Here is a 108,557-nt window from a genome sequence, read left to right as displayed (position 1 = left end):
GTCACCGTGTTCGACCCGCGGCGCGTGCAGGACCTGGCCAGCTTCGAGGCGCCGCTGCGCCGCGCCGAGGGCATCGCCCGGGTGTACGTCAACGGCGCGCTGGCCTACCGGGAGGGCGCGGCCGGCACCCTGGTGCGCGCCGGGCGTGCGCTAAGGCGCGGCCTGGGCTGAGTCGGCCTCGGCGCAGGGGAAGAAGTCGCGCAGGCCCTGCAGGTCCAGCACCCGCACGCCGCCGTACTCGACGCTGATCAGCTGCTGCGCCTGCAGGCGCTTCAGCGCCTCGTTGACACGCTGGCGCGACAGGCCCACCAGATAGGCCAGCTCCTGCTGCGTGATGCGCAGCAGGCTGCCGACACCCGGGTACAGCAGCGGATGGAACAGCGCGGCCAGGTTGCGGGCCACGCGCACATCGGGGTTGCCGATGCGGTCGGTTTCCCGCGCCGCGATGAACTGGCCCAGGCGCTCGTTGAGCTGGTTCAGCACGAAGCGGTTGAAGCCGATGCTGTGCTCCAGCAGCTCGTGGAAGGTCTCCAGCGGCAGGCCGGCCACCACGCTCTTGCGCAGGGCCTGGATGTTGTAGCGGTAGACCTCGCGCTTGAGCAGGGTGCCCTCGCCGAACCAGCCGCCCGGCGGCACACCGGTGAAGGTGACGGCCTGGCCGGTGGAATCGTCGTTGCTCATCTTCAGCAGGCCGTCGACCACGCCGAACCAGTAGCTGGCCGGCTTGCCGATGCGGCACAGGCGCTCGCCCACCTCGGCATCGGCCACCTGCAGCCGCGCGATGGCCTGCTCGCGCTGGTCCGGGCTCAGCACCTTCAGCCAGGGGATCGCGTCCAGCTCGGCATGGGTGGCCGCGCGGGCGCGCTGGCGCAGCGGCGTGCCCGGAGCAGCGGGCGAAATTGAGGGCGGGGAGGGCGACCGAGCCGTGCCGGTCGGGACTGCCAGCGAGGAGGTGTTCATGGGCGCCAAGCATGCGCGACAAGGGCCGCGAATGCGCCCTGGGGAAAGCTCGCCCCCGGGCAGACCCTAGGATTGTCGGTGCAGCGACAACATGGCGTCAAAGTCCGACCTAGTATTGCGTCAACCGGGGCCAAGAGACATCGCAAAAAAAGATCGATGCCTGGCCCGCTCGAACAGAGTACAGGAGACAACGGTGGCGAAGACGACAACCACGACCTTCCCGCGCTTGCTGCTCGACCATGCGGCCCGGCGTCCCGATGCGCCGGCGCTGCGCGAGAAGGAGTACGGCATCTGGCAGACCCTGAGCTGGGCCCAGCTGGCGGCCCTGGTGCGCGAGCTGGCCCATGGACTGGCCGCGGCGGGCCTCGCGCGCGGCCAGCATCTGGTGGTGGTGGGCGAGAACCGGCCGCGCCTGTACGCCAGCATGCTGGCGGCGCAGTCGCTGGGCGCGATTCCGGTGCCGCTGTACCAGGACGCGGTGGCGGCCGAGTTCCTGTTCCCGATCACCAATGCCGAGATCGCCTTCGCGGTGGTGGAGGACCAGGAGCAGGTCGACAAGCTGCTGGAGATCCGCGAGAGCTGCCCGCAGCTGGCGCATATCTGGTACGACGATCCGCGCGGCCTGCGCAACTATGACGAGCCCGGCCTGGCCTCGCTGGATGCGTTGTGCGAGGCCGGCCGCCGCCATGCCGCGGCGCAGCCCGGCTTCTTCGAGGCCCAGGTCGAGGCCGGCCGCGGCGACGATGTGGCCGCGATGTTCTTCACCTCGGGCACGACCGGCAATCCGAAGGGCGTGGTGCACAGCCACATGACCCTGATCGACCGCGCCCAGGCCGGCATGCGCTTCGACAAGCTGAGCGAGCGGGAGGAGGTGCTGGCCTATCTGCCGCCGGCCTGGATCGGGCAGAACATCTTCAGCTATGCGCAATGGCTGGCCTGCGGCTATGTCGTCAACTGCCCGGAGTCCGCCTCGACCGTGTCGATCGACCTGAAGGAGATCGGCCCGACCTATTACTTCGCGCCGCCGCGCGTGTTCGAGGGCCTCCTGACCAGCGTGATGATCCGCATGGAGGACGCCGGCGCCTTCAAGCGCTGGCTGTTCGCCCGCTGCATGGCTCTGGCGCACCGGGTCGGGCCGGCGCTGATGGACGGCAAGCCGGTCGGCGCGCTGGACAGGCTGAAGTACGCTCTAGGCAATCTGCTGATCTACGGCCCGCTGCGCAACACCCTGGGCCTCTCAAGGGTGCGGGTGGCCTATACCGCCGGCGAGGCGATCGGGCCGGACCTGTTCAGCTTCTATCGCAGCATCGGCATCAACCTGAAGCAGCTCTACGGCTCGACCGAGACCGCGGTGTTCGTCTGCCTGCAGCCGGACCACGAGGCCAAGGCCGACACGGTGGGCGTGCCGATCGAGGGCGTCGAGATCAGGCTGGCCGACTCGGGCGAGATCCTGGTACGCTCGCCGGGCCTCTTGAAGGGCTACTACAAGAACGAGGCGGCCACCGCCGAGGTGCTGACGGCCGAGGGCTGGTACCACACCGGCGATGCCGGCTTCATCGATGCCGGCGGCCATCTGAAGATCATCGACCGCGCCAAGGATGTCGGCCGCATCCTGGGCGGCCCCAACGACGGCGCGATGTTCGCGCCCAAGTATGTCGAGAACAAGCTGAAGTTCTTCGCCCACATCAAGGAGGCGGTGGCCTTCGGCGACAAGAAGGACCGCGTCTGCGCCTTCATCAACATCGACTTCGAGGCGGTGGGCAACTGGGCCGAGCGCCGCAACCTGCCCTATGCCGGCTATACCGACCTGGCGGCCAAGCCCGAGGTCTACGAGCTGATCCGCGACTGCGTCGAGAAGGTCAATGCCGACCTGGCCCAGGACGAACTGCTGGCCGGCAGCCAGATCACCCGCTTCCTGGTGCTGCACAAGGAGCTGGATGCCGACGACGGCGAACTGACCCGCACCCGCAAGGTGCGCCGCGGCGCGATCGCCGACAAGTACAAGCTGCTGATCGACGCGCTCTACGAGGGCAAGACCTCGCAGTTCATCGAGACCGCGGTGAAGTTCGAAGACGGGCGCAGCGGCAGCGTGTCGGCCGATCTGAAGATCGTCGACGTGAAGACGTTCCCCGCCGTCCGGAGGGCCGCCTGATGTCCAGCAAGAAGATCGGGGACGTGATCCTCGACGTCAAGAACATCTCGCTGAGCTTCGGCGGCGTCAAGGCGCTGACCGACATCAGCTTCAATGTCCGCGAGCATGAGATCCGCGCGATCATCGGCCCGAACGGCGCGGGCAAGAGCTCGATGCTGAACTGCATCAACGGCGTCTACCAGCCGCAGCAGGGCCAGATCACCTTCCGCGGCAAGACTTTTCGGCACATGAACTCGCGCCAGGTGGCCGAGATGGGCGTGGCGCGCACCTTCCAGAACCTGGCCCTGTTCAAGGGCATGAGCGTGCTGGACAACATCATGACCGGCCGCAATCTGCACATGAAGACCAACCTCTTCCTGCAGGCGCTGCGCTGGGGCCCGGCCGAGCGCGAGGAAACCGCGCAGCGCGAGAAGGTCGAGCGCATCATCGATTTCCTCGAGATCCAGGCCTATCGCAAGACCCCGGTCGGGCGCCTGCCCTACGGCCTGCAAAAGCGCGTCGACCTGGGCCGTGCGCTGGCGATGGAGCCGCAGGTGCTGCTGCTGGACGAGCCGATGGCCGGCATGAACGTCGAGGAGAAGCAGGACATGTGCCGCTTCATCCTGGATGTCAACGACGAGTTCGGCACCACCATCGTGCTGATCGAGCACGACATGGGCGTGGTGATGGACATCAGCGATCGGGTCGTCGTGCTGGACTACGGCAAGAAGATCGGCGACGGCGCGCCCGACGAGGTGCGCAAGAACGAAGACGTGATCCGTGCCTACCTCGGCACGTCCCACTGAGCGAGGTGCAGGCATGGGATTTTTTCTTGAGACCCTGATCGGCGGCCTGATGGCCGGCATGCTGTATTCGCTGATCGCCTTGGGCTTCGTGCTGATCTACAAGGCGTCGGGCGTGTTCAATTTCGCGCAGGGCGCGATGGTGCTGTTCGCGGCGCTGGCGATGGCGCGTTTCGCCGAATGGATCCCGCAGTGGACCGGCATCGAGAGCAAGCTGCTGGCCAATGTCGCGGCCTTCGTGCTGGCGATGGCGGTGATGATCGTCGTGGCCTGGGCGATCGAGAAGCTGGCGCTGTCCAAGCTGGTGAACCAGGAGGGCATCACCCTGCTGATGGCCACCCTGGGCATCACCTACTTCCTCGACGGCCTGGGCCAGACCCTGTTCGGCAACGACATCTACAAGATCGATGTCGGCATGCCCAAGGATCCGGTGATCGTGGCCGAGTCCCTGTTCCAGGGCGGCATCCTGGTCAGCAAGGAAGACCTCTACGCGGCACTGATCGCCGCGGCGCTGGTGATCCTGCTGGCGCTGTTCTTCCAGAAGACCGCCACCGGCCGCGCGCTGCGCGCGGTGGCCGACGACCACCAGGCCGCGCAGTCGATCGGCATCCCGCTGTCCACCATCTGGATCATCGTCTGGAGCGTGGCCGGTTTCGTCGCGCTGGTGGCCGGCATCATCTGGGGCAGCAAGTTGGGGGTGCAGTTCTCGCTCTCGCTGGTGGCGCTGAAGGCGCTGCCGGTGGTGATCCTGGGCGGCCTGACCTCGGTGCCCGGCGCCATCATCGGCGGGCTGATCATCGGCGTCGGCGAGAAGCTGTCCGAGATCTACATCGGCCCGATGCTGGGTGGTGGCATCGAGATCTGGTTCGCCTATGTGCTGGCCTTGTTGTTCCTGCTCGTTCGGCCGCAAGGCCTATTCGGGGAAAAAATCATCGATCGGGTCTGAGCCATGCTTTACAGAGAAAACGGCCAGTTCAAGGCCACCTACCGCGCCGACCAACAGATCTTCCCGATCCGCCAGGACCGCATCGCCCTGATCGCGCTGCTGCTGATCGCCTTCGTGCTGGTGCCGCTGTCGGCGCCGGAATACCTGTTCCGCGCGATCCTGATCCCCTTCCTGATCCTGTCGCTGGCCGCGCTGGGGCTGAATATCCTGGTCGGCTACTGCGGCCAGATCTCGCTGGGCACCGGCGCCTTCATGGCGGTGGGCGCCTATGCGGCCTACAACTTCCAGGTCCGCATCGAGGGCATGCCGTTGATCGCCTCGCTGCTGCTGGGCGGCGCCTGCTCGACGGTTGTTGGCGTGCTGTTCGGCATCCCCTCGCTGCGCATCAAGGGCCTGTACCTGGCGGTGGCGACCCTGGCGGCGCAGTTCTTCGTCGACTGGGCGGCGCTGCGGCTGAAATGGGTCACCAACGGCTCGGACTCGGGCTCGGTCAGCGTGGCCGGCCTGCAGGTGTTCGGCTTCTCGCTGCAGAGCCCGGCGGCCAAGTACCTGTTCTGCCTGGCGATCGTCGCGCTGTTCGCGCTGCTGGCCAAGAACCTGGTGCGCAGCGCGATCGGCCGCGAGTGGATGGCGATGCGCGACATGGACGTGGCGGCCGCGGTGATCGGCATCCGCCCCGTGTACGCCAAGCTGACCGCTTTCGCGGTCAGCGCCTTCATCGTCGGCGTGGCCGGCGCGCTGTGGGGCTTCATCCACCTGGGCGCCTGGGAGCCGGCGGCCTTCAACATCGACCGCAGCTTCCAGCTGCTCTTCATGGTGATCATCGGCGGCCTGGGCTCGATCATGGGCGCCTTCCTCGGCGCGGCCTTCATCGTGCTGCTGCCGATCCTGCTGGACCAGATCCCGCTGTGGTTCGGCATCCCGATCTCCACCGCCACCGCCTCTCACCTGACCAGCATGATCTTCGGCGCGTTGATCGTGTTCTTCCTGATCGTCGAACCGCATGGCCTGGCGCGCCTGTGGTCCACGGCCAAGGAGAAGCTGCGCCTTTGGCCCTTCCCGCATTGAGATGACAGCCCACCCCCTACGCGCTGCGCGCGCCCCCTCGAGGGGGCAGCGCCGACCGACCGGCCAAGCCGGATCGGCGCCGCTCGCTTGGGAAAGCATCCGCTTTCGTGCAGCGGATGCTGCGAAGCGGATGGAATCGCTGAGTTGTTTGTTGTTCCCGCCCCTCGAAGACAAGCGCACCCCCGAGTGACGCATCCACAACAGGAGACAAGACGATGAAGACGACGATCATCAAGACCATCGCGCTGGCGCTGTGCGCCTCGGGCCTGTCCGCCACGGCCGTGCAGGCGCAGCAGGCCAAGGAGCAGTTCTTCCCGCTGCTGGTCTACCGCACCGGCCCCTATGCGCCCAACGGCACGCCCTGGGCCAACGGCAAGCAGGACTACCTGAAGCTGATCAATGCGCGCGACGGCGGCGTCAACGGCGTCAAGTTGACCTATGAGGAATGCGAAACCGGCTACGCCACCGACAAGGGCGTCGAATGCTACGAGCGCCTGAAGGGCAAGGGCGCCTCGCTGTTCGACCCGCAGGCCACCGGCATCACCTTCGCGCTGACCGACAAGGTGCCCCAGGACAAGATCCCGCTGATCACCCTGGGCTACGGCCTGTCGTCCTCGCAGGACGGCAATGTGTTCAAGTGGAACTTCCCGCTGATGGGCAGCTACTGGACCGCGGCCGACATGCTGATCCAGCATCTGGCCAAGAAGGAGGGCGGCTTCGACAAGCTCAAGGGCAAGAAGATCGCGCTGGTCTATCACGACAGCCCCTTCGGCAAGGAACCGATCCCGCTGCTCGACGAGCGCCAGAAGATGCATGGTTTCGACCTGGTCAAGATCCCGGTCACCGCGCCCGGCGTCGAGCAGAAGTCGGCCTGGCTGCAGGTGCGCCAGCAGCGCCCGGACTATGTGCTGCTGTGGGGCTGGGGCGTGATGAACAGCACCGCGCTGAAGGAGGCCCAGGCCACCGGCTATCCGCGCGAGAAGATGTACGGCGTCTGGTGGGCCGGCGCCGAGCCGGACGTCAAGGACGTGGGCGAGGGCGCCAAGGGCTACAACGCGTTGGCGCTGAACACCTCGGGCCAGACGCCCAAGGTGATCCAGGACATCCTGAAGCTGGTGCACGACAAGGGCCAGGGCACGGGCCCGAAGGACGAGGTCGGCTCGGTGCTCTACACCCGCGGCCTGATCATCCAGATGCTGGGCGTCGAGGCGGTACGGCGCGCGCAGGAGCGCTTCGGCAAGGGCAAGGTGATGAGCGGCGAGCAGGTGCGCTGGGGCCTGGAGAACCTGGCGCTGGACGACAAGAAGCTGGCCGCGCTGGGTCTGACAGGCGTGATCCGCCCGATCTCGACCTCCTGCCAGGACCATATGGGCTCGACCTGGGCGCGCGTGCACACCTGGGACGGCGCCAAGTGGAACTTCAGCTCCGACTGGCTGCAGGCCGACGAGATGATCATCAAGCCGATGGTCAAGGCCGGCGCGGACAAGTACGCGGGCGAGAAGAAGCTGACCCGCCGCACGCCTGAAGACTGCCAGAGCTGATCGGCCTTCCCGAGGGCTCCGCGCGGAGCCCTCATCGAAGCGCCGCGGGCGGCGTTTCGATGAGTCACGAGGACCCCTTATGAGCAGCAATGTGCTTTTGAACGTCAACGGCATCGAGGTGATCTACAACCATGTGATCCTGGTGCTGAAGGGCGTCTCCCTGCAGGTCAGGGAGGGCGCGGTCGTGGCCCTGCTGGGCGGCAACGGCGCCGGCAAGACGACTACTCTGCGCGCGGTCTCGAATCTGTTGGCCGGCGAGCGCGGCGAGGTCACCAAGGGCAGCATCGAGCTGCGCGGCGAGCGCATCGAGAAGCTCAGCACCTCGGACATGGTCAACCGCGGCGTGATCCAGGTGATGGAGGGCCGGCATTGCTTCGCCCACCTGAGCATCGAGGAGAACCTGATGACCGGTGCCTACACCCGCAAGGACGGCAAGGCGGCGGTCAATGCGACCCTGGAAAAGGTCTACAACTACTTCCCGCGCCTGAAGACGCGCCGCGGCAGCCAGGCCGCCTACACCTCGGGCGGCGAGCAGCAGATGTGCGCGATCGGCCGCGCGCTGATGGCCAATCCGAAGATGGTGCTGCTGGACGAGCCCTCGATGGGCCTGGCGCCGCAGATCGTCGAGGAGGTGTTCGAGATCGTCAGGGACCTGAACGCCAAGGAGGGCACCACCTTCCTGCTGGCCGAGCAGAACACCAGCATGGCGCTGCGCTATGCCGACTATGGCTACATCCTGGAGAACGGCCGCGTCGTGATGGACGGCGAGGCCAAGGCCTTGCGCGAGAACGAGGACGTCAAGGAGTTCTACCTCGGCATGGGCGGCGGCGACCGCAAGAGCTTCAAGGACGTGAAAAGCTACAAGCGCCGCAAGCGCTGGCTGGCCTGAAGGAGGCGAGATGAGCAGTGACGACGAACAGGACTTCTTCGCCCCGCCGGCCTTCAAGCCCGATGTGGCGCTGATCCAGCTGAAACGCTTCCTGCGCGACCAGCGCCAGCTGGCCGAACGTGGCAACGAGTTCACCTTGAAGGGCCTGACGGTGCTGGAGCTGAGCATCGACGCGGCGACCCTGACGGCCAGGCTGGCGAAGAAGCCGCTGCAGCGCCCCGAATGGGACAGCAAGGTCTGCAAGAACAGCGCCGAGCTGCGCGCCTTGCAGGACGAAATCAAGAAGCGCCTGGCGCGCTGGACGGATGAAGAGCGATGACGACGGCTGCTGTTTTCTTTGACGAGCTGGAGACCCGCGACCCGGAGCTGCGCGAGCGCGCGCTGATGGGCGCGCTGGCCGGCCAGGTGGCCCATGCCCAGGCGCGTGCGCCGGCCTTCGGCGAGCTGCTGGACGGCGTGGAGGCGGCGCGGGTGGACAGCCGCGCGGCGCTGGCGCGCCTGCCGGTGACGCGCAAGCATGAGCTGCTGGCGCGCCAGCAGCGGCGCCGCGCGGACAGTCCCTTCGGCGGCTTTGCCGCGATCGGCTGGGGCGCGGCGACGCGGCGCGTGTTCCAGTCGCCCGGCACGATCTACGAACCCGAGGGTGCGCGCACGGACTACTGGCGCGCGGCCCGCGCGCTGTTCGCCGCCGGGCTGCGCGCCGGTGAGCTGGCGCACAACAGCTTCAGCTACCACCTGACCCCGGCCGGCTCGATGATGGAGACCGGCGCCCATGCGCTGGGCTGCACCGTGTTCCCGGGCGGCGTCGGCAATACCGAGCTGCAGCTGCAGGCGATCGCCGAGCTGAAGCCGCAGGCCTATATCGGCACACCGAGCTTCCTGAAGATCCTGCTGGACAAGGCGGCCGAGGCTGGTCAGCCGCCGCTCTCAATCGGCAAGGCCCTGGTCAGCGGCGAGGCCTTCCCGCCCTCGCTGCGCGACTGGTTCGCCACGCGCGGCGTGGTCGGCTATCAATGCTATGCCACCGCCGACATCGGCCTGATCGCCTACGAGACCGCGGCGCGCGAGGGCCTGGTGCTGGATGAGGGCGTGATCGTCGAGATCGTGCGGCCCGGCACCGGCGACCCGGTGCCCGAGGGCGAGGTCGGCGAGGTGGTCGTCACCACCCTGAACCCGGACTATCCGCTGATCCGCTTCGGCACCGGCGATCTCTCGGCGGTGCTGCCGGGCCGCTGCCCGACCGGGCGCAGCAACACCCGCATCAAGGGCTGGATGGGCCGGGCCGACCAGAGCGCCAAGGTGCGCGGCATGTTCGTGCATGCCTCGCAGGTGGCCGAGATCGTGCGGCGCTTTCCGCTGCTGGGCCGGGCACGCCTGGTGGTCGAGGGCGAGATGGCCAACGACCGCATGCGCCTGCGGCTGGAGCTGGCGGGCACGGTGCCCGAGGGCCTGGCCGATCAGGTGGCCGGCGCGATCCGCGATGTCACCAAGCTGCGCGGCGAGGTCGAGTTCCTGGCCCCCGGTAGCCTGCCCAATGACGGGCGGGTGATCGAGGACGCGCGCAAGTACGAGTGAGCGAGCGGGGTGGCGCTCAGCGCGCCGCCAGCTCGAGCGCCGGCGCTGCCAAGGCCGCCGGATCGCGCAGGCTGGCCGCGGCCATCGCGCCGCGCGCCGCCGGTTGCCCGGCATCCCAGGCCACCAGCACCTGCGGCACCGGCAGGCGGGTGCTCGCCTGGGACACGGTCTGGCGGCCGCTCATCTGCCATTCGGCGGCGCCACCGACCAGCCAGTCGACCCGGCCGCTGGCCAGGCCGGCCAGGCGCCGGTGCAGCTGCAGGGCCCGGGCATCGCCCGGCTCGCCATAGATCAGCACATCGCGCGACAGGTCGATCCCCGCGGCCGAGACCGCGCGGGCCAGCGCGGCCGCATCGGCCTGCAGCAGCGCCGCGCCGTCAAGGCGCACCGCGCCGGGCAGCAGCGCGGCCGCATCGGCGCGCAGGTCCCAGGCCTGGGCACCGTCCTGCAGGCGTTGCTCGGCCATGCTGGCCGACACCGGCTCGGCCAGGACCGGCAGGCCGGACAGGCTCAGAAGGGCGGTGGCGAGGAGGTGGCGGAGGGTGTTGCGCATGATGCTTGGCACTATGGCAGCCGGGGCTTATGCCGTCCAATACAGAGTCGCAAGAACCATATAGCGATCCCATCTATGACTTGGTTGAAACCCTAGGTGGGTCTTACGTAATTCCCGCTACGGCATGCGCACAAGCGTCCCCTAGCATTTGGGTTCCGCAACCGAGATACCGAGAGAGGATGACAACGATGAAGAAGCTGTTGCTGGCCGTGGCAGCCACCGTGGCGGCCGGGGCTGTTTGGGCCTATCCCGATAAACCCGTCAACATCGTGGTGCCGTTCTCGGCCGGCGGCCCGACCGACAAGGTGGCGCGTGACCTGGCCGAATCGCTGCGCAAGACGCTGAACGCGACCCTGGTGATCGAGAACGTCGGCGGTGCCGGCGGCACCCTGGGTGCGACCAAGGTCGCCAAGGCCGCGCCGGACGGCTACACCCTGCTGTTGCACCACATCAGCATGGCCACCTCGCCGGCCCTGTACCGCAACCTGCAGTACAAGACCCTGGACGATTTCGAGTACATCGGCATGATCAACGAGGTGCCGATGACCCTGATCGGCAAGTCCACCCTGCCGGCCAACAACTATGCCGAGCTGAGCAAGTGGCTGGAGGCCAACAAGGGCAAGATCAACCTGGCCAACGCCGGCCTGGGTGCCGCCTCGCACCTGTGCGGCCTGCTGTTCCAGAGCGCGGTCAAGATCGACATGACCACCGTGCCCTACAAGGGCACCGGCCCGGCGATGACCGATCTGCTGGGCGGCCAGGTCGACATCATGTGCGACCAGACCACCAACACGACCAGCCAGATCGAGTCGGGCAAGGTCAAGGCCTTCGCGGTCACGACCACCAAGCGCCTGACCACGCCGGCACTGGCCAAGCTGCCGACCCTGGACGAGTCCGGCCTGAAGGGCTTCAACGTGTCGATCTGGCACGGCATGTACGCACCCAAGGGCACGCCCAAGGCCGTGGTCGAGAAGCTCAACGCCGCGCTGAAGGCCGCGCTGAAGGACCCCGAGTTCATCAAGCGCCAGGAAGCGCTGGGCGCGGTGGTCATCACCGACAAGCGCGTCGAGGGCGCCGAGCACAAGAAGTTCGTCGAAGCCGAGATCAACAAATGGGCCCCGGTCATCAAGGCCGCCGGCCAGTATGCTGACTGAGGACCGAAGGCATTCCCTGCGGACTGCCTGACGCCTTGCCCCAAGCCCGCCGCCGGCGGGCTTTTTCATGGGCTCTTTGTTCATTGACTTGTGATACTCCCGGCGTGGTTTGGATGGCCCCAGCAAAGAGCCGGGTGGCGCCGGGACGCGGGCACGCGCAATTGCTCCGTGCTCGGGCCTGAGGCCCGATCCTTCGCCAGGCACAAGCAGTCCTCAGGACTACTTGTGTCCGGGCTCAGACCCCCGGGCCGCAAGGCCCCGGCAGGTAGCAGCAGGCCTGCACGCCCTCGTGCGCCCAGACCTTCACCATCACAGCGTCATCAATCAACGCGCAAAGAGCCTTCTCATTTCGTCTGGAAACCGCCATGGCCCTGTCCCCCTTCCTCGACCAGCAGCCCCGCCTCGACGCGGGCGTCTTCGTGCACGACTCGGCCCAGGTGATCGGCGATGTCAGCCTGGGGCGCGACAGCTCGGTCTGGTGCAATGCGGTGCTGCGCGGCGACGTGAATCGCATCGTCATTGGCGAGGCCAGCAATATCCAGGACCTGACGATGGGCCATGTTTCGCACCGCAACGCCGCCAAGCCCGAGGGCTCGCCGCTGCTGATCGGCAGCCATGTGACCGTCGGGCATTCGGTGATCCTGCATGGCTGCCGCATCGGCGACGAATGCCTGATCGGCATGGGTAGCCTGGTGATGGACGACGCCGTGATCGAGGACCGGGTGATGCTGGGCGCCGGCAGCCTGGTGCCGCCGGGCAAGCGCCTGGCCTCCGGCCAGCTCTATATGGGCCGGCCGGCGTTGCCGGTGCGCGCGCTAACGGCCGAGGAGATCGCCTATCTGCGCTACTCGGCCGAGCACTATGTGCGGCTGAAGCGGCAGTACCAGCAGGGCGTCTAGGGCTTGGGTAGCATGCGGCGATGAGCGCCAGCCTCGCCGCAAGCCCCGCCGCCGCGCCTTGGGCCCGCCGGCTGCTGCTGGCGCGCGGCCTGCGCGGCTTTGCCGACGGCTTCATCGCGGTGCTGCTACCGGCCTATCTGCAGGCGCTGGGCCTGAGCCTGTTGCAGGTGGGCCTGATCGCCACCCTGACCCTGGCCGGCTCCGCCTTCGCGACCCTGGCACTGGGCGCTCTGGGGCACCGCTGGCCGGCGCCGCGGCTGCTGCGCGGCGCGGCCCTGCTGATGGCGGCCACCGGCCTGGGCTTCGCCGGCCTCTGCGGCTTCTGGCCGCTGGCGCTGGTGGCCTTTGTCGGCACCCTGAACCCGAGCTCGGGCGATGTCAGCGTGTTCCTGCCGATCGAGCATGCGCGCCTGGCCGTGGCCGCCCAAGGCCATGCCCGCACCCGGCTGTTCGGCCGCTATGCGTTGACCGGTTCGCTCAGCGCCGCCTGCGGCGCGCTGGCCTCCGGCCTGCCGCTGCTGCTGCACGAGCAATGGCGGTTGCCGATGCTCGACGCGCTGCGCCTGATGTTCGTCGCCTATGCCGCGGTGGGCGCCCTGGTCTGGCTGCTCTATGCCGGCCTGCCCCGGGCGGGCGCGGCGGCCGAAGCGCCGCCGGCGCCGCTGGGCGCCTCGCGGCCCGCGGTGCTGCGCCTGGCGCTGCTGTTCAGCGTCGACAGCTTTGCCGGCGGCCTGATCGTCAATGCGCTGCTCGCGGCCTGGCTGCAGCAGCGCTTCGGGCTCTCGCTGGCCGAGGCGGGCCGCTTCTTCTTCCTGACCGGCCTGCTGGGCACCCTGTCGCTATGGCTGGCGCCACGCCTGGCCGAGCGGGTGGGCCTGGTCAACACCATGGTCTGGACCCATATCCCCGCCAGCCTGCTGCTGATGGCGGCGGCCCTGGTGCCGCAGTGGCCGCTGGCCATGGCCCTGCTGCTGGCGCGCAGCCTGCTGTCGCAGATGGATGTGCCGGCGCGCTCGGCCTTCGTGATGGCGGTGGTCAGCGCGCCGGAGCGCGCGGCGGCGGCCAGCTTCACCGCGGTGCCGCGCAGCCTGGCCGCCAGCCTCAGCCCCAGCCTGGGCGCGGCCCTGCTGGCGGCGGGCTGGCCGGCCGCGCCGCTGTTGCTGTGCGGCGCGCTGAAGATCGGCTACGACCTGGCGCTGTGGCGACGCTTTCGCGGCACGCCGGAAGGGTCAGACTGAACCGCCCGGCAGCTCCACCAGCACGAACTGCTTGCGCACCGGCTCGACCACCTCGAACTCGCCCTCGAAGCCCGGCGGGATCACCGCGCCCTGGCCGGGCCCGACCTCGGTGAAGGCGCCGCCCGCGCGCTCGTGCAGCCGCACCCGGCCGCTCAGCACGAAGAAATACTCCTGCTTGGCCGGAGGGAAGACGATGCGCCAGCGGCCGACCTCGCATTCCCAGGTGCCGGCGCTCATCGGCCCGGCCTCATGCGCGAGCCAGGTCTTGCGCAGCGGCGCGCCGGCGACGCGGCGGTCATCGCGCGGCTGGTCCAGTGCAGGAGCCTGGCCCTCGGTGCGGTCAATCAGGACGATGGACATCGGTGTCGCTCCTTCAGCCCTCGGCGGCGCGGCAGACCACGGCCAGCTTGTTGCCGTCCAGGTCGCGGAAATAGCAGGCATAGAAGTTCGGCCCATAGTCGCGCAGACCAGGTGCGCCCTCACTCGTGCCGCCGGCCGCCAGCGCCGCGGCATGGACCGCGTCGACCTGGGCTCGGCTCGTGGCGTCCAGCGCCAGCATGCTGCCGTTGCCGATGCAGGCCTTGTTGCCGTCATAGGGCGCACAGACCCACAGCTGCGGCTTGCCCTCGGGGCCGAAGCCGGCGATATGGTCGTTGGCATAGCCGGGCACCAGGCCCAGCGGCGCCAGCACCGCGGTGTAGAAGGCGCGGGCGGCGGGCAGGGCATTGCTGCCCAGGGTCACGTAGCTGATCATCGAGGCGTCTCCATCGCTGTGAATGATTGACTCATCTACTTACTGCATGCGCATCGGGATCGTGACCGGACCGTCGTTGACCAGATGCACCTGCATGTCGGCGCCGAATTCGCCGGCGCCCACCTCCGGATGTGCTGCGCGGGCCTGCGCCAGCAGGTAGTTGTACAAGTGGCGGCCCAGCTCGGCCGGCGCCGCGCCGCTGAAGCTGGGGCGGTTGCCACCGCTGGTGTCGGCAGCCAGGGTGAACTGCGAGACGATCAGCAGCCCGCCGCCGATGTCCTGCAGGCTCTGGTTCATCTTGCCGGCCGCGTCGCTGAAGATGCGCAGCTTCAGCACCTTGGCCAGCAGCTTGTCGGCCTGCGCCTCGCCGTCGCCCGGCTCGGCGCAGACCAGCATCAACAGGCCCGGCCCGACCGCGCCCACCACCGCCCCCGCCACCTCGACGCGGGCCTGCTTGACCCGCTGCAATACCGCGATCACCTTGCTTGCTCCTGTTTGGATTCGTCCGTCATCTGCTCGTCCTTCACCGCCTCGGCCTCCACGTCCAGCGGCAGCAGCTGGATGCTGGCGCGCAGGCCCGGCACCGCGTCCATCAGCGCCTGCTCGACCGTGCCGCGCAGCGCCGCCGCGCGGCCGAGGCTCCAGCCGGCGGGCATGTGCATGTGCAGGTCGACGAAGCGGCGCCGACCGGCATTGCGGCTGGCCACATGGTCGAAGCGGATCAGCCGCGGCTGCGCGAAACCGTCCAGCACCTGCTGGATCTGCGCCTGGGTGGCGGCGTCCAGCGCCTCGTCCATCAGGCCCTGCGAGGAGCGCCAGACCAGATGCGCGCCCTCGCGCAGGATATTGGCCGCCACCAGCAGTGCGATCAAGGGGTCCAGCCACAGCAGGCCGGTGGCCCAGACGCCCAGCAGGCCCAGCATCACGCCGATGCTGGTCCAGACATCGGTGAACAGATGGCGCGCATCGGCCTCCAGCGCCATCGAGCGGTGCACGCGCGCATTGCGCAGCATGGCCCAGGCCAGGCTGCCGTTGAGCAGGGTGCTGACGAGCGACAGCGCCAGGCCCAGGTCCAGCCCCTGCACCGGCTGCGGTGCCAGCAGGCGCTGCAGCGCGGCCCAGGCGATGCCCAGCGCCGCGCCGATGATCAGCACGCCCTCGAAGCCGCTGGAGAAATACTCGGCCTTGTGATGGCCGAAGGGATGGTCCGCGTCGGCGGGGCGGCGCGCGATCGTCACCATTGCCAGCGCGAACAGCGCGCCGGCCAGGTTGACGAAGGATTCCAGCGCATCGGCCGCCAGGCTGACCGAGCCGGTCCACCACCAGGCGCCGGTCTTCAGGGCGATGGTGACCAGGGCCACCGCCACCGACAGCTTCAGATAGGCGCTTACTTGCATGATGCCGCGCATTGTCGGCCCGTCGCCGGGTGCGCCCTACAATCGTTTGCAGCTTCCATCCAACATCTTCGTCCGCACGCCATGAAGACCGAATCCAGCGCCCACAGCACCGACGTTTCGCACATCGCCCCGCGCGAGAAGGCCGAGATCCTGTCCCAGGCTCTGCCCTATATCCGCAAGTTCCACGGCAAGACCATCGTGATCAAGTACGGCGGCAACGCGATGACCGATCCGGTGCTGCAGCAGGACTTCGCCGAGGACGTGGTGCTGCTCAAGCTGGTGGGCCTGAATCCGGTGGTGGTGCACGGCGGCGGCCCGCAGATCGAGGGCCTGCTCAGCAAGCTGGGCAAGAAGGGCGAATTCATCCAGGGCATGCGGGTCACCGATGCCGAGACCATGGACGTGGTCGAGTGGGTGCTGGCCGGCGAGGTGCAGCAGGACGTGGTGGGCCTGATCAATGCCGCGGGCGGCAAGGCCGTGGGCCTGACCGGGCGCGACGGCGGCCTGATCCGCGCCAAGAAGCTCAAGGTGCAGGACAAGGACGACCCGAGCAAGGAACATGACATCGGCCAGGTCGGCGACATCGTCTCGATCGACCCCAGCGTCGTGAAGGCGCTGCAGGACGACCAGTTCATCCCGGTGGTCAGCCCGATCGGCTTCGGCGAGCACAACGAGAGCTACAACATCAACGCCGACGTGGTGGCCGCCAAGCTGGCCACCGTGCTGCAGGCCGAGAAGCTCCTGATGCTGACCAATATCCGCGGCGTGCTGGACAAGCAGGGCGAGCTGCTGACCGAGCTGACCCCGAAGCGCATCGACGAGCTGGTGGCCGACGGCACGATCAGCGGCGGCATGATCCCCAAGATCGCCGGTGCGATCGACGCGGCCAAGAGCGGCGTCAACGCGGTCCACATCATCGACGGCCGCGTGCCGCACGCGATGCTGCTGGAGATCCTCAGCGATCAAGCCTACGGCACGATGATCCGCTCTCACTGAGTTCTGGCATGTCGGGCCGAGCGCCGGGCCGTCCCAAGCCGGCCCGCCACGGCGATGTGCTTGCGGCTCGAAGCCGCGAGCATCGCCGTCCCCTCGGGGGACCGCCCAAGGCATGCCTTGGGCGAGGGGCATCCACGGTCTGGCTCTTTGATCTCGACAACACGGTCCACAACGCCTCGCACCATGTGTTCGGGGCCCTGTCCGCGGCGATGACGGACTACATCGTTCGCCACCTGGGCGTCGAGCGGGACGAGGCGAACCGGCTGCGCGATCTGTACTGGGCACGCTACGGCGCGACCCTGCTGGGCCTGATGCGCCACCATGGCGTGCGGGTGCCGCATTTCCTGGCCGAGACCCATCGGCTGCCGGGGCTGGAGGCGCTGGTGCACAGTCATGCGCATGACCTGGCGGCGCTCAAGCGCCTGCCGGGCCGCAAGATCCTCTTGACCAACGCGCCGGCCGCCTATGCCAAGCGGGTGCTGAAGGCGCTGGGCCTGCAGCGATTGTTCGAGCGGGTGATCGGCTTCGAGGCGATGTGCATGTTCGGCCGGCATCGGCCCAAGCCCGATGCCCGCATGCTGCGCTGGCTGGCCGCGCGATACCGCCTGCCGCTGGCGCGCTGCGTGCTGGTCGAGGACACCCTGGTGAACCAGAAATGCGCCCATGCGCTGGGCATGGGCACGGTCTGGATGCAGCGCTGGGTCGGCCTGCACGGCCCCGAGGCCGGCGCCCGGCTGCGCCGCCGGCCGGCCTATGTGGGGCGGCGCATCGGCAGCCTGGCGCAGCTGCTACGCTGAGCCCGGCCGCGAAAGCAACCCCCAGAAACATGTAGCCGATGCGCTGCTGCATCCTCCGCATAGGGGGGCGGGGCCGGCTTGTCGCCTCGACAGGGGGCAAGCAGAATCGGCGGGTCATACGCATGCCATCGATATGCCCGATTTTTCCGTGCTGATCGTCGAGGATCAGGCCAGATTCCGCGATGCCTTCCAACTCGCCCTGGCCTCCGTGCCCGACATCGAACTCCTGGGCATCGCTCCCGACCTGCCGCAAGGCCGCAAGCTGTTCGACCAGACCCAGCCCGATGTGCTGCTGGTCGACCTGGACCTGCCCGGCGGCAGCGGCATCGAGTTGATCCGCCACGCGGCGCAGACGCGGCCCAGCTGCGATGTGATGGTGATCTCGGTGTTCGGCGACGAGCAGCATGTGCTGGCCAGCATCGAGGCCGGCGCCACCGGCTATCTGCTGAAGGATTCGCTGGCGCTGGACCTGGCCGGCCAGCTGCGCACCCTGCGCGCCGGCGGCAGCCCGATCAGCCCAGTGATCGCGCGGCGCCTGCTGCTGCGCCTGGCGCCGGGCGGCAACACGCCGCCGCACAACCCGCCGCTGGAGGACGAATCCGCGGTCGCGCTGTCCGAGCAGGAGTCGCGCGTGCTGCACCTGGCCGCCAAGGGCTTCACCTTCGACGAGATCGCGCAGTTCATGCAGGTCTCGCCGCACACGGTGATGACCTATGTCAAGCGCATCTACCGCAAGCTGCAGGTGCGCTCCAAGGTCGAGGCGATCTACGAGGCACGACGGCTGGGCTGGCTGAGGGATTGAGCCGGACGGGTTTGCGGCTGTGACAGAATGGCCCGCACATCCAGCCGCCCACCGGAACCGATGCACGCCGCCACTCCCGCAGAAGACACCCCGGACGTCGCTCCCAGCGAGGCAGCGGCGACCGCAGCGCCGGCGCGCAAGCGCCCGCGCCCGGGCGAGCGCCGCGTGCAGATCCTGCAGACCCTGGCCGGCATGCTGGAACAGCCCGGCTCCGAGCGCATCACGACCGCGGCGCTGGCCGCCAAGCTGGAGGTCAGCGAAGCCGCGCTGTACCGGCATTTCGCCAGCAAGGCCCAGATGTTCGAGGGCCTGATCGAGTTCATCGAGAGCAGCATCTTCACCCTGGTCAACCAGATCGCCGAGCGCGAGGGGTCGGGTCTTGCCCAGGCGCAGAAGATCGTCGCGGTGCTGCTGCAGTTCGGCGAGCGCAACCCCGGCATGACCCGCGTGATGGTGGGCGACGCGCTGGTCTACGAGAACGAGCGCCTGGTGGCGCGCATGAACCAGTTCTTCGACCGCATCGAGGCCTCGCTGCGCCAGGCCCTGCGCCAGGCCGCCGAGGCGTCCGGCTCGGCCACGCCGACGGTCGAGGCCAATGCCCAGGCCTCGGTGCTTATCAGCTTCGTGATCGGCCGGCTGCAGCGCTATGCGCGCTCCGGCTTCAAGCGCCTGCCCAGCGAGCAGCTGGAAGCGGCGCTGCGCATGCTGGCCGGCTGAGTCAATCCGCCGCGAGGACCTGTACGGTCAGCGGCAGGGCCTCTTCATAGCGCTGGTCCGGCAGCCGCATCGTGGCCGCCGTATCGACGGGCAGCTCGCGCAGCAGCGCGCCGAGTTCGGCCTCCAGCCGGCTCAGCGGCAGCAGGGTCGCGCCGTCCGGCGTGATGCCGATCCAGCGCCCGGCCAGGTCGAACACCGGGCCGCCGCGGCCGCCCTGCGGCGGCGCGATGCCCAGGGCCTGGCGCCCCGCGCCATCGACGCGGCCCAGGAAGCCGCTGTGCAGGGCCGGCCAGGCGGCTTGTCCCGCCGGATCGGCCGGATGCTGGAGCAGGGTGGCCGGGCTGCCCGCGAAGGCATCGCGCGGCGCGCGGCGCAGCGGCGGCGCGGGCAGCGGCCGTTCCAGCCGCAGCAGGGCCAGGCCGCTGGTCTCGAAGCGCTGCAGCGGCCGCGCCGGGCTGGCGCGGCCCAGGCCATTGAGCACCCACAGCCGACCCGCCTGCGGGGCCGCCGTCAGCGGCACCAGGGCCAGGCGGCCCTGGTCCAGCAGCAGGCCGCTGCCCAGGGCCGCGGCCGTGGACGGCGCCTCGCCGGGCAGCGGGCCGGGGCGTGTGAGCGCCAGTGCGGCCTCGGGCTCGGCCGCGGCGCCGGGCTGCAGGCGCGCCAGCTGGCCGCGCAGCGCCAGCAGCGCGGCATCGTCCGGGCGGCGCTGCAGGCCCTCGTCCAGCAGCGCCTGGGCCGGGCCGGCCTGTTCACCCAAGGCGAGCAGCCAGGCGTAGAGCCGCAGCGCGCGCGGTTCCTGCAGGTGCGAGCCGGCGGTATGCGAGGCGAAGGCCAGCGCGCGCCGGTAGCCGCCTTGCTGCAGCTGGGCCTGCACCATCAGGAGCTCGGTGTCGGCGGCATGGGCCAGTGCGGCGGCCTCGTCCAGCTGCTGCAGCGCGGCCTCGCTGTCGCCCGCGCGCAGCGCCGCCTCGGCGCCACGCAGCAGGGCCTGGCGCTCGGCCTCGCGGGCCGGCGTCACCGGCGTGCCGCGCTGCTGCATCAACAGCTGCAAACGCCGTGCCGAGGCCTCGCTCGGCTCGGCGCTTGCCGCGCCGGGCAGCGCGATCAGCAGCAGGCCGATCAGCGCGGCGGTGGCGCTCGCCATCAGGGCAGGCGGGTGATGCGCGGCTTGGCCAGGCTCGGGCTGGCCGGGTCATAGGCCGCGGCCGGGGCCTTGTAGCCGCCCAGATAGGCGACCAGCGCGTCGATGTCCTGCGCGCCGCCCAGCGGGTTGGCGCCGCCCAGCAGCACGCCGAAGCCATCGCCGCCGGTGGCCATGAAGTTGTTGACCGTGACGCGGTAGATCTTGGCGGGGTTCTGCACCACGCCGTTGATCACCAGGCGCTCGGTCGCGCCGCTGATGCGCGGCGGCACGCTGCCGACATCGGTGGGCGTGAAGGCGACGTCGACGATCTTGCCGCAGGCCGGGGCGGAGGCGCTCCAGCTGTAGCTGAAGCCGTTCGACACCTGCAGGATGCGCTGCGCGGTCTGGCCCTGGCAGCCGGGGAACTGCTGCTCCAGCAGGTCCTTGATCTGCTGGGTGCTGAGCGTCAGGGTCACCAGGCTGTTGCCGAAGGGCTGAACCGTGAAGGCGTCGCCATAGGTCAGCGCATAGGGGTAGCTGGCCGCGGCCGGCTTGACGAAGCCGGGGTTGCGCACGCCGCCGGCGTTCATGAAGGCGATCGCCGCGCCGCCCAGGCCGGCGGGCTGGGTGGCCTGCAGCTGGGCATCGGCGATCAGGTCGCCGGCGGGCATCTCGCCGGCCGCGTTGGCGCCGTTGCCGGCCTCGGCGGCCAGGGTCGCGATCACCTGGCCGGCCAGCGGCGCCACCGCGCCCTTGTAGGCGGCGACGATGTTGCGCACCTCGGGATTGGCGGCGACCCAGGCGGCCTCGGCGGCCTGCGTGCGGTCGACCAGGCGGTTGACGGGGCTGACCTCGACGATGTCGCGGCTGGCCGGGTCGATCTTCAGGTCCACCTCGGTCAGCACGCGGCCGAAGGCGCTGGCGCTGGTGACCGGCACCAGGCGGCCGGCCTTGTTGGGCAGGCCGGTCGGGCGCGCCTGACTGCCGTTGTCCAGCGTGTTCTTCGAGCAGTTGTAGGCGGCATGGGTATGGCCGCTGATCACCAGATCCACCGCGTTGTCGAGGCGGGCCACGATCTTGGCGACATCGCTGGCGGCGCCATCGGCGGTGGCGCGCAGATCGTTCAGGCAGCCGTTGATGTCCTGGTTGTTGAAGGTGCCGGCCGCGGCCGGGTTCTGGAAGCCGCCCTGGTGCACCAGCACCACGATAGCCTCGATGCCCTGGGCGCGCAGGCGCGGCACCAGCGCGTTGACGGTGTCGGCCTCGTCCTGGAAGCTCAGGCCGGCCACGCCGGTGGGTGTGACGATGCCCGGCGTGCCCTTCAGGGTCATGCCGATGAAGGCGAGCTTGACGCCGCCAAAGCTCTTGATGCCATAGGCCGGCAGCAGCGCGCGGCCGGTGGCGTTCTCGATCACATTGGCCGACAGCCACTTGAAGCGCGCGCCGTCGAAGGTGCCGGGCGCGGCGGAGCCAAAGCCCTTGCAGCTGTTGGGCTCCGGCGTGCCGCCGGCCTGCGTCTTGCAGCCGCCGTTTTGCAGGCGGCGCAGTTCGTCCTTGCCCTTGTCGAACTCATGGTTGCCGACGGCCGAGAAGTCCAGGCCGATCTTGTTCAGGGTCTCGACCGCCGGTTCGTCGAAGAACAGCGAGGACACCAGCGGCGTGGCGCCGACCAGGTCGCCGGCGCCGACCAGGACCAGGTTCGGATTGGCCAGGCGCATGCGCGCGACATAGGCGGCCAGGAACTCGGCGCCGCCGACGGCCGGGCGCTGCGCGGCGGGCACCGCGCTGTTCTGGCCGAAGCTGCCGGGGGATTCGAGCGTGCCGTGGTAGTCGTTGAAGCCGACGACCTTGACTTGGATCGGGGCCGGCGCGGCGGCCAGCACGGGGGCGACCAGGCCGCAGCAGGCCAGGGCGAGGGTCAGGGGGCGCAGGATGGGATGCATCGAGAAGGCTCCGGTAGGTGTCGGGATCAGCGGCGCGCGGCGCGGCGGCGCAGGCCGGCCAGCAGGGCGAGACCGCCCAGCAGGGTGGCGGCGCTGGCGGGCTCCGGCACCGGCGAGACGGCCAGGCGCAGGCCGCCCAGGCTGGCGTTCAGCGGTGCGCCGTCCAGCGTGGTGGAGGCGACCAGGCGGCCGCTGATCAGGTGGCTGCCGGCGCCCAGCTGGAACTGGCCGCGGCTGAAGGCGGCATCCGCCAGCGCGGCGTCGAAGTCCAGCTGGATGGCGCCGTTGGCATCGCCGTTCAGCGCGGCGCCGGTCTGGCCGAGCAGGGCGCCATGGTTGAAGAGGGCGTAGCGGTCGCCGGAGAAGCCGGCGTCGACCACGGTCAGGCGGCCGATGAAGCCCTGCGGGATCACGATGCTGAAGTTCAGCGCGCTGCCGTCCAGGTCCTGCCAGTCCAGGCCGTAGGGCGGCAGATTGCCATCGACGTTGAACTCGGCCCAGCCGGCGTCGGCGGCCAGGGTCTGGGTGGCGGCCCGGGCCGGTGCGCCCAGCAGGGCGGCCAGGCCCAGCAGGGCGGCGATTGCGGTCTTGATGGACATGGCGGGCGATCCTGTTTGATGGAGGGAATGCGCCCACGATGCCTGCGTGCGATGACCGCGCCATGAAGCGCGCGGGCGCCGCGGGGGCGTCGAACGGACTACATGCCCCGCTACACTGGCCCGCCGCAAGAATCACGATGAGCATGGCAGTGGAACCGACGATGTCCGCCCTGATGACGCGCGCCGAGGCCCTGATGGGCCGTCTGGAGGTGCTGTTGCAACCCAGCCTGGCCGCCCCCGACTGGTCGGCCTCCTGCGCCTTCCGCTGCCGGCGCCGCGCCGGCCGCCTGCTGCTGGAGCCGGTGCGCCATGTGTCGACGATCCGGCTGCAGGACCTGAAGGAGGTCGAGCCGCAGAAGGAGAAGCTGCTGCGCAACACCGAGCAGTTCGTTGCCGGCCGCCCGGCCAACAATGTGCTGCTGACCGGCGCGCGCGGCACCGGCAAGAGCTCGCTGATCAAGGCGGTGCTGAACGAGTTCGCGGCGCGCGGCCTGCGTCTGATCGAGGTGGACAAGAGCGACCTGGTCGAGCTGCCGGACCTCGTCGAACTGGTGGCCGGCCGGCCCGAGCGCTTCGTGATCTTCTGCGACGACCTCAGCTTCGACGAGGGCGAGCTGGGCTACAAGGCGCTGAAGTCGATGCTGGACGGCTCGGTGGCCGCGGCCAGCGACAACGTGCTGATCTACGCGACCAGCAACCGCCGCCACCTGCTGCCCGAGCAGATGAAGGACAACCTGGCGGTCAAGTACGACGAGAACGGCGAGCTGCATCCCGGCGAGGCGATCGAGGAGAAGATCTCGCTCTCGGAGCGCTTCGGCCTGTGGGTCAGCTTCTATCCCTTCAGCCAGCAGGAATACCTGGAGATCTGCGCGCAATGGCTGCGCTTCTACGGGCTGGACGAGGCCGCCATCACGGCGGCGCGCCAGCCGGCGCTGGTGTGGGCGCTGGAGCGCGGCTCGCGCTCGGGCCGCGTGGCCTTCCAGTTCGCGCGCGACCTGGCCGGGCGCGGCCAGGCCGAGGCGCTGCCGACCGCCATCATCCATGGCGATGCACCGGAGGGCCTGGATCATGTCTGAACAACGCATTCCCGTCGATGTGGCCGTCGGCGTGCTGGTCGAGCGCGACGCAGCGGGCCGGGAAGGGCGCTTCCTGCTGACCTCGCGCCCCGAGGGCAAGGTCTACGCCGGCTACTGGGAGTTCCCGGGTGGCAAGCTGGAGGCCGGCGAGACGGTCGAGCAGGCGCTCAAGCGCGAGCTGCACGAGGAGCTGGGCATCACGATCGGTGCGGCCCACCCCTGGAAGGTCGAGATGATGGACTACCCGCATGCCCGGGTGCGCCTGCACTTCTGCAAGGTGTACGAGTGGAGCGGCGAGTTCGAGATGCGCGAGCAGCAGCGCATGGCCTGGGATCAGCTGCCGGTGCAGCAGCAGCCGGTGCTGCCCGGCACCATCCCGGTGCTGCAGTGGTTTGCCGAAGAGCGCGGCCATCAGGGCCCGACCCATGTCGGCTGAGTACACTGGCGGCATGGATTGGCTGGATCAGATCAAGTGGGACCGCGACGGCCTGGTGCCGGTGATCGCGCAGGAGCGCGACACCGGCGACGTGCTGATGTTCGCGTGGATGAACCGCGAGGCCGTGGAGCGCACGGCCCAGCTGGGCCAGGCGGTCTACTGGAGCCGCTCGCGCGCCAAGCTCTGGCACAAGGGCGAGGAGTCCGGCCATCTGCAGATCGTGCACGAGATGCGCATGGACTGCGACAACGATGTGCTGCTGCTGAAGATCACCCAGCAGGGCCATGAGCCCGGCATCGCCTGCCATACCGGCCGCCACAGCTGCTTCTTCCAGCGCTACGAGAACGGCGCCTGGCAGACGGTGGAGCCGGTGCTGAAGGACCCCGAAAGCATTTACAGCAAATGAGCGACGACAGCACCGACATCCTGGCCCGCGTGGCCGCCGTGATCGAGTCGCGCAAGCCGGCGGCCGGCGGCGATGCCGCGGCCAGCTATGTGGCCAAGCTCTTCGCCAAGGGTACCGACGCGATCCTGAAGAAGGTTGGCGAGGAAGCCACCGAGCTGGTGATGGCCGCCAAGGACGGCGACGCGCAGAAGATCGTTTACGAGACCGCCGACCTGTGGTTCCACTCGATGATCGCGCTGGCCCAGTTCGGCCTGACGCCGGCCGATGTGCTGAACGAGCTGGCGCGGCGCGAGGGCCTGTCGGGCCTGCAGGAATTCGCCCAGCGGCCCGAGAACAAGGGAGCATGACGCCATGAACGACACGGTGGAAACGGTGGTGCTCGACCCGGCGCGCGCGCAGAGCCTGCGCTCGATCGGCATCGTCAGCTATGTGCTGCACACCATCGTCGCGCTGGGCGCGCTGCTGCCCGGCCTGCAGGTCAGCGTGCTGCTGCTGATCGCCGCGGTGGTGATCGACCTGGTGAAGCGCGACGAGGCCGCCGGCACCTGGCAGGCCAGCCATTTCCGCTGGCGCCTGCGCAGCGTGCTGTTCGCCGGCCTCGCCTACCTGCTGACCTTCCCACTGTTCCTGCTGTTCTTCGTGCCGGGCTGGATCGCCTGGTGTCTGATCTCGATCTGGTTCCTCTACCGCATCGTGCGCGGCTGGACCACGATGAACGCCAATCAAGCCATCGTCTCATGAGCCACGACCCCAACTGCATCTTCTGCAAGATCATCGCCGGCCAGATCCCGGCCAAGAAGGTCTTCGAGGACGAGGACGTCCTCGTCTTCCACGACATCCACCCCTGGGCGCCGGTGCACATCCTGCTGATTCCCAAGCTGCATATCGCCAGCATGGTGGAGCTGCAGCCGGAGCATGCGGCGCTGCTGGGCAAGATGTCGTTGCTGGCGCCGCGCCTGCTGAAGGAGTTGGGCGTCAGCAACGGCTTCCGCACCGTGATCAACACCGGTCCGGACGGCGGGCAGGAGGTGTATCACCTTCACATGCACGCGATGGGCGGCCCCCGCCCCTGGGCTAAAGGCTGAGACGGGACCGAGGCCGGTCCCTGCGGACCGGCCGACGCCCGTCGAAGGACCGGCCCTGTCTCGCAGGGCCGGGCTGGCGCAGACGGCCCGCAAATGTCGCCCCCCTGACCCCAGGCAGAGAATTGTCATGCGCGCCCCCTAGAATGGGGGCTTCGTTTCCAGGAGAGAAATATGGGTTCGTTCAGCATTTGGCACTGGCTTATCGTGCTGGCGGTGGTGGTGCTGATCTTCGGTACCAAGAAGCTCAAGAACGTCGGCTCCGATCTGGGCTCGGCGGTCAAGGGTTTCAAGGACGGCATGAAGGATGGTGGCAGCAGCGCCGACAGCGCCGCGGCACCCCAGCAGCAGGTCAGCACCAACAAGACGGCCGACAGCAATACCGTCGACGTCGAGGCCAAGACGAAGTCCTGAGCCCTGAATGATTGATTTCGGCTTCGACAAGCTGGCCCTGATCGGCGCCGTGGCGCTGATCGTGATCGGCCCCGAGCGCCTGCCGCGCGTGGCCCGCACCGTGGGCCACCTGCTGGGCAAGGCGCAGCGCTATGTGGCCGACGTCAAGGCCGAGGTCAACCGGTCGATCGAGCTCGAAGAGCTCAAGAAGATGAAGACCCATGTCGAGGAGAGTGCCCGCGACATGGAGCAGACGGTGCACAAGGAGTTCAGCGAGGCCAACCAGGCCTTCGAGCAGAACTGGGCCGAGGCCACCTCGGGCCTCGATGGCAGCGGCGGCAGCGCCTATGACGACGGCCTGCAGACCCTGCGCACCCCCGGCTACCAGGCACCGAAGAAGAACTGGCGTCTCAAGCGCGGCGCCACACCCCAGTGGTACAAGCAGCGCGAGGGCGTGCGCCGGCATGTGCAGTCCGGCGCCGCACGCGTGGCGCGTTTCCGTCCGCCCCGCCGACCCTCCCCATGAGCGATTCCAACAAGCCCGACGACGAACTCGCCGGCACCGAACAGCCCTTCGTCTCCCACCTGATCGAACTGCGTGATCGCCTGATCCGCGCGGTGATCGCGATCGCGGTGTGCTTCGGCGTGCTGGCGCTATATCCTGGCCCCTCGGCGCTGTACGACATGCTGGCCGCGCCGCTGGTCGCGCACCTGCCGCAGGGCTCGACGATGATCGCGACCAATGTGATCTCGCCCTTCCTGGTGCCGCTGAAGATCACCCTCCTGGCCGGCTTCTTCCTGGCCCTGCCGGTGGTGCTCTACCAGGTCTGGTCCTTCGTCGCGCCGGGCCTGTATTCGCACGAGAAGAAGCTGGTGCTGCCGCTGGTGATCTCCAGCACCCTGCTGTTCTTCATCGGCGTGGCCTTCTGCTACTTCTTCGTGTTCGGCCAGGTGTTCAAGTTCATCCAGGGCTTTGCACCGAAGAGCGTCGTCGCCGCGCCGGACATCGAGGCCTATCTGGGCTTCGTGATCAATATGTTCATCGCCTTCGGTGCCGCCTTCGAGGTGCCGGTGGTGGTGGTGGTGCTGGCGCGCATGGGCCTGGTCACGGTCGAGAAGCTGCGCGAGTTCCGCGGCTACTTCATCGTGCTGGCCTTCGTGATCGCCGCCATCGTGACGCCGCCGGACGTGGTCTCGCAGCTGGCGCTGGCGATCCCGATGTGCCTGCTGTACGAGGTCGGCCTGTGGGCGGCCGGCCTGTTCATGCGCTACTCCAAGGCGCCGGACGCCGAGGACGCCTCGGCCCCGAAGCAGTCCTGAGCGTTCGCTTTTACTCGCGCGCCGGCTGCAGCGGCCGCTGGCCGACCTTGAGCTGGAACTCCATCGCCTGATCGCCGCGCTGCACCGCGATCGCGGCCTGGCTCTGCGGCTTCAGCGCCGACACCGCGGCCAGCAGCTGGGTCGGGCTGTGCACCAGGGTGCCGGCCACCCGGGTCACGACATCGCCGGGTTTGATGCCGGCCTTGGCCGCCGGCGCATTGACCACCACGCCGCTGATGAGCACGCCCTCGTGGACGGTCAGCTTGAAGGCCTCGACGAACTCCGGCGTCAGCTCGCGCGTCTGCACGCCGATCCAGCCGCGCGCCACCTGGCCCTCGCTCACCAGGGCCTGCATCACCTGGCGCGCGGTGCCGACCGGAATCGCGAAGCCGATCCCCAGGCTGCCGCCGCTGCGCGAGAAGATCGCGGTGTTGATGCCGACCAGCCGGCCCTGCTCGTCGACCAGGGCGCCGCCCGAGTTGCCCGGGTTGATCGCGGCATCGGTCTGGATGAAGTTCTCGAAGGTGTTGATGCCCAACTGGGTGCGGCCCAGCGCGCTGACGATGCCCGAGGTGACGGTCTGGCCGACATTGAAGGGGTTGCCGATCGCCAGCACCGCGTCGCCCACCTGCAGCGCGCGCTCGTCGCCCAGCGCGATCACCGGCAGCTTGTCCAGCGCGATCTTCAGCACCGCGACATCGGTCTCCGGATCGCTGCCGACCAGCTCGGCCTTGGCCTGGCGGCCGTCGGCCAGCTGCACCTCGATCTCGGCCGCGCCGGCCACCACATGGCTGTTGGTCAGCAGATAGCCCTCGGGCGAAACGATCACACCCGAGCCCAGGCCGAACTGCGAACCCTCGCCCTCGTCGCCGCGCTCCAGCTCGCGCTGGCGCAGGCCGCGGTGAAAGCGCAACCAGGGGTCGTCGCCACCGCGGGCCGCGCTGCGCGGCGGGGCCTTGCTGGCGGTGATGCTGACCACCGCCGGCGCGGCGCGGCGCGCGGCCAGGCGGTAGCCGCCGTTATGCGTCGGTGAGGATGGCTCCGCTTCCAGCAGGGCCGGCCGCACGCCGCTGGCGGCCAGCGGCGGCGCCAGCAGGCTCAGGGTTGGCGGCGTCGTCCGGCTGGGGCGCTCGCGCGGCAGCCATTGCGGCTTCAGGGTCGCGACGACGAACAGCAGGGCGAGCCCCACCGTCACCGCCTGGGAGAAAATCAGCCAGAACCTTCGCACAACACCGCCTCGTCACGACCATGCCCCATCGCCACGACATCGACCGCTACCTCGGCCAACTGCTGGATGTGGGGCGTTTCAAGGATTATGGGCCGAACGGTCTGCAGGTGGAGGGGCGCGACGAGATCCGCCACCTCGTCTGCGGCGTCACCGCCAGCCTGGCGCTGATCGACGCGGCCATCGCGGCCGGGGCCGACGCGATCCTGGTGCATCACGGCCTGTTCTGGCGCGGCCAGGACGGGCGCATCACCGGCTGGATGAAGCAGCGGCTGCAGAGGCTGCTGCAGCATGACATCAGCCTGTTCGCCTATCACCTGCCGCTGGACGCCCATCCCGAGCTGGGCAACAACGCGCAGCTGGGCGCGCGGCTCGGCTGGCGTGCCGATGCGCGCTTCGGCGAGCAGGACCTGGGCTTCGCCGGCGCGCTGGATATGCCCACCGACCTGGCCGGGCTGACGGCGCTGCTGCGCGAGCGCCTGGGGCGCGAGGTGATCGCGGTGCCGGGCGATGGCCGGCCGCTGCGGCGCGTGGCCTGGTGCACCGGCGGCGCCCAGGGCTTCTTCGAGGCGGCGATCGCGGCCGGCGCCGATGTCTTCGTCACCGGCGAGATCTCCGAGCCGCAGGCCCATTACGCGGCCGAGACCGGCGTGGCCTTCGTCGCCGCCGGCCACCATGCGACCGAGCGCTACGGCGTGCAGGCGCTGGCCGCGCGCCTCGTTCAGGAACTGCCGGGCCTGACCCAGCAGTTCATCGACATCGACAACCCGGCCTGAACTGTCAGCCGGCCTTGCGCTCGGCCATGATCCACGCATCGACGCGCTGCTCCAGCAGCGCCAGCGGCAGCGGACCCTGGTCCAGCAGCACCATGTGGAAGCGCCGCAGATCGAAGCGCTCACCCAGCGCCGCCTGCGCCTTGTCGCGCAGCGCCTGGATCTTCAGCTGCCCGGTCATGTAGGCCAGGGCCTGGCCGGGCGAGGCGTAGTAGCGATCGACCTCGGTGGCGATGAAGACCGGGTCATGGCCGGTCTGCGCCAGCATGTAGTCGATCGCCTGCTGGCGCTGCCAGCCCAGCGCATGCAGGCCGGTGTCCACCACCAGGCGCGCGGCGCGGAACATCTGCGCCTGCAGATGGCCGAAGCGGCTGTACGGATCCTTGTACAGGCCCAGGTCCTTGCCCAGGGTCTCGGCATACAGGGCCCAGCCCTCGGAGTAGGCGGTGTAGCTCAGGTTGCGGCGGAAGGCCGGCAGGGTGCCCAGCTCGCGCTGGCGCGCCAGCTGCAGGTGGTGACCCGGCACCGTCTCGTGCACGACCAGGGTCTCCATGCCCCAGATCGGGCGACGCTTGAAGGCCAGCGCATTGGCGTTGAACCAGCCGGCGGTGCTGCCGTCCATGGTCGGCGCGGTGTAGTTCTCGGCCGCCCCCTCGCCCATATAGGCCGGCATCGCGCGGATGCCGTAGGGCGCGCGCGGCAGCTCGGCGAACAGCCTGGGCAGCTCGGGGTCGATGCGCTTGGCGATCTCGCGGTAGCCGTTCAGCAGCGCCTCGCCGTCGGCGTGGAAGAACTTCGGATCGCTGTAGAGGTATTTCATGAAGGCCGGCAGCTCGCCGGCGAAGCCGACCTCGCGCCGCACCGCCTCCATCTCCCCGCGCAGCCGCGCCACCTGGGCCAGGCCGGTGGCATGCACCTCGGCCGGGGTTAGCGCCAGGGTGGTGTTGCGCCGCACCAGGGCCGCATAGACCGCGGCGCCGCCCGGATAGCTCGACAGCGCGCCGTTGGCGGGCGCCTTGGGCAGGTAGTCCTCGCGCACGAAGCGCGCCAGCGCCTGCTGGGCCGGGTAGACCTGCTCGCGCACCGCGGCCAGGCCCAGCCGGCGCAGCTCGGCACGCCGCGCCGCCGGGATGCTCTCGGGCAGGCGCGTGAAGGGTTCGAACAGCGGGCTCTTCTCGGGGTCGGCGCTGAGCTGGCCGTCCAGCTGGGCCAGCGAGCGCTCCAGCACCGGCCGCGAGCTGACCCAGCCGAGGCTGATGCCATGGCGCAGCCGCGCGATCTCCTGCTCGACCCGCTTCGGATAGGCGGCCAGGCGCCGCAGCAGCTGCTGCACCTCGGCCTCGCTGTTCACCGGGGTCTGGCGCAGCAGGCCCGACAGGCTGGCCTGGAAGCCCCACAGCGAGCCCAGGCTCAGGGTGCGGTAGCCCTCGAAGGCCTGGAACTCGACCTCGTTCTCCTGGCGCTCGATGAACAGCGCCAGCGAGACCTTCTCGCCCTCGTCGAGGCCGGCCGCCTCGAGCGTGCGGGCGCGCTTGAGCAGCTCGCGCGCGTAGGCGTCATCGGCCGCGATCGCGGCCGGCGAGCGGTCGGCCAGGCGGTCGTTGTAGCGATGGTCGCCGCGGTAGGTGGCCCATTCGGGGGCGCTGCGGGCATTGCGCTCCCAGGCCTCGTCGAACAGCCCGCGCAGGGCCGGGTTGGGGGCCGCCTGGGCCGCGCCGATGAGCGCGGACAAAAGAGCGGGGATGATGATCTGTTGTGCTTTGCTTTTCCTCATGCGGCCCAGTCTGCCACCGCACGGCCCGCCCGGGGTCAGGGCTTGCCCGTGGAACAATGGCCGCATGAGTAACGAGACGAAGCGCCCGCTGCTGCTGACCATGGGCGATGCCTGCGGCATCGGTCCCGAGATAGCCGCCGCCGCCTGGCTGGGCACGGCCGAGCGCGAGGACCTGTGCCTGGTCGGCGATGTCGGCGTGCTGCGCCGCGCGCTGGCGCAGCGCGGCCTCTCGCTGCCGCTGGCGCGGCTGGGCGATCTGGCGGAGCTGGGGCGATTGCCGCCCAACTGCCTGCCGGTCTGGCAGCCCGACGGTCTGCCGGCCGATCTGCTGGACTGCCCGCAGGGTCGCATCGATGCGCGCGCCGGGCGCGCCGCGACCCTGTGCATCGAGGCGGCGGTGGCGGCGATCCGGGCCGGCGCGGCCGCCGGCCTGGTGACCGCGCCGCTGCACAAGGAGGCCCTGCATGCCGCCGGCGTGGGCTATCCGGGCCATACCGAGATGCTGCAGGCGCTGGCCGCCGCGGCGGACGGCGCGCTGCCGCCGGTGCGCATGATGCTGGCCAACGAGGAGCTGCGCGTCGTGCTGGTGACCATCCATGTGGCGCTGCGCGAGGCGATCGAGCTGCTCGACATCGAGCGCGTGCTGCAGACCATCCGCATCAGCGACGCGGCCTTGCGCCGCTTCGGCCTGGCCGCGCCGCGCCTGGCGGTGGCGGGCCTGAACCCGCATGCCGGCGAGGGCGGGCTGTTCGGCCGCGAGGAGATCGAGATCATCGCGCCGGCGATCGAGAGCGCGCGCGCCGAGGGCATCGAGGCCAGCGGCCCCTATGCGCCGGACACGATCTTCATGCGCGCGCGCAAAGGGGAGTTCGACCTGGTCGTCGCGATGACGCATGACCATGGCCTGATCCCGGTCAAGTACCTGGGCGTCGAGGAGGGCGTCAACGTCACCCTGGGCCTGCCCTTCGTGCGCACCAGTCCCGACCATGGCACCGCCTTCGACATCGCCGGCCGCGGCATCGCCGACCCGTCCAGCATGAGGGCGGCGATCCGGATGGCGCGCCGGCTGCTCGGCTAGCGGCGCCTCAGGCCTTGCTGAGCTCGGCCAGCTGCTTGCGCGCCCTTGCGGTGGCGCGCTCCAGCAGGTAGGCGTTCTCGAAGGCCTTCATGCGGCCCGCCTCGCACAGGCGGCGCAGCATGCGGGCGGTCATCGTGACCGTCTCCTGATGCTTCTGGCCGTAGGTGAAGATGAAGAAGCTGCGGCCGGCGCTGATATGGGCCAAGCGTACCTTGCGCCATTGCTCGCCGGTGTTCATCTGGTAGGCGAAGCCGAGCTGCAGATGCTCGATCAGCAGCTCACCCTCGCTGGGCTCGGGGGCCTCGGCGGCGGGCAGGCCGTCGATGCTGATGTCGACGCTGGACAGCGGCGCCTCGGCGCCGAGGTCGATATCGACCTGACCGTCCCAGTCGACCTTGGTCTCCTGCACCAGGCCCAGGCGGCGCGCCTCCTCGGGGGTCAGGCGCTCGGCCATGTCCAGGCCGTCCGGCACGGTGACCGGCGCGTCGGCGGCCGGCAGGTCCTGCTCCTGCGGCGCGCTGACGCCGAACACGCCGTCCAGCTGCTTGACCAGCAGGTTGTGGTCCAGCGGCGAGAGGCCCTGGCCCTTCAGAGATTCGGCATGGGCCGGCAGCAGCTCGCCGAAGAAGGCCTTGCGCGCCGGCTCGGGCCAGGCGATCAGGTCCAGCCCCTCGTTGAGCGAGCGCATCAGGCCCGGCAACTGGCTCAGGAAGGCCTGGCGCTGCGCGGTGCCGCCCTTGGGCTGCACGCTCATCACCAGGTCGCGGCCGCTCTGGCGCAGGCGCTGCTCGCGCTCGTCGCCACCGCCGCTGCGGCCGGCCAGCACGATGGCCTGGCTCCAGACCTGGGCCAGGAAGGCGCGCAGGAAGTCCGGCATCGGCACCGGCGCCAGCGCGGCCTGGAGCTGCTGCATATAGCGCTGCTGCAGGCGCAGGTCGGTCTCCTTGCGCTCGACCAGGGCGGCGGCATCGCTGCCGGCCTGCAGCACCTGGGCGGTCTGCTCGGCGATGAAGCGTTCCAGCGCATCGAGCTTGGACTCGTAGACGTCCATGCGCTCGAAGTCGCCCTCGGCGACCTCATGCACCAGCTCGCGCACCTGGCCGAGGAAGGCGCGGCCGGGGTCCTCGCTGAAATCGTCGTAGGCGCAGGCGAGCGAGGCGATGCGGTTGATGAAGCGCCGCACCGGATGGCGGCGCGAGGAGAAGAAGGTCCGATCGCCCAGCGCGGCACGCAGCACCGGCAGCTGCAGCCGCGCGATCAGGCGGGCCATCTGCGGCGGCACCTTGGGATCGGCCAGGATCTGGTCGAACAGGCTGCCGATCACGTCGATGACCATATGGTCCAGCTGGCCGGTGGCGGCCTCGCGCAGTTCCTCGCGATGCTGGACGATCAGGTTCGGCGGCAGGGCCTGGCCGGACCAGGCGGCACCGCCGCCATCGGCCTCCCAGTTGCCGGCGAAGGCGGTCGGGGCGTCCAGCGCGGCCGGCGCGCTGGGCACATAGGCGAGCCGGCGCAGCAGCTCCATCATCTGCGGTTCGACCGCGCCCAGCATGCCGGGCGCCCCGCGCGACGAAGCGCCGCCGGACCAGCCGCCACCGCCGCCCGCATAGGCGCCGCCGCGGCCGGAGGGCGGGCCACCGTAGCCGCCACCGCCGCTGGCGCTGAGCGGGCCATGCTGCGAATGCCCGCCCTGGGCGGAATGGTGATGGGTCGAATGCACCGAATGGGGGGCGTGCATCGAGTGACCGCCGCCGGCGGAATCGCTGCCGCGCACGCGCAGGTCCTGCGGACGCAGGCCGCGGCTGCGGAACAGCTGGGCAATGTCCGCATAGCAGGCACGCATCTCCTGGGCCAGCGAGCGGGTCATCTCGTCGGTCAGGATCTGGCGGGTGTCGCTGTCCTCGGTGACGACATGGACCGCGTCCAGCAGGGCCTGGGCGATCAGCTCGGGGCGCAGCGGGTTGCGCTCGCCGCCCTCGGCACTAAGGTTGGGCAGGTAGGACTCGACCTCGCGCAGCTCCCATTCGCTCTGGTGGCCGATCGCCAGGCCGATGCGGTCGGCCGCGACCATCGCGTCGACCTGGTCGTCGTTCATCAGCGACAGCTCGGTCCAGGCCTTCTGGGCCGGGCGGCCGGCCTCGGCCTTGGGCTTCTGCTCGCCGGCCATCTGGCCGCGCAGGCTCAGGTAGAAGCGCTGGCCGAACAGGGCCTGCTGCTTGCGGAACAGGAACTGGGCCGAGAGCAGGGCGTCGCGCCGCTTGATCTGGCCGGCCGACAGGGCCGCCATGCCCATGCCCTCGGCGCCGCGCTCGGCCGCCTGCTCGGCCGCCGTGCGGATGCGTTGCAGCGCGGCTTCCAGATGCGGGTTGAGGCGGACGTCGGACGGGTTCATGTTGGAATGGCGCTCTGTGGGGAATCTGCCACAGGCTATGCGCAGCAGTATCGCGCCAAAGCCCGCGCCCCGTGGATGGGGGCGGGTGTCGGGCGTGCGCCAGCCGCCAAATAACTGACAGCCGGCGAGGTGTTACCCCCGCTTACTTGCGTTGCAGGCTGTCGCGGATCTCGCGCAGCAGCACGATGTCTTCCGGGGTGGGGGGCGCCTCGACCGGGGCCGGCGCGGGGGCGCTGTCGCGCTTCAGGCGATTGATCTGCTTGACCATCATGAAGATGATGAAGGCCAGGATGATGAAGTTCAGCAGGATGGTCAGGAAGCTGCCATAGGCGAACAGCGGCACGCCGGCCTTGGTCAGGGCCTCATAGGTCATCGGCCCGGCATAGCCCGCCGGCGGCTCGGACAGCATCACAAAGTAGTTGCTGAAGTCCAGGCCGCCGACCGCCTTGCCGACCAGGGGCATGATCAGATCCTTGACGACGGAGTCGACGATCTTGCCGAAGGCGCCGCCGATGATCACGCCGACCGCCAGGTCGACCACATTGCCCTTGACGGCAAATTCCTTGAATTCCGAGACGATTCCCATGGACGGTTCCTTCCTTCTTCTTGCGTTTCCGAATGCCGGGCATTGTGCCTGGGCCGGGCGCTCGGGAATCGGGCCTTGCCCGGGGGTGTGGCGCCTGCGCGGCGCGGTGCGCGTAGCGGGCAGGGGGCTTGACAGCGTCCGTTAGAATCCGCGGTTGCCCCCGATCAGAAGTCTCGTTTGAGGAACCTCATGAGTGACCAGCAAGTGGACCAAGGCAAGCGCACGTGGCTCATCGCCACCGGTTGCGCCGGTGCCGTGGGTGGCGTAGCCACCGCGGTGCCGTTCGTCAGCACCTTCACGCCCTCGGAGCGGGCCAAGGCCGCCGGTGCGGCCGTGGAGGTCGATATCAGCAGTCTCAAGCCCGGTGAAAAGCTCACCGTGGAATGGCGCGGCAAGCCGGTGTGGATCGTGCGCCGCACGCCGGAGCAGCTGGAATCGCTGAAGGCCACCGAGTCCCAGCTGGCCGACCCGCTGTCGGTGCGCACCGCCTACCCGACCCCGGAGTACGCGAAGAACCAGGCCCGCTCGATCAAGCCCGAGCTGTTCGTCGCCGTGGGCATCTGCTCGCACCTGGGCTGCTCGCCCAGCGACAAGTTCCAGACCGGCGCCCAGCCCTCGCTGCCGGACGACTGGCATGGCGGCTTCCTGTGCCCCTGCCACGGCTCGACCTTCGACATGGCCGGCCGCGTCTTCAAGAACAAGCCGGCCCCCGACAACCTCGAGGTTCCTCCCCACATGTACCTGTCCGACACCAAGCTGCTGATTGGTGAAGACAAGACGGCTTAAAAAGGACAGAGGTCGACATGGCTGAATTCAAAGAAGCTCCCGCCGGTGCTCCCTTGGGCACCAAGCTGATGACCTGGGTGGACAACCGGTTCCCGGCCACCAAGATGTACAAGGAGCACATGTCGGAGTACTACGCTCCGAAGAACTTCAACTGGTGGTACATCTTCGGCTCGCTGGCCCTGCTGGTGCTGGTGATCCAGATCGTCACCGGCATCTTCCTGGTGATGCACTACAAGCCGGACGCCGCGCTGGCGTTCGCCTCGGTCGAGTACATCATGCGCGATGTGCCCTGGGGCTGGCTGATCCGCTACATGCACTCGACGGGCGCCTCCGCCTTCTTCGTCGTGGTGTACCTGCACATGTTCCGCGGCCTGATCTACGGCTCCTACCGCAAGCCGCGCGAGCTGGTCTGGATCTTCGGCTGCGGCATCTTCCTGTGCCTGATGGCCGAGGCCTTCATGGGCTATCTGCTGCCCTGGGGCCAGATGTCCTACTGGGGCGCCCAGGTGATCGTGAACCTGTTCGCCGCCGTGCCCTTCGTCGGCCCGGACCTAGCGCTGCTGATCCGTGGCGACTATGTGGTGAGCGACGCGACGCTGAACCGCTTCTTCAGCTTCCACGTGATCGCGGTGCCGCTGGTGCTGCTGGGTCTGGTGGTGGCGCACATCATCGCGCTGCACGAGGTGGGCTCGAACAACCCGGACGGCGTCGAGATCAAGGGCCCGAGGGCGCCGAAGGATGCGAACGGCAAGCCGCTGGACGGCATCCCCTTCCACCCCTACTACACGGTGCACGACATCTTCGGTGTCAGCCTGTTCCTGCTGGTGTTCACCGCCATCATCTTCTTCGCACCGGAGCTGGGTGGCTACTTCCTGGAGTACAACAACTTCATCCCGGCCGACCCGCTGAAGACGCCCGCGCACATCGCGCCGGTCTGGTACTTCACGCCGTTCTACTCGATGCTGCGCGCGACCACCGATCCGATGGTCAACGTGCTGGTCGGGATCATGGCCGTGGGCGTGGTGCTGACCTGGCTGAAGGGCAACTTCTCGACCAAGGGCAAGGTGATCGCGACCGTGATCGTGCTGATCGCGGCCGTGCTGCTGAAGACCTTCGACGCCAAGTTCTGGGGCGTGGTCGTGATGGGCGGCGCGGTGGTGATCCTGTTCTTCCTGCCCTGGCTGGACCACAGCCCGGTCAAGTCGATCCGCTACCGCCCCGACTGGCACAAGCATCTGTACGCCGTCTTCGTGGTCTTCTTCCTGGTGCTGGGTTATCTGGGTATCAAGCCGCCGAGCGATATCGGCACCCTGATCGCCCAGGTCGGCACGCTGTTCTACTTCGGCTTCTTCCTGCTGATGCCCTGGTGGAGCAAGCTGGGTACGCCCAAGCCCGTGCCCGACCGTGTGACCTTCCACGCCCACTGAGCCAGGAGTGACAAGAATGATGTTCAAGAAACTCATCGCGACGCTGCTGATCGGCCTGGGCCTGGCGGGCGGCGCGCAAGCCGCCGGCGGCGGCATCGAATGGGACAAGTTCCCGCGGGAAAAGATGACCGACACGGCCGCGCTGCAAAACGGCGCCAAGCTGTTCGTCAACTACTGCCTGAACTGCCACTCGGCCGCCTTCATGCGCTACAACCGCCTGCGCGACATCGGCCTGACCGAGGCGCAGATCAAGGGCAACCTGCTGTTCGCCGGCGACAAGGTCGGCGAGACCATGAAGGTCTCGCTCGATCCCAAGCAGGCCAAGGACTGGTTCGGCGCCACCCCGCCGGACCTGACCGTGATCGCGCGTTCGCGAGCCGATGCCTCCAAGGGCTCGGGCGCGGACTATCTCTACACCTATATGCGGACCTTCTACCGCGACGAGACCAAGGCGACCGGCTGGAACAATCTGGCCTTCCCCAGCGTCGCGATGCCGCATGCGATGTGGGAGCTGCAGGGCCAGCGCGTGGCGAAGTTCGCCGACGAGCCGGATCCGCACGACCACAACAAGACCGTGCATGTCTTCAAGGGCTATGAACAGCTCACGCCCGGCAAGCTGACGCCGGCGCAGTACGATGAGGCCGTCGCCGACCTGGTGGCCTACCTCCAGTGGATGGGCGAGCCCGCGCAGGGCGAGCGCTTCCGGCTGGGCGTGCTGGTGCTGCTGTTCCTGTCCGTGTTCACCGTGTTTGCCTGGCGCTTGAACGCGTCTTACTGGAAAGACGTGAAATAGAGATGCCGCCCGGACCGCGGATCCGTCCGCGGCCGGGATCGGATACCGCAGTGGGGAGGGCTGTAGAGCCACCCACTGCGTTTGCTTTTTGACCCTCTGACTCTTCGGGAGCCTGCCGCCATGATGGTGCTTTATTCTGGAACTACCTGCCCTTACTCGCACCGCTGCCGCTTTGTGCTGTTCGAAAAGGGCATGGACTTCGAAATCCGCGACGTCGACCTCTTCGCCAAGCCCGAAGACATCGCGCTGATGAACCCGTACAACGAGGTGCCCATCCTCGTGGAACGCGACCTGATCCTGTACGAGTCGCACATCATCAACGAGTACATCGACGAGCGCTTCCCGCATCCGCAGCTGATGCCCGGCGACCCGGTCGCGCGCGCCCGCGTGCGCCTGTTCCTGCTCAATTTCGAGAAGGAGCTGTTCGCCCATGTCAACGTGCTGGAAGGCCGCAGCCAGGCCGTCAAGGCCACCGACAAGCAGCTCGAGAAGGCCCGCTCGCAGATCCGCGACCGCCTGACCCAGCTGGCGCCAATCTTCCTGAAGAACAAGTACATGCTGGGTGACGACTTCTCGATGCTGGACGTCGCGATCGCCCCGCTGCTGTGGCGTCTGGACTACTACGGCATCGACATGTCGAAGAACGCGCTGCCGCTGCTGAAGTACGCCGAGCGCATCTTCTCGCGCCCGGCCTACATCGAGGCGCTGACGCCGTCCGAGAAGGTGATGCGCAAGTAATAAACTCGGTTCATGGATCACAGCAGCGACGGCGGCTCCGCCGGCACCAACAGCACGTCCACTCGGCCCTATCTGATCAGGGCCCTGCATGACTGGTGCACCGACAACGGCTTCACGCCCTACATCGCGGTCCATGTCGACCGCTCGGTGCAGGTGCCCCAGGAGTACGTCAGCAACAACGAGATCGTGCTGAACATCGGCTTCGACGCCACCAGCGGCCTGGAGCTCGGCAACGAGTTTGTCCAGTTCAAGGCCCGCTTCGGCGGCGTCTCGCGCGAGATCATCGTGCCGGTGGACCATGTCGTCGCGATCTATGCGCGCGAGAACGGGCAGGGCATGGCCTTCCCGGCGCCCAGCGCGCCGGCGGCCGACCAGGAGCCGACGGAAGCGGCCGCACCGGCCAAGCCCGCGACGCCGTTGCGCGGCCTGCGCCTGGCGCCGAGCGCGGAGGCCCCGGCGGACGCGCCGGCCGAACCCGCCACGGTCGAGGGCGCTGCGCCCGCCGACACGACGCCGGATCCCGAGGGCCCGGCGCCCGGCGGCGGTCGCCCGGCGCTCAAGCGCATCAAGTAAATAAAAAACTCGTTGATCGAGCTGGGCGGACCCGGGTTCGCGAAAACGGGGCATTCTTGCCCCTACAATCGCGGCTCGGCGCTTCGCCGCCGAATCTTGGTTTCTCTTTCAAGCCGTGCCGGCTTAGCTCAGTTGGTAGAGCAACCGCCTTGTAAGCGGTAGGTCATCAGTTCGAATCCGATAGCCGGCACCAGCTTCTTTCCCCATCTCTTTCGCTCGCGCGGCGTTCAGGGCTGTTGCAGCTGCAGCACCTTGATGCGCAGCTTGGCCGGCGGCACGCCTGCCTCGGCCAGCAACTCCAGCAGCCGCGGCTGCAGCTGGCGCAGCTTGGCCGCCACCGCGGCGTTGGCCGCCAGCAGGGTCCAGCCTTCCTCGTCGATCGGGCCCGCCTTGACGAAGCGCCGCATCGCGCCGGGCAGGGCCACCGCGACGATCTCCAGGCGCCGGTTCGACTCCCGCAGCAGCTGCCCCAGCCGCGCCAGACCCTGGTGGCGGGTCAGCGTGGTCGCGATCGTCTGCGGCTCGGGCACCGTCGGTTTCGCGGGAGCGGGCAGGTAGTTGGGGCGCATGGCCACAGTGTAGTGGGGCGGTTGGGCGTCATCACCCCGGTGCTAAACTCGGTGGGTTTTTCTGCGGCCCGGCCGCGGGTCAGGGTTTGCGCTGAATCGCCCATGTATTGCATTCGCGTCGCCCGGCCCCAACTGGCCATCGCAGATCCCATCACTCACCCATGCCATCCGCACGGCGGCCGCCCCCGACGCGCGCCGATGCTCTTACCTCTGACGCTGCTGCATGTTGCCCAAGCTTCTCACCCAGATTTTCGGTAGCCGCAATGACCGGCTGCTCAAGCAATACCGCCGCGTGGTGCAGCAGATCAATGCGCTGGAGCCCAAGTTCGAGGCGCTGAGCGACGACGAGCTGCGCGCCAAGACCGAGGAGTTCAAGCAGCGCGTGGCCGGCGGCGAGGCGCTGGACGCGATCCTGCCCGAGGCCTTCGCGGTCTGCCGCGAGGGTGGCAAGCGGGTGCTGAAGATGCGCCACTTCGACGTGCAGCTGATCGGCGGCATGGTGCTGCACTCCGGCAAGATCGCCGAAATGCGCACCGGCGAAGGCAAGACCCTGATGGCGACCCTGGCGGTCTACCTGAATGCGCTGACCGGCAATGGCGTGCACCTGGTGACGGTGAACGACTACCTGGCGCGCCGCGATGCCGAGGAGATGGGCAAGCTCTACAACTTCCTCGGCCTGAGCGTGGGCATCAACCTGCCCAATATGCCGCGCGAGGAGAAGCAGGCCGCCTACCGTGCCGACGTGACCTACGGCACCAACAACGAGTACGGCTTCGACTACCTGCGCGACAACATGGTCTACGAGACCGCCGACCGCGTGCAGCGCCGCCTGGCCTACGCGATCGTCGACGAGGTGGACTCGATCCTGATCGACGAAGCGCGCACGCCGCTGATCATCTCGGGCCAGGCCGACGACCAGACCGATGTCTACCAGGCGATCAACAAGGTCGCGCCGCATCTGAAGAAGCAGATCGGCGAGCTGGATCCGCGCACCGGCGAGGGCGTGATCGAGCCGGGCGACTTCACCGTCGACGAGAAGTCGCACCAGATCTACCTGACCGAGGACGGCCACGAGAACGCCGAGCGGCTGCTCAGCCAGGCCGGCCTGCTGCCCGAGGGCGCCAGCCTCTACGACGCCGGCAATATCGCGCTGATGCACCACCTGTACGCGTCGCTGCGCGCGCACCATGTGTATCACCGCGATCAGCATTACGTGGTGCAGAACGGCGAGGTGACCATCGTCGACGAGTTCACCGGCCGCCTGATGACGGGCCGGCGCTGGAGCGACGGCCTGCACCAGGCCGTCGAGGCCAAGGAAGGCGTGCAGATCCAGAGCGAGAACCAGACGCTGGCCTCGATCACCTTCCAGAACTACTTCCGCATGTACGGCAAGCTGTCGGGCATGACCGGCACGGCCGATACCGAGGCCTACGAATTCCAGGAGATCTACGGTCTGGAGACCGTGGTGATCCCGCCGAACCGGCCGACCATCCGCAAGGACGAGCTGGACCTGGTCTACAAGACCAGCCAGGAGAAGTTCGACGCGGTGATCAAGGACATCCGCGACTGCCACGAGCGCGGCCAGCCGACCCTGGTGGGCACCACCTCGATCGAGAACTCCGAGCTGATCTCCAAGCTGCTGACCGAGGCCAAGCTGCCGCACCAGGTGCTGAACGCCAAGCAGCATGCCAAGGAGGCCGAGATCATCGCCCAGGCCGGCCGGCCTGGCGTGATCACGATCGCCACCAATATGGCGGGCCGCGGCACCGACATCGTGCTGGGCGGCAACGTCGAGAAGCAGGTGCAGTTCATCGAGGCGGATGACGCGATCCCCGCCGACGAGAAGGCGCGCCGCATCCAGCAGCTGCGCGGTGAATGGCAGAGCCTGCACGAGCAGGTCAAGGCTCAGGGTGGCCTGCGCATCGTCGCGACCGAGCGCCACGAAAGCCGCCGCATCGACAACCAGCTGCGCGGCCGTTCGGGCCGCCAGGGCGATCCGGGTTCTTCGCGCTTCTACCTGTCGCTGGACGATCCGCTGATGCGCATCTTCGCGGGCGACCGCGTGCGCGCCATCATGGACCGCCTGAAGATGCCCGAGGGCGAGGCGATCGAGGCCGGCATCGTCAGCCGCTCGCTGGAAAGCGCGCAGCGCAAGGTCGAGGGCCGCAACTTCGACATCCGCAAGCAGCTGCTCGAGTACGACGACGTCAGCAACGACCAGCGCAAGGTCATCTACCAGCAGCGCAACGACATCCTGGAGGCCCAGGAGCTGGTGGCCCAGATCGGCAATCTGCGCGCCAGCGCGCTGACCGACGTGGTGCGCAGCTTCGTGCCGGCAGAGAGCCTGGAGGAGCAGTGGGACCTGCCGGCGCTGGAGCGGGTGCTGAAGGACGAATGGCAGATCGATGCCGGCCTGCAGGCCGTGGTCGAGAAGAGCGACTCCATCACCGACGACGAAATCCTGGAGAAGGTGATCGCCGCCGGCGATGCGCTGTTTGCCGAGAAGCTGGAGCGCGTCGGCCTGGAGCAGTTCTCGCCCTTCATGCGCATGGTGCTGCTGCAGAGCATCGACCAGCATTGGCGCGAGCACCTGGCCGCGCTGGACTATCTGCGCCAGGGCATCCACCTGCGCGGCTACGCCCAGAAGAACCCCAAGCAGGAATACAAGCGCGAGGCCTTCGAGCTGTTCTCGCAGCTGCTGGACGTCGTCAAGATGGAAGTCACGCGCGTGCTGCTGAACGTGCGCATCCAGAGCCAGGAAGAGGCCAGCGCCGCCGCCGAGGCGATCGAGCAGCGCGCCGAGAGCGTCAGCAACGTGACCTACACCCATCCCAACGAGGACGGTTCGGTCTCGCAGGACGCCGCGCAAGACCCGGCCCCGGTCTACGGCCATGTCGGCCGCAACGATCCTTGCCCCTGCGGCAGCGGCAAGAAGTACAAGCTCTGCCACGGCAAGCTGAGCTGATCCCGCCGCGCCGAGTCGGCTCGCCCGCCCGGACCCACCCGGGTGGGGGATCGGTGTGACGCAGTTCGCACAATTCAAGTCCCGAGCCCGTGGATGAGGGGTGCGCATGTCAAGGGCGTCCCCCTAAAGTGAAGTCATCGGGCACACACACGGTGTGCCCTTTGCTTACCCACCGCCCATGAAGCTCAAATCTGCCATCGTTTCGATCGCGCTTTCCCTGACAGGCGCCCTGGCCCTTGCCGGCCCGGTGCTGACCAACCAGACCGTCAAGTTGGTGGCCGACCAGGACGGTGGTCTGTCGGCAGGCATCTCGATGACGCACAAGCTGGCCGGCCTCTTCACCGACACCTATGTGCTCAGTGGCGTGCAAAGCTGGTCGCTGGTCGATGGCATCCTGCGCACCGCAGGCAGCAACAAGCAGGACATCGACTTCTACAGCGCCTCGATCAATGGTGTGTCCTTCGACTTCCAGAAGAGCAATCGCGGCGCCAATATCGATTTTGACGAACTCGGCATGTTCAGCGAGTCGCTGCTGAATGGCCCGCTGGTGCTGACCATCAGCGGCCGTGCGGGCGAAGGCTGGGCGGATGGCACCAAGATCAGCGCCACCTATTCCGGCACGGTCAACGTCAATGCCGCCGTGCCCGAGCCGGGCAGCCTGGCCTTGCTGTCGACCGGCCTGCTGGCGCTGGCCTGGGTTGGTCGCCGCCGCTCTGCCGGCCGCGCAACCGGACAATAAAACCGACAACCACCGAGAACCCGGACCATGCACAAGATCAAGCTTCTCGCTGCCGCGGTACTGGCACTGAGCGCTGCCGCAGCGCAAGCCGTCAATGTCAACAACAACATCACCCTGGATGGCGATGCAGAATCCGGGTTTTCCGCGGGTTTGAGCGATCCGAGCGGGACCCTGGTGAACCACAAGGTTTCGGGCCTCTTTACCGATACCTTCACCTTCAGTTTTGCCGGCGGCGCACTGGTCGATGTGTGGCTGAACACCTCCGCCAGCGCGACAAAGCTGGCCACTCAGCAGATCGTCTTTACCAGCGCGACCCTGAATGGCGTCGCCCTGCAGATCACCAACCCCTACGAGCTGGGCGGCACGGTCTTCCGTGGTGCCGAGCTGTTCGAGGTGCCGACCAGCGGTACGCTGCAACTGATCGTTCATGGCTATGCCGGCCTGCAGGGCTCCAGCGGCAGCACGATCTCGGCCAGCTATTCCGGTGGCCTGAACCTGATCCCCACCGCCGTCCCCGAACCCGGCACCTACGCGATGCTGCTGGCCGGTCTGGGTGTCGTCGGCTTCGTGGCGCGCCGCCGCCAGCGCAAGGGCTGATCGTTCAAAGATCCAGCGGCGGCGGGCAAATCCGCCGCAGTGTTCAAGGGCTCCCTCGGGAGCCCTTTGTTTTTGCAATCTCTCCCTACAATCCGCGCCAGCGACAAGCCAAGCCCTTGGCTCTTCCCATTCGTTCTCATTTCTTTTTCTCCGCGAGACCGCCATGCCCGTCAATCTGAGCGCCCCCGACCCTGCGTCCCTCCACCCCGTACCCGGTCTGCGGCTGGGGGTCACGATGGCGGGGGTGCGCAAGGCCGATCGGCGCGATCTGACGGTGGTGGTGCTGGACGAGGGCAGCTCGGTGGCCGGCGTGTTCACGAAGAACCGCTTCTGCGCCGCACCGGTGCAGATCTGCCGCGAGCATCTGGATGGCGGCCGGCCCATCCGCGCGATCCTGGTCAACACCGGCAATGCCAATGCCGGCACCGGCGAGGACGGCCTGGCGCGGGCGCGTCAGAGCTGCGTGGCGCTGGGCCAGGAGCTGGGCGTCGCGCCGGAGCAGATCCTGCCGTTCTCGACCGGCGTGATCATGGAGACCCTGCCGGTGGACCGCATCATCGCCGGCCTGCCGAAGGCGCTGGCGGCGCTGAAGGCCGACAACTGGGCCGAAGCCGCAGCCGGCATCATGACCACCGACACCCTGCCCAAGGCGGCTTCGCGCCAGGTGCAGATCGGCGGCCAGACGGTCACCGTGACCGGCATCTCCAAGGGCGCCGGCATGATCCGCCCGAACATGGCGACGATGCTGGGCTATGTGGCGACCGACGCCAACATCGCGCCCGAGCTGCTGCAGACCCTGGTGACCGAGGCGGCCGACGCCAGCTTCAACCGCATCACGATCGACGGCGACACCTCGACCAACGACTCCTTCGTGCTGATCGCGACCCACAAGGCCGCCCATGCGCGCATCGACTCGCTGTCCAGCGCCGAGGGGCAGATCTTGCGCGAGGCGGTGATCGCGGTGTCGCAGCAACTGGCCCAGGCCATCGTGCGCGACGGCGAGGGCGCCACCAAGTTCATCACGGTGAAGATCGAGGGCGGCCGCGACGCCGCCGAATGCCAGCTGGCCGCCTATGCGATCGCGCATTCGCCGCTGGTCAAGACCGCCTTCTTCGCCAGCGACCCGAACCTGGGTCGCATCCTGGCCGCGGTCGGCTATGCCGGCATCGCGGACCTGGACCAGACCCTGATCGAGATGCACCTGGACGATGTGCATGTGGTCACCCAGGGGGGTCGCCACCCGGCCTACCGCGAGGAGGACGGCCAGCGCGTGATGAAGCAAAGCGAGATCACCGTGCGCGTGCATCTGCACCGCGGCCCGGCCGAGGCCACGGTCTGGACCTGCGACCTGAGCCACGACTACGTCAGCATCAACGCCGACTACCGCAGCTGAACCCGACGCTGCCGCCGCGGCGGCCGGCGGCAGCAATGAAGATGTCCGAAAACGGCGCGTGCCCGCCTGCGCCGCCGCCTAGTCTCGCCTGCAGGGAGCCCGTCGGGGCTCATCGGCAAGCAGGAGCGGCAGGAAGATGGCATCGCTGTACGACGAGATCCTGATCGAGGTGCCGGCCGACATGGCCTGGTCGGCCTTGCGCGACCTGGGCGCGCTGCACACGCGGCTGGCCGTGGGCTTTGTCACCGACTGCCGGCTGGAGGCCGATGGCGCCGCGCGCCAGGTGACGTTTGCGAACGGCATGCAGGCGCGCGAGCAGATCATCGCGGTGGACGAGGCCAGGCGGCGCATCGTCTGGTCGGCCGCTGGCGGCCGACTGACGCATCACAACGCCAGCGCCCAGGTGCTGGAGGATGATGATGCGGCGACGCCGGGGCGGCGCTGCCACCTGGTCTGGATCGCCGATCTGCTGCCGCACGAGATGGCGCCGCCGATCGCGGCGATGCTGCGTCAGGGGCTGCTGGCGATGAAGCGCACCCTTGAGGCTGCCTAGGATCTGAACAGGCGCGAATACTGCGCCTCATGCTGTGACGACAGGATGGCCAGCCCCGGCGTGAAGGCCTGGCGCCGGCTGTCCGGCAGGGCCAGCGCCGCATCGACGACCGCGGGAATCGCCTCGCTCAGGGCTTCCAGCATGCGCTGGCCGGCGCTCTGGCCCAGCGGCACGGCCTTGATCGCGGCGGCCACCATGTTCTCGGCCCAGCCGAAGGCATGGGCCAGCATCGCCTCGCGCGGCGGCGCGCCCGTCAGCGCCGCGGCCAGCCCGAAGGTGACCGGCCAGCTCGGCGCCGGCTTCAGCGCGGCCAGGGCCTGCAGCGCGTCGGCCGGCGTGTTGTGGCCACGGTTGCGCAGCCATTCCAGCAGCGAGCGGCCTATCTGCTCGCTCTGCAGGCGCAGCTCGGCGGTCTCGCGGGTCTGCAGCACCCAGTCGTTCAGCGCCGCGATGCGGGTCAGGTCTTGTCGCAGCCAGGCACGCATCGCGCCGGCGCAGGCCGGCAGGTCCGCGCGGCCCAGGGCTAGATGCAACTGGTCCAGCAGCCAGTCCCGGGCCTCGACCTCGTTGCTCACCCGGCCGGCTTCGACCGCGGCCTCCAGCCCCTCGGAATAGCTGAAGCCGCCCACCGGCAGCGCCGGCGAGGCCAGCTGCATCAGCTGCAGCCAGGCGCTCGCGCCGATCGGAGTGGGCGCCGGGCGGACGCGTGGCATCAGTGCTTGCAGCCGGGGCCGTGCACATGCGGCGTAGCGGCGGCAGCGGCCACCGCGATGCCGATCGGCTTGCCGCGTGCCGGCGCGGGCGGCTGGTGATCGTGCGCGTGCCCATGGTGCTGGTGCGTATGCGCCTGGCCCTCGGCCGCATAGGCGCCGGCCTCGGGCTCGAAGGCGGCCACGGCCTCGGTGACGATCAGGTGCATCTGACGCAGCATCTCGGCCAGCACATGGTCGGGTTCCAGCTTCAGATGATCGGGTTTGAGCTCCAGCTGCACATGGCGGTTGCCCAGGTGATAGGCGGCGCGCAGCAGATCGAAGGGGCTGCCATGCTCGGCGCAGGCCCGCACCTCCAGCACCGGCTGCGGCGCGGCGACGACGCGCAGCAGCGAGCCATCCTCGGCCACCAGCACATCGCCGCCGCGCACCACGGTGCCACGCGGCAGGAACACGCCCAGCTGGCGACCCTGGTCGTCGGTGGCATCGAAGCGGCTCTTCTGGCGCACATCCCAGTCCAGCTCGAGTTGCGCGGCGCGCTCGAGCAGCACGGGGGCCAGGCCGCGGCCCTGGGGAAGCAGTTTGTTGACGGTCAGCATGGCGCCACTGTAGGACAGAACTCTAGAAGTCGACCGCCTTGGTTCGCAAGCCCCGTGCCACCAGCGTGGCATTGATCAGCTGGGCCTCCTCGCGGCTGCCGAAGGGCCAGATCGCGGCGCGCCAGCCCTCATGGGTACGGAACACCTGGCCCTGCAGCGCGCCGGGCTGGCTGACGGTCTGGCCCAGCAGGCCGCGCATGCGCTCCAGCACCACTTCGGCCTCGGCTCGGGTCGGGCTGACCGGGCCGACCAGCGCCACCTGCCGGCCGGAGGTGGCCGCAGCGGTGTCGCCAATGGATGGCGCCGCGCTCGCCGTGGCCCGGGGGCGGTTCAGCTCCTCGGCCAGGGTCGTGGCCGCGGCCGGTGGCGTTGCGGTGCTTGTACCTGTCTTGCCGGTCGCGGCGGTGGGCTCCGAGGCCGGGGTGGCCGCGGCCATCGGCGGCGTGCCGGGGCGGATGGGCCGCGGTGGCACCAGCTGCGGCCGGATGTCGGGGGCCGAGGATGTTGCTGCAGGTGTCTCGACCTCCACGCTCGCGACCGCGCTGCTGCTGGCCGCCGAAGCGGGTTCCAGCGGGGCAGAGGCTGCGCTCGAGGCCGGAGCGGAGGGTTCGGAGGCGGCGCTCGGCAGTGGCGGAGCGGATGCCGCCGCGACCAATAGCGGCGCCGAGGCGGCCGAGGCCGCGACCGGTGGCGCGAGCTCGGCCTCGCCGCGGTGGTGGCCGGCCAGCCAGAGGGTCGGCGTGCCGACCAGCAGCAGCACCAGTGCGCCCAGGGTGGCCAGGGCCAGTGGGTTCAGGCAGCGCCGTCCCAGCACCTGCAGCGGCTCGCCATCGCCCTGGGCCAGCAGCACCCGCGTGCGCGAGGTGCCGGCATCGATGCCGGCGCTCATCAGGTAGATCTCGTAGGGCCAGGCGCCGCCGGCACGGGCCGCGCCGCGCGCCATCAGCCTCTCGTCGATCGGGATCGCGCGCTGCGGCCAGTCCGCCGCGCCGGGCGGGTTGGCATGGCCATGGCGCAGCGCGAAGGCGGCAATGCGACGCGACGACAGGCGGTTGATGAAGCGCTCGCTGAACAGCGGCCAGCCCTCGCCGGCGCGCGGCGCCAGCCCCAGGCGCTGCAGCAGCGGGGTCAGGGCTTGCCGCCAGGCGGGTAGCGGCGCTGCGGGTGGGCTCGCTGCTATCGCCGGCGGCGGGCCAGGCGGCAGGGGCGGCCCCTCCGGCGCGCCCTCGCCATCCGATGTATCACCCAGCACCGGCTCGATCGGGCCGGCCGGCAGGGGCGCGGGCGCGCCGCCGCCCATGAAGGGCAGGGCCACCACACCGATGGTGTGGACGTCGTAGATGCTGATGCGTTTTGCCAGGGGGTTGCGGTTGTGCCACGCCACCACCTGTTCGGCCAGACGGTCCATGCGCGCGATGGTGCCTCAAACCGCGCGCGGCGAAGCGCGGAAAAACGCCTTAAAACAGGAAATAGCGCTGCGCCAGCGGCAGTTCCCGGGCCGGTTCGCAAGTCAGCAGCCGGCCGTCGGCGCGCACCTCGTAGGTCTGGGCGTCGATGCTCATCTGCGGCAGGTAGTCGTTGCGCACCATGTCGCGTTTCGTCACCCGGCGGTTGCCCCGCACCGTGGCCAGGGTCTTGGCCAGGCCATAGCCCTGGGCCGCGGCCAGGCCGGCCTGCGAGACGAAGGTCAGCGAGCCGCCGTGCAGCGCGCCGCCGAAGCTGCCGAACATCGGCCGGTAATGCACCGGCTGCGGCGTCGGGATGCTCGCGTTCGGGTCGCCCATCGCGGCGGCGGCGATGAAGCCGCCCTTCATGATCAGGCTGGGCTTGACGCCGAAGAAGGCCGGGCGCCAGAACACCAGGTCGGCCCATTTGCCGACCTCGATCGAACCGATCTCGTGCGCCGCGCCATGCGAGAGTGCCGGGTTGATCGTGATCTTGGCGATGTAGCGCTTGACCCGCTCGTTGTCGTTGCGATCCGTGTCACCGCCCGGCCCGCCCAACGCGCCACGCTGCAGCTTCATCTTGTGCGCGGTCTGCCAGCAGCGCATCACCATCTCGCCGACCCGGCCCATCGCCTGGCTGTCGGACGAGAACATCGAGATCGCGCCCAGGTCGTGCAGCACGTCCTCGGCCGCGATGGTCTCGCGCCGGATGCGGCTTTCGGCGAAGGCCAGATCCTCGGCCACGCTGGCATCCAGGTGGTGGCAGACCATCAGCATGTCCAGATGCTCGTCCACGGTGTTGACCGTGTAGGGCATCGTCGGGTTGGTGGAGGAGGGCAGGAAGTTGGGCTCGCCGACCACGCGCATGATGTCCGGCGCATGGCCGCCGCCGGCGCCCTCGGTATGGAAGGCGCAGAGCGTGCGGCCTTTCGTCGCGCCGACCGTGTCCTCGACGAAGCCGCTCTCGTTCAGGGTGTCGCTGTGAATCGAGACCTGGGTGTCGGTCTCCTCGGCCACGTTCAGGCAGCAGTCGATCGCCGCCGGGGTCGTGCCCCAGTCCTCATGCAGCTTCAGGCCGATCACGCCGGCCTCGATCTGTTGCCGCAGCGCCTCGGGCCGGCTGGCGTTGCCCTTGCCGAGGAAGCCGATATTCATCGGGAAGGCGTCGGCCGCCTGCAGCATGCGCCGGATGTTGGCGGGGCCGGGCGTGCAGGTGGTGGCGAAGGTGCCGGTGGCCGGGCCGGTGCCGCCGCCCATCATCGTGGTGACGCCGGACATCAGCGCCTCCTCGATCTGCTGCGGGCAGATGAAATGGATGTGGGTGTCGATCGCGCCGGCCGTGACGATCAGGCCCTCGCCGGCGATCACCTCGGTGCCCGGGCCGATCACGATGTCGACGCCCGGCTGCACGTCCGGGTTGCCGGCCTTGCCGATGGCGGCGATGCGGGTGCCGCGGATGCCGATGTCGGCCTTGACGATGCCCCAGTGGTCGATGATCAGCGCATTGGTGACGACGCAGTCCACCGCATCGGCCGGGCCTGGGCCGTTGGGCCGCTGTGACTGGCCCATGCCGTCGCGGATCACCTTGCCGCCGCCGAACTTCACCTCCTCGCCATAGCCGCCGGCGCGCAGGGTCAGGTCTTGTTCGACCTCGATCACCAGCGCGGTGTCGGCCAGGCGCAGGCGGTCGCCAACCGTGGGTCCGAACATCTCGGCGTAGGCCCGTCGTCCCATCTGTGCCATTACAAGCTTCCTTGAACGAGGCCGCGAAAGCCCCAGACCTGCCGGTCGCCGGCATAGTCCACCAGCTCCACCGTGCGCTGCTGGCCCGGCTCGAAGCGCACCGCGGTGCCGGAGGCGATGTTCAGCCGCATGCCGCGCGCCGCGCTGCGGTCGAAGCGCAGCGCGCCGTTGGTCTCGGCGAAGTGGTAATGCGAGCCGACCTGGATCGGCCGGTCACCGGCGTTCTCGACCACCAGGCTCAAGGTGCGCCGGCCCGGATTGAGTTCATGGACGGCCGACTCATCGTCGATCAGTAATTCACCGGGGATCATGCGAGCAGCCCTATGCCCATCAAGGCAACGCCCGCGCCGGCGGCGCGCGGCAGCCAGATCGACCAGCGGCGCAGCGCATGGCCCAGCGCGATGCCCAGGCCGTGCAGCAGGGCCGTGGCCAGCCCCATGCCGATCAGGGCGCCGGCGCCGGCCAGCTCCTGGCCATGGGCCGCGCCGTGGAACAGCGCGAAGCCGCCCATCAGCAGCGCGCCGACGGCCGGCGGCAGTTGTTGCAGCGGCGTCAGCAGCAGCAGCAGGCCGGCCGCCACCAGCGAGGCCGCGATCATCGGCTCCACCGCCGGGAATACCAGGCCGCCCTGGGCCAGCAGCGCAGCGGCCAGCAGCATGATCACGAAGACCGCCGGCGCCAGCCATTGGCGGCGCGCCGAGCCGGCGCTCCAGATGCCCACCGCCAGCATCGCGGCCAGATGGTCCAGGCCGGTGAAGGGGTGGCTGAAACCTTCGGTGAAGCCATGGTGGGCTGCACCGTCCGGGCCCACATGGGCGAAGGCCAGGCCGCTGAGGCAGCCCAGCGTCAAGAGGGTCAGGACTTGCGAGATTCTCTTCATCATCTTGGTGCGTCGTGGTCGTTTATGCGATCGGTTGGTGCACGGTCACCAGCTTGGTGCCATCCGGGAAGGTGGCCTCGATCTGGATCTCGGGAATCATCTCGGCGATGCCATCCATCACGTCGGCCCGGCTCAGCACGGTCTTGCCCTCGCTCATCAGCGCGGCGACGCTCTTGCCGTCGCGCGCGCCTTCCATGATCGCGGCGCTGATCAGGGCCACCGCCTCCGGGTAGTTCAGCTTCAGGCCGCGGGCCTTGCGGCGCTCCGCCAACAGGGCGGCGGTGAAGATCAGCAGCTTGTCCTTCTCTCGGGGCGTGAGTTCCATCTCGCTACGCTCGATTCATATTAGTCAGCCCGAGCAGCCTGCGGCTGAACACGGGGTGTCAGTTCCATGGTGGCGGCTCTTGCAGGATCGGTGCCAAGCAAGGCACGGGTCTTGATAGGGAGGCAGCATGCCGTCGCAGCCTGCATCCGTCCAGAGTGCCGCCGAACCCGTCCAGCGCGTCATCAAGATCCGCCGGGACTACAACGCCTGGGTGGCCAGCGAGACGCTGGAGGACTATGCGCTGCGCTTCACACCGCATGCCTTTCGGCGCTGGTCCGGCGCGCGGGTGGCGAACACGGCCTTCGGTGCGGCCTCCTTCCTGGTGCTGGAGGCGGTGGGGGCGACCCTGCTGGTGGAGTACGGCTTCGCCAACGCCTTCTGGGCCATCCTGGCCACCGGGCTGATCATCCTGCTGGCCGGCTGGCCGATCAGCGTCTATGCGGCGCGCCATGGCGTGGACATGGACCTGCTGACTCGCGGCGCCGGCTTCGGCTATATCGGCTCCACCCTGACCAGCCTGATCTACGCCAGCTTCACCTTCATCTTCTTCGCGCTGGAGGCTGCCATCATGGCCTATGCGCTGGAGCTGGCCTTCGACATCCCGCCCGCCTGGGGTTACCTGATCTGCGCGCTGGTGGTGCTGCCGCTGGTGACCCATGGCGTGACCGCGATCGCGCGGCTGCAGGTCTGGACCCAGCCGCTCTGGCTGGCGCTCTTGATCCTGCCGTATCTCTATGTCTTTGGCCGCTACCCGGAGCTGACGACGCAGATCCAGGGCTATGCCGGCGCACATGGCAATGGCGGGCAGTTCAGCCTGCCGCTGTTCGGCGCCGCCATGACGGTGGGCATCGCGCTGATCACGCAGATGGGCGAGCAGGCCGACTACCTGCGCTTCATGCCGACGCCGGACCCGAGGCGACGCTGGCGCTGGTGGGCCGCGGTGTTCGTCGGCGGGCCGGGCTGGGTGATCGTCGGCGTGCTGAAGATGCTGGGCGGGGCGCTGCTGGCCTATCTGGCGCTCAAACTGATGGTGCCCGCCGAGCGCGCGGTGGACCCGAACCAGATGTACCTGGTCGCCTACGACACGGTGTTCAGCCGCCCCGGCTGGGCGGTGGCGGCCACCGCGCTCTTGGTGATCGTCTCGCAGCTGAAGATCAATGTCACCAACGCCTATGCCGGTTCGCTGGCCTGGAGCAATTTCTTCGCGCGCCTGACCCACAGCCATCCGGGCCGCGTGGTCTGGGTGGTGTTCAACACCCTGATCGCGCTGCTCTTGATGGAGATGGAGCTGTTCCAGGCGCTGGATCGGGTGCTGGGCCTCTACGCCAATATCGCGATCGCCTGGATCATGACGGTGGTCGCGGACCTGGTGATCAACAAGCCGCTGGGCCTGTCGCCGCCGGGCATCGAGTTCAAGCGCGCGCATCTCTACGACATCAACCCGGTCGGCGTCGGCGCGATGGCCGCGGCCTCGGGGCTGTCGATCGCGGCGCACCTGGGCCTGTTTGGGCCGCTGGCCCAGGCCTTCTCGGCGCTGATCGCGCTGGTGACGGCGCTGCTGGTGTCGCCGCTGATCGCCTGGCTGACCAGGGGCCGTTATTACATCGCGCGCCGCAGCCCGCAGCTTGGCCTGCAACGCCTGCGCTGCGTGGTCTGCGAGCGCGAATACGAGAGCGAGGACATGGCGCATTGCCCGGCCTATCGCGGCGCGATCTGCTCGCTGTGCTGCTCGCTGGATGCGCGCTGCGAGGACCTGTGCAAACCCGAGGCGCGCCTGGCCGTGCAGGCGCGCGGCCTGCTGCAGGCGCTGCTGCCGCGGCGGCTGTGGCCGCTGCTGGACAGCGGGCTGATCCAGTACCTGGGCCTGATGGCCCTGGTGCTGCCGGTGCTGCTGCTGCTGTTCGGCCTGCTCTACCAGCATGAGCTGGGGCGGCTGGGCGCCGACGCGGCCGGCCTGGCGCCGCATCTGAAGGCGTCCTATGCCAAGGCCCTGGTCGCGCTGCTGCTGCTCTCTGGCGTGATCGGCTGGTGGCTGGTGCTGACGCACAAGAGCCGCCAGGTGGCGCAGGAGGAATCGCGGCGCCAGAGCGAGGCCCTGCATGCGGAGATCGAATCGCACCGCCGCACCGACGCCCGGCTGCAGCAGGCAAAAGTGCAGGCCGAGGCGGCCAACGAGGCCAAGACCCGCTACATCACCAGCATCAGCCATGAGCTGCGCACGCCGCTGAACGCCATCCTCGGCTATGCGCAGATCCTCGACGAGGACGAGCGCATGCCGGCGCACCGCCGCCAGGCGGTCACGGTGATACGCCGCGGCGGCGAGCATCTGCTGTCGCTGATCGAGGGCAGCCTGGACCTGGCGCGCATCGAGGCCGGGCGCTTCAAGCTGGAGCCGGCGCCCTGGGCCTTCGGCGAGGCGGTCGAGGATCTGGTGCGCCTGCTCTCGCTGCAGGCCCGGGCCAAGAGCCTGGAGTTCGTCTACCAGGCGCCGGCCGGCCTGCCGGACTGGGTGCGGGCCGATGGCAAGCGGGTGCAGCAGATCCTGATCAACATCCTCGGCAATGCGATCAAATTCACGGCCGAAGGCTCGGTCTCGCTGCGCCTGAGCCACGCCGGCGAGATGGCTCGCTTCGAGATCGCCGACACCGGGCCGGGCATGACGGCGGCGGAGCTGGCGCGCGTGTTCGAGCCTTTCGAGCGCGGCGACGCGGTGGCCGGCGGAGGCACCGGCCTGGGCCTGACGATCGCCAAGATGCTGACCGAGCTGATGGGCGGCGAGCTGAAGGCCCACAGCGTGCCGGGGCAGGGCAGCCGTTTCAGCCTGAAGCTCTTCCTGCCGCGCCTGGCCGGGGGCGCACTGGCGCAGCAGCGGCGCCGCGCCGCGCGCATCGGCTTCGAGGGGCCGGCGCGGCGCCTCATGGTGGTGGACAACGAGGAGGCGGACCGCCAACTGCTGGTCAGCATGCTGGAGCCGCTGGGCTTCGAGCTGCGCCTGGCCGACAGCGGGGCTGAGGCCCTGGCCCTGCTGCGCGATTGGCCGGCCGAGGCCCTGCTGCTGGACCTGGCGATGCCGGGCCTGGACGGCTGGCAGACCCTGGCGGCGATCCGCGCGCAGGGCCTGTCCGGCGCGCCGGCCGCCATCGTCTCGGCCAATGCCTTCGACCGCGGGCTGGAGAACGGCCTGGGCATCCGGCCCGAGGATTTCATCCTGAAGCCGGTGCGGGTGGATGAGTTGCTGGACTGGCTGGGCCGGCATCTGGGCCTGCAATGGCGGCTGCGCGAGCCGGCGCCACCATCGCCCGCGGCCGCTGGCGGCGCCTTGCCCTCGCGTGCTAGCCTGCTGTGCGTGCAGGCCCTGCTGCGCCAGGGGCATGTGCAGGGTGCGCGCGAGCAGCTGGAGCGCATGGCGAGCGAGGAGCCGCAGGGCGCCGGCCTCATTCTCGAGCTGCGCGAACTGGCGCGCGAGTTCCAGCTGCAGGCGATGAGTCGGCTGGTGGCACGGGCCTTGCAATCAGAGTCTTCCGGAGACCCAACGTGAGCGAAGACGACAAAGACCTGCTGCCGAATCCCCCCGTCGCCTCGCATGCCGAGCGCGTGCTGATCGTCGACGATGTGCCGGACAACCTGGCCCTGCTGCACGACGCGCTGGACGAGGCCGGCTACACGGTGCTGGTCGCCTTCGACGGCGCGGCCGCGCTGGAGAGCGCCGCGCAGCTGCCGCCCGATGTGGTGGTGCTGGACGCGCTGATGCCGGGCCTGGACGGCTTCGAGGTGGCGCGCCGGCTGAAGGCCGACCCGCGCACCGCGGCCGCGCCGATCATCTTTATGACCGGGCTGTCGGACACCGAGCATGTCGAGGCCGCGTTCGCGGCCGGCGGCGTCGACTATGTGACCAAGCCGATCCGTCCGCGCGAGGTGCTGGCGCGCATCGCCGCCCATCTGCGCAGCGCGCGCGCGCAGCGCCAGGCCCGCAATGCGCTGGACGCCTTTGGCCATGCCAGCCTGACGGTGCATGAGCTGGACGGCCGCTGCGTCTGGCAGACCGCGCTGGCGCGCCAGCTGATGGCCGAGTACTTCAGCGGCGGGCATTTCGAGCGCGGCCGGCTGCCGCCCGAGGTGCTGGTCTGGCTGCATCGCGAGGTGCTGCGCCGCCGCGCCGGCGCCGAGCCGGCCAAGCTGACCGTGCTGCCGCAGGCGACCGCGGCCGCCGGCGCGGCGCTCCTCAGCACGCGCGGCGCCAAGCGGCTGAGCTTTACCCTGCACGCGGTCGACCCCGACGCGCTGGGCGAGGGCCAATGGCTGATCGTGATGCGCGAGGCCGACGATGCCGCGCTGCTGGACGGTCTGGTGCATGGCTTCAAGCTGACCGCGCGCGAGGCCGAGGTGCTGTATTGGGTGGTCAAGGGCAAGACCAATGCCGACATCGGCGACATCCTCGGCTCCAGCCCGCGCACGGTGCAGAAGCATCTGGAGCATGTGTTCGAGAAGCTGGGCGTCGAGACCCGCACCGCAGCGGCGGCGCTGGCGATGAGCCGGGTGCGGGGGCTGGAGGCGGGGCGTTAGAGTGCGGCATGGACTTGTCGCTGCCCTTGCTGCTCTCGCTGCCGGATTCGGAACTCGCCGCGCTGGAGTGGCCAGGTCCTGAAGGGATCCTGCTGCTGCGCCTGGCCGTGGCCCAGGTCGAGCAGCGGCCAGCGGGCGAGCCGCGTGGCATCCAGGGCTACAGCCGCGGCGTGGTCCTGCGGCTGCACCAGGCCCGCATCGAGCGCCTGGATGACGCGGACGGTCCGCTGCTCGGGCGGATCGGTGCCGAGTCGGCGCTCCGGGTCGGGCCGCAGCGCCGGGCGGGTTTGCTGCCCCTGCCGGGGACGATCGCCGGCCCGCTGCACCTGGAGCTGGTGATGGCCCAGGGCGGGTGGCTGCTGGCCGCGGGCGGCGGGCTCGAGCTGGCCTTCGAGGCCGGCGTGGCGCCGAACTTCAGGGAATTGCTGGCCTGCTGAACTCGCTCACTCCTCGGGCGCGTCCTCGAAGAAGGTCAGGCGGTTGCCGAAGGGGTCGGTGACCTCCATCTCGCGGCCCCAGGGCTGGGTCTGGATGCCGGGGCGCATGTTCGGGTTGCGCTGGTCGATCAGCCGCTGCTGGTAGGCGTCCAGCACCGCACAGGGGATGCGCACCCGCGCGCCGGGGCTGCAGTCGCCGTAATGCTCGGACAGATGCAGCTGGCAGCCGCCCCTGGAGACCTGCAGGTACAGCGGCATGCCGTCCGCGAAGCGGTGTTCCCAGTCGATCTCGAAGCCGAGGAAGTCCAGGTAGAAGGACCGGGCCTTGGCCTCGTCGAAGATGCGCAGGATCGGGGTGGCGGGGCCGAAGCCCTGGCCGTCGTCGCTCATGATGGATGCTCCCTCCTTGTGTCTGATGGGGGCGCAGCATAGAGCCTATCGTCCAACAGGGTAAGCCTGCGTAGCCTTGCCCAGCGGGCCTGAGCTGCAAGGCAGCATTGCCTCGTTGGGGGCCTGGGCTTGGGATGAGTCGGGCCTGCGGCGTATGCCTAGCTTAGACCGGCGCACTGGTGACGTTCCCGGACCCAGGCCTAGACGGGGCGATCTGCCCATACAACCGCGAGAAGGTGCGGCAGCTACTGAGGCCTCCACCACCTGGCCCAGGTCCAAGTGCAGACGGCAAGCGGTTCAGCGGCGAACTGGTCGCACGGCAGTGCTTCTTGGGGCATAAAAGACCGAGCCGATGCGGTTGTGATACCGGCGGGGCGCTGCTACTCAACAGAACTGACGAAGCTCGCGTGAACCATAAAGCCAGTTCACACATTGCCTCCAAATTGCCCCCAATTTACATTCTTTGACAAACGAAGCTTCGGTGGACCTCACCGGAGAATGTCGCAGGGAGCTGAATATGAATACATCTGCCCGGAGAGGCCGCCCTTACATGGGCATATCTGTACGCAGCACCAGCCTTACTTGCCTGCTTCCGCTCATTGCTGGTTGCCTGTCTCTGCCGAAGGCATCGGTGGAAACGAAGTCCGTCGACAGGCCGCCCGAAGTCTCATCGCGTTTGGGCCTGCTAATCCGGGAGCTTGGGCATACCGGAAGCGGCGGACCTCGCCCAGTTCAACCGAGCCAGGCACCACCTACTTCACGTCCACGAGACATAGCTCCGGTGCCAGTGCCTTCTAGCCCTGCTGATGACGGAACTGAAACCATACGGGTAGGTGCCCCTGCCGCAACCAGTGCGAAGGCAAGACTATCGTCCGGTCGTCCATCGAGAGCAACTGCTGCGCTACGAAAGCAGAACCATGAGTGGAATCAACTGCCGGACGGCTCGGTCAGTTTCAACGCCACTCGGCGAGTACGTCACCAGCACCCTTTCGTTGCCGAAGTCCTGGTCAGCGCTCAGCTCAGTGGTGCGGAGCTGCAGCGGCAGCTTGCTATCCAGCCAGGAGCTATCCACGCGCAGACGAAGGTAGACCGTTACATGAAGGCCGAGCTGAGCTTTTCCCCTTCGGAGTTCAAGGTGGACGCGCATGACACCGAGCCCGTCCAGAAGCTCGTAGGCGACTACATCCGATGGCGATGGACCGTCGTAGCACTGAAGACAGGCGAGCATGGTCTCGGCTTCAAGCTGTACCCGATGGAAAGCTCTTCTCCCAAAGAACTACCGGGCCGCGTGTCGTTCGAAGGCAAGATTACCGTCGTTGCCAACCCTTTGCTGCCAGATCAGTTGCTGGAGGCTGACCCAACAGGAGCTGGCAACACCGGCACCGCCAGCGAGCGCAAGCAGGACCTGGTTGAGCCTCTTCCTCCCTCAGAGGGTAGGCTTGTGCAGATGTTGCGCGACAACTCACAGTACCTGTTTGGCACAGTACTCATCCCGTTGATCGTCTATTTGTGGAAGCGTTACTTCGAGCGCCCCAAGACCGGCCAGCCGGCTTCGAACCAAGGCGGCGGGTTCCAACCCTTCAAGCAGCGGATTCGCGGCAGGCGTAGCTAGGCTGAATCGACATTCAAGGCGGAAGCCAAGCTCGGCTTGAGGCCAAGCAGAGGAAGGCCATGAAGTTGGCGGCCTTGCGGTCATAACGGGTCGCGATGCGACGGAACTGCTTGAGTCGGCCGAAGCATCGCTCGATGGCATTGCGAGCCCGGTATAGCTTGGCATCGAAGGGACGGGGTTGCTGGCAACTGCGCGGCGGAATCACCGCTTGCGCGCCAAACGCTTCGATCTGAGCCACCAAGGCTCGGCTGTCATAGCCCTTGTCCGCCAGCACGTGCGTTGGCTTGAAGTCCTTGAGCAACGCCGGGGCCTGGGTGATGTCGTTGACTTGTCCCGGCGTGAGAATCAGCCTCAAAGGCCTGCCATGACCATCGCTGACCATGTGGATCTTCGTGCTCAGCCCGCCTCGGGAACGCCCCAGAGCCGGATTCTTGGCCCCTCTTTGCCGGTCGCAGCCTGCTGGTGCGCACGAACAATGGTGCTGTCGATCAGCAGGTCTTGGTTGCCCCTGTCCTTGACCAGCACGGCAAACACCCGCTCCCAGACCCCGGCGGCCGCCCAGCGCGTGAAGCGCTTGTGCACCGTCTTGTACTTACCGTAGCGCTCCGGCAGATCGCTCCAGCGGGCACCTGAGCGCAGCACCCAAAGCACGCCGTTGACGAAGGCACGGTTGTCCACACCGCTTCGTCCTGGGTCTGAGGGTTTGCCTGGCAGCAAACCCTCAAGACGTTCCCACTGGTGATCTGTCAGTTCGTAGCGGCTGGGGCGTGACATTCGGGCTTGGTTCCTCCGGCCCGGATCGTCTCATCTCCCGACATCTCTTCTCTGAATGTCGATTCAGCCTAGCGCTACATGCTTTGCAGCTCCGGCGCAGGCTTGCTATCTGGCCGACACGCCTTGGCCTGGCCCGGCTGTCAACCCAACTTGAGCAGGCTTTTGGCCACCGCCTCCGCCACCTCGATGCCGTCGACGCCGGCCGACATGATGCCGCCGGCATAGCCCGCGCCTTCGCCGGCCGGGTAGAGGCCCTTGACGTTCAGGCTCTGGTAGTCGCGGCCGCGGGTTACGCGCAGCGGCGAGGAGGTGCGGGTCTCGACCCCGGTCAGCACCGCGTCGGCCATGCTGAAGCCCTTGATCTGGCGCTCGAAGGCGGGCAGGGCCTCGCTGATCGCGTCCAGCGCATAGTCGGGCAGGCTGCCGAAGCCCTTCTTCTGCAGATTGGTCAGGGTCACGCCCGGCTTGTAGCTGGGCTCGACGTTGCCGAACTCGCGGCTGACCTGGCGCTTGATGAAGTCGCCGACCAGGGAGCCTGGGGCCTTGTAGCCGCCTTCGCCCAGCTCGTAGGCGCGGCTTTCCCAGATGCGCTGGAAGGCCATGCCGTCGAGCGGGTTGACCGGGCTGCCGTCCGTCTTGCCGTCCTGGCGGTAATCCTCGGGCGTGATGCCGACGACGATGCCGGCATTGGCGTTGCGCTCGGCGCGCGAGTACTGGCTCATGCCATTGGTGACGACGCGCATCGGCTCGCTGGTCGCGGCCACCACGGTGCCGCCGGGGCACATGCAGAAGCTGTAGACCGAGCGGCCGTTCTTGGCGTGGTGCACCAGCTTGTAGTCGGCCGCGCCGAGGATCTCGTGGCCGGCGTTCGGCCCGAAGCGCGCCGCATCGATGATGGACTGCGGGTGCTCGATGCGGTAGCCGATAGAGAAGGGCTTGGCCTCCATGTAGACGCCGCGCGCGTGCAGCATCGCGAAGGTGTCGCGCGCGCTGTGGCCCAGGGCCAGGATCACCTGGTCGGCGCGGATCTGCTCGCCGGAGGCCAGGATGACGCCGCGAACACGACCGTCCTCGATCTGCAGGTCGGAAACCTTCTCGTTGAAGCGGATCTCGCCGCCCAGCGCCTCGATCTCGGCCCGCATCTTGATGATCATCGACACCAGGCGGAAGGTGCCGATATGCGGCTTGCTGACGAACAGAATCTCCTCCGGTGCGCCGGCCTTGACGAATTCGTTGAGCAGCTTGCGGGTCAGGAAGCGCGGGTCGGAGATCTGCGAATAGAGCTTGCCGTCCGAGAAGGTGCCGGCGCCACCCTCGCCGAACTGCACGTTCGACTCGGGGTTCAGCTCGCTCTGGCGCCACAGGCCCCAGGTGTCCTTGGTGCGTTCGCGCACCTGCTTGCCGCGCTCCAGCACGATCGGGCGCAGGCCCATCTGGGCCAGCACCAGGGCCGCCATCAGGCCGCAGGGGCCGAAGCCGACCACGACCGGGCGCAGCCGGGGCTCGCCGCTGGTGTAGAAGTCCGCCGGCGCATGGCCGACGAACTTGTATTCGGTGTCCGGCGTGGGCCGGATGTTCTTGTCCTGGGCCAGGCGCTGCAGCAGCGCGGCCTCGTCGACCGTCACCTCGCAGTCGATCGTGTAGGCCAGCACGATGGCCGACTTCTTGCGCGCGTCATAGCCGCGGCGAAAGACGTGGAAGGCGCTCAGCTCGGCGTCGGCCAGCCCCAGGCGGGCGATGACGGCGGCGCGCAGCGCGGGCTCGGCATGGTCGAGCGGCAGACGGAGTTCGTTGATGCGGATCATGGTTAGCGATCAATGCATGTGGGGGAGGAAACGAAACAGGCCCGGTCGATGGGCCGGGCCTGTGTATTCGGTATCTGGCGTCAAATCACTCGCCGGGCCGTCCCAAGAGTGATTTGAGCCGATGTGGCGAAGGGGCAAGCCCCTGAGACATCGGCGTCCCCTCGGGGGACCGCCCAGGTACCCCTGGGCGAGGGGTCAACAGCTCAACCCGAATGCGGGCGCTTGCCCGGGTTCTTCTTGCTGCGGGTGTGCGAGCCGCGCTCGAGGCTGCTCTTCTGGCCGCGGCCTTCGCCGAGCGGGGGAGCGCCAACGGGACGCGGGGTAGCGCGGCGGTCGGCTTCGGTTTTGATCTTGTTGCCCATGATGGCTCCGTAGAAAAAGACTGGCGGGGACCGGTAATGGCGCGCCAAGACGAAAGAAGGCCGGGATTTTAACCGAGTCGGGAGCGGTCGCCGGGGCGACAGCATTTCGAACACTTCGGCGCCATGATCCGGCCCATGGGAATGCTCCATCTGGTGCGCCATGGCCAGGCCAGTTTCGGCGCCGACGACTATGACCAGCTCAGCGCGCTGGGCGAGCGCCAATGCCGGCTGCTGGGCGAATACTGGCGCGCGCGCGGCCAACCGCCACGCTTCGACGCGGTGCTGCTGGGTTCGCTGCGGCGCCACGGCCAGTCGCTGGCCGCGATCGCCGAGGGCCTGGGCAGCGGCCTGCCCGAGCCGCTGGTCTGGGAAGGGCTGAACGAGTACGACAGTGGCGCGGTGATCGCGGCCATCCATCCCGAGCCGCTGGAGAAACCGCGTGATGCCGAGGCGGCGAAGCAGCATTTCCGCCTGCTGCGACAGGGCCTCCTGGCCTGGATGCGGGCAGAGACCGCGCCGGCGGGCATGCCCAGCTATGCCGATTTCGCCGCCGGCGTGGCTGGCGCGCTGACCCATGTGCGCGAGCGTTGTTCGGGCGAGGTGCTGATCGTCTCCAGCGGCGGGCCGATCGCCACCGCGCTGGCCCAGGTGCTGGGCGCCCCGCCCGAGACCGGCATCGAGCTGAACCTGCGCATCCGCAACAGCGCCATCAGCGAGGTGGTGTTCAACGCCCGGCAGTTCACGCTGCAGAGCTTCAACACGCTGCCGCACCTGGACACGGCCGAGACGCGCCCGCTGCAGAGCTACGCCTGATTTCGAGTCAGTCGTCTTCCCGCAGTAACCGGATCCCCACCAGCGTGTAGCGGGTGCTGGGATCGTTCCAGTTGCGGTAGGCGGCGCGGGCGTAAAAAGCCCAGGTATGCCAGGAGCCGCCGCGGCGCACCTTGACGCCGCCCTCGGCGGGGCCCTGCGGGTCATCCAGTGGCGACTTGGCGTAGTAGTCGTCGCCATGCCAGTCGGCCACCCATTCCCAGACATTGCCATGCATGTCGTATAAGCCCCAGGCGTTCGGCGCGAAGCTGCCGACCGGCGCGGTGAAGGCAAAACCGTCGCGACCCTTCAGGGCCATGTCTTGCCAGCGCGGCCAGTGGGCGGCGCTGTCGGCGTCGAACACATTGGCGGCGCGCAGCAGCGACTGCGGATCGTCGCCGGAGGAGTAGCGGCCGCGCGTGCCGGCGCGGCAGGCATATTCCCATTCGGCCTCGGTCGGCAGGCGGTAGCGCTTGCCCTCGGTCTTGCTGAGCCAGTCGGCCAGGGCCTGGGCATCGTGCCAGGTGACATTGGTGACCGGATGCTCGTCGGTCTGCGCGAAGCCCGGGTTGGCCCAGGAGTAACGTGGCTGGCGGCCCTCGAAGGCGTCGCCGCGCCGGCTGGTGGCCGGGTCGTAGTCGGCGCGCCAGCCATAGCCGCCGGTGCCGTCGGCGATCGACTCGGGCCGGTAGCCAGAGGCCTCCAGGAAGCGCCGGAACTGGCCCACCGTGACCTCATGGCGGCCCAGCCAGAAGGGCTTGGTGATGCGGACGCGATGCACCGGCCCCTCGTCGGCCAGGTTCTCGAAGCGCTCGCGCGGCAGCTGCGGATAGGCGGCGGCCAGCACCGCGGGGCTTTCCTCGCTGCCCATCAGGAACTCGCCGGCAGGGATCTTGACGAAGGCCATGCCCAGGCTGTTGCGCTCGATGGTCTGCGATTGCGCGCCCGCCGTCAGGGCCAGCAGCAGGGGGGCGAGGAGGCGGGGCCATTTCATGGCTGCGATGCTAGCCCGGGACTCATGACGGAAAATCGGGCTTTTCGCTAGTCGCTTCCCGATGTTTACCGACCTGATCACTCCGCCGCCCGCCGCCGAGGCCGATGCCCGCCAGCGCTTCCTGCGCCTGCTGCAGACGGCGCTGGCCGGCGAGGGGGCGGGCGGCTTCGGCAAGCTGCTGCTCAGCAAGTACAGCGGGCCGGCCGAGGCGAAGGTCGAGCGGCTGACGGTGCGCGAGGTGCTGCTGCGCGGCGAGCGCCAGCTGTCCTTTCTGTGGCGGCACCCGACCAAGGACATCACCAAGAACCACCCGCTGGCCGAGGGCCTGGCGCTGATCGACGGGTTGCTGGGCACGCAGTTCCAGAACGCGCATCTGCTGGCCGGCGGCCAGGAGATCCAGCTGGCCTTCAGCCGCAAGGGCAAGCCCAGCCTGCGGGTGGGCAAGGCGGCGGCCGGCGACGAAGCCGCGCCGGCCCTGGCCGGGCATGACAAGGAAAAACAGCGCTACCTGGAACTGGACAAGCCCTTCTGGACCGCGCTGGGCGTCACCCATGAGGGCGGCAAGGGCGGTGAGCGCCAGTTGGTGCCGGCGATGTCGCGCAAGTGGAAGCAGATCAACAAGTTCATCGAGGTGATGAGCGCGGCGATCAAGAGCAGCCCGCTGGCCGATGGCCCCGAGGTGCATGTCAGCGACTTCGGCTCCGGCAAGGGCTATCTGACCTTCGCGATGTACGACTGGCTGACGAGCGTGCTGGGCAAGACCGCCGCGGTCAGCGGCATCGAGCTGCGCGAGGACATGGTCCGGCTCTGCAACACGGCCGCGCAGGCGCATGGCCTGGCCGGGCTGCGCTTCGTGCAGGGCGATGTGCGCCATTACCAGCCGGCGCGGCTGGACGTGATGATCGCGCTGCATGCCTGCGACATCGCGACCGACTACGCGATCCACCTGGGCCTGCGCGCCGGCGCCTCGATCATCATGTGCTCGCCCTGCTGCCACAAGCAGCTGCGCCCGCAGATGCAATTGCCCGCGACGCTCAAGCCCATGCTGCAGCATGGCATCCACCTGGGCCAGGAGGCCGAAATGGTGACCGACAGCTTGCGCGCACTGCTGCTGGAGGCCGAGGGCTACGAGACCCAGGTGTTCGAGTTCATCGCGCTGGAGCACACCAGCAAGAACAAGATGATCCTGGCGGTGAAGAAGAGCGGGGCGGCGCTGGCCGCGGCGCTCAAGCGCCGGCCCGAGGTGCTGGCGCAGATCGCGGAGATCAAGCGCTTTTACGGGCTGCGGGAGCAATGCCTGGAGACGCTGTTGCTCCAGGAGGCGACGGCGGGGTGAGAGGGGCGAGCCGGCCGGGCACGAGTGGTTTCATGAGGAATCGCTCTGCCCGACCATGTTCAAAAGCTCGGTCAGCAAGGTCTGGCCGCGAGGCGACAAGCGGTAGCCCATTCCCAGGCTTTCGGTGAGGCCGAGATTCTTCAGCTTCCTGACATTGAGTTTGAACCGCCCCTTGTCCTGGCCGAGCCAGCCGCACCGCTCCCCCGCCCTGACTTCCGGGTGCGCGCGAATCAGCTCCAGCGTGCGCAGCGTCCAGGCGTCATGGGTTGCGCGGGCATCCAGCTGCTGCAGACGCGCCTGCATGATCTGCGCTTCGGCGACCGAGGCCAGTGTCGTCTCGCGCAGGGCGACCCGAGGATCCGGGCCGAGATCCCCCAACTCGATGCGGTAGATCTTCTCGCCGCTGCTGCGACCTAGCAGTTCCTCGAGCAGCGCCGCCCTCGATGGGTACCCAGCGCGGCGGGCATCGGCGGCCGATATCTGGTCCGGCGTGACCGGTTCAACCGTCTTGATGCCGAGCCGGCCCACGGGCGTCAGCAGGCTGCCTCCCGCCCGGACGGTCGGTCGGTCGGTCGCTGCCAGCGCCGAAATGCCAGGCCTACGCCGTCTGGCGTATTCCTCAATGCCGGCCCGCTCCCCAGACTTGAGCCCGTTGTTTGTCTTGTCTGACACCTCCTCCCGCTCAACTCAACACCATCGGAGCCGTCCATGAGCCTGCCTGCGAAGACGCAAAAGATCACCCGCCGTGCCCTGACCCTCTCGGCGATCAGCCTGAGCCTGGCCGGGCTTGCCCTGCCGGCCTTCGCCGCCGACAACACGATCAAGGTCGGCGTGCTGCATTCGCTGTCGGGCACGATGGCGATCTCGGAGACCGTGCTGAAGGACACGGTGCTGATGGCGATCGACGAGATCAATGCCAAGGGCGGCCTCCTGGGCAAGAAGCTGGAGCCGGTGGTGGTGGACCCGGCCTCGAACTGGCCGCTGTTCGCCGAGAAGGCCAAGCAGCTGATCGCGCAGGACAAGGTCGCCGCGGTGTTCGGCTGCTGGACCTCGGTCAGCCGCAAGTCGGTGCTGCCGGTGTTCGAGGAGCTGAACTCGCTGCTGTTCTACCCGGTGCAGTACGAGGGCGAGGAGCTCAGCAAGAACGTGTTCTACACCGGCGCGGCGCCGAACCAGCAGGCGATTCCCGCCGTCGAGTACCTGATGAGCAAGGACGGCGGCGGCGCGAAGCGCTTCGTGCTGCTGGGCACCGACTATGTGTACCCGCGCACCACCAACAAGATCCTGCGCGCCTTCCTTAGAGCCAAGGGCGTGGCAGACGCGGACATCATGGAGGAGTACACCCCCTTCGGCCACAGCGACTACCAGGGCATCATCGCCAAGATCAAGAAGTTCAGCTCCGAGGGCAAGAAGACCGCGGTGGTCTCGACCATCAACGGCGATTCCAACGTGCCCTTCTACAAGGAGCTGGGCAACCAGGGCCTGAAGGCGACCGATGTGCCGGTGGTGGCCTTCTCGGTCGGTGAGGAGGAGCTGCGCGGCGTCGACACGAAACCGCTGGTCGGCCATCTGGCGGCCTGGAACTACTTCATGTCGGTGAAGAATCCGGCCAATGCCGACTTCACGAAGAAATGGGCCGCCTACGCCAAGGCCAAGAACATCCCCGGCCACAAGGACAAGCCGCTGACCAATGACCCGATGGAGGCCACCTACATCGGCTTCCATATGTGGGCGCAAGCGGTGGAGAAGGCCAAGAGCACCGACACCGACAAGGTGATCGCGGCGATGGCCGGCCAGACCTTCAAGGCACCGGGCGGCTTCACCAGCACGATGGACGCGAAGAACCATCACCTGCACAAGCCGGTCTTCATCGGCGAGATCAAGGCGGACGGCCAGTTCAACGTGGTCTGGAAGACGCCAGGCCCGGTCAAGGCCCAGCCTTGGAGCCCGTTCATTCCGGAGAACAAGGGCAAGAAGGACGAGCCCGTGAAGTCTTGATCACCCCCTACGGCCTTCGGCCGCCCCCTCAAGGGGCACCACCAGCGGACCGGCAAAGCCGGATCCGCGGTGGTCGCTCGATCTCTCGCGCTGGCCGCAGGCCAGCGCTCGACAGTGAGTCCTCATGCAACGTTTGTTGATGCTTTTGCTGGCGGGGCTGTTTCTGGCCGGTGCGGCGCAAGCCCTGACCCCGGAGCAGGCGCGGGCGATCGCGGCCGGCGATACCGATGCGCGGATCGCGGCGCTGAACGAGGCGGCGGGGCGGGGCGCGCCGGGCTTGGCGGCGTTCGTGCAGGCGCTGCTGGACGACGGCGTCAAGCTGACGCCGCAGCAGGTGCTGGTGTTCGACGGTGAGAAGACCGTCGATGCCGCGACGGGGCAGCCTGTCGCGACGCTGCCTGAGGATGCCGAGGATGCCGTCAACAACAACCGCATGCGCGGCGCGCTGCAAGCGGCGCTGGCCGCGCTCAGGCTGGCCTCGCCCGATCTGGCTGCGCGCCGCGAGGCGGTGGCCGCGCTGGCCAAGCAGAGCCTGGACGAGTCGCAGCTGTCGCTGCTGGACCGAGCCCTGGCGGCGGAGAGCGATGCCGGCCTGAAGGCGCGGCTGATGCTGATGCGCGCTAGCCTGCTGGTCGCCTCGCCGGACCCGGCCAAACGCCTGGCCGCCGCGCGGCAGCTGGCCAGCAGCGGCGAGCCCACGGTCAAGAGCCTGCTGCTGGAGCGGCTGGCGCACGAGAGCGATGCCGAGGTCAAGTCGGCGTTGTCGCAGGCCCTTTCACAGGTGGAACGCCGCCTGGCCTGGGGCGAGCGCGGGGGCCTGCTGTTCACCGGCATCAGCCTGGGCTCCATCCTGCTGCTGGTGGCGCTGGGTCTGGCGATCACCTATGGGCTGATGGGCGTGATCAATATGGCGCATGGCGAGCTGATGATGATCGGCGCCTACGCGACCTATCTGGTGCAGAACGCCTTCAAGGCCTGGCTGCCGGCCGGCCTGTTCGACTACTACGTGCTGCTGGCGATCCCCGCCAGCTTCCTGGTCGCGGCCGCGGTCGGCGCGGTGCTGGAGCGCGGCGTGATCCGCTGGCTCTACGGCCGGCCGCTGGAGACCCTGCTGGCCACCTGGGGCATCTCGCTGGTGCTGATGCAGGCGGTGCGCTCCCTCTTCGGTGCGCAGAACGTGCCGGTCGAGAACCCGGCCTGGCTGTCCGGCGGCGTCGCGGTGATGAGCAACCTGATCCTGCCCTACAACCGCATCGCGATCATCGTGTTCGCCTTCGCGGTGCTGGCCGGCGTCGCGCTGCTGATCGCCAGGACGCGGCTGGGCCTGTTCGTGCGCGGCGTCACGCAGAACCGGCGCATGGCCGCCTGCATGGGCGTCAACACCGCACGCATCGACACCTATGCCTTCGCGCTGGGCGCCGGCATCGCCGGCCTGGCCGGCTGCGCGCTGAGCCAGGTCGGCAATGTCGGCCCGGACCTGGGCCAGGGCTATATCGTCGACAGCTTCATGGTCGTGGTGCTGGGCGGCGTCGGCCAGCTTGCCGGCACCGTGATCGCGGCGCTGGGCCTGGGCGTGCTGAACAAGCTGCTGGAGGACTGGGCCGGCGCGGTGCTGGCCAAGATCATGGTGCTGGTGTTCATCGTCGTCTTCATCCAGAAGCGGCCGCAGGGCCTGTTTGCGATGAAGGGCCGCAGTGCGGAAGCCTGAAATGATGATGAACGCTCCTTCAACATCCTCCTCCGTGCTGCTGCCCCAGGCGCCGCGCCTGCTTTCGGGCCGGGGTTGGGCCGCGGTGCTGGCCGCCGCGATCACGGTCGCGGTGCTGGTGCCGCTGCTGAACCTGGCGGTGCCCGAGGGTCATGTCTTGCATCTGAGCGACTACGCCGTCGGCCTGATCGGGAAGATCATGTGCTACGCGATCTGCGCGCTGGCGATGGACCTGATCTGGGGCTACACCGGCATCCTGTCGCTGGGTCATGGCCTGTTCTTCGCCTTGGGCGGCTATGCGATGGGCATGTACCTGATGCGCCAGATCGGCCGCGACGGCAACTACCAGAGCGAGCTGCCGGACTTCATGGTGTTCCTGGACTGGAAGACCTTGCCCTGGCATTGGGCGCTCAGCGACAGCTTCTGGTTCCAGATGCTGATGGTGTTGGCGGTGCCGGGCCTCTTGGCCTTCCTGTTCGGCTACTTCGCCTTCCGCTCGCGCATCAAGGGCGTGTACTTCTCGATCATCACGCAGGCGTTGACCTTCGCCGCGATGCTGCTGTTCTTTCGCAACGAGACCGGTTTCGGCGGCAACAACGGCTTCACCGATTTCAAGCGCATCCTCGGCGTTCCGCTGCTGCAGCCCTCCACGCGGATGGTGCTGTTCGTGATCACCGGCCTGACCCTGATCGGCTGCTTCCTGCTCGGGCGCTTCATCGTCGCCAGCAAGTTCGGCCGGGTACTGCAGGCGATCCGCGATGCCGAGAGCCGTGTGATGTTCACCGGCTACGACCCGCTGGCCTACAAGCTGGCGATCTGGGTGCTGTCGGCGCTGATGTGCGGCGTGGCCGGCGCGCTCTATGTGCCGCAGGTGGGCATCATCAACCCGGGCGAGATGTCGCCGGCGGCCTCGATCGAGATCGCGATCTGGACCGCGGTGGGCGGCCGCGCGACCCTGATCGGGCCGATCGCCGGCGCCTTCTTCGTCAACGGCGCCAAGAGCTGGTTCACTCAGGCCTTCCCGGAATACTGGCTCTACTTCCTCGGCGCGCTGTTCATCGCGGTGACCCTGTGGTTGCCGAATGGCATCGCGGGCCTTTTTAGGAAGAACAAGACATGACCCCGGAGCTGATGGAGCAGGGCGCCAAGACGCGCCAGGATCATGAGGCGCTGGCCCGCCAGCAGGATGGCTCGGGCGGCCGCACGGCCTCCTTCGGCCGCCTGCTGACCGAGGGCCAGCCGGACTTCGGCACCGGTGTCGCGCTGTATCTGGACGACATCACCGTCTCCTTCGACGGCTTCAAGGCGCTCAACAAGCTGAGCCTGATGATCGATGTCGGCGAGCTGCGCTGCATCATCGGCCCCAACGGCGCCGGCAAGACCACGATGATGGATGTGATCACCGGCAAGACCCGACCCGATGCGGGGGAGGCCAGCTTCGGCCAGAACATCGACCTGCTGCGCCTGCGCGAGAACGAGATTGCGCAGATCGGCATCGGCCGCAAGTTCCAGAAGCCCACGGTCTACGAGCAGCTCAGCGTGTTCGAGAACCTGGAGCTGGCGCTGGCCGCCGACCGGCGCGCGCGCGCCAGCCTGTTCGCCCGCCTCTGCGGCGCGCAGCGCGACCGCATCGCCGAGGTGCTGCAGCTGATCCACCTGCTGCCCGAGGCCGGCGCGCAGGCCGGCCTGCTGTCGCACGGCCAGAAGCAATGGTTGGAGATCGGCATGCTCTTGATGCAGGACCCCAAGCTGCTGCTGCTGGACGAGCCGGTGGCCGGCATGACCGACGAGGAGACCGAGCGCACCGCCGAGCTCTTCCTCTCGCTGGAGGGCAGGCATTCCTTGGTGGTGGTCGAGCACGACATGAAGTTCGTCGACCAGCTGACCCGGGACGAGAAGACCGTCACCGTGCTGCATGAGGGCTCGGTGCTGGCCGAGGGGCTGCTGAGCGAGGTGCAGGCGAATGAGAAGGTGGTGGAGGTGTATCTTGGGCGCTGATCGTTTGGTGCTTCTCGCTGGTCGATCGCCAGCGGGCACCCGCCGCCCTGCGTACCAGGGCGAGGCCGCCCTGGTGCTCGCTAGGCAAGAACAGTCCCCCGGACTGTTCTTGTCCGAGCTCGCTCCCCCGGCCCTGCGGGCCTCCGCCTTGACCTCCGGTCGGCGGGTGCCCGCTGCCGCTCGCCCGGCACTGTGCACGGCGACGATTTCCCTGCGTAGACCTCTCCGCGTCCGGGCCGACGGCAGTGGGTGTCCGGATGACGCAGGTCAAGGAGGAGGCCCGCAGGGCCGGGGGACACGAAGTCAGCCGGATACCCGCTGGCGTCGGCCTGCACGGCCATCGCCAGTGATGGAGAAGCGAGACCGTTGACATGCTGAAAGCCGACCAACTCCACCAGTACTACGGCGGCAGCCACATCCTGCGCGGCCTGTCCTTCGAGGCGCAGCCGGGCGAGATCACGGTGATCCTGGGGCGCAACGGGGTCGGCAAGACCACCTTGTTGAAGAGCCTGATGGGCGTGGTGCCGATCAAGAGCGGCGGCTTGCAGCTCGACGGGCAGGACCTCGCGCGGCTGACGCCCTTCGAGCGGGTGCGGCGCGGCATCGGCTATGTGCCGCAGGGCCGCGAGATCTTCGGCCGCCTGACGGTGGAGGAGAACCTGCGCATGGGCCTGGCCTACAAGAGCGGCTCGACCAAGATCCCGCCGCAGCTGTTTGAGTTGTTCCCGGTGCTCAAGCAGATGCTGCACCGGCGTGGCGGCGACCTGTCGGGCGGCCAGCAGCAGCAGCTGGCGATCGCCCGCGCGCTGGCGGCAGGGCCGCGGCTGATCATCCTGGACGAGCCGACCGAGGGCATCCAGCCCAGCATCATCAAGGACATCGGCCGCGTGCTGCGCCAGCTTGCCGTAGAGGGTCTGGAGATCGAGCCGGGTCGGTGCCAGCGCATGGCGGTGATCCTGGTCGAGCAGTACTACGACTTTGCCGAGGAGCTGGCCGACCAGTACCTGGTGATGGAGCGCGGCGAGTTCATCGCGCGCGGCCGCGGCGCGGAGATGCGCGGCAACGGCGTGCGGGCCTTGATCTCGGTCTAGTCAACGCGGCAAAGAAAAGAAGCCCCGGCCGTGAGGCCGGGGCGAGCGCTGGACACCGCCCGGGACACCCGGCTGGCGCTGGGCGTGGGGCTGCGGCGTTGAAAAAAGGTCAGCGCGGGCGGCGCGGGCCGTGCACGGAGGTGCAGCCTGGGCGCCTTAACCGGGGCGGGCGGGCGCTGGCGGCCGGCCTAGAAACTGCTCCATTCGCCATCCGCCGCGGCCGCCGGTGTGGGGCGGGGCAGCGGGGCGGTTGGCGGCTTGCTGTTGAGGGCGGGGCGTGCAGCCGGCTTGGCGGCGGGCCGCGGCGTTGGGGCCTTGGCAACCTGGGGCGCCGGCGCGCGGCCATGGCCCTCCTCAAGCTTGAAGCTAGCGACCGATTCGAGCAGCCGGCCGGCCTGCTGCTTCAGGCTTTCGCTGGCGGCGGCGCTTTCCTCGACCAGCGCGGCGTTTTGCTGGGTGGCGCGGTCCAATTGGGTCACGGCCTCGCCGACCTGGGCGATGCCCGAGCTCTGCTCGGTGCTGGCGCTGCTGATCTCGCCGACGATGTCGGCCACGCGCTGCACCGAGCTGACGATGTCCTGCATGGTCTGGCCGGCGCGGTCGACCAGCTGGGTGCCGGTCTGCACCCGCTCGACCGAGTCGTTGATCAGGCCTTTGATCTCCTTGGCCGCGGTGGCGCTGCGCTGCGCCAGGGTGCGCACCTCGCCGGCCACCACCGCGAAGCCGCGGCCCTGTTCGCCGGCCCGCGCGGCCTCGACCGCTGCGTTCAGCGCCAGGATGTTGGTCTGGAAGGCGATGCCGTCGATCGTCGTGATGATGTCGGCGATGCGCTTGGAGCTGTCCTCGATGCCGCGCATCGTGCTGACCACCTCGCCGACCACCTGGCCACCGCTCCTGGCGACCTCGCTGGCGCTCTGCGCCAGCTGGTTGGCCTGCTGGGCGTTGTCGGCGTTCTGGCGCACGGTGGAGCCAAGCTCTTCCATCGTCGCCGAGGTTTCTTCCAGCGAGGAGGCCTGCTCCTCGGTGCGTGAGGACAGGTCGCTGTTGCCCTGCGCGATCTGGGCGCTGGCGGTGGCCACCGATTCGGCGCCCTGGCGCACCGTGGCGACGGTCTGGGCCAGCGCGGCCTGCATGCGCTGCATTGCCTCCAGCAGGCGCGCGGTCTCGTCCTTGCCCTCGAAGCGGATGCGCTGGCTCAGGTCGCCGCCGGCGATGCGGTCGGCCGCATCGACCGCCTGGGCCAGCGGCCGGGTGATCGCGCGGATCAGGGCCAGGGCCAGCAGGATCGCGGCGCCGCCGGCGATTAGGCCTACCAGCAGCAACCACAGCGAGGCGGAGCTGTAGACGGCCTCGCTGTTGGCGGCGGACCGCTCGGCGCCGTCGTTGTTCAGCTTGACCAGGGCGGCCAGGGTGGCGTTGGCCTCCAGATAGCTCTGGCGCGCGGCGCCGGTCTGGATCTGGCGCGCCTCGTCGAGCTGGCCGTTGCGGGCGGCCTCGACGGCCTGGCGGGCCAGGCCCTGGTACCGGCCCCAGGCGGTCTTGAACTTGTCGTAGAGCCGCTGTTCCTCGGGACTGGTGATGTTTTTTTCGTAGGCAGAACGGTTCGCTTCGAGGCTCTTGTTGGCTTCGGCGATGTTCTTTTCGGCGGTGGCGCTCTGCTCGGCGCTGGAGGCCGCCATGGTCTGCAGCAGGCCGATGCGGAATTCGGCGATGTCGACATCCATTGCGCCGACATAGCGCACCGAGGGCATCCAGCTGCCGCTGATATTGCGTGACTCTTCCTGCACCACCTGCAGCCGCGAGTAGGCGAACAGGGCCAGGGTGGCCAGCAGGACGAGCATCACGGCGAAGGCGGCCGACAGCTTGGCCGCGATGCTCATGTTCTTCAGGATCTGCATGAGGAACTCCCTGTGTCTTGGAGGTTCCCCACGCATCTGTGGCTTGTGACGGGGAACCGGTTCAGGGGCGAATCATCCCGCGTCATGCCGCTGCCCGAAGCCCCGATGAAGGCGGCGGATGCTGTGCATCTTCCCGCCTTGTCGGGGCTTGGGCAAGATCAGACCCTCATCACTTTTACTGCAGCTGCAGTTTGAAGGCATTGGCCATGAAGGCCAGCATGTCGGCGCGCTCCTCGATCAGCTTCGAGGTGGGTTTGCCGGCGCCATGGCCGGCCGAGGTCTCGATGCGGATCAGCTTGGGCGCGCTGCCGGTGTCGGCCGCCTGCAGCGCGGCGGTGTACTTGAAGCTGTGCGCCGGCACGACGCGGTCGTCATGGTCGGCCGTGGTCACGAGCACCGGCGGGTACAGGCGCTGCGAGCGGATCGTGTGCAGCGGCGAGTAGGCCTGCAGGGCCTTGAACTGCTCGGCGTCGTCCACCGTGCCGTAGTCGCTGGCCCAGGCCCAGCCGATCGTGAACTTGTGATAGCGCAGCATGTCCATCACGCCGACCTGGGGCACGGCTGCGCCGAACAGCTCGGGGCGCTGGTTCAGCACCGCGCCGACCAGCAGGCCACCGTTGGAGCCGCCGTTGATTGCCAGCTTGGCCGGCTGGGTGTACTTGTTCGCGATCAGCCATTCGGCCGCGGCGATGAAGTCGTCGAACACGTTCTGCTTCTTCAGCTTGGTGCCGGCCTCATGCCAGGCCGCACCATACTCGCCGCCGCCGCGCAGCGCGGCCGAGACGTAGACGCCGCCCATCTGCATCCAGGTGGCCGCGGTGACGCTGTAGCCCGGCGTCATCGGCGAGTTGAAGCCGCCGTAGCCGTACAGCAGGGTCGGGTTCGTGCCGTCCAGCTTCAGGCCCTTCTTGTGGGCGATGAAGACAGGGAACCGGGTGCCGTCCTTGCTGGTGACGAAATGGCGCTCGGTCACATACTGCTCGGCCGGGAAGGCGGTGGCGGCGCGCTTGAACAGGCTCTGCTTGCCGCTGGCCGGCTCGAAGCGCCAGATCTCGGTCGGCGAACTGAAGCTGGCGTAGCTGTAGAAGGTCTCGCCGTCCTGCCACTTGCCGCCGAAGCCGCGCGCCGTGCCGACGCCCGGCAGCGGCACCTCGGCCTGGGCCTTGCCGTCCACGCCATGCACGCGCACCAGGGTCGAGGCGTCGCGCAGATAGCTCAGCAGGAAGCGGCCGGCGACGCCGGAGGCGCCGGTCAGCGCGTCGCCGGTCTCGGCCACCACGGTTTGCCAGGCGGCCGGCTCGGGGCGGCGGATGTCGATCGCGATCAGGCGGCCGCGCGGCGCGTCCTTGTCGGTGCGCACATAGAGCTGCTCGCCGACCAGGGCGACCGGGTCGTACTCGGCGTCGAACTCCATCGTCAGCGGGCGCGCGGTGGCGCCGGCCTGGTAGCCGCCCTTGTCCAGCGGCAGCAGCAGCAGGCCGTTCTTGCGGCCCGAGCCCTTCCAGATATTGATGATGACGAAGCGCCCGTCATCGCTGACCTCGGCGCCGAAGCCCCAGGTCTTCTCGGTCTTGTTCTCCATCACCAGCTGGTCGGCCGACTGCTCGGTGCCCAGGCGGTGGTAGTAGAGCTTCTGGAAGTAGTTGGCGCCGGTCAGGGCCTCGCCGGCCTTGGGGGCGTCGTAGCGCGAGTAGAAGAAGCCCTTGCCGTCCGGCGTCCAGGAGGCCTGGGAGAATTTCACCCATTCGATCTTGTCGGCCAGGTCCTTGCCGCTGGCCAGGTCGCGCACCTGCCAGCGCTGCCAGTCGGAGCCGCCCACCGCGACGCCATAGGCCAGCAGCTTGCCGTCCGGCGAGGGCCGCAGGCTGGTCAGCGCGACCGTGCCGTCCTTGGACAGGGTGTTCGGGTCCAGCGCCACCTGCGGCTTGTCGCTCAAGCTGGTGGCGGTGTAGACCACGTCCTGCTGCTGCAGGCCGTCGTTGCGCTTCCAGAAGTAGCGGCCGCCTTCGCTGAAGGGCACGCCGATCTTCTCGAAGTTGAAGAGCTTGGTGTAGAGCTTGCGCACCGGTTCGCGCTGGGGCATGGCCGCCAGGTACTGGTCGGTCACGCGGTTCTGTTCCTTGACCCAGGCCTTGGTCTCGGCGCTGTTGTCGTCCTCCAGCCAGCGGTAGGGATCGGCGATGCGCTGACCGTGGTAGCTGTCGACCTGCTCGACCTTGCGGGTGTCGGGATAGCTGAGTCCGCTCGCCAGCGCGGCGAGCGAGCTGCTGCCGGCCAGCAGGGCCAGCACCAGTTGTTTTCTTGCTCGAATCATCGGTGTTCTCATCCTCGTGCACGCCGCTCGTGACGGCGCGAGGCAAGTATCTCAGGTCGGCCCGGCCGGGGGCGCCGGCGGGGCGGGCAGCGGCCCCTGCGGCAGCTCGCGCTGCGGCCGCGCGAACCAGTAGCCCTGCATCGCGTCGGCGCCGGCCGCGGCCAGCAGCTCGGCCTGGGCCTGGGATTCGATGCCCTCCACCACCACCTGGATCTGCAGCCGTGCCGCCAGCTCCAGGATGCACTCGGCCAGCGCGCGGGCCTGGGCATCGGTCTCGATGTCGCAGATCAGGGTGCGGTCCAGCTTCAGGATGCCGATCGGCAGCTGGCGCAGCAGCGCGAAGTTGGAGTAGCCGATGCCGAAGTCGTCCAGCGCGATGCGCATGCCGGTGGCGGTCAGCGCGGCCAGCATCGCGCGGGTGGCCTCGATGTCCTGCAGCAGCGCGGTCTCGGTGATCTCGATCACCACCGCGCTGGCCGGCAGACCGGCCTCGGCCAGCAGCGCGGGCAGGCGCTGCAGCGGCCAGGCGCTGCCGAACTGCGAGGGCGAGACATTGATCGACAGATAGGCCAGCCGCCCCGTGGCCACCAGCGGCGCGGCCTCGCGCAGCGCGCGGCGCAGCAGGCTGTCCATCATCTCGTCCAGCAGGCCCAGGCGCTCCACCGCGTCGAGGAATTGGCCCGGCAGGCGCAGCTCGCCCGCCGTGGTGCGCCAGCGCGCCAGCAGCTCGGCGCCGGCCAGCTGGCCGCTGCGGTAGCGCACGATCGGCTGGTACCAGGGCTGGAAGCGCTCCTCGGCCAGGGCCTGGCGCACCTCGGCCTCCAGCGCGGTGCGCCGTTCCAGCTCGGTGCGCAGCGAGAGCTCGAAGGAGGTGACCCGGGCGCGGCCGTTGCGCTTGGAGGTGTAGAGCGCCAGGTCGGCATCGCGCAGCAGCGCATCGGCCTGGGTGCCCGGGTCGCCGACCTCGGCCAGGCCGATCGAGCACAGGCAGGGCACGCTGTGGCCATCGATCATGGCCGGCTGGCACAGGGTGCGCAGCAGGCGCTGTGCCATGTGCAGCAGGCCCCGGTGGTCGCGCACCGCGCGCGCCAGCACCGCGAACTCGTCGCCGCCCAGCCGCGCCACCAGGTCGCGCGGCCGTACCGCGGCGGCCAGACGGCGCGCGAACTCGATCAGCAGCGCGTCGCCGGCCGCGTGGCCCAGGCTGTCGTTGACGGTCTTGAAGTCGTCCAGGTCCAGCAGCAGCACCGCGACGCCGCTGGCCACCGCCTGCGGATTGGCCAGCTCCTCGGCCAGCTGGCGCGCGAAGGAGGCGCGGTTGGCGATGCCGGTCAGGGTGTCGATCTCGGCGCGCTGCAGCGCGTGCTGGCGCTCGGCGGAGAGCTCGCGGGTGCGTTCCTCGACGCGGCGCTCCAGCTCCAACGCCAGCCGGCTCAGGCTCTGATTCGCCTCATAGAGCTGCAGCGACTTGCTCTCCAGCAGGCGCTCGGCCTCGCCGCGCGCGCGCCGCTCGCGCTCCAGTCGCTGCTCCAGGCGGCGCAGCTTCTCCTGCAGCTCGGCCGCGCCCGCCTCAGCGTCGCTCGATGACAAAACGGGCACCCTCGCCATCGCTGACCTCCAGAGGCTCATGCCGCACCCGTACCGCGACTCCGAACTGCCGCGCCGAGCCGAGGATCAGGCCCTCGGCCAGGGCCTCCAGGTGGCGCGGGCTGCGGTACAGCATCACCAGCCGCTCGGGCGCACGGCTTTCGATCGTGAAGCTGGGCAGCTCGGCGTCCGGGTAGAGCTTGCGCACCTCCACATGGATGTGGCCCTCGATGCTTTCCAGGAAGTCGAACAGCTCGCTGCTGCGTGAGAAGAAGGCCGGGTAATGCTTGGCGAAGCGAGCGCTCAGGTGCTCGCCGAAATCGCGCAGCAGCGCCGGTATCGGCAGCCCGCTGCGCGCCGCCAGCGCGCCGCCCAGGCTGGCCATCTCGGCATGGCTGTAGGTGCCCACCGCGGTGTAGGCGCCGCCGCTGGGCAGATCGCTGGCATCGATGATGTCGTCGACCATATCCTCGCCGAAGCGTGCGGCGACGAAATCCAGGAACTCGGTGAACACCACGCCCTTCATCATGCCTCCCGCAGCGTCGCGGGGACGCGCTGCCCTGATGGGCCTACTGTATGCGCATTGCCGGCGGCGGCAAATGCGCAGTGATGAGGAAAAGTGCCGTTGACGCGAGGGCGAGGGTTTTGCGTTGCGAGCCGGCGTCAGGCTAGGCGGACGGAGCGCAGGGACCGGAACGTACTGGAGGTACGTGAGGATCCCGAGCATCCGGCCAACGACGCATGGCGGCGGCGCAGTAGCAAAACGCGTGAGTCAAGTGCGCCACACTCGCGGCGGGCATGGCTCCAGGTCCCAGGCCTCGCGGCGCCAGGCGGCCCGGACCCGGCCCAGCAGGGCCATCGCCGGCTCGACCCGCTCGGCCAGCAGGCGCAGCACCACGACGCCGCCCTCCGGCGCGCTGCAGCCGGCCAGCGCGCGCAGCGCCGGGTCGGGGGTGGCTGCGATCTCGGCCCGTGCCGCTTCCAGCAGGGCCTCGCGCCGCGGCGGGGGCAGGGCCTGGCCGGCGGCGAACCACAGGCCGGCCAGCACCGGGCGGCCCGCCAGGCCCAGCGGCGAGCCGAGCAGGGCGCGGTCCTCGGCGGCGATGCGGCCGCGCTCCAGCCAGCGGCCCGGCAGCTCCAGGTGCTGGGTATAGCTGCCGCGCTCGAAGCCCTGGCCGGCGGCCGGCAGGCCCAGGGCCAGCAGGTCCCAGCCGATCATCTCGGCGCCCGGCGCCAGCTCGAAGCGCAGCCGGTTCTCGGCCAGCGTGCCGTCGTAGGCGATAGTCTCCAGCGGCAGCCATTCGAGCCGGCTGCCCGGCGCTAGGCGCGCGCGCAGGCTCTGCGTGGCCGGCGTGCCGGCGCTGCGGTAGAAGCGGGTGGCGCCCGGCGTCGTGATCAGGGCGTGGGCACCCTCGGCCAGGCAGGCCTCGATCTCCAGCACATCGCCGCCGACGATGCCGCCCGGCGGATGCACCAGCACATGGTGGCAGATGCCCGGTCCCTCGGGGTACAGGCGCTGCAGCACGCGCAGTGGCCCCTCGTGCCGGTCCAGCGCGGTGGTGCGGCCCGCGCCGCCCGCCGCCAACTGCTCATGCCGGTAATCCAGCGTCAATCGTCCATGCCAAGCCATGCGATCAGCTTAGCAAGAGGCGTGCGAGGCCTGGCTCCATCGCGCGCTGTTGCATCGTGTAGCCGGCCCAGTCCTACGGCCGGGACCGTGATCGTCGGACGCCGGGGCGCCACCGCGGCGCCCAGACTGGATGCATGGGTGGACGGATCCGCCGCCCGCCCTTTCTTTTCATCCACCTCGCAAAGGAGTTCCCGATGAAGACCTTGATTGCCACCGTCGCCGCCACCTCCGCGCTGCTGGGTTCCGGCTGGGCCCTGGCCCAGGCCGTCACGCCCGAACGCGATGCCGGCCTGCCGCCGGTCGTGGTCGTGGTGCCGGCCGAAACCTGGCAGGCGCCGCAGCCCGAACGCCATGACCCGAGCGCGCCGCTGAGCCGGGCCGAAGTGATCGCCGACCTGAACCTGTGGCGCCAGGCCGGCCTGACGCCCGCGATGGGCGATGGCACCGATGCGCTCGAACGCCCGGGCGAGCAGGAGCGTCTGGCCCAGTACCAGGCGCTGCGCGAGGGCCCGGCCTTCGAGGCCGAGGTGCGCGAGGTCGAGGCACAGCTGGGGCGCTGAGCCCCAACCGCCCCATTCGTCTTTCTTCTTTCACCCCGTTTCGGAGGATCCGATCATGAGCAATCCCGTCATCTCGTCCGACAAGGTCGAAGGCAGCGCCGTTTACAACCCGGACGGCGACAAGCTGGGCAGCATCGACAACCTGGTGATCGACAAGCGTTCCGGCCTGGTGCGCTATGCCGCGCTGGAGTTCGGCGGCTTCCTGGGCATCGGCAGCGACCGCTACCCGATCCCCTGGAGCCTGCTGAAGTACGACACCGGCCTGGACGGCTATGTCGTGCCGCTGCAGAAGAGCCAGCTCGAGAAGGCGCCGCGCTATGCGCAGAGCGACACCCCGGCCTATACCGACGACTACGGCCGCAAGGTCTACGACTACTACGGCGTGCTGTGGTGAGGAGCCGGTTCGCCGGGCCGGGCGCGGCGCTTAATGCTTGTGCTGACCGTGGCCGGCCTCTGGAGCGGGAGCCGGCGTGCGGGCCGGTAGCTTCAGCTCCAGGGTCTCGCGCTTGCCGTCCTTGGCCTCGAACACCAGGGTCAGCGGCACCTGATCGCCCGGCTTCACCTGGGTCTTCAGGTCCATCAGCATGACGTGGTAGCCGCCCGGCTTCAGCTCGACCACCTGGCCGGCGGCCAGCTCGAGCGCCGGCAGCGCGCGCATCTTCATCACCGAGCCCTCCATCTTCATCTCATGGATCTCGGCGACGCCGGCCACCGGCGAGCGCACCTCGACGATGCGGCCGGCCTGGCCGCTGCTCAGCTGCATGAAGGCGCCGGTGGCCTTCTGCTGCGCCACGGTGGCGCGCACCCAGGCCTGTTCGGCCTTCAGGCCGGAGGAGGCGGATGGTTGGGCCTGGGCGCCCAGCGTGAGCAGGCCCAGGGACAGGGCGCAGGCCCAGGAACGGATGGCGGTCATGATGGAGTTCTCCATGGCAAGAGGGGCCGCAAGGCGGCCGGGAAGCAGCGCGGCGCAGAAGGTCAAGCTTGCGGCGCGGCATAACGGTCAGGGGTAGGGATCAGGCGGCGGCGCGCGGGCCGTTCAGCGCCCGGCCGGCGGGGCGCGGGCGCGGGCCTGATCCCAGGCATGGAGGGGAGCGCTCGCGCTGAGGAAGCGCTCGGGTAGGCGGTGGCCCAGGTCCATGCGCAGCGCCGGCAGCGCGGCGGGCGGCGGCGGGGCCAGGTCTTGCTGGGCCTGCGGCGAGCACAGCGGGCAATGCTCGAGCAGCAGATGTGGCGGCACACGCCCCGCGTCGGCCGCACTGCACAGCTGGCCCAGCAGCCGGGCGGTGGCGGCGCCGCCATCGTCCACCAGCGCCCGCGAGAGCGAGGGCAGCAGCGCCATCAGCCAGAAGGTCAGGACGACCATCCAGCGGCTGAGCGGCGAGGGGTGGGGCAGGGCGCGAGGATGCGGCACGGTGGCCGGATTCTAAGACCGCCCCGCGGTCGCTCAGAAGCGGTGGCGGATGCCCAGCGAATAGCTGCTGCCGCCGGACAGGCCGTCGAGCTTGTCGCTCATCGCGACCGCATAGACATCGGTGCGCTTGGACAGGTAATGGTCGTAGCCGACGGTGAGGGTCTTGCGGTCCGGGCCGGCCGAGGCGCTCATCCGGCCGTACTGCGCCAGCAGCTTGCCGTCGCCGACCGGGACCGCGGCGCCGAGGCCGGTGATCTTGTAGTCGCGCCCATTGCTGCTGTTCTCGACCTTGCCATACTGGCCAAACAGCTTGGCGGCGCCGAGGTCGTAGGAGGCGGCACCCTGCCAGGTCTTGCTGTCGGCGACCGGTGCGGCGCCGTCCTTCTTGACGTTCTGGTAGTTGAAGCTGGCGGCGAAGGCGCCCGCGGCATAGCCGGCGTTGACGCCGTAATTCTTGCCGCCCGCGCCCTCGCCGGCCGCGACGATGGCGCCGAAGCTGAAGCCGCCGAACTTGGGGCTCAGGTACTGGACGGAATCGCTCCAGCCGGTGTCGCCGGTGGCGGTGGTGCCGCTGATGGTGGCGCCGGCGCTGAAGTACTGGCGGATGCTGGGCGAATAGCCGAAGGAGTCGCCGAAGGCATTGAAGGCCAGGGTCTGCACGAACAGCGGCGTCGTGTTGCGGCCCAGGCGGACCAGGCCCAGGTCCTTGTGCGACAGGCCGACGAAGGCGTTGCGGGCCCAGAAGTTGTCGCCGTTGAAGCGGCCGTTGTTGCCGACATCGGCGCGCAGGAAGCTGTCCAGGGTGAAGAAGGCCGACAGGCCGTCGCCCAGTTCCTCGCTACCCGAGAGGCCGAAATAGCTGGTGCTCAGCTTGCCGCTGTCGACGTTCTTGATCGCGGAGCCGCCGGGGTTCTTGCCGGAGCCGACGCTGAGGTCGATCAGGCCGTAGAGCGTGACCTTGCTGCCCGTGCTCTGGGCCTGCGCGGCGCAGGCCAGGCCCAGCAGGGTGCTGGCGATCAGCAGCTTCTTGTTCTTGATGGGATTCATGGTTTGCTTTTGGGGAGGGTGAGGAAACAGGGGAAATTCAATGCTGGCCGCCGCGATGGGCCCAGCCGGTCAGGCGCCGTTCCAGCACCGCGAACAGCTCGTACATCAGCATCGCCATCACGCCGACGGTGACCAGGCCGGCGAAGGCCAGGCCCATCTGCATCGAGGCGCCGGCCGAGATCAGCAGATAGCCGATGCCCTCGTTGGAGGCGGTCATCTCGGAGACCGTGCTGCCGACAAAGGCCAGGGTGATCGCCACCTTCAGCGCCGCGAAGAAATAGGGCAGGGAGCGCGGCAGCCCGACCTTGATCAGCACATCCCAGCGGCGCGCGCCCAGCACGCGCAGCACGTCCTCCAGCTCCGGCTCCAGGGTGGCCAGGCCGGTGGCGATGTTGACCATGATGGGGAAGAAGCTGATCAGGAAGGCGGTCAGCACCGCGGGGCCGACGCCGATGCCGAACCACACGACCAGGATGGGCACGAAGGCGGCCTTGGGCAGGGCGTTGAAGCCGGTCATCAGCGGGTACATGGCCTTGTAGGCCAGCTGCGAGCTGCCCATCAGGAAGCCCAGCAGCACGCCGACGACGATCGCGATGCCGAAGCCGAGCAGGGTCACCCAGAAGGTGCGCCAGGCATGGCCCAGGATGGCCTGCCAATGCTCGATCCCGGCCAGCGCCACCGACCAGGGGCTGGGGAAGATGAAGTCCGAGACCTGCAGCGCGCTGCACACCAGCTGCCACAGCAGCAGGATGGCGGCGAGCAGCAGCCAGGGGGCGAAGCGTTGGAACAGCTGTTGGGCGCGATGGCTCATTGGGCCACCTCCGCGCCGGTCTTCCCGACATGACGCAGGGCGCCGATATGCCCGCGCAGCTCGTGCACGATCTCGGTGAAGGCCGGGGTGTAGGTGATCTCCAGCTCGCGCGGGCGCGGCAGCTCGATCGCTCGGCGGTGCAGGATGCGGCCGGGGCTCTTGCTCATCACATAGACGGTGTCGGCGAGGAAGACGCTTTCGCGCAGGTCATGGGTCACCAGGATCACGTTGAAGCCCTTCGCGGCCTGAAGGTCGCGCAGCGCACACCACAGCTCCTCGCGGGTGAAGGCGTCCAGCGCGCCGAAGGGCTCGTCCAGCAGCAGGAGCTGGGGCTCGTGGATCAGCGCGCGGCAGATGCTGGCACGCTGCTGCATGCCGCCGGACAGCTGCCAGGGGAACTTGTCCTCATAGCCGGCCAGGCCGACGCTGGCCAGCAGCGCGCGGGCACGCTCGACATACTCCGCGCGTCGAGAGCGCAGCTGCGAGCGATGCGGCTCGACGATCTCCAGCGGCAGCATCACGTTGTCCAAGGTCGTGCGCCAGGGAAGCAGCGAGGCGGCCTGGAAGGCCATGCCGCTGATCTTCAGCGGCCCCTCGACCAATTGGCCGGCGACATGGATCTCGCCGCGGCTGGGTTTCTTCAGCCCGGTGGCCAGCTTCATGAAGGTGGACTTGCCGCAGCCCGAGGGGCCGACGATGGCCGCGAACTCGCCGCGCTTCAGGGTCAGCGAGATGTCCTCGACCGCGAACACCCCTTGTTTCCAGAGCTGGTCGTTGTAGGCGAGCCAGACCCGCCGGAAGTCGACATAGTTGTTGTTGTCCATGCGGCGACTCCCTCAGCGCTTGGCGGGGAGCACCGTATCGAGCTCGGCCTTGGCCGGCAGGAATGCCGAAGTCCACACGGCCTCCGGCACCACGCGCGTCTTGGTGCCGTAGGCGTCCGAGATCTGGCTGGCCATCAGGGCCAGGCGCGGGCCCATCACCTGGCCGAAGCCCTCGGCGCGCGCGTCGGGGCTGGCGATCACCGCGTCGATCGCCATGCGCAGGCGGCGCTTCTCCAGGCTTTCGTTGATGATCGCGTCGCGCTGCTTGACGAAGGCGATCGCGGCATCCGGGTTGGCCATCACCTCCTTCGCGCCCTTCGCGAAGGCCGACAGGAAGGCCTTCACCAGCTCCGGCTTCTCCTTGATGATCTTCGGGCTGGCGATGATCGCGTTGCCGTAGAGCTTCACGCCATGGTCGGGGTAGGGGAAGGTGACGACATCGGCCGCCTTGACGCCGCGTGCCTCCAGGTTCAAGAGCGAGGTGAAGGAGAAGCCGGTGATCGCGTCGACATCGCCGCGCGCCAGCATGGTCTCGCGCAGCGGCGGGTCCATGCTGACCCAGCTGGCGCCCTCGATCTTGTTGGCCTTGGCCAGGATCGGGAAGCCGCGCCGGCCGGCGTCGAACACCGGCGCGCCGAGCTTCTTGCCGGAGAGCTGGGCCACGCTCGCAATGCCGCTCTTCTTCAGCGCCAGCACCGCGGCCGGCGTGTTGTTGTAGACCATCATCACGGCCACCGGCTTGTTCGGCGCATCCGGGTTGTTGGCGTGGAACTCCATCAGCGCCGCCAGGTCGGCGAAGCCCAGGTCGTAGGAGCCCGAGGCCACGCGCGTGACCGCGCCGCCCGAGCCGTTGCCGGCGTCCAGGTTCACCTCCAGGCCGGCGCTCTTGAAATAGCCCTTGGCGATCGGCAGCAGGAACAGGGCCGAGGGTCCCTCGAAGCGCCAGTCGAGCTGGAACTTGATCGGCGTGGCCGACTGGGCCTGGGCCTGGGCCGGGGCGCTGATGCCCAGCCCGGCGCCGGCCAGCAGCGCGGCGGCCAGCCAGCGGCGGCGCGCGCGCATCAGAAAAGAGGAGGAGGAAGGGGCGTGGGTAGGGCTGCTGTAGCTGCTCATGCGTGCATGTCTCCGGGGAAACCAGGGGAGCCGGGAGGAACCACATCAGCCCGGCGCGATCAGCCCGTTTGAGCAAGCTCCATGCCACGCGATGGCGGCCTAAAACCGACTCATTTGGGCGAACAACTGCATACAGGCACCATGGCAGTCTGTATACACTTTTGTCAAGACCAATTTGGTGCATCGCGCCTCATGTTGTGGCGTTTAAGGAGCCTGTCGGGCTTGGGCATGTGCCCGCGCCATCGCCTGGGGCCGCCAGGCTAGGCGCAGGCGACGCCGTGTGGCTCGCGCCACACCAGGAGGCTGCAACAACGTCTGGCGGCCCCAGGCGATGGCCCTTCGGGTTGTGTGACAGGGGGCGCATGCAGCGTTGCCAATGCTCGCTGGACATGAGTCCAGCTTGCGCTTGTCGCCTTGCCTGCGCCTCCTGTCGCACAACGCGGGCTCATGCCCAAGCCCGACAGGCTCCTAGGGTTTGACACCCATGGCGTCCCGAGCGAAAACGGCAACCATCGCGGCGGACGGCAGGGACGGGCGGCATGGGTGCTGAGGTCGACAGCGAAACCGTTCAGGGAAAAAGCCAACCCTGGCCCGCGCGCTTCGCGGCCTGGATGGGCGCCGAGCTGCCCAAGCTGCTGGGCGCGGCGGTGATCCTGGTGCTGGGCTTCGCGCTGAAGGACTCGGTGGACCTGGCGATCAAGCAGCGCCAGCTGGACCTCAGCTACACCAAGGAGATGCAGGGCTTGCTGCAGCAGCTCTACGGCCAGGGCCGCGAGCCCGGCCGGCCGCCCAGCGAGGCGGAGCTGAAGAGTGCGGCCATCCTGCTGGCGGCCTATGGCGAGCCGGCGCTGCCGGGACTCCTGAGCGTGCTGCGTGGCAGCGGGCTGGAGACCCTGGCCGCGGCCGAGGGGCTCAATGCGCTGGCGCTGCGCGAGCCGGCCCTGGTCTGCGCGGCCCTACCGCGGGTGCTAGGCCTGCGCCGCCAGTACGAATGGCAGGCGCATGAGCTGGTGGTGCAGATGCTGGGCCAGCATGGCTGCCGCCAGGCGCGGCCGGCGCTGCAGCGCTATCTGGCCCTGGTGGAGGCGGCCGCAGCGGGCCGGCCGCAGGCCTTCGAGACCCTGCTGCGCCAGCCGCCCGAGGGGCCGGGCGAGGTCTATCCGCGGCTGCAGCGCAGCGTGCGCCTGGCGCTGGAGCAGCTGGAGCGGGACGCCTTCTGATCTTTCTTCCTTCGGACAAGGAGCGGCAGATGAGGACCAAGACCATTCGATGGCTGCTGTTGCCGGCCCTGCTGGCGCTGCTGCCGGCGCTCGGGCGCGCGGCCCTGGTCGACTGCCAGCCGGCGGCCGGGCGCTTCACAGTGTTCCTCAGCGAGCCCAGCGGCCCGCTGTTCACCCAGCCGGCGCAGCTGCGCCAGTTCATGCAGCAGCTGCAGTTCGAGCTGGACCAGAACCGCGATGCGCGCTGGGTGCTGTCGCCCGGCACCGACGTGCGCTTCGTCGCCTGCCCGGGCCGCGCGCCGGCGCTGGACGGGCAAGACTTCGGCCGCGACATCGTCGACGCGCTGCACACGCGGCGCGTGCTGCTGGAGGTCTGGGGCCTGCTGTCGAGCGGCCCCGGCGCCGACGGCCGGCCGCAGCCGCAGGCGCAGATGAACTTCCTGCTGGTGCCGCTGCAGCAGGCGGCCAACGAGCAGGGCGCCAGCGCGGCCGCCGGCGCCTCGGCGCTGCAGCGCCTGCGCTATCCGGAGGCCGGCGCGGCGCCGACCAGCGATCCGGTGCTGCTGATCGCGCGGCCGACCGACATCGATGCCTTCGTCGCCAGCGCCTTCGGCCTGAAGCTGCTGCGCGAGCGCAGCTTCGAGCTGGCGCATCGCAACCTCTGCCGAGCCGGCCATCTGCTGGGCGCGATCGCGCGCCGCCCGCTGGCCGGCCGCAGCCGCGACGACCTGGCGCGGCTGCGCGAGCAGGTGCGCGCCGCGGCCGGGCAGGCGGTGGCGCAGGCCAAGGCCGATGCGAACTATCCCAAGCTGGGGCTGCTGCGCCTGCGCGAGCCGGCACAGCCCTGCGACGCGGAGGAGGGCTGATCATGCGGCGCCTGTCCTGCCTGTTCCTGACGCTGCTGCTGTTGGCTGGCCTTGCGCGGCCGGCGCGGGCCGGCGGCGTCGAGCCCTGCGAATACGCATCGGTGTTCCCCGGCGCGGCGCTGAATGTGCTGGTGCTGCCCTACCGCTATGAGCCGCCGGCCGCCGCCGCGGCCTATGGCGGCAGCGCGGCGCCGGTGCAGGAACTGCAGCTGGCGAGCCGGCAGCTGGCCTCGCTGGTGCATCTGGAAACGCTGATGGGGTTGCTGAAGTACGGCTCGATCGGCGCGAAGAACCTGCTCAGCGAGCCGGGCCAGGTCTGCGATGTGGACCGGGTGCTGGCACGCATCGGCAAGCCCGGCGGCAGCGGCGCGCTGAAGCCGGGGCAGGCCGCGGTGCTGGTCTGGGGGCGCTTGTTCGAGCAGGGCGGCGAGTTCTATCTGCAGAGCTATCTGCGCTTCGTGCGCCAGGGCCCGCACGGCCCGGTGGATGAGCGCCTGGGCTTCGAGATCGCGCCGGGCCTGCCGCGCCTGGAGGCGGGGCTGCCGGCGCAGGCCCTGGCCTTCGCGCCGCGGCGCATCGGCCGATCGGAGCTGGCGCGGGTGGACCGCGACTTTCGCCAGGCGATGCTGCTGCGCCAGCAGCCGCGCGCCGATGCGCCGGGGCGCTCGCTGGACTTCCGCCCGCATGAGGCCTTTGCCTACTGGATCACCGCGGCGCGCGGCGACTGGATGCAGCTGCAGCCGATGGGCGGCGGGCCGGCCGGCTGGGTGCAGGTGCGCGGCGAGGCGGCGCCGGACTGGTCGCTGCAGCGCTGGCTGCCGGAGCTGGCCTTTGTCGACGCGGTGGCCGGCTTCATGCGGCTGCGTACGACGACGCAGCCGGTCGGCGCGGCGGAGCGCCAGCGCACGCTGCGCGCGATCGAGGCCGGGCTGGCGCGCTACGAGCAGGCGCTGGCCGCCGAGCTGGCGCCGCTGCCCTGGGGCCTGGCCGCGGCGCTGCGCGGCTGGCTGGCCTGGGAGCGCGGCGAGCGCGAGGCGGCGCTGGGCTTCTTCGAGCGCAGCCGCGAGCTGATGCCCGACTATGCCGGTGCGCGCCAGCTGGCGGCGCTGGCCCGCGCGGCGAGCACGGCGCCGCTGGGCAAGGCCGGCAGCGAGCGCCTGACGCGCGAGCTGATGGCCGCGCTGGCGCTGGCGCCGGAGCGGCCCGAGCTGCTGGGCAATCTGGAGCAGCTGCTGACCCTGTTCGCGACACGTCGCGGCGACTGGAGCCCCTACGGCCCCGAGCAGCTGGCCGAGCGGCTGGAGATCCTGCGCGGCGCGGCGGCGGCTGCCACCGGCTCGCGCTGAGTTATTTGCAGGTGAAGCTCTTCGCGTTGACCTCCTTGACCTGGCCGGCGCCGCAGGTGGCGAGGGCCTGCTCGCTCAGCTTGGCGACATCGCTCGGCTGGGCGCTGCTGCTATGCGGGGTGATGACGCAAGCGCTGGTGAGCAGGGCGGCGGCGGTGCTCAGGGTCAGGAGGGCGAGGCGCTGGATCATGGCTTGGCTATGGGGTGGTGAGGGAAGCGGCGCAGTCTAGGCGCGGCGGGGTCGGGTCTTGCCGGCGCTCCGACGCAGCGTCGATCCGTCGGGACAGGCTGCATCGGGGGCCGATGAACCGTCACCGTTCCGCCCGGCCGGGGCCGGCGGCGACAGGGTGTCGGCGAAGCGCTCGGCCAGGAAGTCGACGAAGCTGCGCAGCTTGGGCGCGCGGTAGCGATCCGGCAGGTAGACCACATGGGTCGGCCGGCTGGGCAGCACGAAGTCCGGCAGCAGGCGTACCAGGCGCCCGGCGCGCACATCGGCCTCCAGCAGAATGGCGGGCTGCAGGATGATGCCCAGCCCGTGCAGGGCCGCGGCGCGCAAGGCCTGACCCTGGTTGACCTGCAGCCGGCCGCCGACCGGCACCCGGTGTTCGCTGCCGTCGGGGCCGACCATGCGCCAGGGCGCCAGCGCGGTGGCGCTGAAGGCCAGGCATTCATGCGCCGCCAGGTCTTCCGGCTGTTTCGGCGTGCCGCGGCGCGCCAGGTAGTCCGGCGCGGCGCAGATCATCAGGCAATAGGGCGCCAGCGGCCGGGCGACCAGGTCCGAGGCCTCCGGCAGCGGGCCGACGCGCACCGCGGCCTCGAAGCCCTCCTCGACCAGATCGACGACGCGGTCGGACAGCACCAGGTCGACCTCGACCTCGGGGTAGCGCGCCAGGTAGTCGGGCAGGGCGGGCATCAGCACCTCGCTGCCGAAGCTGACCGGCGCGCTGACGCGCAGCCGCCCGGCCGGCGCCAGCTGCAGATGCTGGGCCTGGGCATCGGTCTCGGCCACCAGGCGCAGGATCTCCTTGCAGCGCAGGTAGTAGTCCTGGCCGAAGGCGGTCAGGTGCTGGCGCCGGGTGGTGCGGTTCAGCAGCTTCATGCGCAGGCGCTGCTCCAGCGCGCGCAGATGGTTGCCGGCCATCGTCGAGGAGATGTCGCAGGCCGTGGCGGCGGCGCTGAGGCTGCCCTTCTCCACCGCCAGCACATAGACCTTCATGCTGTCGAGTAGATCCATGATTGGCAAGTCCTGATTTCAAATGATAGAAGTAGTGCGGAGTTTATTTCCATCTGCTTGCAAATGAGACTGGCGACTCATCTCTCAGCAACAAGCAAGGAACTGCACATGAAGGTCATCGAACTGAACGGCCCCTCGCTGGAAGCGCTGCGCCGCGCCGAGCGCCCCGAGCCCACGGCCGCCCGGGGTCAGGTCTTGCTGCGGCTGCGCGCCGCGGCGTTGAACTATCTCGATGTGGCGGTGGCCACCGGCGCCTTCCCGGTGCCGCAGTTCCCGCTGATCCCGGTGGCCGATGGGGCCGGCGAGGTGGTGGCGCTGGGCGAGGGGGTCGAGGACCTGGCCATCGGCGACCGGGTCGTGCCGCATTTCATGCCCAACTGGCAGGGCGGGGCGATCACGCCCTTCAGCATCGCGGCGATGCGTGGCGTCAACCTGCCGGGCTCGCTGGCCGAGTATGTGGCGGTGCCGGCGACCAGCATGCTGCGCCTGCCCGGGCATCTGGACTTCATGCAGGGCGCGACCCTGCCGGTCGCGGCGACCACCGCCTGGAACGCGGTGCGCTCGGCCGCGCTGCGGCCCGGCTCGGTGGTGCTGCTGCTCGGCACCGGCGGCGTCAGCCTGTTCGCGCTGCAGTTCGCCAAGGCCAGCGGCGCGACGGTGATCCTGGCCTCGTCCTCGGACGAGAAGCTGGAGCGCGCGCGCCGCCTGGGCGCCGATCACCTGATCAACTACCGCGCGGCGCCGGCCTGGGACGAGGAGGTGTTGCGCCTGACCGGCGGGCGCGGCGCCGACCTGGTGGTCGAGACCGTGGGCCATGCGACCTGGGCGCGCTCGCTGAACGCGGCGGCGACCGGTGGCACCCTGTTCACCGTCGGCTTCGTCACCGGCACCGGTGTTTCGATCGACCTGCTGCCGATCATCGTCAAGGGCCTGCGCATCGTCGGCAACAACACCGGCTCGGTGGCCGACCTGGCCGAGGCGCTGCGGGCGATCGAGGCGCACCGCATCGTGCCGGTGGTGGACCGGGTGTTCGACATCCACGAAGTGGACGGCGCCTATGCCGAACTGGCCGCCGGCGGCAGGCATTTCGGGAAGATTGCGATTGCCTTGCCCTGAGCGGAACTCGCTAAGCCCTGCCCCGCAAGACTGCAGCGGTGCCTGCAGACCCGGCCCCGCCAGTTGCCGGGCGACTGTGTGGGGCCGAGGAGCACAGCGGCGCGGGGCGCGCGCGTCAGCGCGCTTCAAGGTCTGACTGGGCGCTACTGTTTGACCGCAGCGAGCCGCAGGCGAGCGTAGGGAGTTGAGCGCCCGCCCCGCGGCGCGAGCACCGCAGGGCAGTCTTGCCGGCAGTGATGCCGGCAAGACCCCCGCATCGGAGCCCGGCGGCTGGCGGGGCCGGGTCTGCACCCACCCAGTTCTCCAACGAAATGCTAGCCCGCGTGCAGCAGCTCCAGCAGACTGCGCGCCACCACCTTGGTGGCGCGCCGCAGGTCTTCCAGCACCAGATGCTCGTCGGCACGCTTGGCATTGCTCTCGAGCACCGTGCGCGGCCCGGCGCCGTAGATCGCGGCGGGGATGCCGGCCTCGCCGTAGAGGCGCACATCGGTGTAGAGCGGCGTGCCCGAGGTCGGGATCTCCTCGCCGAAGACCTCGCGGCCATGCTTTTGCAGCGCGTCGACCAGGGGCTTGTTGCCGGGCAGGGGCTGCAGCGAGCGGGCCAGCAGCAATTTTTTGATCTCGACCGTGATGCCGGGGCAGCCGGCCGCGGCCTTGGCAATCACCTCGCGGATGTTGGCTTCCACCGCGACCGGATCCTCCTCGGGGATCATGCGGCGGTCCAGCTTCATTGTGACCTTGCCGGGCACGACATTGGTGTTGGTGCCGCCCTCGATGCGGCCGACGTTCAGGTAAGGATGCTTGATGCCCGCGACCCGGCTGCTGACCTTTTTGTACTCGGCGTTCTGCGCATAGAGCGCGTTCAGGATCGCGACCGCGCCCTGCAGCGCGTCAACGCCGGTGTCGGGAATGGCGGCATGGGCCATCCTGCCGTGCACCGTGACCTCCATCTGCAGGCAGCCGTTGTGCGCGGTCACGACCTGATAGCTGAAGCCGGCGGCCAGCAGGAAGTCGGGCTTGGTCAGGCCCTGCTTCAGCAGCCAGCCGGGGCCCAGCTCGCCGCCGAACTCCTCGTCGTAGGTGAAGTGCAGCTCGACGCCGCCCTTCAAGGGCGCGCCCAGCGCTTCGAGCGCGCGCAGCGCGAAGGTGTAGGTCGCGAAATCACTCTTGCTGACCGCGCTGGCGCGGCCATAGAGCTTGCCGTCGGCAATGTCGCCGCTGTAGGGGCCATGGGTCCAGCCCTCGCCGGGCGGCACCACATCGCCATGGGCGTTCAGCGCGATGACCGGGCCGCCCTCGGCGAAGCGGCGGCGCACGATCAGGTTGGTGATCGACTGCAGGCCGTAGTCCCTGACCTCGGCCTCGGGCACCGCATGCTTCTCGGCCTGGTAGCCGAAGGCCTGTAGCAGCTCGGCGGTGCGCTCGGCATGCGGCGCGTTGTTGCCGGGCGGGGTGTCGGTCGGCACCTGGACCAGGGCCTGCAGGAAGCGCACCTGCTCGTCGAAATGCGCGTCGATCCAGGCGTCGAGTTGGGTGTAATGAGTGTCCATGGCTCAGAGGTTCTCGAGCAGCTGCTGGAAGGCGCGCACGCAGAGTTCCGCGTCGTCGTTGCTGATCGCTTCCAGCGGGTTATGGCTGATGCCGGAATTCAGGCCGCGCAGGAACAGCATGGCCTGGGGCATCGCCTCGTGCAGCTTCATCGCGTCATGGCCGGCGCCGGAGGGCATGCGGAACACCGGCAGGCCCAGGCCCTCGACGACCTGTTCCCAGCGGCGCTGCCAGGCCGGATCGCTGGGCGCGGCGCTGGCGTTCTCGGTGGGCGTGATGCTGAAGCTCAGGCCGCGGCGCGCGCAGATCCGGGCCAGCTCGGCCTGCACATCGGCATCCAGCGCATCGCGCGCGGTGTTGGTGGTGGCGCGTAGGTCCAGGCTGAACTTGCAGCGGCCGGGCACGACATTGATCGAGCCGGCCGGCACTTCCAGCATGCCGACGGTGCCGACCACATCGGGCACGGCAGAGGCGCGCCTCTCCACATAAAGGATCAGCTCCGCCACCGCGGCGGCCGCATCGCGGCGCCGGTCCATCGGTGTGGTGCCGGCATGCGAGGCCATGCCCTGGATCTCGCAGAGGTAGCGCACGCTGCCGTTGATCGAGGTGACGATGCCCAGCGGCAGGTCCAGTTCGTTGAGCACCGGGCCCTGCTCGATATGCAACTCGACGAAGCCGCGATAGCGCTGCGGGTCGCGTACCAGGGCCCGGATCGCCTCCATCGTTGCCGGCAGGCCGGCGCCCAGCATCGCGTCGCGCATGCTGACGCCCTGGGCATCCTGCTGGTCCAGCCATTCGGGCTTGAAGCGGTCGATCAGCGCGCCGGAACCGAGGAAGGTCGCCTTGTAGCGCTGACCTTCCTCCTCGGCGAAGCCGACCACCTCCAGGCCATAGGGCAGGCGCTGTCCGGCGCGCTGCAGCTCGCGCACGCAGAGCATCGGCACCAGGATGCCCAGCCGGCCGTCGTATTTGCCGGCATTGCGCACGGTGTCGTAATGACTGCCGGTCAGCAGGCGCGGGGCGCTTGGGTCGCTGCCGTGATAGATGCCGACGACATTGCCCACCGCGTCGATCGTCACCTCGTCGAAGCCGCAGTCCTCGCGCATCCAGCTCAGCAGCCGGGCGGCCACGGCGCGGTGCGCGTCGGTCAGGTAGGTGACGGTCAGTTGGCCCTGTTCCTTGAAGCCGGGGTCGGAGTGGACGGCCAACTGCTCGGCCCAGTCCCAGACCTGGTTGCCGAGCGTGGGCTCGATGCCGAACTTGTCATTGAGGCGGATCTCGGCGATGCGATGGATGTTGCGCAGGCATTCCGCGCGCTCGAAGTCCGGGTGGCCGGCCAGGCGCCGCGCGAAGGTGGCGATGATCTCGGCCTTGGCCAAGCCCTGGCCGCGCGGGCCGCGCACCGCCAGGATGAAGGGCCAGCCGAACTTGGCCTTGTAGTCGGCGTTGAGCCGCTGGATGCGCGCGAACTCCTCGGGCGTGCAGGCGGTCAGGCCGGCCTGGCTCTGCTCGTTGGTGGATTCGGCGGTCAGGGTCTTGGCCACCATGGCCTTGCCGGCCAGTTCGGGGTGGGCGCGGATCAGGCCCAGTTGCTCGTCGAGCGAGGCCTCGCGCACCACAGCGGCCAGCGCATGCTTGAGCTGGGGCAGGGTCAGATAAGGCCGCTTCGCGGCTGCGCGCTCGGCGATCCAGGGCGAATGTTCGTAGGTACCGTCCAGCAGCGCGACGAACTCGGCCGGGCCGGCGGCGTTCAGTTGATCCAGTGTCATCATTCCCATACGAAGGCCTTGGATGCGTCGAAAGGATGGGTGGCGCGCCAATGCCGCGCGATGTCCACGCGGCGGCAGACCCAGACGCGGTCATGCTTCTCGATATGGTCGAGGAAACGCTGCAGCGCGCGCAGGCGCCCCGGCCGGCCCAGCAGCCGGCAATGCATGCCGATGCTCATCATCTTGGGCGCCTCATCGCCCTCGGCATAGAGCACATCGAAGCTGTCGCGCAGGTACTCATAAAACTCGTCGCCATGGCTGAAGCCCTGCGGCAGCGCGAAACGCATGTCGTTGCAGTCCAGCGTATAGGGCACGACCAGGTGCGGCGCCAGCTGGCCGTCGCTCTTCTTGACCTGCAGCCAGAAGGGCAGGTCGTCGCCGTAGTAGTCGCTGTCGTATTCGAAGCCGCCGTAGTCGGCGACGAGCCGGCGCGTGTTGGGGCTGTCGCGGCCGGTGTACCAGCCCGAGGCCCGCTCGCCGGTCAGGCGCTGGATGATGTCCATGCCCTGGTCCATATGCAGGCGCTCGGTGGCCGCATCGAGGTTCTGGTAATGGATCCAACGCCAGCCATGGCAGGCGATCTCGTGATTCAGCTCCTTGAAGGCCTGGGTCAGCTCCGGATGCCGCTCCAGCGCCATCGAGACGCCGAACACCGTCAGCGGCAGCGCGCGCTTCTCGAACTCCTTCAAGAGGCGCCAGACGCCGACCCGCGAGCCGTACTCGTAGATCCCTTCCATGCTCAGGTGCCGGGCCGGGTAGGCGGCCGGGTTGAACATCTCGGAGAGGAACTGCTCGGACCCGGCATCGCCATGCAGCACCGAGTTCTCGCCGCCTTCCTCGTAGTTCAGCACGAACTGCACCGCGATGCGCGCCTGGCCGGGCCATTGCGCATGCGGCGGATGCTCGCCGTAGCCGATCAGGTCGCGCGGGTAGCGCGAGGTCTGGACATTGCTGCTGCTACTACTCATAAGCTGCTCAAAGCCTCTTTCAGATCCTTGACGCGCGGATTCAGCCGCAGGTTGGCCTCGACATGGCCCAGGTGCGCGCTCATCAGCTTCTGCACCGCCTTGCGGTCCTTGGTCTCCAGCGCGTCGACTATTGATTCATGCTCGGCCTGCGACTCCGCGGCCGAATGCGAGCTCTGGTACATCAGCGCGATCAGGGAACTGCGCGACAGCAGGTCCGACAGCATCTCGGCCAGCACCTCGTTGCCCAGCATCTGGGCCAAGAGCACATGGAAATCGGCCAGCAGCCTTGTGCGGCCCGGCACATCGGTGCGGGCCACCGCCTCGCGCTCCTGCTTCAGGTGCGCGCGCAGCTGCTTGATCTGGGCGGGGGTGATGCGCTCCACCAACTGGGTCAGCATCGCGGCCTCCAGCATCTGGCGGGTCTCGAAGACCTGGCGCGCCTCCTCGATGCTGGGCTCGGCCACGAAGGCGCCGCGCGCCGGATGCAGGGTCACCAGCCGGTCCCGGCTCAGCTGGTTCAGCGCCTGGCGCACCAGGGTGCGCGAGCAGCTGTAGATGTCGGCCAGCTTCTGCTCGGCCAGCTTGGTGCCGGGCATCAGCCGGCGCTCGACGATCGCGGCCGTGATCGAGGCGGCGATGCGGGCGGTGGTGCTTGATTCCTGGTCGACGCTCATTGCATGGGAAGGAGAAACTGCCGGCAGAGTAAATGAATCTGTGCGCAGAAGTGTATACACTTTGCCGAAGAACTGGATCATCACAAGGACTCGCAACAATGGGCAAGCTGACCACCCATGTGCTGGATACCATGCATGGCAGCCCGGCCGCCGGCATGGCGGTGGCGCTGTACCGGCTGGACGCCACCGGCGCCGCGCAGCCGATCAAGCGCCTGAGCCTGAATGCCGACGGCCGCGCCGACGCGCCGCTGCTGGAGGGCGATGCCCTGCAGGCCGGCCGCTACCGCCTGGTGTTCGGCGTCGCGGCCTATTTCAAGGGGCGCGGCGTGCAGCTGCCCGAGCCGGCCTTCCTGGACGAGGTGCCGCTGGACTTCGGCATCGCCGACACCGCGGCGCATTACCACGTGCCGCTGCTGGCTTCGCCCTGGAGCTATTCCACCTACCGCGGCAGCTGATGCCATGAGGCCCTGGCAGGAACTCGCCTTGCTGCTGGCCGTCGAGCCGGCGGTGCTGGTGCGGGTCGAGTCGGTGCAGGGCAGCGGGCCGCGCGAGGTCGGGGCCTGGATGGCGGTGGGGCGAGAGGCCCTGGTCGCGACGATCGGCGGCGGGCATCTGGAGTTCGAAGCGATCGCGCAGGCGCGCGCCATCCTGGCCGCGGGCCGGGTGGCCGAGGCCCGGCGGCGCTTCGCCCTCGGGCCGAGCCTGGGCCAATGCTGCGGCGGCGTGGTGGAGCTGGGCTTCGAGCTGCTGGGGGCGGCCGACATCCCGGCGCTGAAGGCGCGCCTGGCCGATGCCGAGCCGCGCCTGCCGGTGGCCCTGTTCGGCGGCGGCCATGTGGGCCGGGCCCTGATGCGGCTGCTGGGCGAGCTGCCGGCCGAGGTGTTCTGGATCGACAGCCGCGACGAGATATTCCCCGCGGCGCTGCCGGAAAACACGCGCGCCGAGCATTCCGACCCGGTGCAGGCCGCGGTGCAAGACCTGACCCCGGGATCGCGGGTGCTGGTCATGAGCTTCAGCCATGCCGAGGACCTGGACATCGTCGCCGCCTGCCTGCAGCGCCGGCGCGAACGCGGCGATCTGCCCTTCATCGGCCTGATCGGCAGCAAGAGCAAATGGGCCACCTTCCGGCACCGCCTGGAGGCCCGGGGCTTCACCGCCGAGGAGCTGGCGGCCGTCACCTGCCCGATCGGCGTGCCGGGCATCGCCGGCAAGCAGCCCGCGGTGATCGCGGTGGCGGTGGCGGCGCAGCTGCTGCAGGGCTGGAGCGGCACCTGAGATCCTTGCCGCGAGATCCCTGACTTGAGGGGGAGTCACGCGGCCGTCACGCTCTCGTCTCCCCGCTGTCACGCGCCCTGCCTACCTTCTCGTCCCGATCCGGCCCCGAATCCCCGGGCCGACGACCCATCGACGAGGAGTCCTCCCCATGCAGAAGAACACGAGCATTGCCCGCCGCGCGCTGAGCACGGCCGCGCTGGCCCTGTGCGCCGCCGGCGCGCAGGCACAGGTCCAGATCACCGAGTGGCTGTACAACACCTCGGAATTCATCGAGTTCACCAACCTGGGCCAGAGCGCCGTCAGCTTCGCCGGCTGGTCCTTCGACGACGACTCGCGCCTGGCCGGCACGGTGAGCCTGTCGGCCTTCGGCCTGGTGAAGGCGGGCGAGTCGGTGATCCTGACCGAGGACGATGCCGAGGAGTTCCGCGCCGCCTGGGGCCTGGGCGCCGGCGTCAAGATCATCGGCGGCAACAAGACCAACCTGGGTCGCCAGGACGAGATCAATCTGTTCGACGCCGGCGGCCAGCTGGCCGACCGCCTGAGCTATGGCGACCAGAGCCGCGGCACGGTGCGCGCCGACACCGCCAGCGGCAACCCGCTGAGCCTGGCCGGCCTGAACCAGACCACGCCGACCAGCTGGGTGCTGGCCAGCGCCGGCGATGCCTATGGCTCCAAGCTGGCCGCCAATGGCGGCATCGGCAACCCCGGCCATTTCGCGCTGGCCCCGGTGCCGGAACCCTCCAGCTATGCGCTGCTGGCCGCCGGCCTGGCCGTGGTGGCGGGTGTGGCGCGCCGTCGCGGCCGTGCCGCGCGCTGAACGGGAGGCTTCAACTCATGAAAAGCAAGCTGAACCTGCTGGCGGCGCTGGCCGCCGCCTCGATGCTGTTGCTGGCCGGCGGCCAGGCCGCGGCCGCGCCGGCCGCCTCGCTGAACCTGGCCAACTACAAGGTCGGCGCCAACCATGCGATCGACGCGCTGGGCGGCCTGGGCCTGGAGGCCTCGGCCGTGACCTATGCGCGTGACCGCGGCAGCCTGTTCGTCGTCGGCGACGAGGGCCTGGGCGTGGTGGAGCTGTCGCTGAGCGGCAAGACCCTGTCGACGATGCGTTTCTCGGGCTGGCCCGAGGCGAGCAAGAACCATGACGCCGAGGGCCTGGCCTATCTGGGCAACGGCCAGCTGGTGGTGGTCGAGGAGCGCCTGCAGGATGCCTATCGCTTCGGCTACACGGCCGGCGGCAGCGTCAACCTGGCCAACGCGCCCTCCGTGTCCTTCGGCGGCAATGCCGGCAATCTGGGCACCGAAGGCATCGCCTACGACCCGCGTAACGGCGGCAGCTTCGTCACCGTGAAGCAGGACAACCCGCAGGCCCTGCTGGCCGGCGGCCTGAGCTTCGCGGCCGGCGGCGGCATCTCGAGCATGCTGCCGCTGTTCGATGCCGATGCCAAGCTGGGCCTGGCCAGCCTGTCGGACGTGGCGACCCTGGCCGGCGTCGACGCGCTGGCCGGCGGCGCGGCGGCCGACCATCTGCTGGTGCTGAGCCTGGACTCGCGCCGCCTGGTCGAGATCGACCGCCGCGGCAACACCCTGTCGAGCTTCGACCTCTCGGGCGTCACCAATCAGGCGATCGAGGGCGTGACGATCGACGAGAAGGGCGTGATCTATCTGGTGGCCGAGGACAGCGGCACGCCCAACTCGCGCCTGATCGTGCTGAACCCGACCGCGCCGGTGCCGGAGCCGGCCTCGGTGGCGCTGATGCTGGCGGGCCTGGGCCTGCTGGGCTGGCGCGCGCGGCGCTCAGCCCGGCGCTGACGCAGGCCCCGCGGCGCGGCCGGGGAGGGCCGCGCCGCGCAGGGTCTTCGCGAAGTGGGTAGCATCGGTGCGATTCCACTCACTTCCCATCGATCACGCCATGCGCAACAACAAGCTCTCCACCCTGGCCCTGCTGGCGCTGCTGGCCGGCAGTTCCCTGGTCGCCAGCGCGGCCGACCTGCTCGACGAGGCCAAGCAGCGCGGCAGCCTGCGCATCGCGGTGGAGGGCACCTACCCGCCCTTCAACTACCGCGAGGACGGCAAGCTGACCGGCTTCGATGTCGAGATCGCCGAGGGCATCGCCGCCAAGCTGGGCCTGAAGCCCGAGTTCACCACCACCGAGTGGAGCGGCATCCTGGCCGGCCTGCAGGCCGGCAAGTACGACATCATCGTCAACCAGGTCGCGGCCACCGAGGTGCGGCGCCAGACCTTCGACTTCAGCGATCCCTATGTGGTGTCCAGCCCGCAGCTGGTGGTGCGCGCCAACGAGACCCGCGCGCTGAAGACGCCCGAGGACCTGAAGGGCAAGAAGGTCGGCGTGGGCCAGGGCAGCAACTATGCCGAGCTGGCGCGCTCGATCGCCGGCGTCGATGTCAAGGTCTACCCGGGCGCGACCGAATACCTGCAGGACCTGGCCAGCGGCCGCATCGACGCGGCGCTGAACGACAGCCTGCTGATCCCCTACCTGGCCGCCAAGACCAAGCTGCCGGTCAAGGCCGGCGCGCCGCTGGGCCAGGCGACCAGCAACGCGATCCCCTTCCGCAAGGACAACCCGAAGTTCAAGGCCGCGATCGACAAGGCCCTGGCCGACATGAAGGCCGACGGCAGCTTCGCCAAGATCTCCGCCAAGTGGTTCGGCCGCGACGTCAGCAAGCCGCCGGTGGCGCAGTAAGTAAACTCCTGCCCCAGGGGCCAAGAATACGGCCCTAACATCAGACCGCCCCCGCCCGGGGGCGGTGTCGTTTCGGGACCGAGAAGTCCTCTCCACCACAGGGGATCTGCGCGATGGATCTGCAATCGCTGTTCGAGCTGGCCGCGCCGGTGATGCTGAAGGCCACCGGTCTGACCTTGCTGTTCGCGGTCTCGGCCATGGTGCTGGGGCTGGCGCTGGGCGCCTTCATCGCGCTGCTGCGCGTGCTGGCGGTGCCGGGTCTTGCCCAGGCCGCGGCCGTCTATGTCAGCGCCTTCCGCGGCACGCCGCTGCTGGTGCAGGTGTTCATCATCTACTACGGCCTGCCCAGCATCGGCATCGAGTTCGCGCCGATCACCGCCGGCATCCTGGCGCTGACCCTGAACGTTGCGGCCTATCTGTCGGAGAGCCTGCGCGGCGCGGTGGCCGGCATCGGCGACGGCCAGTGGATGGCGGGCAAGAGCCTGGGCATGACGCGGGTGCAGACCCTGGGCCACATCATCGCGCCGCAGGCCCTGCGCTCGGCCGTGCCCAGCCTCAGCAACAGCCTGATCAGCCTGATCAAGGACACCTCGCTGGTCTCGGTGATCGCGGTCACCGAGCTGATGCTGGCGACCAAGGAACTGATCTCCACCACCTTCCAGCCCTTTCCGCTCTACCTCGCCGCGGCCCTGGTCTATTGGGCGCTGAGCCTGGCCTTCGAGCAGCTGCAGAAGTTGCTGGAAAAGCGCCTGGCCTTCCCACACTGAGCGCTCAGCGCCGCTGCGGCGCCATCAGCCGGACGATGGTCTCGGCCATCCAGCGCTGCGCCGGGTCGCCGGCGCGGCCGGCGTGGAAATAGGCCTTCAGGGTGTAGTCGCTGGCCGCGAACGGGGCGGGGTAGAGGACCAGCGGCGCGATCTGCGCGATCAGCTCGGCGGCGAGCCGCGGCACGGTCATCAGCAGCTCGGTGCTGGCGACGATGAAGGGCGCGGCCAGCACCGAGGGCACATGCATCGCGACCCGGCGGCGATGCCCCAGCTGTTCCAGCTGATGGTCGATCGCGCCGCGGGGCTGGCCCCAGGGCGAGACCACCACATGGCGCGCCTCCAGGTATTTCTTCAGGCTCAGCCGGCCGCGGGCCGCCGCATGGGCCCGGGCGCCGATCACCACATAGCGGTCGCTGAACCAGTCCAGCTCGCGGATGCCGTCGCCGCCGGCATGGGGTTCGGCCTCGGTATAGCCCAGCGCGAAATCGATCTCGCCGGCCGCCAGCTCGCGCACCGGCACCTTCTGGCTGGCCTGCACGACTTGCAGCTGGATGTTGGGCGCCACCTCGGCCAGATGGGCGCCCAGGCGCGGCAGCAGCACCAGGGCGGTGTAGTCGGTGGCGGCGAACACGAAGCGGCGCTCGCTGCTGGCCGGCTCGAAGCGGCCCGGGCCGCTCAGGGTGTCGCCCAGCAGGCCCAGCGCCTGGCGGATGCCCGGCGCGATCCGCTCGGCCATCGCGGTCGGCAGCATGCTCGCGCCGCTGCGCAGGAACAGCTCGTCGCCCAGGGCCTGCCGCAGGCGCGCCAGCGCATGGCTGACCGCGGAGGGGCTGAGCGCCAGCATGCCGGCCGCGGCGGTCACCGAGCGCTCGCGGTACAGGGTGTCGAACAGCAGCAGCAGGTTCAGGTCGAGACGGCGCAGATCCATGATGCTGAAGATTGTGCATCCGGCGCTGAAAACAATGCACTTCCTGCAAGCGCGGGGCGCGGCTAGCATGCCGGCCGTTCCAGTTGTTCCTGCAGCACACCATGTCCCAGATTGCCATCCGCGCCGCCGGGCGCGACGACGCCCCGCTGATCCACCGCTTCATCCGCGAGCTGGCCGCCTACGAGCGCGCCGAACACCTGGTCGAGGCGGATGCCCAGGCCCTGGCGCTGAGCCTGTTCGCGCCCGATTCGCCGGCGCGCGCCGTAATCGGCGCGGTCGACGGCCGGCCCGCGGGCTTCGCGGTCTACTTCTTCAGCTATTCCACCTGGCAGGGCCGGCGCGGGCTGTATCTGGAGGACTTGTATGTCTCGCCCGAGCAGCGCGGCAGCGGCCTGGGCCGCGCGCTGCTGGCTCATCTGGCCGGCATCGCCGAGGCCTCGGGCTGCGGCCGTTTCGAGTGGAGCGTGCTGGACTGGAACGAGCCGGCGATCCGCTTCTACGAAAGCCTTGGCGCCGCGCCGCAGCGCGAATGGGTGCGCTACCGCCTGGCCAATGCCGCGATCGCTCGCGTGGCCGGGCTATGAGCCCGCCGGCTGGCGCGCCCGCTCGCGCCAGAAGGCGGTGTCGAACAGCTGGGTCGCGCCGCTGCGCTCGTTGATCAGCCAGAACTGGCTGCCGTCCGGGCTGAGCCGGCTGACCTCGCCGGTGTGGCGCCCGGCGCTGACGCGCCGGCCCAGCGCATTGGCCGGGAAGTCCGGCGCGCACGCCAACTCCAGCAGCGGCGTGGCCGCTCGCGCATCGCCGGCCAGGCGCAGGCGCTGCACGATCGGCGCGAGCAGCGGGTTGGCCGCATCGGCGGCCGAGAGGTAGACGATCAGCTTGGCCTGGGCGCGGCTCAGCGCCACATTGATCAGGCGCCGCGCCTCCTCGGTCTGCAAAAAGGGCTGGGCGCCGTCGGCCGGATCGAACAGCAGCACCGGCGCCTCGCTGCCCTGGGCGCGGTGCACGGTGCTGACCTTGACCGCCTCGTCGACGCCATGGGCGCGCAGGCGCTGGCGGATCAGCGCGCGCTGGGCGCGAAACGGCGTCAGCACGATCAGCTCGCGCGGCTGCCAGTCGCCGCCGGCCAGCGCGGCGGCCACGGTGCGGGCGATCGCCTCGGCCGACTCGCGCCGCACCGGCCCGCGCTCGGCGGCCGACCAGGCGCCGTCGCTGGCGACCCGCTGCACCTGCAGATGCACCTCGGCCGGGATCTCGCCGAAGGCGCGCCGGCGCGCGGCCAGCCAGCCGGCCGAGTCCCGCGCGTCGGCCGCGACGCGCAGCGCGCCCTCGTAGAACAGATCGCTGACCAGCTCGCCGATCGGCGCGGCCATGCGCGACTGCTCGTCCAGCAGGGTCACCGCCTCGCCCCGGCGCGGCATCTCGGCAAAGGCCGAGCGGCCCAGCCAGCGCCGCGCGGCCGGCTCGCTGCTGCGCAGCACCGGCGACAACTGTTGCGGGTCGCCGGCAAACAGACGCGCGCGGCCCAGCGGCATCAGCGCCAGCGCATGGGCCAGGCTGACCTGGCTGGCCTCGTCGAACACCAGCAGGTCGAAGGGCGGCTCCGCGCCGTCCACGCCGCCGGGTGCCAGCTCGCGCAGGGTCTTCAGGGTGAAGGCGGCGCGGGTGGTGGTCATGCTGGCGAGACGGCAGCGGCGCAGCACCTGCAGCGAGCTGGCGCGCAGCTCCTCGCGCAGCCCGGCGACGCGGTCCGCCCAGACCTTCAGCGCGCCGGCGTCGCGCGTGCCGGGTCGGGCGGCCTCGGCGCGCGCCAGGCGCGCGATCAGCTCGCCGTCGCCGCAGGGGATCAGGTGCTCGCGGCCGGCATAGGCCGCGGCATCGAAGCGCGTGCCCAGTCGCTGCACCGCGGCGCGAAGCGGCTCGCGCCGGCCGCGCTCCAGCGCCTTGTCGACCGCCAGCGTGGCCAGGTCGACCGCCTGGTTGGTGGTGGAGAGCAGCAGCACGCGGGCCTCGGGCCGGCGCTCCAGATATTCGGCCAGCAGCACGCCCAGGGTGGTGGTCTTGCCGGTGCCGGGCGGCCCCCAGAGAAAGGCGCTGCTGTGGCGCACCAGGCCCAGCGCCGCGCGCTGCGCCGGCCGCAGCCAGCGAAAGGGCGAGCCATCGAGCCGCGGCGCCGCGTCCGCATCGAGCGGCCGCGGCCGGCCCAGGTCGGGCAGGCAGGCCAGCGCGCGCTCGGCCCAGGCGCTGTCCCACCAGGCATCGGCCACCGCGTTCAGGAAGCGGGTCGGGTAGAGGCGGATCAGCTGCTCCGGCCCCGGCGGCGCGGTGCTGGCGTTCTGCAGCAGCAGCTGGTCGTCCTCCGGGATCACCGCCAGCACATGGGCACCGCCTTTGACCGGCGCGCCCCACCAGGCCGAGGCGCCGTCCAGGCTGTCGTCCAGCAGGGCCTGGGCCGAGGCCAGGCCGGGCCGCTGGCCCTCGGCATAGACATAGCCGGGCTCCAGCGTGACGCGCCACAGCGCGCCGTCGCGCTCGGCGCGCTGCACCTTGAAGTCGTAATACTCGGGCGTGGCCGCGAGCTCGGCGTTCAGCGCCGCCCGCAGGTCGGCGAGGCTCATGGCAGATCGCGCGGATGAATGGGGAAGAAGGGCGCGACTATAGCGACCCGGCCGCGACTCAGCCGTGGTGCAGGCAGCAGTGCGGCGCGCCATCGCCGGCATCGGGCGGGGCCAGTTGGCGCCACGGCGCGGTCAAGGGACGCCGGTGGCGTTTGCGCAGGCGCTTGAGCCTGGCGACCGAGTCATGGTCGCCGCAGTCGTTTCACAACGGCCTGCTAATCGGGTTTGACCTTTGCGGTGCGGATCACCTGCCCCCACTTCGCCGTCTCGGCCGCGATGAAGGCGCCGAACTCGGCCGGCGTGCCGCCGATCGGCACCGTGCCCATGGCCTCGAAGCGGGCGCGCAGGTCGGCGTCGCCGCGCACGAGGGCATCGACCTCGGCGGCGACGCGGCGGATAGCCTCGGCCGGCGTGCCGGCGGGAGCCAGGATGCCGGCCCAGGTGCTGCCGGTGAAGCCGGCGATGCCCTGCTCGATGAAGGTCGGCAGCTCGGGCAGCGCGGCCAGGCGCTTGTCGGCCGCGACGCCGATCAGCCGCACCTTGCCGCTGCGGCCCGGCGCGATCAGGCCGGAGGCGGCGTCCAGGAAGAGCTGGATCTGGCCGCCCATCAGATCGGTCAGCGCGGCCGCGGCGCCGCGGTAGGGGATGTGGACCATATAGCTGCCGGTCAGCGCCTTCAGCAGCTCGGTGCTGAGATGCGCGGCCGAGCCATTGCCGCTGGAGCCGAAGCTGATCTTGCCGGGATGGCGCCTGGCATAGGCGATCAGTTCGGCCGCGGTCTTGAAGGGCGCGTCGTTGTGGACCGCGGCGACCAGCGGCGACAGGCCGATCAGCGCGACCGGCGCGATGTCCTTGGCCGGGTCATAGGGCAGCTTGGGGTAGAGCGTGGTGTTGGCCGCATAGGCGGCGATCACGACCGCCATCGTGTAGCCGTCGGCCGGGGCCTTGGCCATCAGGTCGACGCCGATGATGCTGTTGGCGCCGGGCTTGTTGTCGACCAGCACCGGCTGGCCCAGGCGCTCCTGCAGCTTCTGCGCGACCAGGCGCGCGGTGACGTCGGTGAAGCCGCCGGGCGGGTAGGGCACGATCAGCTTGACCGGCCTGGCGGGCCAGGGAGCCTGGGCCCGAGCGGCGGGCAGGGCCAGCGCGCCGAGGACGGCGGCGGCGGTGAACTCGCGGCGGGTGGGCATGCTCATCGGGCGTTCTCCTGCTGGGTCTCTTGCTCGTGGCGTTCGCGCAGCTCGCGCTTGAGCACCTTGCCGATCGCGCTGCGCGGCAGCTCGTCCAGATAGCGCAGCTCGAGCAGGCGCTGGGTCTTGCCGACGCGCGCGTTCAGCCAGTCGCGCAGCTGCGCCGCCGTCGGCGCGCCGGTGCGTGCCACCACATAGGCCACCGGGCTCTCGCCCCAGGCGCTCGGCACGCCGATCACCGCCGCCTCGGCGACGGCCGGGTGATCGCGCAGCGCGGCCTCCAGGTCGCTCGGGTAGATGTTGAAGCCGCCCGAGATGATCATGTCCTTCTTGCGGTCGATCAGGGTCAGGAAGCCCTCGGCGTCGAAGCGGCCGATGTCGCCGGTGCGGATGAAGCGCTTGCCGTCCGGCGCGTACCACTCGGCCTCGCGGGTCAGCTCGGGCCGGCCGTGGTAGCCGTTCATCATCGCCGGCGAATGGCCGACCACCTCGCCGGCTTCTCCTGCGGGCAGCTCCCGGCCCTCGGCGTCGATCAGCCGGATGTCATGGCCGGGCTGCGGCCGGCCGACGGTGTGCAGCTTGTCGGGATGCTCATGCGCCTCCAGGATGCAGGTGCCGCCGCCCTCGGTCATGCCGTAGAACTCGATCAGCCCGCCGGGCCAGCGGCGCAAGACCTGGCCCTTCAGCGCCGCGGAGAAGGGCGCACTGGTGCAGAACTTGAGCCGGAAGGCCGAGAGATCATGCCGCCCGAAGTCCGAATGGTCCATCAGGCGCTGGTACTGCACCGGCACCAGCATCGTGTGGCTGATGCGCTCGGCCACGGCGCGCGCGAGGTAGGCCCCGGCCTCGAACCTGGCCATCAGGCTGACGCAGCCGCCATAGGCGATGCTGGGCATGAAGACGACCAGGGTGGTGTTCGAGTACAGCGGCGTGGCCAGCAGGGTGCGCGAGTCCGGCCCATAACCGTAGCGGGCGCCGCGCTGCACATGGGCCCAGCGCATGCCGTGCGACTGCACGATGCCCTTGGGCAGGCCGGTGGTGCCGGAGGAATAGATGATGTTGAACGGCGCCTCGGGCGCCAGCGCCACCGGCGCGGGCCGGTGGCCCGGCGGCGCCAGCCAGGCCTCCAGCTCGCGCTCGATGTGGACCGTCCGCAGGCCCGGCGGCGCCAGCGCCGCGGCGCCGTCGTCGACGAACAGCCAGCGCGCCTGCGCATCGCCCAGCATGCCGGCGAACACCACGGGCGTGACCGAGGTGGCCAGCGGCGCGACGGCGAGGCCGGCACGCAGCGCGCCGAGGAACAGCGCGGCCTGCCGCGGCGTGGCCGCGCCGGCCAGCGCGACGGCGTCGCCCGGGCGCAGGCCCTCGCGCTGCAGGGCCGCGGCGATGCGGTCCATCAGCGCGTCGAGCTGCGCATAGCTGAGCGTCTCGCTATCTACATCGCCGCGCAGGGCCGGCGCCTGCGGCCGCGCCGCCGCATGGGCGCGTACGCGCTCGGCGATCTGCTGGAAGCCCGCGTCGTCCTCTGCCATGCCGATCCGCCCTTTCTTACTTTGCCGCGAGGCCCAGGCGCTCGATCAGGGCCTTGTCCTTGGCATAGGTCTCGACCGCCCAGGCGCGGTAGTCGGCGCCGTTCTTGTACCAGGGCGACTGGTTCAGCTGGTCCAGCAGCTCCAGATGCTTGGGATCGTCCATCGCCTTCTTGAAGGCGTCGTGCAGGGCCGTCACCAGCGCCGGGTCCATGCCCTTGGGGCCGACCAGGCCGTAGGGCGAGGTGGAGACCACGCCGTAGCCCAGCTCCTTCGCGGTCGGCACCTGGGGCCAGCGCTTGGTGCGCTGCTCGCCGAAGGTGACCAGCAGGCGCATCTGCCCGCCGTCGACGAACTTGTCCCAGCCGCTGGCATCGCTCTGCGCCATCACATGGCCGCCCAGCAGCGCCTGCTGCAGGTCGGCATTGCCCTTGAAGGGCACATGGGTTAGCTGCACCTTGGCATGGCCGGCAAGTTCCTCCAGCAGCAGATGCGGGCTGGAGCCGGTGCCGGTGGAGCCGTAGTTGAGCTGGCCCGGGGTCTTGCGCGCGGCCTCGATGTAGTCGTTGAAGCTCTTGTAGGGCGAGTCGGCGCGCACCGTGAAGCCGAAGGTGTAGCCGGAGACGCCGATGATGAATGTGAAGTCGTTCAGCGGATGCCAGGGCGTCTTCTGCATATGCGGGATGCGCAGCATGCCCAGCGGGTACTGCGCGATCGTGTAGCCGTCGGGCTTGGCGGTCAGCGCCATCGCGCCCGGGCCCAGGGTGCCGCCGCCGCCCGGCTTGTTCTCGACGATGATGGGCTGGCCCAGATGCTTGGCCGCGATCTCGGAGAGGGCGCGCAGATGCCGGTCGGTCGAGCCGCCGGCCGGCCAGGGCACGATCAGGGTGATCGGTTTGCTCGGGAAGGGCTGCTGCGCTTGCGCCGGCAGGGCCGAACACAGCGCCGCGGACGCGGCCAGCAGCAGAAGCAGGCCGCGACGGCCGGGGCGGGTTGGGGTCATGGCTTGTCTCCCGGGTGGCTGTTGTCTCGTGCGGCGTCCTGCAGTTCGCGCCACATCACCTTGCCGCTGCCGGACTTGGGCAGGCCGGCGACGAACTCGATCTGGCGCGGGCTCTTGTAGGCGGCCATATGCGCGTGGCACCAGGCGATCAGCGCGGCCTCGTCCAACGGCGCCGCGCCGGGTTTCAGCACCACCAGGGCCTTGACCGTCTCGCCGCGCCGCGCGTCGGGCACACCGATCACGCAGGCCTCCAGCACCGCCGGATGGTGGTACATCAGCGCCTCCACCTCGGCCGGCCAGACCTTGTAGCCGGAGGCATTGATCATGCGCTTGAGCCGGTCGGTCATGAAGAAATAGCCGTCCTCGTCGACCCGCGCCATGTCGCCGGTGCGCAGGAAGCGCTTGCCGTCCAGCTCGACGAAGGCCTCGGCCGTGGCCTCGGGCGCGCGCCAGTAGCCCTGCATCAGCTGC

111 protein-coding genes and 1 tRNA gene (2 of these 112 cut by a window edge) are annotated in these 108,557 nt (G+C 69.2%); 62 read left to right on the top strand and 50 right to left on the bottom strand.

The features are described 5' to 3' along the window. Nucleotides 1-171, top strand: the 3' end of a protein-coding gene (locus tag G8A07_RS21630) for an amidohydrolase family protein (RefSeq protein WP_195794021.1). 1,278 nt of this gene lie to the left of the window's left edge; only the last 171 of its 1,449 coding nucleotides appear in the window; its start codon lies beyond the left edge, outside the window; it ends in the stop codon at nt 169-171. Here G8A07_RS21630 and G8A07_RS21625 read toward each other — a convergent pair. After that, entirely contained in the window at nt 151-960 is an 810-nt protein-coding gene (locus G8A07_RS21625) for a Crp/Fnr family transcriptional regulator (protein WP_195794020.1), read from the bottom strand. The two genes, G8A07_RS21630 and G8A07_RS21625, sit on opposite strands and share 21 nt — an antisense overlap. Before the next feature lie 193 nt (nt 961-1,153). Here G8A07_RS21625 and G8A07_RS21620 point away from each other — a divergent pair, with 193 nt between their 5' ends. The 8 genes from G8A07_RS21620 (at nt 1,154) to G8A07_RS21585 (ending at nt 9,913) form a co-directional block, all read left to right on the top strand. Further along, nucleotides 1,154-3,112 (top strand): long-chain fatty acid--CoA ligase, encoded by a 1,959-nt coding sequence (locus G8A07_RS21620; protein WP_249937087.1) that lies wholly within the window; start codon nt 1,154-1,156, stop codon nt 3,110-3,112. Beyond that, a complete protein-coding gene (locus tag G8A07_RS21615) occupies nt 3,112-3,897 on the top strand; it encodes an ABC transporter ATP-binding protein (protein WP_195794018.1) in 786 nt (261 codons plus the stop codon). The genes G8A07_RS21620 and G8A07_RS21615 overlap by 1 nt, the downstream gene beginning before the upstream one ends. A gap of 13 nt (nt 3,898-3,910) precedes the next feature. Next, nucleotides 3,911-4,840 (top strand): branched-chain amino acid ABC transporter permease, encoded by a 930-nt coding sequence (locus tag G8A07_RS21610; RefSeq protein WP_195794017.1) that lies wholly within the window; start codon nt 3,911-3,913, stop codon nt 4,838-4,840. A 3-nt stretch (nt 4,841-4,843) separates the two neighbouring features. Then, the gene (locus G8A07_RS21605) at nt 4,844-5,908 is read left to right on the top strand and encodes a branched-chain amino acid ABC transporter permease (RefSeq protein WP_195794016.1); all 1,065 of its coding nucleotides are present in this window, start codon (nt 4,844-4,846) and stop codon (nt 5,906-5,908) included. 215 nt (nt 5,909-6,123) lie between these two features. Continuing rightward, nucleotides 6,124-7,449 carry an ABC transporter substrate-binding protein gene (locus tag G8A07_RS21600; RefSeq protein WP_195794015.1) on the top strand — a complete coding sequence of 442 codons (1,326 nt, stop codon included), beginning with the start codon at nt 6,124-6,126 and terminating at the stop codon, nt 7,447-7,449. A 79-nt stretch (nt 7,450-7,528) separates the two neighbouring features. Continuing rightward, entirely contained in the window at nt 7,529-8,338 is an 810-nt protein-coding gene (locus tag G8A07_RS21595) for an ABC transporter ATP-binding protein (RefSeq protein WP_195794014.1), read from the top strand. A gap of 10 nt (nt 8,339-8,348) precedes the next feature. Continuing rightward, the gene (locus G8A07_RS21590; RefSeq protein WP_195794013.1) at nt 8,349-8,657 is read left to right on the top strand and encodes a hypothetical protein; all 309 of its coding nucleotides are present in this window, start codon (nt 8,349-8,351) and stop codon (nt 8,655-8,657) included. Then, a complete protein-coding gene (locus G8A07_RS21585; protein ID WP_195794012.1) occupies nt 8,654-9,913 on the top strand; it encodes a phenylacetate--CoA ligase family protein in 1,260 nt (419 codons plus the stop codon). Before G8A07_RS21590 ends, G8A07_RS21585 begins: the two co-directional genes overlap by 4 nt. Nucleotides 9,914-9,929: 16 nt before the next feature. On the opposite strand, the gene G8A07_RS21580 is transcribed toward G8A07_RS21585, so the two are convergent. After that, nucleotides 9,930-10,466 carry a hypothetical protein gene (locus tag G8A07_RS21580; RefSeq protein WP_195794011.1) on the bottom strand — a complete coding sequence of 179 codons (537 nt, stop codon included), beginning with the start codon at nt 10,464-10,466 and terminating at the stop codon, nt 9,930-9,932. Nucleotides 10,467-10,654: 188 nt separating this feature from the next. Here G8A07_RS21580 and G8A07_RS21575 point away from each other — a divergent pair, with 188 nt between their 5' ends. The 3 genes from G8A07_RS21575 (at nt 10,655) to G8A07_RS21565 (ending at nt 13,757) form a co-directional block, all read left to right on the top strand. Continuing rightward, on the top strand, nt 10,655-11,620 hold the full coding sequence (locus G8A07_RS21575) for a tripartite tricarboxylate transporter substrate-binding protein (RefSeq protein ID WP_195794010.1): 966 nt from the start codon (nt 10,655-10,657) through the stop codon (nt 11,618-11,620). Nucleotides 11,621-11,985: 365 nt separating this feature from the next. After that, the gene (locus tag G8A07_RS21570; RefSeq protein ID WP_195794009.1) at nt 11,986-12,519 is read left to right on the top strand and encodes a gamma carbonic anhydrase family protein; all 534 of its coding nucleotides are present in this window, start codon (nt 11,986-11,988) and stop codon (nt 12,517-12,519) included. A 20-nt stretch (nt 12,520-12,539) separates the two neighbouring features. Further along, nucleotides 12,540-13,757 (top strand): MFS transporter, encoded by a 1,218-nt coding sequence (locus tag G8A07_RS21565; RefSeq protein WP_195794008.1) that lies wholly within the window; start codon nt 12,540-12,542, stop codon nt 13,755-13,757. Here the strand turns inward: G8A07_RS21565 and G8A07_RS21560 are convergent. The 4 genes from G8A07_RS21560 to G8A07_RS21545 are packed head-to-tail and all read right to left on the bottom strand — an operon-like array spanning nt 13,749 to nt 15,908. Further along, nucleotides 13,749-14,117 carry a cupin domain-containing protein gene (locus G8A07_RS21560; protein ID WP_195794007.1) on the bottom strand — a complete coding sequence of 123 codons (369 nt, stop codon included), beginning with the start codon at nt 14,115-14,117 and terminating at the stop codon, nt 13,749-13,751. The two genes, G8A07_RS21565 and G8A07_RS21560, sit on opposite strands and share 9 nt — an antisense overlap. Nucleotides 14,118-14,130: 13 nt before the next feature. Next, complete coding sequence (locus G8A07_RS21555) at nt 14,131-14,511, bottom strand: VOC family protein (protein ID WP_195794006.1); 381 nt, start codon at nt 14,509-14,511, stop codon at nt 14,131-14,133. A gap of 39 nt (nt 14,512-14,550) precedes the next feature. Further along, on the bottom strand, nt 14,551-14,991 hold the full coding sequence (dtd, locus tag G8A07_RS21550; protein WP_195794005.1) for a D-aminoacyl-tRNA deacylase: 441 nt from the start codon (nt 14,989-14,991) through the stop codon (nt 14,551-14,553). After that, complete coding sequence (locus G8A07_RS21545; protein WP_195794004.1) at nt 14,988-15,908, bottom strand: cation diffusion facilitator family transporter; 921 nt, start codon at nt 15,906-15,908, stop codon at nt 14,988-14,990. Before G8A07_RS21545 ends, dtd begins: the two co-directional genes overlap by 4 nt. An 81-nt stretch (nt 15,909-15,989) precedes the next feature. Here G8A07_RS21545 and argB point away from each other — a divergent pair, with 81 nt between their 5' ends. The 4 genes from argB (at nt 15,990) to slmA (ending at nt 19,220) form a co-directional block, all read left to right on the top strand. Next, nucleotides 15,990-16,904, top strand: a complete 915-nt coding sequence (argB, locus tag G8A07_RS21540; RefSeq protein WP_195794003.1) for an acetylglutamate kinase — start codon at nt 15,990-15,992, stop codon at nt 16,902-16,904. Nucleotides 16,905-16,912: 8 nt separating this feature from the next. Beyond that, complete coding sequence (locus tag G8A07_RS21535; protein WP_195794002.1) at nt 16,913-17,701, top strand: HAD-IA family hydrolase; 789 nt, start codon at nt 16,913-16,915, stop codon at nt 17,699-17,701. Between the two features lie 133 nt (nt 17,702-17,834). Further along, on the top strand, nt 17,835-18,503 hold the full coding sequence (locus G8A07_RS21530) for a response regulator transcription factor (RefSeq protein WP_195794001.1): 669 nt from the start codon (nt 17,835-17,837) through the stop codon (nt 18,501-18,503). A 60-nt stretch (nt 18,504-18,563) separates the two neighbouring features. After that, nucleotides 18,564-19,220, top strand: a complete 657-nt coding sequence (gene slmA / locus G8A07_RS21525; RefSeq protein WP_249937086.1) for a nucleoid occlusion factor SlmA — start codon at nt 18,564-18,566, stop codon at nt 19,218-19,220. A 1-nt stretch (nt 19,221) separates the two neighbouring features. Here the strand turns inward: slmA and G8A07_RS21520 are convergent, their stop codons facing one another. The 3 genes from G8A07_RS21520 to G8A07_RS21510 are packed head-to-tail and all read right to left on the bottom strand — an operon-like array spanning nt 19,222 to nt 22,885. Beyond that, entirely contained in the window at nt 19,222-20,364 is a 1,143-nt protein-coding gene (locus G8A07_RS21520) for a serine protease (RefSeq protein ID WP_195793999.1), read from the bottom strand. Beyond that, entirely contained in the window at nt 20,364-22,286 is a 1,923-nt protein-coding gene (locus G8A07_RS21515; RefSeq protein WP_195793998.1) for a bifunctional UDP-sugar hydrolase/5'-nucleotidase, read from the bottom strand. The genes G8A07_RS21520 and G8A07_RS21515 overlap by 1 nt, the downstream gene beginning before the upstream one ends. Before the next feature lie 26 nt (nt 22,287-22,312). Next, nucleotides 22,313-22,885: a hypothetical protein gene (locus G8A07_RS21510; RefSeq protein WP_195793997.1), complete on the bottom strand. Its 573-nt coding sequence runs from the start codon at nt 22,883-22,885 to the stop codon at nt 22,313-22,315. A gap of 137 nt (nt 22,886-23,022) precedes the next feature. Here G8A07_RS21510 and G8A07_RS21505 point away from each other — a divergent pair, with 137 nt between their 5' ends. The 9 genes from G8A07_RS21505 (at nt 23,023) to tatC (ending at nt 27,598) form a co-directional block, all read left to right on the top strand. Continuing rightward, nucleotides 23,023-23,961, top strand: coding sequence for an ATP-binding protein (locus G8A07_RS21505; protein WP_195793996.1), 939 nt, complete (start codon nt 23,023-23,025; stop codon nt 23,959-23,961). Further along, nucleotides 23,954-24,397, top strand: a complete 444-nt coding sequence (locus G8A07_RS21500) for an NUDIX domain-containing protein (RefSeq protein WP_195793995.1) — start codon at nt 23,954-23,956, stop codon at nt 24,395-24,397. Before G8A07_RS21505 ends, G8A07_RS21500 begins: the two co-directional genes overlap by 8 nt. Nucleotides 24,398-24,410: 13 nt before the next feature. Beyond that, nucleotides 24,411-24,803 (top strand): phosphoribosyl-AMP cyclohydrolase, encoded by a 393-nt coding sequence (hisI, locus tag G8A07_RS21495; RefSeq protein ID WP_195793994.1) that lies wholly within the window; start codon nt 24,411-24,413, stop codon nt 24,801-24,803. Then, nucleotides 24,800-25,150: a phosphoribosyl-ATP diphosphatase gene (locus tag G8A07_RS21490; RefSeq protein WP_195793993.1), complete on the top strand. Its 351-nt coding sequence runs from the start codon at nt 24,800-24,802 to the stop codon at nt 25,148-25,150. The genes hisI and G8A07_RS21490 overlap by 4 nt, the downstream gene beginning before the upstream one ends. Nucleotides 25,151-25,154: 4 nt before the next feature. Continuing rightward, entirely contained in the window at nt 25,155-25,544 is a 390-nt protein-coding gene (locus tag G8A07_RS21485) for a hypothetical protein (protein ID WP_195793992.1), read from the top strand. Continuing rightward, nucleotides 25,541-25,888 carry a histidine triad nucleotide-binding protein gene (locus G8A07_RS21480; RefSeq protein ID WP_195793991.1) on the top strand — a complete coding sequence of 116 codons (348 nt, stop codon included), beginning with the start codon at nt 25,541-25,543 and terminating at the stop codon, nt 25,886-25,888. The genes G8A07_RS21485 and G8A07_RS21480 overlap by 4 nt, the downstream gene beginning before the upstream one ends. 171 nt (nt 25,889-26,059) lie before the next feature. Continuing rightward, nucleotides 26,060-26,299: a Sec-independent protein translocase subunit TatA gene (gene tatA / locus G8A07_RS21475; protein WP_195793990.1), complete on the top strand. Its 240-nt coding sequence runs from the start codon at nt 26,060-26,062 to the stop codon at nt 26,297-26,299. A gap of 7 nt (nt 26,300-26,306) precedes the next feature. Further along, nucleotides 26,307-26,804 carry a Sec-independent protein translocase protein TatB gene (tatB, locus tag G8A07_RS21470; RefSeq protein ID WP_195793989.1) on the top strand — a complete coding sequence of 166 codons (498 nt, stop codon included), beginning with the start codon at nt 26,307-26,309 and terminating at the stop codon, nt 26,802-26,804. After that, nucleotides 26,801-27,598, top strand: coding sequence for a twin-arginine translocase subunit TatC (tatC, locus tag G8A07_RS21465; RefSeq protein ID WP_195793988.1), 798 nt, complete (start codon nt 26,801-26,803; stop codon nt 27,596-27,598). Before tatB ends, tatC begins: the two co-directional genes overlap by 4 nt. A 10-nt stretch (nt 27,599-27,608) precedes the next feature. Here the strand turns inward: tatC and G8A07_RS21460 are convergent, their stop codons facing one another. Further along, entirely contained in the window at nt 27,609-28,826 is a 1,218-nt protein-coding gene (locus G8A07_RS21460; RefSeq protein WP_195793987.1) for a S1C family serine protease, read from the bottom strand. A 20-nt stretch (nt 28,827-28,846) separates the two neighbouring features. Between G8A07_RS21460 and G8A07_RS21455 the strand changes: the two genes are divergently transcribed. Further along, the gene (locus G8A07_RS21455) at nt 28,847-29,599 is read left to right on the top strand and encodes a Nif3-like dinuclear metal center hexameric protein (RefSeq protein ID WP_195793986.1); all 753 of its coding nucleotides are present in this window, start codon (nt 28,847-28,849) and stop codon (nt 29,597-29,599) included. 4 nt (nt 29,600-29,603) lie between these two features. Here the strand turns inward: G8A07_RS21455 and G8A07_RS21450 are convergent, their stop codons facing one another. Next, on the bottom strand, nt 29,604-31,370 hold the full coding sequence (locus G8A07_RS21450) for a DUF885 family protein (RefSeq protein WP_195793985.1): 1,767 nt from the start codon (nt 31,368-31,370) through the stop codon (nt 29,604-29,606). Nucleotides 31,371-31,434: 64 nt separating this feature from the next. Here G8A07_RS21450 and pdxA point away from each other — a divergent pair, with 64 nt between their 5' ends. Beyond that, nucleotides 31,435-32,448, top strand: a complete 1,014-nt coding sequence (pdxA, locus tag G8A07_RS21445) for a 4-hydroxythreonine-4-phosphate dehydrogenase PdxA (RefSeq protein WP_195793984.1) — start codon at nt 31,435-31,437, stop codon at nt 32,446-32,448. Between the two features lie 7 nt (nt 32,449-32,455). Here pdxA and G8A07_RS21440 read toward each other — a convergent pair whose 3' ends face one another. Together G8A07_RS21440 and mscL are read right to left on the bottom strand one after the other, a co-directional pair. Continuing rightward, nucleotides 32,456-34,840 carry a DUF1631 family protein gene (locus G8A07_RS21440; protein WP_195793983.1) on the bottom strand — a complete coding sequence of 795 codons (2,385 nt, stop codon included), beginning with the start codon at nt 34,838-34,840 and terminating at the stop codon, nt 32,456-32,458. Between the two features lie 142 nt (nt 34,841-34,982). Beyond that, complete coding sequence (mscL, locus tag G8A07_RS21435) at nt 34,983-35,426, bottom strand: large conductance mechanosensitive channel protein MscL (protein ID WP_195793982.1); 444 nt, start codon at nt 35,424-35,426, stop codon at nt 34,983-34,985. A gap of 189 nt (nt 35,427-35,615) precedes the next feature. Here mscL and petA point away from each other — a divergent pair, with 189 nt between their 5' ends. The 6 genes from petA (at nt 35,616) to G8A07_RS21405 (ending at nt 39,936) form a co-directional block, all read left to right on the top strand. Continuing rightward, nucleotides 35,616-36,212: a ubiquinol-cytochrome c reductase iron-sulfur subunit gene (petA, locus tag G8A07_RS21430; protein ID WP_195793981.1), complete on the top strand. Its 597-nt coding sequence runs from the start codon at nt 35,616-35,618 to the stop codon at nt 36,210-36,212. A gap of 17 nt (nt 36,213-36,229) precedes the next feature. Continuing rightward, complete coding sequence (locus G8A07_RS21425) at nt 36,230-37,639, top strand: cytochrome bc complex cytochrome b subunit (RefSeq protein ID WP_195793980.1); 1,410 nt, start codon at nt 36,230-36,232, stop codon at nt 37,637-37,639. Nucleotides 37,640-37,655: 16 nt separating this feature from the next. Further along, complete coding sequence (locus G8A07_RS21420) at nt 37,656-38,432, top strand: cytochrome c1 (RefSeq protein ID WP_195793979.1); 777 nt, start codon at nt 37,656-37,658, stop codon at nt 38,430-38,432. Nucleotides 38,433-38,552: 120 nt separating this feature from the next. After that, nucleotides 38,553-39,170 (top strand): glutathione S-transferase N-terminal domain-containing protein, encoded by a 618-nt coding sequence (locus G8A07_RS21415; protein ID WP_195793978.1) that lies wholly within the window; start codon nt 38,553-38,555, stop codon nt 39,168-39,170. Between the two features lie 12 nt (nt 39,171-39,182). Continuing rightward, nucleotides 39,183-39,743, top strand: a complete 561-nt coding sequence (locus G8A07_RS21410; protein ID WP_195793977.1) for a ClpXP protease specificity-enhancing factor — start codon at nt 39,183-39,185, stop codon at nt 39,741-39,743. Nucleotides 39,744-39,860: 117 nt separating this feature from the next. Next, nucleotides 39,861-39,936, top strand: a tRNA-Thr gene (locus G8A07_RS21405). Between the two features lie 34 nt (nt 39,937-39,970). Here G8A07_RS21405 and G8A07_RS21400 read toward each other — a convergent pair. Then, the gene (locus G8A07_RS21400; protein ID WP_249937085.1) at nt 39,971-40,312 is read right to left on the bottom strand and encodes a hypothetical protein; all 342 of its coding nucleotides are present in this window, start codon (nt 40,310-40,312) and stop codon (nt 39,971-39,973) included. Nucleotides 40,313-40,535: 223 nt separating this feature from the next. Here G8A07_RS21400 and secA point away from each other — a divergent pair, with 223 nt between their 5' ends. The 5 genes from secA (at nt 40,536) to G8A07_RS21375 (ending at nt 46,559) form a co-directional block, all read left to right on the top strand. Continuing rightward, nucleotides 40,536-43,277: a preprotein translocase subunit SecA gene (gene secA, locus G8A07_RS21395; RefSeq protein WP_195793976.1), complete on the top strand. Its 2,742-nt coding sequence runs from the start codon at nt 40,536-40,538 to the stop codon at nt 43,275-43,277. 154 nt (nt 43,278-43,431) lie between these two features. After that, the gene (locus tag G8A07_RS21390; RefSeq protein ID WP_195793975.1) at nt 43,432-44,016 is read left to right on the top strand and encodes an FxDxF family PEP-CTERM protein; all 585 of its coding nucleotides are present in this window, start codon (nt 43,432-43,434) and stop codon (nt 44,014-44,016) included. A gap of 27 nt (nt 44,017-44,043) precedes the next feature. Next, entirely contained in the window at nt 44,044-44,613 is a 570-nt protein-coding gene (locus tag G8A07_RS21385; RefSeq protein ID WP_195793974.1) for an FxDxF family PEP-CTERM protein, read from the top strand. Nucleotides 44,614-44,776: 163 nt separating this feature from the next. Beyond that, nucleotides 44,777-46,006, top strand: coding sequence for a bifunctional glutamate N-acetyltransferase/amino-acid acetyltransferase ArgJ (gene argJ / locus G8A07_RS21380; protein ID WP_195793973.1), 1,230 nt, complete (start codon nt 44,777-44,779; stop codon nt 46,004-46,006). 136 nt (nt 46,007-46,142) lie between these two features. Next, the gene (locus tag G8A07_RS21375) at nt 46,143-46,559 is read left to right on the top strand and encodes an SRPBCC family protein (protein ID WP_195793972.1); all 417 of its coding nucleotides are present in this window, start codon (nt 46,143-46,145) and stop codon (nt 46,557-46,559) included. Here G8A07_RS21375 and G8A07_RS21370 read toward each other — a convergent pair. The 7 genes from G8A07_RS21370 to ureA are packed head-to-tail and all read right to left on the bottom strand — an operon-like array spanning nt 46,556 to nt 52,261. Beyond that, entirely contained in the window at nt 46,556-47,272 is a 717-nt protein-coding gene (locus tag G8A07_RS21370) for an urease accessory protein UreF (RefSeq protein ID WP_195793971.1), read from the bottom strand. The genes G8A07_RS21375 and G8A07_RS21370 overlap by 4 nt on opposite strands. Then, the gene (gene ureE / locus G8A07_RS21365; RefSeq protein WP_195793970.1) at nt 47,272-47,868 is read right to left on the bottom strand and encodes an urease accessory protein UreE; all 597 of its coding nucleotides are present in this window, start codon (nt 47,866-47,868) and stop codon (nt 47,272-47,274) included. The genes G8A07_RS21370 and ureE overlap by 1 nt, the downstream gene beginning before the upstream one ends. A gap of 22 nt (nt 47,869-47,890) precedes the next feature. After that, nucleotides 47,891-49,276, bottom strand: coding sequence for a hypothetical protein (locus G8A07_RS21360; protein WP_195793969.1), 1,386 nt, complete (start codon nt 49,274-49,276; stop codon nt 47,891-47,893). Between the two features lie 49 nt (nt 49,277-49,325). Next, entirely contained in the window at nt 49,326-51,056 is a 1,731-nt protein-coding gene (ureC, locus tag G8A07_RS21355; protein ID WP_195793968.1) for an urease subunit alpha, read from the bottom strand. After that, nucleotides 51,056-51,367: an urease subunit beta gene (locus tag G8A07_RS21350; RefSeq protein WP_195793967.1), complete on the bottom strand. Its 312-nt coding sequence runs from the start codon at nt 51,365-51,367 to the stop codon at nt 51,056-51,058. Before G8A07_RS21350 ends, ureC begins: the two co-directional genes overlap by 1 nt. Further along, nucleotides 51,364-51,939 (bottom strand): HupE/UreJ family protein, encoded by a 576-nt coding sequence (locus G8A07_RS21345; RefSeq protein WP_195793966.1) that lies wholly within the window; start codon nt 51,937-51,939, stop codon nt 51,364-51,366. The genes G8A07_RS21350 and G8A07_RS21345 overlap by 4 nt, the downstream gene beginning before the upstream one ends. A 19-nt stretch (nt 51,940-51,958) precedes the next feature. After that, nucleotides 51,959-52,261: an urease subunit gamma gene (gene ureA / locus G8A07_RS21340; protein ID WP_195793965.1), complete on the bottom strand. Its 303-nt coding sequence runs from the start codon at nt 52,259-52,261 to the stop codon at nt 51,959-51,961. 127 nt (nt 52,262-52,388) lie between these two features. Between ureA and G8A07_RS21335 the strand changes: the two genes are divergently transcribed. Genes G8A07_RS21335 through G8A07_RS21325 form a run of 3 tightly spaced genes read left to right on the top strand, consistent with a single transcriptional unit; the run spans nt 52,389 to nt 57,261 of the window. Then, nucleotides 52,389-55,799, top strand: coding sequence for an ATP-binding protein (locus G8A07_RS21335; protein WP_195793964.1), 3,411 nt, complete (start codon nt 52,389-52,391; stop codon nt 55,797-55,799). Continuing rightward, a complete protein-coding gene (locus G8A07_RS21330) occupies nt 55,796-56,824 on the top strand; it encodes a response regulator (RefSeq protein ID WP_195793963.1) in 1,029 nt (342 codons plus the stop codon). Before G8A07_RS21335 ends, G8A07_RS21330 begins: the two co-directional genes overlap by 4 nt. Nucleotides 56,825-56,832: 8 nt before the next feature. Further along, nucleotides 56,833-57,261 carry a hypothetical protein gene (locus G8A07_RS21325; protein WP_195793962.1) on the top strand — a complete coding sequence of 143 codons (429 nt, stop codon included), beginning with the start codon at nt 56,833-56,835 and terminating at the stop codon, nt 57,259-57,261. Between the two features lie 6 nt (nt 57,262-57,267). On the opposite strand, the gene G8A07_RS21320 is transcribed toward G8A07_RS21325, so the two are convergent. Then, the gene (locus G8A07_RS21320; protein WP_195793961.1) at nt 57,268-57,651 is read right to left on the bottom strand and encodes a glyoxalase superfamily protein; all 384 of its coding nucleotides are present in this window, start codon (nt 57,649-57,651) and stop codon (nt 57,268-57,270) included. A 1,096-nt stretch (nt 57,652-58,747) separates the two neighbouring features. On the opposite strand from G8A07_RS21320, the gene G8A07_RS21315 reads away from it, so the two are divergent. Continuing rightward, the gene (locus G8A07_RS21315) at nt 58,748-59,263 is read left to right on the top strand and encodes a hypothetical protein (protein ID WP_195793960.1); all 516 of its coding nucleotides are present in this window, start codon (nt 58,748-58,750) and stop codon (nt 59,261-59,263) included. Nucleotides 59,264-59,276: 13 nt separating this feature from the next. On the opposite strand, the gene G8A07_RS21310 is transcribed toward G8A07_RS21315, so the two are convergent. The 3 genes from G8A07_RS21310 to G8A07_RS21300 all read right to left on the bottom strand — a co-directional run bounded on the left by G8A07_RS21310 (nt 59,277) and on the right by G8A07_RS21300 (nt 62,204). Next, nucleotides 59,277-60,037, bottom strand: a protein-coding gene (locus tag G8A07_RS21310) for an IS5 family transposase (RefSeq protein ID WP_213086187.1) whose coding sequence is annotated in 2 segments (ribosomal slippage) — nt 59,277-59,692 and nt 59,692-60,037 — 762 coding nt in all. Because the reading frame shifts where the segments join, the coding sequence is not laid out codon by codon here. Nucleotides 60,038-60,177: 140 nt separating this feature from the next. Continuing rightward, nucleotides 60,178-61,842: an NAD(P)/FAD-dependent oxidoreductase gene (locus G8A07_RS21305; RefSeq protein WP_195793958.1), complete on the bottom strand. Its 1,665-nt coding sequence runs from the start codon at nt 61,840-61,842 to the stop codon at nt 60,178-60,180. Between the two features lie 203 nt (nt 61,843-62,045). Continuing rightward, nucleotides 62,046-62,204: a hypothetical protein gene (locus G8A07_RS21300; protein ID WP_195793957.1), complete on the bottom strand. Its 159-nt coding sequence runs from the start codon at nt 62,202-62,204 to the stop codon at nt 62,046-62,048. 135 nt (nt 62,205-62,339) lie between these two features. On the opposite strand from G8A07_RS21300, the gene G8A07_RS21295 reads away from it, so the two are divergent. After that, complete coding sequence (locus G8A07_RS21295) at nt 62,340-63,017, top strand: histidine phosphatase family protein (RefSeq protein ID WP_195793956.1); 678 nt, start codon at nt 62,340-62,342, stop codon at nt 63,015-63,017. 7 nt (nt 63,018-63,024) lie between these two features. On the opposite strand, the gene G8A07_RS21290 is transcribed toward G8A07_RS21295, so the two are convergent. Further along, entirely contained in the window at nt 63,025-64,008 is a 984-nt protein-coding gene (locus G8A07_RS21290; RefSeq protein WP_195793955.1) for a formylglycine-generating enzyme family protein, read from the bottom strand. A 61-nt stretch (nt 64,009-64,069) separates the two neighbouring features. Between G8A07_RS21290 and G8A07_RS21285 the strand changes: the two genes are divergently transcribed. After that, nucleotides 64,070-65,344: an SAM-dependent methyltransferase gene (locus tag G8A07_RS21285; RefSeq protein WP_195793954.1), complete on the top strand. Its 1,275-nt coding sequence runs from the start codon at nt 64,070-64,072 to the stop codon at nt 65,342-65,344. Between the two features lie 30 nt (nt 65,345-65,374). Here G8A07_RS21285 and G8A07_RS21280 read toward each other — a convergent pair whose 3' ends face one another. Next, a complete protein-coding gene (locus G8A07_RS21280; RefSeq protein ID WP_213086186.1) occupies nt 65,375-66,016 on the bottom strand; it encodes a hypothetical protein in 642 nt (213 codons plus the stop codon). Nucleotides 66,017-66,052: 36 nt separating this feature from the next. On the opposite strand from G8A07_RS21280, the gene urtA reads away from it, so the two are divergent. The 5 genes from urtA to urtE all read left to right on the top strand — a co-directional run bounded on the left by urtA (nt 66,053) and on the right by urtE (nt 72,139). After that, nucleotides 66,053-67,342 carry an urea ABC transporter substrate-binding protein gene (urtA, locus tag G8A07_RS21275; protein ID WP_195793953.1) on the top strand — a complete coding sequence of 430 codons (1,290 nt, stop codon included), beginning with the start codon at nt 66,053-66,055 and terminating at the stop codon, nt 67,340-67,342. Between the two features lie 124 nt (nt 67,343-67,466). Then, on the top strand, nt 67,467-69,050 hold the full coding sequence (urtB, locus tag G8A07_RS21270) for an urea ABC transporter permease subunit UrtB (RefSeq protein WP_195793952.1): 1,584 nt from the start codon (nt 67,467-67,469) through the stop codon (nt 69,048-69,050). Between the two features lies 1 nt (nt 69,051). Continuing rightward, nucleotides 69,052-70,170 carry an urea ABC transporter permease subunit UrtC gene (gene urtC / locus G8A07_RS21265; RefSeq protein WP_371816386.1) on the top strand — a complete coding sequence of 373 codons (1,119 nt, stop codon included), beginning with the start codon at nt 69,052-69,054 and terminating at the stop codon, nt 70,168-70,170. Beyond that, nucleotides 70,167-71,048, top strand: a complete 882-nt coding sequence (urtD, locus tag G8A07_RS21260; RefSeq protein ID WP_195793951.1) for an urea ABC transporter ATP-binding protein UrtD — start codon at nt 70,167-70,169, stop codon at nt 71,046-71,048. Before urtC ends, urtD begins: the two co-directional genes overlap by 4 nt. A gap of 371 nt (nt 71,049-71,419) precedes the next feature. Beyond that, complete coding sequence (gene urtE, locus G8A07_RS21255) at nt 71,420-72,139, top strand: urea ABC transporter ATP-binding subunit UrtE (protein WP_195793950.1); 720 nt, start codon at nt 71,420-71,422, stop codon at nt 72,137-72,139. A gap of 188 nt (nt 72,140-72,327) precedes the next feature. Here urtE and G8A07_RS21250 read toward each other — a convergent pair whose 3' ends face one another. The 5 genes from G8A07_RS21250 to G8A07_RS21230 all read right to left on the bottom strand — a co-directional run bounded on the left by G8A07_RS21250 (nt 72,328) and on the right by G8A07_RS21230 (nt 79,568). Continuing rightward, on the bottom strand, nt 72,328-74,037 hold the full coding sequence (locus G8A07_RS21250) for a methyl-accepting chemotaxis protein (RefSeq protein ID WP_249937084.1): 1,710 nt from the start codon (nt 74,035-74,037) through the stop codon (nt 72,328-72,330). 175 nt (nt 74,038-74,212) lie between these two features. Continuing rightward, nucleotides 74,213-76,351 (bottom strand): prolyl oligopeptidase family protein, encoded by a 2,139-nt coding sequence (locus G8A07_RS21245; RefSeq protein WP_195793949.1) that lies wholly within the window; start codon nt 76,349-76,351, stop codon nt 74,213-74,215. A 51-nt stretch (nt 76,352-76,402) separates the two neighbouring features. Further along, complete coding sequence (locus tag G8A07_RS21240) at nt 76,403-77,959, bottom strand: bifunctional diguanylate cyclase/phosphodiesterase (protein WP_195793948.1); 1,557 nt, start codon at nt 77,957-77,959, stop codon at nt 76,403-76,405. Further along, the gene (locus tag G8A07_RS21235) at nt 77,922-78,467 is read right to left on the bottom strand and encodes a heme NO-binding domain-containing protein (protein ID WP_213086184.1); all 546 of its coding nucleotides are present in this window, start codon (nt 78,465-78,467) and stop codon (nt 77,922-77,924) included. The genes G8A07_RS21240 and G8A07_RS21235 overlap by 38 nt, the downstream gene beginning before the upstream one ends. 243 nt (nt 78,468-78,710) lie before the next feature. Then, the gene (locus G8A07_RS21230; RefSeq protein WP_195793947.1) at nt 78,711-79,568 is read right to left on the bottom strand and encodes an urease accessory protein UreD; all 858 of its coding nucleotides are present in this window, start codon (nt 79,566-79,568) and stop codon (nt 78,711-78,713) included. A gap of 194 nt (nt 79,569-79,762) precedes the next feature. On the opposite strand from G8A07_RS21230, the gene G8A07_RS21225 reads away from it, so the two are divergent. Together G8A07_RS21225 and G8A07_RS21220 are read left to right on the top strand one after the other, a co-directional pair. Next, the gene (locus tag G8A07_RS21225; RefSeq protein WP_195793946.1) at nt 79,763-80,128 is read left to right on the top strand and encodes a DUF4148 domain-containing protein; all 366 of its coding nucleotides are present in this window, start codon (nt 79,763-79,765) and stop codon (nt 80,126-80,128) included. Between the two features lie 55 nt (nt 80,129-80,183). Further along, entirely contained in the window at nt 80,184-80,522 is a 339-nt protein-coding gene (locus G8A07_RS21220) for a PRC-barrel domain-containing protein (protein ID WP_195793945.1), read from the top strand. Nucleotides 80,523-80,552: 30 nt separating this feature from the next. Here G8A07_RS21220 and G8A07_RS21215 read toward each other — a convergent pair whose 3' ends face one another. The 6 genes from G8A07_RS21215 to G8A07_RS21190 all read right to left on the bottom strand — a co-directional run bounded on the left by G8A07_RS21215 (nt 80,553) and on the right by G8A07_RS21190 (nt 85,283). After that, nucleotides 80,553-81,041, bottom strand: coding sequence for a copper chaperone PCu(A)C (locus tag G8A07_RS21215; RefSeq protein WP_195793944.1), 489 nt, complete (start codon nt 81,039-81,041; stop codon nt 80,553-80,555). A gap of 123 nt (nt 81,042-81,164) precedes the next feature. Beyond that, nucleotides 81,165-81,539: a DUF2946 family protein gene (locus G8A07_RS21210; protein ID WP_195793943.1), complete on the bottom strand. Its 375-nt coding sequence runs from the start codon at nt 81,537-81,539 to the stop codon at nt 81,165-81,167. Nucleotides 81,540-81,572: 33 nt separating this feature from the next. After that, the gene (locus tag G8A07_RS21205; protein WP_195793942.1) at nt 81,573-82,586 is read right to left on the bottom strand and encodes a porin; all 1,014 of its coding nucleotides are present in this window, start codon (nt 82,584-82,586) and stop codon (nt 81,573-81,575) included. A 37-nt stretch (nt 82,587-82,623) separates the two neighbouring features. Next, nucleotides 82,624-83,397, bottom strand: coding sequence for an ABC transporter permease (locus tag G8A07_RS21200; RefSeq protein ID WP_195793941.1), 774 nt, complete (start codon nt 83,395-83,397; stop codon nt 82,624-82,626). Continuing rightward, a complete protein-coding gene (locus G8A07_RS21195; RefSeq protein WP_195793940.1) occupies nt 83,394-84,221 on the bottom strand; it encodes an ABC transporter ATP-binding protein in 828 nt (275 codons plus the stop codon). Before G8A07_RS21195 ends, G8A07_RS21200 begins: the two co-directional genes overlap by 4 nt. A gap of 12 nt (nt 84,222-84,233) precedes the next feature. Further along, nucleotides 84,234-85,283, bottom strand: coding sequence for an ABC transporter substrate-binding protein (locus tag G8A07_RS21190; protein ID WP_195797890.1), 1,050 nt, complete (start codon nt 85,281-85,283; stop codon nt 84,234-84,236). A gap of 590 nt (nt 85,284-85,873) precedes the next feature. Between G8A07_RS21190 and G8A07_RS21185 the strand changes: the two genes are divergently transcribed. Genes G8A07_RS21185 through G8A07_RS21175 form a run of 3 tightly spaced genes read left to right on the top strand, consistent with a single transcriptional unit; the run spans nt 85,874 to nt 88,766 of the window. Further along, on the top strand, nt 85,874-86,554 hold the full coding sequence (locus G8A07_RS21185; protein WP_195793939.1) for a hypothetical protein: 681 nt from the start codon (nt 85,874-85,876) through the stop codon (nt 86,552-86,554). Between the two features lie 29 nt (nt 86,555-86,583). Continuing rightward, nucleotides 86,584-87,420: a hypothetical protein gene (locus tag G8A07_RS21180; RefSeq protein ID WP_195793938.1), complete on the top strand. Its 837-nt coding sequence runs from the start codon at nt 86,584-86,586 to the stop codon at nt 87,418-87,420. Nucleotides 87,421-87,422: 2 nt separating this feature from the next. Beyond that, nucleotides 87,423-88,766: a hypothetical protein gene (locus tag G8A07_RS21175; RefSeq protein ID WP_195793937.1), complete on the top strand. Its 1,344-nt coding sequence runs from the start codon at nt 87,423-87,425 to the stop codon at nt 88,764-88,766. A 1-nt stretch (nt 88,767) separates the two neighbouring features. Here G8A07_RS21175 and G8A07_RS21170 read toward each other — a convergent pair whose 3' ends face one another. Next, on the bottom strand, nt 88,768-88,956 hold the full coding sequence (locus tag G8A07_RS21170; protein WP_195793936.1) for a hypothetical protein: 189 nt from the start codon (nt 88,954-88,956) through the stop codon (nt 88,768-88,770). A 36-nt stretch (nt 88,957-88,992) separates the two neighbouring features. Beyond that, nucleotides 88,993-90,000, bottom strand: a complete 1,008-nt coding sequence (locus G8A07_RS21165; RefSeq protein WP_195793935.1) for a LysR family transcriptional regulator — start codon at nt 89,998-90,000, stop codon at nt 88,993-88,995. Between the two features lie 108 nt (nt 90,001-90,108). On the opposite strand from G8A07_RS21165, the gene G8A07_RS21160 reads away from it, so the two are divergent. Beyond that, a complete protein-coding gene (locus G8A07_RS21160; RefSeq protein WP_195793934.1) occupies nt 90,109-91,116 on the top strand; it encodes an NAD(P)-dependent alcohol dehydrogenase in 1,008 nt (335 codons plus the stop codon). Between the two features lie 314 nt (nt 91,117-91,430). Here G8A07_RS21160 and G8A07_RS21155 read toward each other — a convergent pair whose 3' ends face one another. Genes G8A07_RS21155 through G8A07_RS21140 form a run of 4 tightly spaced genes read right to left on the bottom strand, consistent with a single transcriptional unit; the run spans nt 91,431 to nt 96,075 of the window. Then, on the bottom strand, nt 91,431-92,666 hold the full coding sequence (locus tag G8A07_RS21155; RefSeq protein ID WP_195793933.1) for an ArgE/DapE family deacylase: 1,236 nt from the start codon (nt 92,664-92,666) through the stop codon (nt 91,431-91,433). Nucleotides 92,667-92,669: 3 nt separating this feature from the next. Next, entirely contained in the window at nt 92,670-94,436 is a 1,767-nt protein-coding gene (uraD, locus tag G8A07_RS21150; protein ID WP_371816385.1) for a 2-oxo-4-hydroxy-4-carboxy-5-ureidoimidazoline decarboxylase, read from the bottom strand. Continuing rightward, the gene (gene puuE, locus G8A07_RS21145; protein WP_195793931.1) at nt 94,433-95,401 is read right to left on the bottom strand and encodes an allantoinase PuuE; all 969 of its coding nucleotides are present in this window, start codon (nt 95,399-95,401) and stop codon (nt 94,433-94,435) included. Before puuE ends, uraD begins: the two co-directional genes overlap by 4 nt. Next, complete coding sequence (locus G8A07_RS21140; RefSeq protein WP_195793930.1) at nt 95,398-96,075, bottom strand: GntR family transcriptional regulator; 678 nt, start codon at nt 96,073-96,075, stop codon at nt 95,398-95,400. The genes puuE and G8A07_RS21140 overlap by 4 nt, the downstream gene beginning before the upstream one ends. Before the next feature lie 98 nt (nt 96,076-96,173). Here G8A07_RS21140 and uraH point away from each other — a divergent pair, with 98 nt between their 5' ends. From uraH to G8A07_RS21110, 6 genes are all read left to right on the top strand, one after another. Further along, the gene (gene uraH, locus G8A07_RS21135; protein WP_195793929.1) at nt 96,174-96,530 is read left to right on the top strand and encodes a hydroxyisourate hydrolase; all 357 of its coding nucleotides are present in this window, start codon (nt 96,174-96,176) and stop codon (nt 96,528-96,530) included. A gap of 4 nt (nt 96,531-96,534) precedes the next feature. Next, nucleotides 96,535-97,350, top strand: coding sequence for a xanthine dehydrogenase accessory protein XdhC (gene xdhC, locus G8A07_RS21130; RefSeq protein WP_195793928.1), 816 nt, complete (start codon nt 96,535-96,537; stop codon nt 97,348-97,350). A gap of 148 nt (nt 97,351-97,498) precedes the next feature. Continuing rightward, entirely contained in the window at nt 97,499-98,167 is a 669-nt protein-coding gene (locus G8A07_RS21125; RefSeq protein WP_195793927.1) for a lamin tail domain-containing protein, read from the top strand. 17 nt (nt 98,168-98,184) lie between these two features. After that, entirely contained in the window at nt 98,185-99,159 is a 975-nt protein-coding gene (locus tag G8A07_RS21120; protein ID WP_213086183.1) for an SdiA-regulated domain-containing protein, read from the top strand. Between the two features lie 100 nt (nt 99,160-99,259). Continuing rightward, nucleotides 99,260-100,051 (top strand): transporter substrate-binding domain-containing protein, encoded by a 792-nt coding sequence (locus G8A07_RS21115; protein ID WP_195793926.1) that lies wholly within the window; start codon nt 99,260-99,262, stop codon nt 100,049-100,051. 113 nt (nt 100,052-100,164) lie between these two features. Further along, nucleotides 100,165-100,818 carry an amino acid ABC transporter permease gene (locus tag G8A07_RS21110; RefSeq protein WP_195793925.1) on the top strand — a complete coding sequence of 218 codons (654 nt, stop codon included), beginning with the start codon at nt 100,165-100,167 and terminating at the stop codon, nt 100,816-100,818. Between the two features lie 4 nt (nt 100,819-100,822). Here G8A07_RS21110 and G8A07_RS21105 read toward each other — a convergent pair whose 3' ends face one another. Further along, complete coding sequence (locus G8A07_RS21105) at nt 100,823-101,746, bottom strand: LysR family transcriptional regulator (RefSeq protein WP_195793924.1); 924 nt, start codon at nt 101,744-101,746, stop codon at nt 100,823-100,825. A 101-nt stretch (nt 101,747-101,847) separates the two neighbouring features. Between G8A07_RS21105 and G8A07_RS21100 the strand changes: the two genes are divergently transcribed. Next, complete coding sequence (locus G8A07_RS21100; protein WP_195793923.1) at nt 101,848-102,330, top strand: GNAT family N-acetyltransferase; 483 nt, start codon at nt 101,848-101,850, stop codon at nt 102,328-102,330. Here the strand turns inward: G8A07_RS21100 and G8A07_RS21095 are convergent. From G8A07_RS21095 to G8A07_RS21075, 5 genes are all read right to left on the bottom strand, one after another. Continuing rightward, nucleotides 102,325-104,364: a DEAD/DEAH box helicase gene (locus G8A07_RS21095; protein ID WP_195793922.1), complete on the bottom strand. Its 2,040-nt coding sequence runs from the start codon at nt 104,362-104,364 to the stop codon at nt 102,325-102,327. The genes G8A07_RS21100 and G8A07_RS21095 overlap by 6 nt on opposite strands. A gap of 215 nt (nt 104,365-104,579) precedes the next feature. Continuing rightward, nucleotides 104,580-105,560 (bottom strand): tripartite tricarboxylate transporter substrate binding protein, encoded by a 981-nt coding sequence (locus tag G8A07_RS21090; RefSeq protein ID WP_195793921.1) that lies wholly within the window; start codon nt 105,558-105,560, stop codon nt 104,580-104,582. After that, nucleotides 105,557-107,086 (bottom strand): class I adenylate-forming enzyme family protein, encoded by a 1,530-nt coding sequence (locus G8A07_RS21085; protein ID WP_195793920.1) that lies wholly within the window; start codon nt 107,084-107,086, stop codon nt 105,557-105,559. The genes G8A07_RS21090 and G8A07_RS21085 overlap by 4 nt, the downstream gene beginning before the upstream one ends. A gap of 16 nt (nt 107,087-107,102) precedes the next feature. Beyond that, the gene (locus G8A07_RS21080) at nt 107,103-108,086 is read right to left on the bottom strand and encodes a tripartite tricarboxylate transporter substrate binding protein (RefSeq protein ID WP_195793919.1); all 984 of its coding nucleotides are present in this window, start codon (nt 108,084-108,086) and stop codon (nt 107,103-107,105) included. Beyond that, on the bottom strand, nt 108,083-108,557 hold the 3' portion of the coding sequence (locus tag G8A07_RS21075; protein ID WP_195793918.1) for a long-chain fatty acid--CoA ligase. Its footprint extends 1,211 nt past the window's final position; 475 of the gene's 1,686 nt are visible here — the last part of the coding sequence; the start codon falls outside the window, past its right edge — the gene reads right to left on this strand; its stop codon occupies nt 108,083-108,085. The genes G8A07_RS21080 and G8A07_RS21075 overlap by 4 nt, the downstream gene beginning before the upstream one ends.

Source organism: Roseateles sp. DAIF2, assembly GCF_015624425.1.
Lineage (GTDB): Bacteria > Pseudomonadota > Gammaproteobacteria > Burkholderiales > Burkholderiaceae_C > Kinneretia.
The sequence above is the reverse complement of the archived record's forward strand: the minus strand, read 5'-3'. Positions and strand labels throughout refer to the sequence as shown.

Bases quoted from the DNA above. Each gene is read 5' to 3' on its own strand.
- G8A07_RS21625 (WP_195794020.1), bottom strand. From the start codon at position 960: ATGAACACCTCCTCGCTGGCAGTCCCGACCGGCACGGCTCGGTCGCCC.
- G8A07_RS21615 (WP_195794018.1), top strand. From the start codon at position 3,112: ATGTCCAGCAAGAAGATCGGGGACGTGATCCTCGACGTCAAGAACATC.
- G8A07_RS21610 (WP_195794017.1), top strand. From the start codon at position 3,911: ATGGGATTTTTTCTTGAGACCCTGATCGGCGGCCTGATGGCCGGCATG.
- G8A07_RS21605 (WP_195794016.1), top strand. From the start codon at position 4,844: ATGCTTTACAGAGAAAACGGCCAGTTCAAGGCCACCTACCGCGCCGAC.
- G8A07_RS21600 (WP_195794015.1), top strand. From the start codon at position 6,124: ATGAAGACGACGATCATCAAGACCATCGCGCTGGCGCTGTGCGCCTCG.
- G8A07_RS21595 (WP_195794014.1), top strand. From the start codon at position 7,529: ATGAGCAGCAATGTGCTTTTGAACGTCAACGGCATCGAGGTGATCTAC.
- G8A07_RS21590 (WP_195794013.1), top strand. From the start codon at position 8,349: ATGAGCAGTGACGACGAACAGGACTTCTTCGCCCCGCCGGCCTTCAAG.
- G8A07_RS21585 (WP_195794012.1), top strand. From the start codon at position 8,654: ATGACGACGGCTGCTGTTTTCTTTGACGAGCTGGAGACCCGCGACCCG.
- G8A07_RS21580 (WP_195794011.1), bottom strand. From the start codon at position 10,466: ATGCGCAACACCCTCCGCCACCTCCTCGCCACCGCCCTTCTGAGCCTG.
- G8A07_RS21575 (WP_195794010.1), top strand. From the start codon at position 10,655: ATGAAGAAGCTGTTGCTGGCCGTGGCAGCCACCGTGGCGGCCGGGGCT.
- G8A07_RS21570 (WP_195794009.1), top strand. From the start codon at position 11,986: ATGGCCCTGTCCCCCTTCCTCGACCAGCAGCCCCGCCTCGACGCGGGC.
- G8A07_RS21565 (WP_195794008.1), top strand. From the start codon at position 12,540: ATGAGCGCCAGCCTCGCCGCAAGCCCCGCCGCCGCGCCTTGGGCCCGC.
- G8A07_RS21560 (WP_195794007.1), bottom strand. From the start codon at position 14,117: ATGTCCATCGTCCTGATTGACCGCACCGAGGGCCAGGCTCCTGCACTG.
- G8A07_RS21555 (WP_195794006.1), bottom strand. From the start codon at position 14,511: ATGATCAGCTACGTGACCCTGGGCAGCAATGCCCTGCCCGCCGCCCGC.
- G8A07_RS21545 (WP_195794004.1), bottom strand. From the start codon at position 15,908: ATGCAAGTAAGCGCCTATCTGAAGCTGTCGGTGGCGGTGGCCCTGGTC.
- argB (WP_195794003.1), top strand. From the start codon at position 15,990: ATGAAGACCGAATCCAGCGCCCACAGCACCGACGTTTCGCACATCGCC.
- G8A07_RS21535 (WP_195794002.1), top strand. From the start codon at position 16,913: ATGTCGGGCCGAGCGCCGGGCCGTCCCAAGCCGGCCCGCCACGGCGAT.
- G8A07_RS21530 (WP_195794001.1), top strand. From the start codon at position 17,835: ATGCCCGATTTTTCCGTGCTGATCGTCGAGGATCAGGCCAGATTCCGC.
- slmA (WP_249937086.1), top strand. From the start codon at position 18,564: ATGCACGCCGCCACTCCCGCAGAAGACACCCCGGACGTCGCTCCCAGC.
- G8A07_RS21520 (WP_195793999.1), bottom strand. From the start codon at position 20,364: ATGGCGAGCGCCACCGCCGCGCTGATCGGCCTGCTGCTGATCGCGCTG.
- G8A07_RS21515 (WP_195793998.1), bottom strand. From the start codon at position 22,286: ATGCATCCCATCCTGCGCCCCCTGACCCTCGCCCTGGCCTGCTGCGGC.
- G8A07_RS21510 (WP_195793997.1), bottom strand. From the start codon at position 22,885: ATGTCCATCAAGACCGCAATCGCCGCCCTGCTGGGCCTGGCCGCCCTG.
- G8A07_RS21505 (WP_195793996.1), top strand. From the start codon at position 23,023: ATGAGCATGGCAGTGGAACCGACGATGTCCGCCCTGATGACGCGCGCC.
- G8A07_RS21500 (WP_195793995.1), top strand. From the start codon at position 23,954: ATGTCTGAACAACGCATTCCCGTCGATGTGGCCGTCGGCGTGCTGGTC.
- hisI (WP_195793994.1), top strand. From the start codon at position 24,411: ATGGATTGGCTGGATCAGATCAAGTGGGACCGCGACGGCCTGGTGCCG.
- G8A07_RS21490 (WP_195793993.1), top strand. From the start codon at position 24,800: ATGAGCGACGACAGCACCGACATCCTGGCCCGCGTGGCCGCCGTGATC.
- G8A07_RS21485 (WP_195793992.1), top strand. From the start codon at position 25,155: ATGAACGACACGGTGGAAACGGTGGTGCTCGACCCGGCGCGCGCGCAG.
- G8A07_RS21480 (WP_195793991.1), top strand. From the start codon at position 25,541: ATGAGCCACGACCCCAACTGCATCTTCTGCAAGATCATCGCCGGCCAG.
- tatA (WP_195793990.1), top strand. From the start codon at position 26,060: ATGGGTTCGTTCAGCATTTGGCACTGGCTTATCGTGCTGGCGGTGGTG.
- tatB (WP_195793989.1), top strand. From the start codon at position 26,307: ATGATTGATTTCGGCTTCGACAAGCTGGCCCTGATCGGCGCCGTGGCG.
- tatC (WP_195793988.1), top strand. From the start codon at position 26,801: ATGAGCGATTCCAACAAGCCCGACGACGAACTCGCCGGCACCGAACAG.
- G8A07_RS21455 (WP_195793986.1), top strand. From the start codon at position 28,847: ATGCCCCATCGCCACGACATCGACCGCTACCTCGGCCAACTGCTGGAT.
- G8A07_RS21450 (WP_195793985.1), bottom strand. From the start codon at position 31,370: ATGAGGAAAAGCAAAGCACAACAGATCATCATCCCCGCTCTTTTGTCC.
- pdxA (WP_195793984.1), top strand. From the start codon at position 31,435: ATGAGTAACGAGACGAAGCGCCCGCTGCTGCTGACCATGGGCGATGCC.
- G8A07_RS21440 (WP_195793983.1), bottom strand. From the start codon at position 34,840: ATGAACCCGTCCGACGTCCGCCTCAACCCGCATCTGGAAGCCGCGCTG.
- mscL (WP_195793982.1), bottom strand. From the start codon at position 35,426: ATGGGAATCGTCTCGGAATTCAAGGAATTTGCCGTCAAGGGCAATGTG.
- petA (WP_195793981.1), top strand. From the start codon at position 35,616: ATGAGTGACCAGCAAGTGGACCAAGGCAAGCGCACGTGGCTCATCGCC.
- G8A07_RS21425 (WP_195793980.1), top strand. From the start codon at position 36,230: ATGGCTGAATTCAAAGAAGCTCCCGCCGGTGCTCCCTTGGGCACCAAG.
- G8A07_RS21420 (WP_195793979.1), top strand. From the start codon at position 37,656: ATGATGTTCAAGAAACTCATCGCGACGCTGCTGATCGGCCTGGGCCTG.
- G8A07_RS21415 (WP_195793978.1), top strand. From the start codon at position 38,553: ATGATGGTGCTTTATTCTGGAACTACCTGCCCTTACTCGCACCGCTGC.
- G8A07_RS21410 (WP_195793977.1), top strand. From the start codon at position 39,183: ATGGATCACAGCAGCGACGGCGGCTCCGCCGGCACCAACAGCACGTCC.
- G8A07_RS21400 (WP_249937085.1), bottom strand. From the start codon at position 40,312: ATGCGCCCCAACTACCTGCCCGCTCCCGCGAAACCGACGGTGCCCGAG.
- secA (WP_195793976.1), top strand. From the start codon at position 40,536: ATGTTGCCCAAGCTTCTCACCCAGATTTTCGGTAGCCGCAATGACCGG.
- G8A07_RS21385 (WP_195793974.1), top strand. From the start codon at position 44,044: ATGCACAAGATCAAGCTTCTCGCTGCCGCGGTACTGGCACTGAGCGCT.
- argJ (WP_195793973.1), top strand. From the start codon at position 44,777: ATGCCCGTCAATCTGAGCGCCCCCGACCCTGCGTCCCTCCACCCCGTA.
- G8A07_RS21375 (WP_195793972.1), top strand. From the start codon at position 46,143: ATGGCATCGCTGTACGACGAGATCCTGATCGAGGTGCCGGCCGACATG.
- G8A07_RS21370 (WP_195793971.1), bottom strand. From the start codon at position 47,272: ATGCCACGCGTCCGCCCGGCGCCCACTCCGATCGGCGCGAGCGCCTGG.
- ureE (WP_195793970.1), bottom strand. From the start codon at position 47,868: ATGCTGACCGTCAACAAACTGCTTCCCCAGGGCCGCGGCCTGGCCCCC.
- G8A07_RS21360 (WP_195793969.1), bottom strand. From the start codon at position 49,276: ATGGACCGTCTGGCCGAACAGGTGGTGGCGTGGCACAACCGCAACCCC.
- ureC (WP_195793968.1), bottom strand. From the start codon at position 51,056: ATGGCACAGATGGGACGACGGGCCTACGCCGAGATGTTCGGACCCACG.
- G8A07_RS21350 (WP_195793967.1), bottom strand. From the start codon at position 51,367: ATGATCCCCGGTGAATTACTGATCGACGATGAGTCGGCCGTCCATGAA.
- G8A07_RS21345 (WP_195793966.1), bottom strand. From the start codon at position 51,939: ATGATGAAGAGAATCTCGCAAGTCCTGACCCTCTTGACGCTGGGCTGC.
- ureA (WP_195793965.1), bottom strand. From the start codon at position 52,261: ATGGAACTCACGCCCCGAGAGAAGGACAAGCTGCTGATCTTCACCGCC.
- G8A07_RS21335 (WP_195793964.1), top strand. From the start codon at position 52,389: ATGCCGTCGCAGCCTGCATCCGTCCAGAGTGCCGCCGAACCCGTCCAG.
- G8A07_RS21325 (WP_195793962.1), top strand. From the start codon at position 56,833: ATGGACTTGTCGCTGCCCTTGCTGCTCTCGCTGCCGGATTCGGAACTC.
- G8A07_RS21320 (WP_195793961.1), bottom strand. From the start codon at position 57,651: ATGAGCGACGACGGCCAGGGCTTCGGCCCCGCCACCCCGATCCTGCGC.
- G8A07_RS21315 (WP_195793960.1), top strand. From the start codon at position 58,748: ATGAAGGCCGAGCTGAGCTTTTCCCCTTCGGAGTTCAAGGTGGACGCG.
- G8A07_RS21305 (WP_195793958.1), bottom strand. From the start codon at position 61,842: ATGATCCGCATCAACGAACTCCGTCTGCCGCTCGACCATGCCGAGCCC.
- G8A07_RS21300 (WP_195793957.1), bottom strand. From the start codon at position 62,204: ATGGGCAACAAGATCAAAACCGAAGCCGACCGCCGCGCTACCCCGCGT.
- G8A07_RS21295 (WP_195793956.1), top strand. From the start codon at position 62,340: ATGGGAATGCTCCATCTGGTGCGCCATGGCCAGGCCAGTTTCGGCGCC.
- G8A07_RS21290 (WP_195793955.1), bottom strand. From the start codon at position 64,008: ATGAAATGGCCCCGCCTCCTCGCCCCCCTGCTGCTGGCCCTGACGGCG.
- G8A07_RS21285 (WP_195793954.1), top strand. From the start codon at position 64,070: ATGTTTACCGACCTGATCACTCCGCCGCCCGCCGCCGAGGCCGATGCC.
- urtA (WP_195793953.1), top strand. From the start codon at position 66,053: ATGAGCCTGCCTGCGAAGACGCAAAAGATCACCCGCCGTGCCCTGACC.
- urtB (WP_195793952.1), top strand. From the start codon at position 67,467: ATGCAACGTTTGTTGATGCTTTTGCTGGCGGGGCTGTTTCTGGCCGGT.
- urtC (WP_371816386.1), top strand. From the start codon at position 69,052: ATGATGATGAACGCTCCTTCAACATCCTCCTCCGTGCTGCTGCCCCAG.
- urtD (WP_195793951.1), top strand. From the start codon at position 70,167: ATGACCCCGGAGCTGATGGAGCAGGGCGCCAAGACGCGCCAGGATCAT.
- urtE (WP_195793950.1), top strand. From the start codon at position 71,420: ATGCTGAAAGCCGACCAACTCCACCAGTACTACGGCGGCAGCCACATC.
- G8A07_RS21250 (WP_249937084.1), bottom strand. From the start codon at position 74,037: ATGCAGATCCTGAAGAACATGAGCATCGCGGCCAAGCTGTCGGCCGCC.
- G8A07_RS21245 (WP_195793949.1), bottom strand. From the start codon at position 76,351: ATGATTCGAGCAAGAAAACAACTGGTGCTGGCCCTGCTGGCCGGCAGC.
- G8A07_RS21240 (WP_195793948.1), bottom strand. From the start codon at position 77,959: ATGGCGAGGGTGCCCGTTTTGTCATCGAGCGACGCTGAGGCGGGCGCG.
- G8A07_RS21235 (WP_213086184.1), bottom strand. From the start codon at position 78,467: ATGATGAAGGGCGTGGTGTTCACCGAGTTCCTGGATTTCGTCGCCGCA.
- G8A07_RS21230 (WP_195793947.1), bottom strand. From the start codon at position 79,568: ATGGCTTGGCATGGACGATTGACGCTGGATTACCGGCATGAGCAGTTG.
- G8A07_RS21225 (WP_195793946.1), top strand. From the start codon at position 79,763: ATGAAGACCTTGATTGCCACCGTCGCCGCCACCTCCGCGCTGCTGGGT.
- G8A07_RS21220 (WP_195793945.1), top strand. From the start codon at position 80,184: ATGAGCAATCCCGTCATCTCGTCCGACAAGGTCGAAGGCAGCGCCGTT.
- G8A07_RS21215 (WP_195793944.1), bottom strand. From the start codon at position 81,041: ATGACCGCCATCCGTTCCTGGGCCTGCGCCCTGTCCCTGGGCCTGCTC.
- G8A07_RS21205 (WP_195793942.1), bottom strand. From the start codon at position 82,586: ATGAATCCCATCAAGAACAAGAAGCTGCTGATCGCCAGCACCCTGCTG.
- G8A07_RS21200 (WP_195793941.1), bottom strand. From the start codon at position 83,397: ATGAGCCATCGCGCCCAACAGCTGTTCCAACGCTTCGCCCCCTGGCTG.
- G8A07_RS21195 (WP_195793940.1), bottom strand. From the start codon at position 84,221: ATGGACAACAACAACTATGTCGACTTCCGGCGGGTCTGGCTCGCCTAC.
- G8A07_RS21190 (WP_195797890.1), bottom strand. From the start codon at position 85,283: ATGCGCGCGCGCCGCCGCTGGCTGGCCGCCGCGCTGCTGGCCGGCGCC.
- G8A07_RS21185 (WP_195793939.1), top strand. From the start codon at position 85,874: ATGGGTGCTGAGGTCGACAGCGAAACCGTTCAGGGAAAAAGCCAACCC.
- G8A07_RS21180 (WP_195793938.1), top strand. From the start codon at position 86,584: ATGAGGACCAAGACCATTCGATGGCTGCTGTTGCCGGCCCTGCTGGCG.
- G8A07_RS21175 (WP_195793937.1), top strand. From the start codon at position 87,423: ATGCGGCGCCTGTCCTGCCTGTTCCTGACGCTGCTGCTGTTGGCTGGC.
- G8A07_RS21170 (WP_195793936.1), bottom strand. From the start codon at position 88,956: ATGATCCAGCGCCTCGCCCTCCTGACCCTGAGCACCGCCGCCGCCCTG.
- G8A07_RS21165 (WP_195793935.1), bottom strand. From the start codon at position 90,000: ATGGATCTACTCGACAGCATGAAGGTCTATGTGCTGGCGGTGGAGAAG.
- G8A07_RS21160 (WP_195793934.1), top strand. From the start codon at position 90,109: ATGAAGGTCATCGAACTGAACGGCCCCTCGCTGGAAGCGCTGCGCCGC.
- G8A07_RS21155 (WP_195793933.1), bottom strand. From the start codon at position 92,666: ATGGACACTCATTACACCCAACTCGACGCCTGGATCGACGCGCATTTC.
- uraD (WP_371816385.1), bottom strand. From the start codon at position 94,436: ATGATGACACTGGATCAACTGAACGCCGCCGGCCCGGCCGAGTTCGTC.
- puuE (WP_195793931.1), bottom strand. From the start codon at position 95,401: ATGAGTAGTAGCAGCAGCAATGTCCAGACCTCGCGCTACCCGCGCGAC.
- G8A07_RS21140 (WP_195793930.1), bottom strand. From the start codon at position 96,075: ATGAGCGTCGACCAGGAATCAAGCACCACCGCCCGCATCGCCGCCTCG.
- uraH (WP_195793929.1), top strand. From the start codon at position 96,174: ATGGGCAAGCTGACCACCCATGTGCTGGATACCATGCATGGCAGCCCG.
- xdhC (WP_195793928.1), top strand. From the start codon at position 96,535: ATGAGGCCCTGGCAGGAACTCGCCTTGCTGCTGGCCGTCGAGCCGGCG.
- G8A07_RS21125 (WP_195793927.1), top strand. From the start codon at position 97,499: ATGCAGAAGAACACGAGCATTGCCCGCCGCGCGCTGAGCACGGCCGCG.
- G8A07_RS21120 (WP_213086183.1), top strand. From the start codon at position 98,185: ATGAAAAGCAAGCTGAACCTGCTGGCGGCGCTGGCCGCCGCCTCGATG.
- G8A07_RS21115 (WP_195793926.1), top strand. From the start codon at position 99,260: ATGCGCAACAACAAGCTCTCCACCCTGGCCCTGCTGGCGCTGCTGGCC.
- G8A07_RS21110 (WP_195793925.1), top strand. From the start codon at position 100,165: ATGGATCTGCAATCGCTGTTCGAGCTGGCCGCGCCGGTGATGCTGAAG.
- G8A07_RS21105 (WP_195793924.1), bottom strand. From the start codon at position 101,746: ATGGATCTGCGCCGTCTCGACCTGAACCTGCTGCTGCTGTTCGACACC.
- G8A07_RS21100 (WP_195793923.1), top strand. From the start codon at position 101,848: ATGTCCCAGATTGCCATCCGCGCCGCCGGGCGCGACGACGCCCCGCTG.
- G8A07_RS21095 (WP_195793922.1), bottom strand. From the start codon at position 104,364: ATGAGCCTCGCCGACCTGCGGGCGGCGCTGAACGCCGAGCTCGCGGCC.
- G8A07_RS21090 (WP_195793921.1), bottom strand. From the start codon at position 105,560: ATGAGCATGCCCACCCGCCGCGAGTTCACCGCCGCCGCCGTCCTCGGC.
- G8A07_RS21085 (WP_195793920.1), bottom strand. From the start codon at position 107,086: ATGGCAGAGGACGACGCGGGCTTCCAGCAGATCGCCGAGCGCGTACGC.
- G8A07_RS21080 (WP_195793919.1), bottom strand. From the start codon at position 108,086: ATGACCCCAACCCGCCCCGGCCGTCGCGGCCTGCTTCTGCTGCTGGCC.